The 111,550-nt window shown below is 72.6% G+C and carries 110 protein-coding genes, 2 pseudogenes and 1 riboswitch (2 of these 113 running past the window's edge); of the genes and pseudogenes, 52 read left to right on the forward strand and 60 right to left on the reverse strand.

Annotation, left to right across the window (positions count from 1 at the left end):
• From O7605_RS22310 to O7605_RS22325, 4 genes are all read right to left on the reverse strand, one after another.
• A protein-coding gene (locus O7605_RS22310) for an RNA polymerase sigma factor (protein WP_269740958.1) crosses the window boundary here: on the reverse strand, positions 1-573 show its start. It extends 627 nt beyond the left edge of the window; the window shows 573 of its 1,200 coding nt (coding positions 1-573); its start codon is at positions 571-573; its stop codon lies off the left edge, out of view.
• A gap of 17 nt (positions 574-590) precedes the next feature.
• Entirely contained in the window at positions 591-944 is a 354-nt protein-coding gene (locus O7605_RS22315; RefSeq protein ID WP_269740959.1) for a YciI family protein, read from the reverse strand.
• Between the two features lie 34 nt (positions 945-978).
• Positions 979-1,380 (reverse strand): DUF6069 family protein, encoded by a 402-nt coding sequence (locus O7605_RS22320; protein ID WP_269740960.1) that lies wholly within the window; start codon positions 1,378-1,380, stop codon positions 979-981.
• Between the two features lie 107 nt (positions 1,381-1,487).
• Positions 1,488-2,093, reverse strand: a complete 606-nt coding sequence (locus tag O7605_RS22325) for a YdeI/OmpD-associated family protein (protein ID WP_269740961.1) — start codon at positions 2,091-2,093, stop codon at positions 1,488-1,490.
• Between the two features lie 118 nt (positions 2,094-2,211).
• On the opposite strand from O7605_RS22325, the gene O7605_RS22330 reads away from it, so the two are divergent.
• Together O7605_RS22330 and O7605_RS22335 are read left to right on the forward strand one after the other, a co-directional pair.
• Positions 2,212-2,829, forward strand: a complete 618-nt coding sequence (locus tag O7605_RS22330; protein WP_269740962.1) for a helix-turn-helix transcriptional regulator — start codon at positions 2,212-2,214, stop codon at positions 2,827-2,829.
• 22 nt (positions 2,830-2,851) lie between these two features.
• Positions 2,852-3,307, forward strand: coding sequence for a DUF3291 domain-containing protein (locus tag O7605_RS22335; RefSeq protein WP_269740963.1), 456 nt, complete (start codon positions 2,852-2,854; stop codon positions 3,305-3,307).
• An 82-nt stretch (positions 3,308-3,389) separates the two neighbouring features.
• On the opposite strand, the gene O7605_RS22340 is transcribed toward O7605_RS22335, so the two are convergent.
• The 4 genes from O7605_RS22340 to O7605_RS22355 form a co-directional block, all read right to left on the reverse strand.
• Positions 3,390-4,778 (reverse strand): MBL fold metallo-hydrolase, encoded by a 1,389-nt coding sequence (locus O7605_RS22340; protein ID WP_269740964.1) that lies wholly within the window; start codon positions 4,776-4,778, stop codon positions 3,390-3,392.
• Between the two features lie 72 nt (positions 4,779-4,850).
• Complete coding sequence (locus O7605_RS22345) at positions 4,851-5,267, reverse strand: carbonic anhydrase (protein ID WP_269740965.1); 417 nt, start codon at positions 5,265-5,267, stop codon at positions 4,851-4,853.
• Between the two features lie 2 nt (positions 5,268-5,269).
• Positions 5,270-7,033 carry a SulP family inorganic anion transporter gene (locus O7605_RS22350; RefSeq protein WP_269740966.1) on the reverse strand — a complete coding sequence of 588 codons (1,764 nt, stop codon included), beginning with the start codon at positions 7,031-7,033 and terminating at the stop codon, positions 5,270-5,272.
• The gene (locus O7605_RS22355; protein WP_269740967.1) at positions 7,030-7,620 is read right to left on the reverse strand and encodes a rhodanese-like domain-containing protein; all 591 of its coding nucleotides are present in this window, start codon (positions 7,618-7,620) and stop codon (positions 7,030-7,032) included. Before O7605_RS22355 ends, O7605_RS22350 begins: the two co-directional genes overlap by 4 nt.
• 151 nt (positions 7,621-7,771) lie before the next feature.
• On the opposite strand from O7605_RS22355, the gene O7605_RS22360 reads away from it, so the two are divergent.
• Positions 7,772-8,038 (forward strand): metal-sensitive transcriptional regulator, encoded by a 267-nt coding sequence (locus O7605_RS22360; RefSeq protein ID WP_099846331.1) that lies wholly within the window; start codon positions 7,772-7,774, stop codon positions 8,036-8,038.
• Between the two features lie 18 nt (positions 8,039-8,056).
• Here O7605_RS22360 and O7605_RS22365 read toward each other — a convergent pair whose 3' ends face one another.
• Complete coding sequence (locus O7605_RS22365) at positions 8,057-8,680, reverse strand: DUF6518 family protein (protein WP_269740968.1); 624 nt, start codon at positions 8,678-8,680, stop codon at positions 8,057-8,059.
• 170 nt (positions 8,681-8,850) lie between these two features.
• Here O7605_RS22365 and O7605_RS22370 point away from each other — a divergent pair, with 170 nt between their 5' ends.
• Together O7605_RS22370 and O7605_RS22375 are read left to right on the forward strand one after the other, a co-directional pair.
• Positions 8,851-9,510 carry a hypothetical protein gene (locus O7605_RS22370; RefSeq protein ID WP_269740969.1) on the forward strand — a complete coding sequence of 220 codons (660 nt, stop codon included), beginning with the start codon at positions 8,851-8,853 and terminating at the stop codon, positions 9,508-9,510.
• A 39-nt stretch (positions 9,511-9,549) separates the two neighbouring features.
• Complete coding sequence (locus O7605_RS22375) at positions 9,550-9,987, forward strand: VOC family protein (RefSeq protein WP_269740970.1); 438 nt, start codon at positions 9,550-9,552, stop codon at positions 9,985-9,987.
• 16 nt (positions 9,988-10,003) lie between these two features.
• Here the strand turns inward: O7605_RS22375 and O7605_RS22380 are convergent, their stop codons facing one another.
• On the reverse strand, positions 10,004-10,378 hold the full coding sequence (locus tag O7605_RS22380; protein WP_269740971.1) for an ArsR/SmtB family transcription factor: 375 nt from the start codon (positions 10,376-10,378) through the stop codon (positions 10,004-10,006).
• A 43-nt stretch (positions 10,379-10,421) separates the two neighbouring features.
• On the opposite strand from O7605_RS22380, the gene O7605_RS22385 reads away from it, so the two are divergent.
• Positions 10,422-10,901: an SRPBCC family protein gene (locus O7605_RS22385; protein ID WP_269740972.1), complete on the forward strand. Its 480-nt coding sequence runs from the start codon at positions 10,422-10,424 to the stop codon at positions 10,899-10,901.
• 18 nt (positions 10,902-10,919) lie between these two features.
• Here the strand turns inward: O7605_RS22385 and O7605_RS22390 are convergent, their stop codons facing one another.
• Complete coding sequence (locus tag O7605_RS22390) at positions 10,920-12,152, reverse strand: MalY/PatB family protein (RefSeq protein ID WP_269740973.1); 1,233 nt, start codon at positions 12,150-12,152, stop codon at positions 10,920-10,922.
• A gap of 106 nt (positions 12,153-12,258) precedes the next feature.
• Between O7605_RS22390 and O7605_RS22395 the strand changes: the two genes are divergently transcribed.
• Positions 12,259-12,807, forward strand: coding sequence for a hypothetical protein (locus tag O7605_RS22395; RefSeq protein WP_269740974.1), 549 nt, complete (start codon positions 12,259-12,261; stop codon positions 12,805-12,807).
• A 36-nt stretch (positions 12,808-12,843) separates the two neighbouring features.
• On the opposite strand, the gene O7605_RS22400 is transcribed toward O7605_RS22395, so the two are convergent.
• Positions 12,844-13,608 (reverse strand): HD domain-containing protein, encoded by a 765-nt coding sequence (locus O7605_RS22400; RefSeq protein ID WP_269740975.1) that lies wholly within the window; start codon positions 13,606-13,608, stop codon positions 12,844-12,846.
• A 276-nt stretch (positions 13,609-13,884) separates the two neighbouring features.
• Between O7605_RS22400 and O7605_RS22405 the strand changes: the two genes are divergently transcribed.
• A complete protein-coding gene (locus O7605_RS22405; RefSeq protein ID WP_269740976.1) occupies positions 13,885-14,205 on the forward strand; it encodes a hypothetical protein in 321 nt (106 codons plus the stop codon).
• Positions 14,206-14,249: 44 nt separating this feature from the next.
• Positions 14,250-14,846, forward strand: a complete 597-nt coding sequence (locus O7605_RS22410; protein WP_269740977.1) for an endonuclease domain-containing protein — start codon at positions 14,250-14,252, stop codon at positions 14,844-14,846.
• Positions 14,847-14,879: 33 nt separating this feature from the next.
• Here the strand turns inward: O7605_RS22410 and O7605_RS22415 are convergent, their stop codons facing one another.
• Both O7605_RS22415 and O7605_RS22420 read right to left on the reverse strand, forming a co-directional pair.
• Positions 14,880-15,137, reverse strand: coding sequence for a hypothetical protein (locus O7605_RS22415; protein WP_269740978.1), 258 nt, complete (start codon positions 15,135-15,137; stop codon positions 14,880-14,882).
• The gene (locus O7605_RS22420; RefSeq protein WP_269740979.1) at positions 15,134-15,412 is read right to left on the reverse strand and encodes a DivIVA domain-containing protein; all 279 of its coding nucleotides are present in this window, start codon (positions 15,410-15,412) and stop codon (positions 15,134-15,136) included. The genes O7605_RS22415 and O7605_RS22420 overlap by 4 nt, the downstream gene beginning before the upstream one ends.
• 304 nt (positions 15,413-15,716) lie before the next feature.
• Here O7605_RS22420 and O7605_RS22425 point away from each other — a divergent pair, with 304 nt between their 5' ends.
• Together O7605_RS22425 and O7605_RS22430 are read left to right on the forward strand one after the other, a co-directional pair.
• Positions 15,717-15,956, forward strand: a complete 240-nt coding sequence (locus O7605_RS22425) for a winged helix-turn-helix domain-containing protein (protein WP_269740980.1) — start codon at positions 15,717-15,719, stop codon at positions 15,954-15,956.
• A gap of 70 nt (positions 15,957-16,026) precedes the next feature.
• A complete protein-coding gene (locus O7605_RS22430; protein ID WP_269740981.1) occupies positions 16,027-16,959 on the forward strand; it encodes an HNH endonuclease in 933 nt (310 codons plus the stop codon).
• A 67-nt stretch (positions 16,960-17,026) separates the two neighbouring features.
• Here the strand turns inward: O7605_RS22430 and O7605_RS22435 are convergent, their stop codons facing one another.
• The 8 genes from O7605_RS22435 to O7605_RS22470 form a co-directional block, all read right to left on the reverse strand.
• The gene (locus O7605_RS22435) at positions 17,027-19,870 is read right to left on the reverse strand and encodes an AAA domain-containing protein (RefSeq protein ID WP_269740982.1); all 2,844 of its coding nucleotides are present in this window, start codon (positions 19,868-19,870) and stop codon (positions 17,027-17,029) included.
• Positions 19,871-20,298: 428 nt separating this feature from the next.
• Positions 20,299-21,870: a pectate lyase family protein gene (locus O7605_RS22440; protein WP_269740983.1), complete on the reverse strand. Its 1,572-nt coding sequence runs from the start codon at positions 21,868-21,870 to the stop codon at positions 20,299-20,301.
• Between the two features lie 40 nt (positions 21,871-21,910).
• Positions 21,911-23,302, reverse strand: a complete 1,392-nt coding sequence (locus O7605_RS22445; RefSeq protein ID WP_269740984.1) for a pectate lyase family protein — start codon at positions 23,300-23,302, stop codon at positions 21,911-21,913.
• Between the two features lie 217 nt (positions 23,303-23,519).
• Complete coding sequence (locus O7605_RS22450) at positions 23,520-24,686, reverse strand: Gfo/Idh/MocA family protein (RefSeq protein ID WP_269740985.1); 1,167 nt, start codon at positions 24,684-24,686, stop codon at positions 23,520-23,522.
• On the reverse strand, positions 24,686-26,176 hold the full coding sequence (locus tag O7605_RS22455; RefSeq protein WP_269740986.1) for a mannitol dehydrogenase family protein: 1,491 nt from the start codon (positions 26,174-26,176) through the stop codon (positions 24,686-24,688). Before O7605_RS22455 ends, O7605_RS22450 begins: the two co-directional genes overlap by 1 nt.
• Positions 26,167-27,468 carry an enolase C-terminal domain-like protein gene (locus tag O7605_RS22460; protein WP_269740987.1) on the reverse strand — a complete coding sequence of 434 codons (1,302 nt, stop codon included), beginning with the start codon at positions 27,466-27,468 and terminating at the stop codon, positions 26,167-26,169. Before O7605_RS22460 ends, O7605_RS22455 begins: the two co-directional genes overlap by 10 nt.
• Positions 27,465-28,892, reverse strand: a complete 1,428-nt coding sequence (uxaC, locus tag O7605_RS22465) for a glucuronate isomerase (protein ID WP_269740988.1) — start codon at positions 28,890-28,892, stop codon at positions 27,465-27,467. The genes O7605_RS22460 and uxaC overlap by 4 nt, the downstream gene beginning before the upstream one ends.
• Positions 28,893-28,916: 24 nt before the next feature.
• Positions 28,917-30,245 (reverse strand): Gfo/Idh/MocA family protein, encoded by a 1,329-nt coding sequence (locus O7605_RS22470; RefSeq protein ID WP_269740989.1) that lies wholly within the window; start codon positions 30,243-30,245, stop codon positions 28,917-28,919.
• A 236-nt stretch (positions 30,246-30,481) separates the two neighbouring features.
• Between O7605_RS22470 and O7605_RS22475 the strand changes: the two genes are divergently transcribed.
• The 6 genes from O7605_RS22475 to O7605_RS22500 are packed head-to-tail and all read left to right on the forward strand — an operon-like array spanning position 30,482 to position 36,319.
• Positions 30,482-31,612 (forward strand): LacI family DNA-binding transcriptional regulator, encoded by a 1,131-nt coding sequence (locus O7605_RS22475; RefSeq protein ID WP_269740990.1) that lies wholly within the window; start codon positions 30,482-30,484, stop codon positions 31,610-31,612.
• A gap of 19 nt (positions 31,613-31,631) precedes the next feature.
• On the forward strand, positions 31,632-32,972 hold the full coding sequence (locus tag O7605_RS22480) for an ABC transporter substrate-binding protein (protein ID WP_269740991.1): 1,341 nt from the start codon (positions 31,632-31,634) through the stop codon (positions 32,970-32,972).
• A 30-nt stretch (positions 32,973-33,002) separates the two neighbouring features.
• Positions 33,003-33,986 carry a carbohydrate ABC transporter permease gene (locus O7605_RS22485; RefSeq protein WP_269740992.1) on the forward strand — a complete coding sequence of 328 codons (984 nt, stop codon included), beginning with the start codon at positions 33,003-33,005 and terminating at the stop codon, positions 33,984-33,986.
• The gene (locus O7605_RS22490; RefSeq protein WP_269740993.1) at positions 33,986-34,870 is read left to right on the forward strand and encodes a carbohydrate ABC transporter permease; all 885 of its coding nucleotides are present in this window, start codon (positions 33,986-33,988) and stop codon (positions 34,868-34,870) included. The genes O7605_RS22485 and O7605_RS22490 overlap by 1 nt, the downstream gene beginning before the upstream one ends.
• The gene (locus tag O7605_RS22495) at positions 34,854-35,486 is read left to right on the forward strand and encodes a hypothetical protein (protein ID WP_269740994.1); all 633 of its coding nucleotides are present in this window, start codon (positions 34,854-34,856) and stop codon (positions 35,484-35,486) included. The genes O7605_RS22490 and O7605_RS22495 overlap by 17 nt, the downstream gene beginning before the upstream one ends.
• Entirely contained in the window at positions 35,483-36,319 is an 837-nt protein-coding gene (locus O7605_RS22500) for a PmoA family protein (RefSeq protein WP_269740995.1), read from the forward strand. Before O7605_RS22495 ends, O7605_RS22500 begins: the two co-directional genes overlap by 4 nt.
• Before the next feature lie 102 nt (positions 36,320-36,421).
• Here O7605_RS22500 and O7605_RS22505 read toward each other — a convergent pair whose 3' ends face one another.
• Positions 36,422-39,028, reverse strand: a complete 2,607-nt coding sequence (locus O7605_RS22505; RefSeq protein ID WP_269740996.1) for a CHAT domain-containing protein — start codon at positions 39,026-39,028, stop codon at positions 36,422-36,424.
• Between the two features lie 195 nt (positions 39,029-39,223).
• Here O7605_RS22505 and O7605_RS22510 point away from each other — a divergent pair, with 195 nt between their 5' ends.
• Genes O7605_RS22510 through O7605_RS22520 form a run of 3 tightly spaced genes read left to right on the forward strand, consistent with a single transcriptional unit; the run spans position 39,224 to position 41,631 of the window.
• Entirely contained in the window at positions 39,224-40,537 is a 1,314-nt protein-coding gene (locus tag O7605_RS22510; RefSeq protein ID WP_269740997.1) for a S8/S53 family peptidase, read from the forward strand.
• A 19-nt stretch (positions 40,538-40,556) separates the two neighbouring features.
• On the forward strand, positions 40,557-41,192 hold the full coding sequence (locus O7605_RS22515) for an RNA polymerase sigma factor (protein ID WP_269740998.1): 636 nt from the start codon (positions 40,557-40,559) through the stop codon (positions 41,190-41,192).
• Positions 41,167-41,631 (forward strand): hypothetical protein, encoded by a 465-nt coding sequence (locus O7605_RS22520; protein WP_269740999.1) that lies wholly within the window; start codon positions 41,167-41,169, stop codon positions 41,629-41,631. The genes O7605_RS22515 and O7605_RS22520 overlap by 26 nt, the downstream gene beginning before the upstream one ends.
• A 48-nt stretch (positions 41,632-41,679) precedes the next feature.
• Here the strand turns inward: O7605_RS22520 and O7605_RS22525 are convergent, their stop codons facing one another.
• Entirely contained in the window at positions 41,680-42,705 is a 1,026-nt protein-coding gene (locus tag O7605_RS22525) for a hypothetical protein (RefSeq protein ID WP_269741000.1), read from the reverse strand.
• 180 nt (positions 42,706-42,885) lie between these two features.
• A complete protein-coding gene (locus tag O7605_RS22530) occupies positions 42,886-43,893 on the reverse strand; it encodes a LacI family DNA-binding transcriptional regulator (RefSeq protein WP_269741001.1) in 1,008 nt (335 codons plus the stop codon).
• Between the two features lie 178 nt (positions 43,894-44,071).
• Between O7605_RS22530 and O7605_RS22535 the strand changes: the two genes are divergently transcribed.
• Genes O7605_RS22535 through O7605_RS22550 form a run of 4 tightly spaced genes read left to right on the forward strand, consistent with a single transcriptional unit; the run spans position 44,072 to position 49,570 of the window.
• Positions 44,072-45,340, forward strand: coding sequence for an ABC transporter substrate-binding protein (locus tag O7605_RS22535; protein WP_269741002.1), 1,269 nt, complete (start codon positions 44,072-44,074; stop codon positions 45,338-45,340).
• Complete coding sequence (locus O7605_RS22540) at positions 45,337-46,335, forward strand: carbohydrate ABC transporter permease (protein ID WP_269741003.1); 999 nt, start codon at positions 45,337-45,339, stop codon at positions 46,333-46,335. The genes O7605_RS22535 and O7605_RS22540 overlap by 4 nt, the downstream gene beginning before the upstream one ends.
• Positions 46,332-47,198, forward strand: a complete 867-nt coding sequence (locus tag O7605_RS22545) for a carbohydrate ABC transporter permease (RefSeq protein ID WP_093402815.1) — start codon at positions 46,332-46,334, stop codon at positions 47,196-47,198. Before O7605_RS22540 ends, O7605_RS22545 begins: the two co-directional genes overlap by 4 nt.
• Positions 47,199-47,233: 35 nt before the next feature.
• Positions 47,234-49,570 carry a glycoside hydrolase family 3 N-terminal domain-containing protein gene (locus O7605_RS22550; RefSeq protein WP_269741004.1) on the forward strand — a complete coding sequence of 779 codons (2,337 nt, stop codon included), beginning with the start codon at positions 47,234-47,236 and terminating at the stop codon, positions 49,568-49,570.
• Between the two features lie 111 nt (positions 49,571-49,681).
• Here O7605_RS22550 and yidC read toward each other — a convergent pair whose 3' ends face one another.
• The 12 genes from yidC to O7605_RS22610 form a co-directional block, all read right to left on the reverse strand.
• On the reverse strand, positions 49,682-50,608 hold the full coding sequence (gene yidC, locus O7605_RS22555; RefSeq protein WP_269741005.1) for a membrane protein insertase YidC: 927 nt from the start codon (positions 50,606-50,608) through the stop codon (positions 49,682-49,684).
• Positions 50,609-50,704: 96 nt separating this feature from the next.
• Positions 50,705-50,989: a DUF6412 domain-containing protein gene (locus tag O7605_RS22560; RefSeq protein ID WP_269741006.1), complete on the reverse strand. Its 285-nt coding sequence runs from the start codon at positions 50,987-50,989 to the stop codon at positions 50,705-50,707.
• 82 nt (positions 50,990-51,071) lie between these two features.
• Positions 51,072-51,842 (reverse strand): hypothetical protein, encoded by a 771-nt coding sequence (locus O7605_RS22565; RefSeq protein WP_269741007.1) that lies wholly within the window; start codon positions 51,840-51,842, stop codon positions 51,072-51,074.
• Positions 51,843-51,857: 15 nt separating this feature from the next.
• The gene (locus tag O7605_RS22570; protein WP_269741008.1) at positions 51,858-52,313 is read right to left on the reverse strand and encodes a hypothetical protein; all 456 of its coding nucleotides are present in this window, start codon (positions 52,311-52,313) and stop codon (positions 51,858-51,860) included.
• A 19-nt stretch (positions 52,314-52,332) separates the two neighbouring features.
• Complete coding sequence (locus O7605_RS22575; protein WP_269741009.1) at positions 52,333-53,256, reverse strand: hypothetical protein; 924 nt, start codon at positions 53,254-53,256, stop codon at positions 52,333-52,335.
• Complete coding sequence (locus O7605_RS22580) at positions 53,253-53,849, reverse strand: phage tail protein (RefSeq protein WP_269741010.1); 597 nt, start codon at positions 53,847-53,849, stop codon at positions 53,253-53,255. The genes O7605_RS22575 and O7605_RS22580 overlap by 4 nt, the downstream gene beginning before the upstream one ends.
• On the reverse strand, positions 53,830-56,430 hold the full coding sequence (locus O7605_RS22585; RefSeq protein ID WP_269741011.1) for a putative baseplate assembly protein: 2,601 nt from the start codon (positions 56,428-56,430) through the stop codon (positions 53,830-53,832). The genes O7605_RS22580 and O7605_RS22585 overlap by 20 nt, the downstream gene beginning before the upstream one ends.
• Positions 56,427-56,888, reverse strand: a complete 462-nt coding sequence (locus O7605_RS22590; protein ID WP_269741012.1) for a GPW/gp25 family protein — start codon at positions 56,886-56,888, stop codon at positions 56,427-56,429. The genes O7605_RS22585 and O7605_RS22590 overlap by 4 nt, the downstream gene beginning before the upstream one ends.
• Positions 56,885-57,223 carry a hypothetical protein gene (locus O7605_RS22595; RefSeq protein WP_269741013.1) on the reverse strand — a complete coding sequence of 113 codons (339 nt, stop codon included), beginning with the start codon at positions 57,221-57,223 and terminating at the stop codon, positions 56,885-56,887. The genes O7605_RS22590 and O7605_RS22595 overlap by 4 nt, the downstream gene beginning before the upstream one ends.
• On the reverse strand, positions 57,223-58,818 hold the full coding sequence (locus O7605_RS22600) for a phage baseplate assembly protein V (RefSeq protein ID WP_269741014.1): 1,596 nt from the start codon (positions 58,816-58,818) through the stop codon (positions 57,223-57,225). The genes O7605_RS22595 and O7605_RS22600 overlap by 1 nt, the downstream gene beginning before the upstream one ends.
• Positions 58,815-59,573, reverse strand: coding sequence for a CIS tube protein (locus O7605_RS22605; protein WP_269741015.1), 759 nt, complete (start codon positions 59,571-59,573; stop codon positions 58,815-58,817). Before O7605_RS22605 ends, O7605_RS22600 begins: the two co-directional genes overlap by 4 nt.
• Entirely contained in the window at positions 59,573-59,902 is a 330-nt protein-coding gene (locus O7605_RS22610; RefSeq protein WP_269741016.1) for a hypothetical protein, read from the reverse strand. Before O7605_RS22610 ends, O7605_RS22605 begins: the two co-directional genes overlap by 1 nt.
• 597 nt (positions 59,903-60,499) lie before the next feature.
• Here O7605_RS22610 and O7605_RS22615 point away from each other — a divergent pair.
• Complete coding sequence (locus O7605_RS22615; RefSeq protein ID WP_269741017.1) at positions 60,500-60,706, forward strand: hypothetical protein; 207 nt, start codon at positions 60,500-60,502, stop codon at positions 60,704-60,706.
• 310 nt (positions 60,707-61,016) lie between these two features.
• On the opposite strand, the gene O7605_RS22620 is transcribed toward O7605_RS22615, so the two are convergent.
• The 7 genes from O7605_RS22620 to O7605_RS22650 form a co-directional block, all read right to left on the reverse strand.
• Complete coding sequence (locus tag O7605_RS22620) at positions 61,017-61,496, reverse strand: phage tail protein (RefSeq protein WP_093402636.1); 480 nt, start codon at positions 61,494-61,496, stop codon at positions 61,017-61,019.
• Position 61,497: 1 nt separating this feature from the next.
• The gene (locus tag O7605_RS22625) at positions 61,498-62,733 is read right to left on the reverse strand and encodes a phage tail sheath family protein (protein WP_269741018.1); all 1,236 of its coding nucleotides are present in this window, start codon (positions 62,731-62,733) and stop codon (positions 61,498-61,500) included.
• A 31-nt stretch (positions 62,734-62,764) separates the two neighbouring features.
• Positions 62,765-63,457: a carboxypeptidase regulatory-like domain-containing protein gene (locus O7605_RS22630; protein WP_269741019.1), complete on the reverse strand. Its 693-nt coding sequence runs from the start codon at positions 63,455-63,457 to the stop codon at positions 62,765-62,767.
• Positions 63,454-64,062, reverse strand: coding sequence for a glycine zipper family protein (locus tag O7605_RS22635; RefSeq protein ID WP_269741020.1), 609 nt, complete (start codon positions 64,060-64,062; stop codon positions 63,454-63,456). The genes O7605_RS22630 and O7605_RS22635 overlap by 4 nt, the downstream gene beginning before the upstream one ends.
• Before the next feature lie 12 nt (positions 64,063-64,074).
• On the reverse strand, positions 64,075-64,410 hold the full coding sequence (locus tag O7605_RS22640) for a hypothetical protein (RefSeq protein ID WP_164450182.1): 336 nt from the start codon (positions 64,408-64,410) through the stop codon (positions 64,075-64,077).
• Positions 64,411-64,491: 81 nt separating this feature from the next.
• Positions 64,492-65,313: an LppM family (lipo)protein gene (locus O7605_RS22645; RefSeq protein WP_269741021.1), complete on the reverse strand. Its 822-nt coding sequence runs from the start codon at positions 65,311-65,313 to the stop codon at positions 64,492-64,494.
• A gap of 168 nt (positions 65,314-65,481) precedes the next feature.
• On the reverse strand, positions 65,482-66,639 hold the full coding sequence (locus O7605_RS22650) for an FAD-dependent monooxygenase (RefSeq protein ID WP_269741022.1): 1,158 nt from the start codon (positions 66,637-66,639) through the stop codon (positions 65,482-65,484).
• A gap of 67 nt (positions 66,640-66,706) precedes the next feature.
• On the opposite strand from O7605_RS22650, the gene O7605_RS22655 reads away from it, so the two are divergent.
• Complete coding sequence (locus O7605_RS22655) at positions 66,707-67,333, forward strand: TetR/AcrR family transcriptional regulator (protein ID WP_269741023.1); 627 nt, start codon at positions 66,707-66,709, stop codon at positions 67,331-67,333.
• Between the two features lie 18 nt (positions 67,334-67,351).
• Here O7605_RS22655 and O7605_RS22660 read toward each other — a convergent pair whose 3' ends face one another.
• Positions 67,352-68,335 (reverse strand): LacI family DNA-binding transcriptional regulator, encoded by a 984-nt coding sequence (locus O7605_RS22660; protein ID WP_269741024.1) that lies wholly within the window; start codon positions 68,333-68,335, stop codon positions 67,352-67,354.
• Between the two features lie 154 nt (positions 68,336-68,489).
• Between O7605_RS22660 and O7605_RS22665 the strand changes: the two genes are divergently transcribed.
• Entirely contained in the window at positions 68,490-69,752 is a 1,263-nt protein-coding gene (locus O7605_RS22665; protein ID WP_269741025.1) for an MFS transporter, read from the forward strand.
• Positions 69,753-69,872: 120 nt separating this feature from the next.
• Entirely contained in the window at positions 69,873-70,208 is a 336-nt protein-coding gene (locus tag O7605_RS22670) for a hypothetical protein (RefSeq protein ID WP_164450181.1), read from the forward strand.
• A 22-nt stretch (positions 70,209-70,230) separates the two neighbouring features.
• On the opposite strand, the gene O7605_RS22675 is transcribed toward O7605_RS22670, so the two are convergent.
• Both O7605_RS22675 and O7605_RS22680 read right to left on the reverse strand, forming a co-directional pair.
• Positions 70,231-70,941 carry an MBL fold metallo-hydrolase gene (locus O7605_RS22675; RefSeq protein WP_269741026.1) on the reverse strand — a complete coding sequence of 237 codons (711 nt, stop codon included), beginning with the start codon at positions 70,939-70,941 and terminating at the stop codon, positions 70,231-70,233.
• A gap of 35 nt (positions 70,942-70,976) precedes the next feature.
• Entirely contained in the window at positions 70,977-71,735 is a 759-nt protein-coding gene (locus O7605_RS22680; protein ID WP_269741027.1) for a class I SAM-dependent methyltransferase, read from the reverse strand.
• Between the two features lie 325 nt (positions 71,736-72,060).
• Here O7605_RS22680 and paaI point away from each other — a divergent pair.
• Both paaI and O7605_RS22690 read left to right on the forward strand, forming a co-directional pair.
• Positions 72,061-72,423 (forward strand): annotated as a pseudogene (gene paaI / locus O7605_RS22685) (hydroxyphenylacetyl-CoA thioesterase PaaI); the annotation flags it as partial.
• Between the two features lie 151 nt (positions 72,424-72,574).
• Positions 72,575-73,141 (forward strand): dienelactone hydrolase family protein, encoded by a 567-nt coding sequence (locus O7605_RS22690; RefSeq protein WP_269742722.1) that lies wholly within the window; start codon positions 72,575-72,577, stop codon positions 73,139-73,141.
• Positions 73,142-73,891: 750 nt separating this feature from the next.
• Here O7605_RS22690 and O7605_RS22695 read toward each other — a convergent pair.
• Positions 73,892-75,115, reverse strand: a pseudogene (locus tag O7605_RS22695) (adenylate/guanylate cyclase domain-containing protein); the annotation flags it as partial.
• Positions 75,116-75,252: 137 nt separating this feature from the next.
• Between O7605_RS22695 and O7605_RS22700 the strand changes: the two are divergent.
• From O7605_RS22700 to O7605_RS22720, 5 genes are all read left to right on the forward strand, one after another.
• Positions 75,253-78,126, forward strand: coding sequence for a helix-turn-helix transcriptional regulator (locus O7605_RS22700; RefSeq protein WP_269741029.1), 2,874 nt, complete (start codon positions 75,253-75,255; stop codon positions 78,124-78,126).
• 185 nt (positions 78,127-78,311) lie between these two features.
• Positions 78,312-79,091 (forward strand): DUF5995 family protein, encoded by a 780-nt coding sequence (locus O7605_RS22705; protein WP_269741030.1) that lies wholly within the window; start codon positions 78,312-78,314, stop codon positions 79,089-79,091.
• Positions 79,092-79,380: 289 nt separating this feature from the next.
• Positions 79,381-79,776: a hypothetical protein gene (locus O7605_RS22710; RefSeq protein WP_269741031.1), complete on the forward strand. Its 396-nt coding sequence runs from the start codon at positions 79,381-79,383 to the stop codon at positions 79,774-79,776.
• 149 nt (positions 79,777-79,925) lie between these two features.
• The gene (locus tag O7605_RS22715; protein WP_269741032.1) at positions 79,926-82,016 is read left to right on the forward strand and encodes an amino acid transporter; all 2,091 of its coding nucleotides are present in this window, start codon (positions 79,926-79,928) and stop codon (positions 82,014-82,016) included.
• Positions 82,017-82,208: 192 nt separating this feature from the next.
• Complete coding sequence (locus O7605_RS22720) at positions 82,209-83,780, forward strand: hypothetical protein (RefSeq protein ID WP_269741033.1); 1,572 nt, start codon at positions 82,209-82,211, stop codon at positions 83,778-83,780.
• Between the two features lie 78 nt (positions 83,781-83,858).
• On the opposite strand, the gene O7605_RS22725 is transcribed toward O7605_RS22720, so the two are convergent.
• From O7605_RS22725 to O7605_RS22750, 6 genes are all read right to left on the reverse strand, one after another.
• The gene (locus O7605_RS22725; protein ID WP_269741034.1) at positions 83,859-84,065 is read right to left on the reverse strand and encodes a hypothetical protein; all 207 of its coding nucleotides are present in this window, start codon (positions 84,063-84,065) and stop codon (positions 83,859-83,861) included.
• Between the two features lie 86 nt (positions 84,066-84,151).
• On the reverse strand, positions 84,152-85,357 hold the full coding sequence (locus O7605_RS22730; protein ID WP_269741035.1) for a low temperature requirement protein A: 1,206 nt from the start codon (positions 85,355-85,357) through the stop codon (positions 84,152-84,154).
• A 177-nt stretch (positions 85,358-85,534) separates the two neighbouring features.
• Complete coding sequence (locus O7605_RS22735; RefSeq protein WP_269741036.1) at positions 85,535-86,359, reverse strand: helix-hairpin-helix domain-containing protein; 825 nt, start codon at positions 86,357-86,359, stop codon at positions 85,535-85,537.
• Between the two features lie 221 nt (positions 86,360-86,580).
• The gene (locus tag O7605_RS22740) at positions 86,581-87,930 is read right to left on the reverse strand and encodes an FAD-dependent oxidoreductase (RefSeq protein ID WP_269741037.1); all 1,350 of its coding nucleotides are present in this window, start codon (positions 87,928-87,930) and stop codon (positions 86,581-86,583) included.
• A gap of 14 nt (positions 87,931-87,944) precedes the next feature.
• A complete protein-coding gene (locus O7605_RS22745) occupies positions 87,945-88,292 on the reverse strand; it encodes a TcmI family type II polyketide cyclase (protein ID WP_210825448.1) in 348 nt (115 codons plus the stop codon).
• A 90-nt stretch (positions 88,293-88,382) separates the two neighbouring features.
• Positions 88,383-89,225 carry an AfsR/SARP family transcriptional regulator gene (locus O7605_RS22750; protein WP_269741038.1) on the reverse strand — a complete coding sequence of 281 codons (843 nt, stop codon included), beginning with the start codon at positions 89,223-89,225 and terminating at the stop codon, positions 88,383-88,385.
• Positions 89,226-89,623: 398 nt separating this feature from the next.
• Between O7605_RS22750 and O7605_RS22755 the strand changes: the two genes are divergently transcribed.
• The 9 genes from O7605_RS22755 to O7605_RS22795 are packed head-to-tail and all read left to right on the forward strand — an operon-like array spanning position 89,624 to position 97,700.
• Complete coding sequence (locus O7605_RS22755) at positions 89,624-89,950, forward strand: TcmI family type II polyketide cyclase (RefSeq protein ID WP_269741039.1); 327 nt, start codon at positions 89,624-89,626, stop codon at positions 89,948-89,950.
• A complete protein-coding gene (locus O7605_RS22760; protein WP_269741040.1) occupies positions 89,947-91,647 on the forward strand; it encodes an acetyl-CoA carboxylase carboxyltransferase subunit alpha in 1,701 nt (566 codons plus the stop codon). Before O7605_RS22755 ends, O7605_RS22760 begins: the two co-directional genes overlap by 4 nt.
• On the forward strand, positions 91,644-92,231 hold the full coding sequence (gene accB, locus O7605_RS22765) for an acetyl-CoA carboxylase biotin carboxyl carrier protein (RefSeq protein ID WP_269741041.1): 588 nt from the start codon (positions 91,644-91,646) through the stop codon (positions 92,229-92,231). The genes O7605_RS22760 and accB overlap by 4 nt, the downstream gene beginning before the upstream one ends.
• Before the next feature lie 12 nt (positions 92,232-92,243).
• Entirely contained in the window at positions 92,244-93,623 is a 1,380-nt protein-coding gene (locus tag O7605_RS22770; protein WP_269741042.1) for an acetyl-CoA carboxylase biotin carboxylase subunit, read from the forward strand.
• Positions 93,620-94,396 (forward strand): SRPBCC family protein, encoded by a 777-nt coding sequence (locus O7605_RS22775; protein WP_269741043.1) that lies wholly within the window; start codon positions 93,620-93,622, stop codon positions 94,394-94,396. The genes O7605_RS22770 and O7605_RS22775 overlap by 4 nt, the downstream gene beginning before the upstream one ends.
• Entirely contained in the window at positions 94,389-94,787 is a 399-nt protein-coding gene (locus O7605_RS22780) for a cupin domain-containing protein (RefSeq protein WP_164450155.1), read from the forward strand. The genes O7605_RS22775 and O7605_RS22780 overlap by 8 nt, the downstream gene beginning before the upstream one ends.
• Positions 94,784-96,058, forward strand: coding sequence for a beta-ketoacyl-[acyl-carrier-protein] synthase family protein (locus tag O7605_RS22785; RefSeq protein WP_269741044.1), 1,275 nt, complete (start codon positions 94,784-94,786; stop codon positions 96,056-96,058). Before O7605_RS22780 ends, O7605_RS22785 begins: the two co-directional genes overlap by 4 nt.
• Before the next feature lie 38 nt (positions 96,059-96,096).
• Complete coding sequence (locus O7605_RS22790) at positions 96,097-97,344, forward strand: beta-ketoacyl synthase N-terminal-like domain-containing protein (protein ID WP_269742723.1); 1,248 nt, start codon at positions 96,097-96,099, stop codon at positions 97,342-97,344.
• Positions 97,344-97,700 (forward strand): antibiotic biosynthesis monooxygenase family protein, encoded by a 357-nt coding sequence (locus O7605_RS22795; protein WP_269741045.1) that lies wholly within the window; start codon positions 97,344-97,346, stop codon positions 97,698-97,700. Before O7605_RS22790 ends, O7605_RS22795 begins: the two co-directional genes overlap by 1 nt.
• Positions 97,701-98,060: 360 nt before the next feature.
• On the opposite strand, the gene O7605_RS22800 is transcribed toward O7605_RS22795, so the two are convergent.
• Positions 98,061-98,990 carry an exo-alpha-sialidase gene (locus O7605_RS22800; RefSeq protein WP_269741046.1) on the reverse strand — a complete coding sequence of 310 codons (930 nt, stop codon included), beginning with the start codon at positions 98,988-98,990 and terminating at the stop codon, positions 98,061-98,063.
• A 100-nt stretch (positions 98,991-99,090) separates the two neighbouring features.
• Entirely contained in the window at positions 99,091-99,711 is a 621-nt protein-coding gene (locus O7605_RS22805) for a CGNR zinc finger domain-containing protein (RefSeq protein ID WP_269741047.1), read from the reverse strand.
• Between the two features lie 88 nt (positions 99,712-99,799).
• Between O7605_RS22805 and O7605_RS22810 the strand changes: the two genes are divergently transcribed.
• A complete protein-coding gene (locus tag O7605_RS22810; RefSeq protein WP_269741048.1) occupies positions 99,800-101,032 on the forward strand; it encodes an MFS transporter in 1,233 nt (410 codons plus the stop codon).
• A gap of 239 nt (positions 101,033-101,271) precedes the next feature.
• On the opposite strand, the gene O7605_RS22815 is transcribed toward O7605_RS22810, so the two are convergent.
• The gene (locus O7605_RS22815; RefSeq protein WP_269741049.1) at positions 101,272-101,715 is read right to left on the reverse strand and encodes an MmcQ/YjbR family DNA-binding protein; all 444 of its coding nucleotides are present in this window, start codon (positions 101,713-101,715) and stop codon (positions 101,272-101,274) included.
• Positions 101,716-101,780: 65 nt separating this feature from the next.
• On the opposite strand from O7605_RS22815, the gene O7605_RS22820 reads away from it, so the two are divergent.
• Both O7605_RS22820 and O7605_RS22825 read left to right on the forward strand, forming a co-directional pair.
• Positions 101,781-102,872, forward strand: a complete 1,092-nt coding sequence (locus O7605_RS22820) for an alpha-hydroxy acid oxidase (RefSeq protein ID WP_269741050.1) — start codon at positions 101,781-101,783, stop codon at positions 102,870-102,872.
• A gap of 85 nt (positions 102,873-102,957) precedes the next feature.
• Positions 102,958-103,218 carry a hypothetical protein gene (locus O7605_RS22825; protein ID WP_164450148.1) on the forward strand — a complete coding sequence of 87 codons (261 nt, stop codon included), beginning with the start codon at positions 102,958-102,960 and terminating at the stop codon, positions 103,216-103,218.
• 108 nt (positions 103,219-103,326) lie between these two features.
• Here the strand turns inward: O7605_RS22825 and O7605_RS22830 are convergent, their stop codons facing one another.
• Positions 103,327-104,763 carry a glycine hydroxymethyltransferase gene (locus O7605_RS22830; RefSeq protein WP_269741051.1) on the reverse strand — a complete coding sequence of 479 codons (1,437 nt, stop codon included), beginning with the start codon at positions 104,761-104,763 and terminating at the stop codon, positions 103,327-103,329.
• Between the two features lie 18 nt (positions 104,764-104,781).
• A riboswitch (ZMP/ZTP riboswitch) is annotated at positions 104,782-104,872 on the reverse strand.
• Between the two features lie 131 nt (positions 104,873-105,003).
• On the opposite strand from O7605_RS22830, the gene O7605_RS22835 reads away from it, so the two are divergent.
• A complete protein-coding gene (locus O7605_RS22835) occupies positions 105,004-105,873 on the forward strand; it encodes a metallophosphoesterase family protein (RefSeq protein ID WP_269741052.1) in 870 nt (289 codons plus the stop codon).
• A 33-nt stretch (positions 105,874-105,906) separates the two neighbouring features.
• On the opposite strand, the gene O7605_RS22840 is transcribed toward O7605_RS22835, so the two are convergent.
• The gene (locus O7605_RS22840) at positions 105,907-106,407 is read right to left on the reverse strand and encodes a hemerythrin domain-containing protein (RefSeq protein WP_269741053.1); all 501 of its coding nucleotides are present in this window, start codon (positions 106,405-106,407) and stop codon (positions 105,907-105,909) included.
• 175 nt (positions 106,408-106,582) lie between these two features.
• Here O7605_RS22840 and O7605_RS22845 point away from each other — a divergent pair, with 175 nt between their 5' ends.
• Positions 106,583-107,554, forward strand: a complete 972-nt coding sequence (locus tag O7605_RS22845; RefSeq protein ID WP_269741054.1) for a DNA polymerase domain-containing protein — start codon at positions 106,583-106,585, stop codon at positions 107,552-107,554.
• A gap of 5 nt (positions 107,555-107,559) precedes the next feature.
• On the opposite strand, the gene O7605_RS22850 is transcribed toward O7605_RS22845, so the two are convergent.
• Positions 107,560-108,066 carry an Lrp/AsnC family transcriptional regulator gene (locus O7605_RS22850; RefSeq protein ID WP_269741055.1) on the reverse strand — a complete coding sequence of 169 codons (507 nt, stop codon included), beginning with the start codon at positions 108,064-108,066 and terminating at the stop codon, positions 107,560-107,562.
• Between the two features lie 104 nt (positions 108,067-108,170).
• Here O7605_RS22850 and pdhA point away from each other — a divergent pair, with 104 nt between their 5' ends.
• The 3 genes in view from pdhA to O7605_RS22865 are tightly spaced (each overlapping or abutting the next) and all read left to right on the forward strand, a layout consistent with a single transcriptional unit that may run on beyond the window.
• Entirely contained in the window at positions 108,171-109,337 is a 1,167-nt protein-coding gene (pdhA, locus tag O7605_RS22855; protein WP_269741056.1) for a pyruvate dehydrogenase (acetyl-transferring) E1 component subunit alpha, read from the forward strand.
• Positions 109,337-110,353, forward strand: coding sequence for an alpha-ketoacid dehydrogenase subunit beta (locus tag O7605_RS22860; RefSeq protein WP_269741057.1), 1,017 nt, complete (start codon positions 109,337-109,339; stop codon positions 110,351-110,353). The genes pdhA and O7605_RS22860 overlap by 1 nt, the downstream gene beginning before the upstream one ends.
• Positions 110,350-111,550 carry the 5' portion of a dihydrolipoamide acetyltransferase family protein gene (locus O7605_RS22865; RefSeq protein WP_269741058.1) on the forward strand. 218 nt of this gene lie beyond the right edge of the window, so only the first 1,201 of its 1,419 coding nucleotides appear in the window; its start codon is at positions 110,350-110,352; its stop codon lies beyond the right edge, outside the window. Before O7605_RS22860 ends, O7605_RS22865 begins: the two co-directional genes overlap by 4 nt.

A 111,550-nucleotide genomic window follows, 5' to 3' on the forward strand; every position in this document is an offset into this window, starting at 1 on the left:
GGCGGTGGAGGTGTAGCCCTCGTTGAACATCAGGTAGAGCACGGTGAGCACGGGCGGCAACCGATCCGGCAACTCGTGTTCGGCGGGTACCCGGTACGGGATGCCGGCGTCACGGATCTTCTTCTTGGCCCGCACGATGCGCTGGGCGACGGTCGCCTCCTGGATCAGGTAGGCCCGGGCGATCTCCGGTACGTCGAGGCCACCGAGCAGGCGCAGGGTGAGGGCGGTACGCGCGTCGGGGGCGAGGGCCGGGTGGCAGCAGGTGAAGATGAGTCGTAGCTGGTCGTCCCGCACCGGTCCCACCTCCTGGGGTTCGTCCTGTTGGTGCAGCAGCAGCGCCTCGGCGTGCCGGGCCTCGCGGGTCGTCTCCCGGCGGAGCCGATCGACGGCCCGGTTACGGGCGGTGGTCACGATCCAGGCGCCCGGGTTCGGCGGCAGGGTCTGCCACTTCTGCACCGCCGTGGCGAAGGCGTCCTGGACCGCCTCCTCGGCGAGGTGCAGGTCGCCGAGGAGGCGGGTCAGGGTGGCGACGCAGCGGCCGTACTCCGCGCGGTAGACGCTCGCCAGATCCATCTCGGGTGCCCGGCTCCTCAGGCCTGGGACAGGTCGTCGAAGGGGCGCACCTCGACCGGGCCGCAGGCCGCCGCGCACTTCTCGGCCCAGGCGAGGGCCTCGTCCAGGTCGGCGCACTTGATGACCCAGAAGCCGGCGATGTGTTCCTTCGTCTCGGCGAACGGTCCGTCGCTCATGGTGGTGGCGCCGTTGTCGTTCCGGACGACGGTGGCGGTGTCCGGCGACCGGAGTCCGCCGCCGAAGACCCAGGCGCCGGCGGCCTGCATCTCGTCGTTGATCAGAGCGGTCTCCCGGAACACGGTCCGCATCTCCTCCTCGGTCGGCTCCGGCGCGCCCTCGACGAAGTGCACGGACAGCAGGTACTGCTTCATGACGATCCTCCGATGGTCCGATGGGTGGGTGTGGTCAGGCGGCCAGGCGGCGCGCGACAGCGGGGATCACGATCGCGGCCGCGACCAGGTGGGTGAGCATCAGCAGCGCCTTGGTCGCCGGACCGGCGTCGACGATCACGTCCGGCACCAGCGACAGCATCGTCAGCACCACCGTCGTACGGACGAAGGCACGCCGGGGATGCCGGGCGAAGCGGGACAGCAGCGCGGCGATGGCCACGCCGAGCAGCGAGAAGACCGCGGTCAGCACGCCGAACCCGGTGATCGGGATGGGGGCTCCGCCGATGTCGAGGCTGATGCCCACCGCGTTGCCGGCGGCGGCGACGGCCATCGTGGCGACGCTGGCGGCAGCCGTGGCGACGACGCCGGTCCCGATGGTCGACGTGATGGCGCGGGTCGTGTTCGCGGTGGTGCTCATCGTGCCCTCCAGGCGGCGTGTGTCCCGGCTCGGTGCCGGGCTCTCACCACAGCTACGAAGAGGACCAGCCCCGATCGACAGGTGCGCCAGAATTTTTTCGAGGAGGTTCAGTCCGCCGGTGCGGGCCGGGCCTTCTGCGGATAGAACGTCTCGTGGCGGGCCAGCATGGCGACGAACTCGCCGATCTTCCGTTCGCGGGTCTCGGCCCGCTTGACGGCGTTGAGCCGGTGGATGAGGGCGAACCGGTTGGTCTTGGTGAGGACGTCGAACATGGCCTGGGCTGCGGGTTCCGCCGCGATGGCGGCGAGCAGGTCGGCCGGTACCTCGGCCTCCGACGGTGGGGCGTACGCGGCCGCCCATCGGCCGTCCGCCTGCGCGGCCTCCACGACGGCGCGACCCGGTGGCAGCATCCGCCCCTGCGCCTCCAGTCGGGCGACGTGTGCCACGTTGCGCTGAGACCAGGAGCTGCGCGACCGGCGCGGGGTGAACCGGATCCAGGAGGTCTCGTGATCCCCTTTCCGGGCCTGCCCGTCGATCCAGCCGAAGCACAGGGCCTCCTCGACCGCCTGCTGCCAGGTGAGGGTGGTGACCGAGCCGCCCTTCCTGGTGAGGGCCAGCCAAACGCCGGGTGAGGTGGCGTGGTTGGCCGACAACCAGGCACGCAACGCCTCGGCGTCCGCGACGATCAACTCATCCAGTTCAGCGCTCGCCATGACGGCAGACTAGTGCGGTACCCGGACATGTTGGCGGCGTCGCCGCCCGGACCGGCGACCCTGGTCGGACGCCGCCGCCTCGGCCGGTGACCGTGCTCGGGCGGGTAGCGTCGGCAGCATGTCGTTGGAGGCCGTCGGGGCGCTGCGGGAGCCGGTGCGCCGGGCAGTCTATGAGTACGTGGTCGCGCGGGCGGAGCCGGTGAGCCGCAACGAGGTGGCCGAGGCGACGGCCATCGGCCGTACCCTGGCCGCCTTTCACCTGGAGAAGCTGACCGAGGCGGGGCTGCTGGAGACGGCCTACGCGCCACGCAGCGGTGGGCCGGGTGCGGGCCGGCCGGCCAAGCTGTACCGCCGGTCGACCGCCGAACACGCGGTGACGCTGCCGCCGCGCGACTACCGGTTGTTGGCCGATGTGCTGGCGAGCGCGGTCGAGCGGTCCGGTGTGGAACCGGCGGTCCACGCGGCAGCGCGCGAACTGGGTGCGAAGCTCGCCGGCGGCGAGGTGTTCGCGCGCCTGGGGACACTCGGTTACGAGCCGTTCGCGGACGCCGACCAGACGATCCGACTGCGCAACTGTCCCTTCCACGCGCTGTCCGAGGCGTATCCCGCGCTGGTCTGCGGATTGAACCTGGCGCTACTCGACGGTCTGGTGGGCGAGCGTGGCTGGGACGTCCGGCTCGACCCCGGCCCGACCGGGTGCTGCGTCGTGATCCGCTCTAAAAACAATCAGGATTGACATAGAACCTAGGCTTGGTCGCATGGCCGACCATCATCTGGCGCAACTGAACATCGCCCGACTGCGCGCCCCCATCGACAGCCCCGAACTCGCCGACTTCGTCGCCCAACTTCCGGAGATCAACGACCTGGCCGAGCGGTCGCCCGGCTACGTCTGGCGACTGCAGGACGAGTCCGGCGACGCCACCGCGCTGCGGCCCTTCGGGCCGGACATCATCGTGAACCTGACCGTCTGGCAGTCGGTCGAGTCACTGCGCGGTTTCGTGTACCGGACGGCGCACCTGGAGCCGATGCGCCGGCGGCGGGAGTGGTTCGTCCCGCTCGACCGTCCCCACCTCGTGCTGTGGTGGATTCCCGCCGGCGTCCTGCCGACCATCACCGAGGCCGCCGAACGGCTGGAACTGCTGACCGCCGGCCCGTCGCCGGAGGCGTTCACCCTTCGTGAGCCGTACCCCTCGCCCGGCGCGCGAGCCGCGTGACCGTTCGGGGGACGGCACGAACGGTGCGACCGGGTGCGGGCGTGGCCGCCGCCGTCGCGGCCACGCCCGCACCCGATCGGGCTCAGGCCGCGGTGGGTTGTCGCAGCGCCTGCCAGGCGCCGTAGCCACCGAGCAGATCGGAGACGCCGGTACGGCCGGCCGCCCGCAGCACGCTGGCCGCGACGGAGGAGCGGTAGCCACCGGCGCAGTGCACGACGACGGGCCGGTCGTCGGGCACCTCGGCGAGTCGCCCGGGCAGTTCGGCCAGCGGGATGTGCAGCGACCCGTCGATGGCGCCCTGCTCGCGCTCGCCGGCGTTGCGCACGTCGAGTACGCGCGGCGGCTCGGCCCGGTCCAGGGCGTCGCGCAGCTCGGTGGCGGTGACCCGGCTGGCCGGGGTCAGCTCGGCGACCATCTCGCGGAAGGCCTGCTCGGGGTCGCGCAGGTAACCGGCGACATGGTCGAAGCCGATCCGGGCGAGGCGGGTCACGATCTCCTCCTCGCGGTCCTGGTGGGCGACGACGAGGATGGTGCGATCCGGGGTGACGACGCTGCCGGCGGTCTCGGCGAAGCGGCCGTCGGCGGGAATGTTGAGCGCGCCACGAACGTGCCCGGCGGCGTACTCGTGTGGGTCGCGGGTGTCGACGACGACGGCGCCGTCGGCCCGGGCGGCGAGGAACTCGGCGGTGGTGAGCGGCCGGGCGGGGCGGCGGGCGTGGTCGAACAGCTCGCGGGCCTTGCGGTTGAGCACCGCGTCGAACGCGAAGTATCCCGGTGCCGCCGGCTGGCCGCCGGTGACCAGCGCGACGAACCGCTCCTCGCTCATCGGCGCGCAGGCGTAGTTGGTGCGGCGCTGCTCACCGATCGTGGACTGCCGCTCGGTCGACAGGTTCTTGCCGCAGGCCGAGCCCGCGCCGTGGGCCGGGAAGACCCGCACCTGGTCGGGCAGGGCCATGAGCCTGTGGTGCACGCTGTGGTAGAGCATGCTGCCCAGCTCGTCGGCGGTCACGCCGAGCGAGGCGAGCAGGTCGGGTCGACCCACGTCGCCGATGAACAACGCGTCACCGGTCAGCACCCCGTACGGGACCTGGTCGTCGGTGTGCTCGTACACCAGCACGCTCACCGACTCCGGGGTGTGGCCGGGCGTCTCCATGATCTGCAGGGTCACCTCGCCGAGGCTGATCCGGTCGCCGTCGGCCAGCTTGCGGATCGGGTACTCGGTCTCGGCACGCCGGCCGTACCCGATCCACGCGCCGGTCGCCGCGGCCACCTCCAGGTGGCCGGCGAGGAAGTCGGCGTGGAAGTGGGTGTTGATGACGCCCTCGATGCTCAGCCCGCGGGCCCGGGCGTCGGCGAGGTACTCCTCGACGTCGCGGCGCGGGTCGACCAGGATCGCCCGGCCGGTGGTGTCGTCGGCGATCAGGTACGACGCCTGGGACAGGCAGTCCAGGTAGTACTGGGTGAACAGCATGGTCAGCTCCTTCAGGGACGGTACGGCTGTCAGGTTCATGTATACCCCGGGGGGTATGTGATGGGCAAAGAGTTACGGGCCGCTCTCCGGCGGTGTCACCTCCGCGACGAGTTCCGGTGCCCAGCACCGGTGGCCGCAGCGGCCCGCGTGCACGGCCAGCAGGCGGGTGCCCGGCAGCCGTCCGGCCAGCCGGGACAGGCCGGCACGCAGCTGGCGATGATGCTCGGCCAGGCTCACCGGGTTTCCCGCACAGTCGGAGTGCGCGGCGACGACCAGGGTCGCGCTGCCGTGCGCACGCTGCGAGACCCGCACCTTGGCCAGGAGCGCGTCCAGCCGGGCCTCACCCGTCGTGGCCAGCACCGCCTCCGGTCCGGGCTCGGTGATGGTGTCGAGGTACTCGACGTCGAGATGCCGGCGCACCCACTCGTCGAGGGGGCGCTGGATGCGACCGTCGATGCAACTGAGCAGGGTGGCGAACCGATCGGACACGGCTACAGCACCTCCTGGGGTGACGGCGGCCGTGCGGCGGCGTCGGCCAACGGCTCCACCGCCCGGCCGTCGACGGCGGCCAGTGCGGCGGTCAGATCCGGGTGCACCCGCTTGGCGCCGTGCACCGTCTGCCACACGCCCGCCCGGGCGAGCAGGTCGCGTACCGGCCCACGAACCGTTGCCAGGTGCAGCGCCACACCCCGGGTCGCGAGACGTTCGTGCAGCTCGGCGACGGCATGGGCACCGTCGACGTCGGCGTCGCCGATCGCGCTGGCGTCGAGCACCAGCGCCGTCAGCTCCGGCCGGCGTTCGGCCAGGCCGAGCAGGTGGTCGGCCAGGAACTGGGCATTGGCGAAGTACATCGGCCCGTCCACCCGGACGATCGCCACCCGAGGGTCGGTGACCAGTCCGGTGTAGCGGGCCACGTTGCGGTAGGTCCGGGTGCCCGGCACCCGGCCGAGTTCGGCCAGGTGCGGCCGGGCCGAACGCCACAAGAAGACTGCCAGCGCGAAGCTGACACCGGCGGCGAGACCAGGTTCGACCCCGAACAGCAGGGTGACCACGAAGGTGAGGGCCAGGGTCAGGCCGTCCGAGCGGCGGGTCCGCCACGCGGTCACCGCGGCCCGGCGGTCGACCAGTCCGAGCACCGCCACCACCACGATCGCGGCGAGCACCGCCTTGGGCAGGTGATGGAAGGCCGGTGTCAGGAACACCGCGGTCAGCGCCACCACCACGGCGGTGACCACACTGGCCAGCGGCGTGCGGGCTCCGGCGGAGAAGTTCACCGCGCTGCGGGAGAAGCCGCCGGCCACCGGGAACGCCTGGAACAGGGCGGCCGCGACGTTCGCCGAGCCGACCGCCGCGAGTTCCTGGTTGGGACTGACCTGCTGGCGGGCCCGCGCGGCGAGGGACTTCGCCACCGCGATGCCCTCCAGGTAGGCGACAAGCGCGATCGCCACGGCGGCGGGCAGCAGCGCCGTCACGTCCGAGCCGTCGAGGGCGGGGACGGCGGGGGCGGGTAGCCCGCCGGGGACCTCGGTGAGAATCCGTACGCCGTGCGAGCCGAGGGAGAACGCGGCACTGGCCACGGTGACACCGGCCACCACGAGCAGGGCGCCGGGCAGCCTCGGCAGGAAGCGGCGCAGCAGCAGCAGACCGGCGACGCTGGCCAGCGAGACGAGGACGGTCAGCGGGTGGATCGTGGTGGCTGACCGCCAGAGCGACGCGGCGATCTGCGGAAAGGTCTCGGCGCGCTCGGCGTCGAGCCCGAACAGGTCCTTCACCTGACTGGCCGCGATCACGATCGCCGCGGCGGAGGTGAAGCCGGACAACACCGAGTGGGACATGAAGTTGACCAGGGCACCGAGCCGCAGCACCCCCATCAGCATCTGGATCGCGCCGACCAGCAGGGCGAGCAGGCCGGCGAGGGCCGCGTACCGGGCCGGATCGCCGGCGGCGAGGGGAGCCAACGCGGTGCCGGTCATCAACGCGGTGATGGCCACCGGCCCGACGGCAAGGGATCCGGAACTGCCCAGCAGCGCGTAGACCAGCAGCGGCACGACCGAGGCGTAGAGCCCGGTGACCGGCGGCATGCCGGCCAGTGCGGCGTACGCCATGCTCTGCGGGACCAGCATGACCGCCACGGTCAGCCCGGCGATCAGGTCGTGGCGCAGTGTGCGGCGGTCGTAGTGCCGCAGCCACCCGAGCAGGGGCACCACCCGGGCCAGGCCGTCGCGGTCCGGCCGGACGTACTGCGTACCGTTCATGCCTGGTGCCGCTCGGTGCGCAGCCGCGCCAGAGACCGGTCGACGTCGCAACCGGCGCCGCGGTTGTACGGCAGCCGGGCCAGCATCGCGCCCATCGCGCAGGTGTCGGTGAGGGCGGCGACGGTCAGGCCGGCGCCGATGAGGCCGGCCACGTACCGGGCGGCGGGCACCCAGACGCTGGCCACGACGGCGAGCAGCACGACCCCGCCGGCGACGAGGCGGACCTGACGTTCCAGGCTCCACCGCTGCCGGCCGCGCTCCACCGGTCCACCCGCGGCGACCCAGGCGTTGATACCGCCGGTGATGACGGTGGCGTCGGTCAGTCCGGCGTCGGTCAGCCGGGCACAGGCCGCCGTGGCCCGGTTGCCGGACTGACACATCAGCAGGATCCGGCCCCCCGCGTCGTTGACGATCCGGCCCAGGTGCGCGTCGACCTGGTCGAGCGGCAGGTTGATCGAGGCCGGCACGTGCGCGGTCTCGAACTCGCCCGGGGTACGCACGTCGACGATCAACACGTCGGGGTTGGCGGCGATCAGGGCTCGTGCGGTGGGCACGTCGATGGTCGGGGAACTGCTCCTGGCGGTCACGGACACTCCATCCTCAGGTTCGGCGGCATACCCCCAGGGGTATCTGATCCGAGTATTGACCACGAATCCGCGAACCGCAAACGGCTCGCGGTCGGGCGTCGGGAAATACCCCCCGGTGTACTGTTGTCCGACGAGCCGGAAGGGGTGGGAGATGCAGGTCGACGAGGACGCGGTCGGTGATGTGGTCAAGCGACTGCGTCGTGCCGAGGGTCAGATCCGTGGTGTCATCGGCATGCTCGAGGACGGGCGTGACTGCGCCGAGGTGGTGACCCAGCTGGCGGCGGTCTCCCGCGCGTTGGACCGGGCCGGATTCAAGATCATTGCGAGCGGCCTGGAGCAGTGTGTCAGCGGCTCCGCCGGGGAGGACCGCAAGGCCAACCTCGAACAGATGGAGAAGCTGTTCCTGTCACTGGCCTGAGGCCCGTGGTCGGGTGGGTCAGCGGAACCCGGCCAGCAGGAACGCCCCCAGGCCCGCCAGCGCCAGCGGCACCGCCGTGGCGAGGGCCAGCACCCGCTGCCGGTTCGTCCGCGCGGCCAGGACGAGGACCAGCAGGCCGAGCGCGATCCTGATCAGGGCGTCCCAGATCGGGTCGTCGCCGTAGTTGGGGTCGCCGATCCGGCGGATCTCCAGCCCCGCCTCGGCGAACAGCACCGCGGCCGGCAACGCGGGCCCGACCACCTGTCGCCAGCCTGCCCCGCGTGCCCACACCCCGGCAATGCCGAAGAGCACTCCGGCGAGGACGCCGAAACACATCCAGAGCAGGGATGTCGGTGCCCACAGCACGGCCCAGTCGTCGCCCTGCACGAGCGCCGCCGTGACGTAGTAGGCGGGCACCGCGACCACGAGCGCGACGGCGGCGCCCGCCGCCGCACGCAGCCGGCCCGACCGCACCCAGCAGCCGAAGAGGAAGGCGGCGACCGCCCACACCGCACTGGAGTTGCCGAGGTCACCGGCCGGATACGGCACGTACTTGATCCAGATGAAGTCGACGGCGCCGAGCAGCATGCCACCCAGCACGGCCGCGAGCGCCACGTGTCGGTTGTCGGGTCCAGGCCGCATGGCACGCGAGAATACCGGGTATGCACCGATCTCGCGCGTCGGGGCGCCGGACCGCCTCGATCAGCTCCCTTGCATACCCGTGCCGCCTTCCGGGTACGTCGATCAACGAGGACGGCCTGGGGTGGTTCGTGGACCGGAGATGCCCGCACGGTCGGGATGGGGAGCGTGGAATGTCGAAGCGAAGCCGGTTCGCCGCAGTGGGGGTGGTGGCACTGGCCGTGGGCGTCGCGGGGTGCGGTGACCCGGGCACCACCGACGACGTCTCCGCCCCGCCGACGGCGACGAGTTCACCGATCGCCGAGGCCACCACCACGACGGTGCCCATGCCCACGGCTTCGGGATCGGCCAGCCCGGAGCCGACCGCCACCCCGGCGGTGCTGTCCGGCACCCGCCAGATCACCATCACCCGGGTGGACGGCTTCGAGGCCGGACTGTCGTTGACCGACGACGGCCGTCTGGCCGAGGTGGACGACGACAGCGGTCGGCAGTTGTTCGTGCCGACCCCACTGGGCGGGCGGAGTTTCCTGATCCGGTCGTACCGTGGGGCCGGCGGTGGCTCCGGTACCGGCGACCCGGTCTGCTGGCAGGTCCGCAACCCCGGCGGCGGCCGGCCGCTGCTGGTGGAGGGCGCCGCCTGCCGGGAGGACGAACCACGACAGCAGTTCACCATCACCGCCGCCGACGCGGACGAGGGGTTCTTGATCAGCAACAACTCGGCGTACCTGCGGACGTCACGGGACGCCGGGCTGATCCTGGAGGAGTTGGGCGACGGGCCGCCGACGAGCAGCTTCCGGTTCAACGACAACGGGCCGGCACCCGGCCGGGACTGACCGAGCCGCGTTTCCCACCTATGTCGGAGGTGACCCGGGATGGTCGAGCGGGAGAACACTCCCAGGTTGTGTCAGGTGGTGCTCGACTGCACCGACGCCAGGTCGCTGGCGGAGTTCTACCGCGCGCTGCTGGGCCTGGTCTACCGGCCCGGCGACGAGCCACCCGAGCCCGGGCAGGTCGACGAGCGCGGAGCTGACTGGTTGGTGTTGAGAACGCCGGAGGGCGGCCCGCAGTTGGCCTTCCAGCAGGTTGAGCGGTTGCCGCGACCGAGTTGGCCGGACGGCCCGGTGCCCCAGCAGCTGCATCTGGACCTGAGCGTGACCTCCGTCGAGCAGTTGGTGGCGCAGCACGAGCGGGTGCTCGCCCTCGGCGGTCGCCTGCTCGCCGACCGGCTGACCGGCCCCGACGAGCCGTTCCGGGTGTACGCCGACCCGGAGGGACACCCGTTCTGTGTCTTCGTGACGGCCACTGGCTGACGGCGCCGGTAGGCGGTCATCCTGGCCCGTGGTCGAGCGCACGGCCTTCGAGGTCACTTCTGAGGGTGGCCAGCATTCCCACCGCGGCGCTGGCGTAGTCACCGATCCACCGGTCGTGGATGTGCTTGATCGGTAGCGGGTCGAGGTGGTTCCACCGCTCGCGGCCCTTGCGCTGGGCGATGACCAGTCCGGCTGCCTCCAGCACCCGCAGGTGCTGCATCACCGTGCAGCGGTCCAGCCGGGGAAACAGCTCGCAGAGAGCGCCCGTGGTCCGCGGCTCGTTCTTCAACGCGTCGAGGATCTGTCGGCGGGTCGACGACGCCAGCGCCTTGAAGACGCGATCCTCGTCGACCGGTTCCGGGTCGGAACGCTCTCCCTGACGACTCGACATGTTATAAAGCTATAACACGTCGACGACGCGAGAGGGGATCGCCATGGACCTGCGATTCAAGATCGCCGGACGGATCAGCCGGCCGGTGCACGAGGTGTTCGAAGCGGTGGTCGATCCCGACCAGCTCTCCCGGTACTTCACCACCGGCGGCGCGAAGGGCCGACTGGTCACCGGCGCCACGGTCACCTGGGATTTCGCCGACTTCCCCGGTGCCTTCCCGGTCGAGGTGGTCGAGGTGGAGCAGGACCGCCGGATCGTGCTGCGCTGGGAGGCGGCCGACGGCGCCCAGTCCACCACCGACGCCCCGGTCACCGGAGCGTCCTACTTCACCACCGTCACCATGGAGTTCGAGTCACTCGGCGACGACCGGACCCTGGTCACCATCGCCGAGCAGGGGTGGCGGCCCACCCCGGAGGGCCAGGAGGCCTCGTACGGCAACTGCCAGGGCTGGACCCAGATGCTCTGCTGCCTCAAGGCGTGGCTGGAACACGGCATCAACCTGCGCGAGGGGTTCTTCGCCTGACCGCGCCGCGACGCAGCCCTAACCAGCCGTCGCGTGGTGCTCGGCAACGGTGCGACCCATCCGGGTCACCGCCTCCGTCAGGATCTCCGGTGCGGTGGCGAAGTTGAGCCGTACGAAGCCGGCACCGCCGGTGCCGAAGACATGCCCGGAGCTGAGGGCGACCCGCCCACGGTCGAGGAACAGCTTCGCCGGCCCGGCGACGTCGGTCACCACCCCCGGCTCGTCGCCGACCGGACCACTGTCGATGTCGAGTGCGGTGCAGTCCAGCCAGGCGAGGTAGGTCCCCTCGGGACGGTGGTAGCGGATGGCCGGGGCGTGCCGCGCCAGCAACACCCCCAGCAGCTCGCGGTTGTGGTCGAGTCCGACCAGCAGGCGGTCCAGCCATTCACCGCCGTCGCGGAACGCGGCGGTGTGCGCGATGACGCCCAGATGACTCGGCCCGTGGCTCACCTCCTCCGGGATCCGCCGCAGGTCGGCGACCGCCCGCGGGCCCGCCACCACGAGCGCCGACTTCAACCCGGCCAGGTTCCACGCCTTCGAGGCGGACAGCACGGCCAGGGCGTCCCCGGCACCGGGCACCATCAGGTACGGCGTGAACCGTGCCCCCGGCAGCACCAGCGGGGCGTGGATCTCGTCGGAGACCACCCGCACCCCGTACCGGCCGGCGAGGTCGGCGACCGCTTCGAGTTCGTCACGCCGGTGCACCACACCCGTCGGGTTGTGCGGGTTGCACAGCAGGAACACCGCCCGGCGACCGCCCGCGCGGGCCTTGCGGAACGCCTCCTCCAACGTCGATAGGTCCATCCGCTGGTCCGCGCCGAGCGGTGCCTCGATCACCCGCCGGTCGGCGTGGCTGACGAAGGCGTAGAACGGCGGGTAGACCGGCGCGCAGACCACGACCGCGTCACCGGGACCGGTGAGCAGCCGGAGCACCTCGACGATGCCGAGCATCACGTCCGGGACCAGGGTCGTGCGGTCGACGGACAGGTCGGACCACCCCCACCGGCGGGCGGCGAAATCGCCGAGCGCCTCGGCATAGTGCGTCCCGCAGGCGTACCCGGTGTCACCGCGCCCGACCGCGTCGTGCAGTGCCTCGGCGACCGGCGCGGCCAGTGGGACGTCCATCTCGGCCACCCACAGCGGCAGCACGTCGTCGGCGTACTGGCGCCACTTGACGCTGGTGCGTCGCCGTAGCTCGGCCAGGGACAACTGGGTCAGCGGATTCACGTGCACGGCCGACGAGCTGGGCATGCCGAGTTCCTATCCGAGGGTCGTCTAGATCATCGCATCGTACCCAGTGCGGATCCGCTGGCGACGTGTGGACGCTCCGCGCCCGCTGCTGTCAGGCTGTCCGGCGATGGACGGCATCGCTGCGCAGCTACCCGCACTACTCGGCGTACTGGTCGGGACGATCGGCACGATCGTGGCCACGTCGCTGGCCGACCGGTCACGGTGGCGACGGAACCAGACGGTGCGCTGGGACGAGCGCCGGCTCGACGCGTACGTCGAGTTCGCCCGTGCGTTGAAGGAGACACACACCATCGCCAGCCGGCTGACCGGCGGCTACGTCGACCGGGACGTGGCGCTCGCCGAGCTGGCGGAGGCCGACTTCCGGCACACGCTGGCCTGGGAGAACGTACTGTTGCTCGGCGACGCGCCGACGGTGGCGACAGCCCGGGCGTGGCGGGACAGTGTCTGGGAGGTCGAGCGGCTGGCACGCGACGGTCAGGCCGACGCCGACCGGCCCACGTTGCTGCACCGGGCCAACGAGGCACGGGACAACTTCTACCGTGCCGCCCGTGGCGGACTCGGGGTCGGCGGCGGGTCGGTGGCCCAGGCCGAACTGCTGGTGAGCAGGCTCAACCTGCCGACGGCCCCACCCACCGGAACCCCGGCCGAACGGTGACAGCCAGCCGCAGCCTGCGGGTTCGGACGGTGCTGCTCAGGCGGGGTGGGCGGGCTGGTCGAGGATGGCGCTGAACCGCTGCTCGGCCAGGTCGAGCTGGTCCAGGATGTGTCGCTTGACCGGCTCCGGTAGGGGAGTGTCGGCACGGGTGACGAGGTCGCGGTACACCGGCACCAACGGCCGGTACTTGCGGGCCGACGACTCCACCTTCGGGCCGACCGAATGGATCACCCCGACGCCGTTGTCGGTGAAGTCGGAGACCTTGATGACCCGCGCCCACGGTTCCCGTTCGAGACTGGCCGCGACATGCTCCCGGTACTGCTCGTACCGGTCGCGCCCGGGTTCCCATGGCGGGTTGGTCACCGCCGCGACCAGCCGCGCCACCCGCGAGCCGAACCGCTCGGCCAGCGCCCCCAGCGCCGCCGCCCGGACGTCGACGCTCAGAATCTCCTCAGCACCGTCCGCACCCCCGCCCGGCTCTCCGTCGCCGGCCAGCTCGGCGGGATGGTCCTCGACCGTGTCGTGCAGCAGCCCGGCGACGATCACGTCGACGTCGCGTACCTGGTAGTGGTGCAGCATCCGGATCGCCACCCGGAGCAGATGGTTGACGTACGGCTCCCGGGACCGCCGATCATCGCGGTGCAGGCGCGAGGCCAGGTCCAACGCCTCGTCGAGCCGCTGCCGCTCCTCGGTAGCGAACCCCTCGATCTCCAGCCGGAACCGCTCCCGCAGCCCGGCCTCGCCGTGCATCTCGGTGATCGCGTGCATCGGCATCGTGGCCAGATACGGCGGCAACTCCATCCGTCCCTTATATCGGATCATTCCCACCATCCGGCGGACCCGCCCCTGCCGCCCCTCACCATTACGCCGGCCCAGTTTTGACGTCCCCCGATTTGTGGCAGTCCTGACACTCGCCACGCCGACCTCGCGCCACCTTCACTGCCACAGATCCGGGGAGCCTTCGACGGCCTAGCAGAATCCGTGGCGTGGTGGGGGTTTTCCACAGTGCGGCGGGTGTCCACAGGCGGCGCCCGGTGGGGTGGCGGAGCGGGTTGGTGCGGCGGCACGGTTGGCGGCGTGAACGGGGTGCTTCGGGAACTGGTGGCGCGGGGTGGCGGCGTGGTGACCCGGACGGCCGTCCAGCAGGTGGTGCCGCGGTGGGTGCTGCAGCGCGCCAGTGGGACCGGCGACCTGGTGCGGGTGCTGCCGGGGGTGTTCGTGGCGGCGCACCTGCTGGCTGACCGGCCCAGCGGGTTCCGGCGCTCAACCGCCTCGACCCGGTCGTGGCCCGCCGGGCGGTGTGCGCGTGGGCGCGGGGCCGGGCCGCGTTCAGTCACCTCACTGCGCTCGACCTGTGGGGTTTACGCCGCCAGGCGGACGGCGAGCCGCTGCACCTGAGCACCCCGATCGACAGTGGCCTGCGGGGCCGACCCGGTGCACGGGTGCACCGACGACGGGGCCTCACCGTCGAACCCCCGCAGGTGGTGGTACGCCAGGGTCAGCCCGTGACCCGCGTCGAGCAGACCCTCGTCGACTCTTGGCCGATGTTGTCGCCCACTGAGCAGCGAGCACCGATCATCGAGGCGGTCAACGCTCGGCTCACCACACCGGAGCGGTTGGCCTCGGCCCTGCGGGGCGCGTCGAAGCTGCCGGACCGGGCGGCGCTGCGTACGTTGTTGACCCGGCTGGACGAAGGCTGCCGCAGCCCGTTGGAGATCTGGGGGCACGAGCACGTCTTCACCGGTCCCGGAATGCCGGCGTTCCAACGGCAGGTGCGGATCATCATCGGAGGCCGCAGCATGTACCTCGACCTCCTCGCCGAGCGGGAGCAGGTGAACATCGAACTCGACGGGGCGACGACCCACGGCGACCCCCGCCAGCGGGAGATCGACCTGCGCCGGGACGCCCTACTGGCGACCGTCGGCATCCTGGTGGTCCGCTTCGCCCATCGTCGCCTGATGCACGAGCCCGACACCGTACGCCGGGAAACCCTGACCATCCTCGCCACCCGCCAGCCCACCGCAGCCCGCCGAGGCTGACCGGGCACCGGCACGGACGCACGAAATCGCAGCTCACCTGCCGCGACCACTCGTCACCGGCTGGCGCGAGGTGGCAGGCCGGAGACCGGCGAGTCGGACGTAGAGCTCGCGTTTGGCGGTGGCATCGCCACGCCGGTCGATGACGTACCCGGTCAGCCAGATCCAGCCGTCGTAGGCGTGCCGGTCGCTGACCGAAACGACCCGCAGGGTCAGCGCCCGACCACCGGCGAACTGCACGGAGGCGTGGCCGTCGATCCGAAGCAAATCGCCTGGAGTCGGGCGCGTGGTCACCAGGGGCCCTGGTTCGGTGGTTGACAGTGCCGGGCGTGCATCGACTGCCAGTCGCGCAGGGCCCGCTTGAGCCGCTCGTTCTCCTGGGCGGCCGTTCGGACCTGCCGGTGCAGGTCGGCCAGCTCGTCGGCGACCGTGGCCTGGAACTCGCGCACCTGGTCGGGGTCGACCCCACGGCGACATGGGGCGAACGTGCGGGTGCGTACCTCGTGCGGGGTCAACCGGGCCGGGTGGCCGGTCCCGTAGGGCCGGCCACCTCGATACACCTGGGCCACGTGGGTCCTCTTCGGTAGTCGGAAGCGTGACGGTGCGGTGCCGCTGGAAGGGCGGGCCGTGCGTGGCCGGCGTCCGCACGGCCCGCCCGCTCGGCCGCCGCAGCCCATTCGGCGGTACGACGGCAGAGCAGCTCTGTGGGTCGGGACGGGCACGCGCACCCGCCCCGACCAGGGGGATGAGCCGAACTCGTTGCCACGCGAGGACCGGCTCCCAACCAACATAACTAGATATGTCAGACGAGTCAACGTCGCTTGTTAGGCGCGTCGCGGTGTGATCGAATCGGATTGCCACGCGAGGAGTGCCATGCGAGAAGTGCCGGACTACTGGCGCATCGCCGACGATGTGATCGCCGACGTCAAGTCCAAGAAGTTGAAGCCGGGGGACAGGCTGCCCTCGATCGCCGAGCTGCGCGCGACCTACGACGTCAGTCACGGGACCGTGCAGATGGCTTACGCCCGACTCGAAGCCCTGCGGGTGATTCGGCGGCAGCAGGGTAAGGGTGTCTTCGTGACCGATCCGAAGACCTGGATGCGGGAGCCCTGACATCGGCGTCTGCCGAAACCCGTCCGTTCGGGGGTAGCGGGTAGATCAATCCCAAGGCACGCTGACCGGTGTGAAGGCATTTGTCGGGGTGACGGACGAGAAGTGGTACCAGTTCCTGGCTATGCGTCCCGGCCTGACCGAGATTAACTTCTGGCGGCCTTCCGGTGGCGCCTTCCGTGCTCTCACGCCAGGTGAACCCTTTTACTTCAAGGCGCACTACCCACTCAACCGGATCGTCGGAGGTGGCTTCTTCAGCGGTTTCACCCAGCTGAGGATCTCCGAGGCGTGGGAGTTCTTCGGTGAGGCCAACGGTGTCGCCAGCCTGGACGAGATGCGCCGCAGCGTCGGGCGTTATCGCAAGCAGCCGATCGGACTCGACGAGGATCCGGTCATCGGCTGCATCTTCGTGCGTGACAGCGTCTTCTTCCCCGACGACTCGACTGTCGACCCACCGCCCGGTTTCGCATCCAACGTGGTGCAGGGCAAGACGTACGACCTCGCTGATCCTGCTGCGGCGGGCTACTTCGAACTCCTGCTGCATCGCCTGTTGGGTGTTGCCGTGGAAGTGGACCTGAGCGGGCCTTGGCATCGCCCTGGGCCGGTTTACGGTGACCCGCGGCTCGTACCGCAACGCCTCGGCCAACAGTCGTTCAAGGCCGTGGTGCTGGGTGCCTACGGGCGGCGTTGCGCCATCACCGGCAACAAGGTTCGGCCCGTGTTGCAGGCGGCACACATCCGGCCGCTGCCTCAGGGTGGAGAACATCGGATCGACAACGGACTGCTGCTCAAGTCAGATGTGCACATCCTCTTCGACCGGGGATATCTAGGTGTGGACCCGAAGTTCCGGTTGATGGTCAGCCCTCGGTTGCGTAGTGAGTTCGGCAACGGCGACCAGTTCTACGCCAAGGCTGGGGCGCCCATTGCCCTCCCTGAGCGGCGGGCTGATCGGCCCAACGCCGAGTACCTCGAATGGCATCTGGACACCGTCTTCAAGGCTGCCTGATCACGGCTCATACGGCCCGGCAGGACGAACGCCGTGCCCGCCGCGTGGTCTGCCGCTCTGGCTGTAGTCAGGATCGGATCGGCTTCGGCTCTTCGTGGACGTCCTCGTGGATGCGGGTGGCGAGGTCGAGAGCGGCGCGGATCGGGTCGTCGGCCCAGCGGCTGGCGAACGCGTCGTACAGTCGCCAGCCGGCCCGGGTCAGGGTGCGTTGCCGTTCCACGTGCGCGGCCACGCTGTCCGGATGCACCGCGCAGCACAATCCGACCGGGCCGTCGTCGCCGACGCACAGGTCGACCCGCCAGCGGCCGACGGGGTAGTCGGGCCGCACGGCCAGCCCGATCCGGGTCAGCTCGACGGCGAGGGCCCGGGTCCAGGTGTCCGGCTCGGCGGCTCGCGCGCCGGTGGTGTCCGGCGGTCCGGCACAGGTCGGGTCCGGAGGTGCGGCGTCGGTGGCCTCCAGCGGTTGTCCGGCGTACCGGAGGTAGTCGCCGACGATGCCCTCCGGCGACCGGAGCGACGTGACCACCGTGAGCTGTTTTCTGGCCCGGGTGACCAGGACGTTGAACAGGTTCGGTTCGGCGACGAACCGGTGCCGGGCCGGCGGGTCGTCGTCGACCAGCCCGAGCGTGGCGATCACCACGTCCGCCTCGCTGCCCTGGAACGCGTGCACCGTCCCGGTGCGCAGGCCCAACCGTTCGATCTCGTCGACGTCGTACGCCGCCAGCAGCGCCGTCTCCACCGCGTCGGCCTGGGCGCGGAACGGGCTGATCACCGCGATGCCGCCCTGCGGGGGTCGGGCCGCGAGGGTGGCGACCAGGTCGAGCACGGTCGCCACCTCGGCCTGGTTGACGCCGTCGACCACGGCGGCGTCGGCGACGGTCAGCACGTCGATGGCGTCGGCCCGTTCGTTGCCGGGATGCCGGGTGACCAGTTCCAACCGGTCGTCGTAGAACCGGCGGGCGGAGAAGCCGATCAGGTGCGGCGCGCAGCGGTGGTGCTCACCGAGCCAGGTCACGGGTGCGGCGCCGGCCGCCACGTCGAAGGCGCTCGCCCGGCGTACGTCGAGCCGGTCGGTGTAGTGGTCCAGGCCGTGCCGGTGCAACGTCGCGGTCACGTCGGCGTCCGCGACGAACGACACGAACCGCAGCTGCCGTGGATCGCCGGCCACCAGTGCCCGGCGGGCCCGGGCCAGCACCGGAGCGGCCCGCAGCTGGTCGATGTGTGCCGCCTCGTCGAGCACCACCAGATCGAACATGCCGGCCGCCGGTGGCAGCAGGTCCTCGACGTCGGCCACCGTGCCCACCCACAGGGGCAGCGCCCGGACCAGCGCCTCGGCGTCCAGCGTGGCGAGCAGTTCCCGGCGCCGGTTGCGTCCGGCCCGCAGGGCGGTGCCCAGGCCGCTGGCGGCGCGCCGGGCGTCCCCGGTCCACCGCCGCGCGCTGGCGGTCTGGTTCCGCAGCGCCGTGCCGACCGCCTGGGCGAGCGCGACGTCCGCCTCGACCAACGCCCGCCAGGCGGTGGTCAGGTCCGTGCCGCCGTTGGCGGACAGTCGGGCGGCGGCACGTACCGCGTGTGCGGCGTCCACCGCCGCCCGTAGCTGGGACACGGGTACGGCCGGGCCGGCGCCGGTGAGCCGGTGCAGTCGATGGGCGGCGCGGGACCTGCGCCACCGGGACCACCAGCGCTCGCCGGGCCGGCTCGCGGCCTGCAGGGCGGCGCGGATCGCGTCGAGGTCGGTGTCGGGCTGGAACACCGCCGGGGCGTCGTGGCTCAGGGCGGGCAGCAGCGGTTGCCAGTCGGGCAGGGTGGCGGCGAGGCGTTCCTGTTCCAGTGCGGCGGCGATGCCGGCCCGGACCCCGTCGACCCGGTCGCGGGCGGCCGACACGGCATCGGTGTCGTGGCGTAGTTGTGCGTCGTCCACGCCGACGGCGACGCCTCCGGCGAGTTCGGTGGCGATGCTTCCGCGTCGTTCCGCGTCACCGAAGAGCACCGGCGGTGGGCCGGGATGCCGGCGCAGCAGTTCCCCCAGTACCTCGGCGGCGTGGGTCGACTGGGTGGCCACCAGTACCGATCCGCCGTGCGCCACGGTGTCCAGTGCGGCGGCGACCAGGGCGTGGCTCTTGCCGTTGCCCGGCGCACCGGAGACCACCACCACCGGTGCCGTCCTGGTGCGCCGGATCACGTCCCGCTGCGCGGCGTTCAGCGGCAGCGGCGACAGCACCTCATCCCCGTCACCGTGGTCGTCGGCGGTCGGCTCCGCGTCGCCGTCGGTGCCGAGGTAGAGCCGGCTCAGGGCGGTGTCCGCCAGCCCGGGCCGGCCGGCCCAGCTCAACAGGGTGTCCCGGAGGCGACCGGCGAACACGTCGCGGGTCACGAAGAGCGCCGCCGCGGCGACCCCGGTGGCGTCGCCGTCGACGCCACGTGGCGCTCGCGCCCGCACGGTGGTCACCTTCACGCCGGCGGCCTCGGCCGCCGCGGTGATCCAGGCGGTGGTGCCGGGGGCCGTCAGCCAGCCCGGTCCGGCCAGTCCCGGTGCGGCCTCCAGCCGGGCAGCGAGTTCCCGGTCCTCGATCAGCGGGGTCAGTTCGAGGTCACCGGCCGGCACGACCCGGTAGTCGCGCCGGCCGCGGTGCAGGCGTACCGGCTGGGCCAGCAGGGGGAGTCGGATTCGTCGCCGGGTGCCGTCCAGGTCGGCGGTGCCGACCAGGAAGGCCAGCCCGAGACGGAGGATCCGTTCGTCGCGGTGCAGGGCGTCCAGCGCGGCGAGCCGGTCCAGTCGTGCGCCGCGTGGGCCCCGGTGCGGTTCCGGCAGCCAGACCAGCGGTCGGCCGGTTCCGGCCACGTCGAGGATCCGCTCGGCACCGGCCGGGGCCAGGTCGGCGAGCGCGGTGAGGATGGTCGCCGCGTGCATCGCCCGCAGATTCTGCCGTACGCGATCACGGCCGCTTCCCGTCGGTGGACGCGGCCGTGCCCCGGCGCCCGTGGCGTGGCACATCCGGCCGGAGACCGCCGTGTACCAGGTCTCGACCCGGGGTGGCGGGCGGCGTCGGGCTGCTGGTCGGGCCGTGCGCCGGGCCGTGCGCCGGGCCGTGCGCCGGGCCGGGCGCCGGGCCGGGCGCCGGGCCGGGCGCCGGGCCGGGCGCCGGGCCGGGCGGTGCACCTGGCCGAGCGGTGCACCTGGCCGGAGGTGATGGTGTGCCCCCTTTGCTCTGCTTCAACTGACGCAACGGATTGGCCCCGCAATCGATGCGCGGGTTGAAGCAGAGCAAAGGGGGCGGAGAGAAACAGTGGTGGGAGCCGTCGGGTGTCGACGGCTCCCACCGGGTCAGTGCGGGTGGGCTAGCTGGCGTACGTCTCGAACTCGGCGACCCGTGGGGTGCCGGTCGAGCTGGTGATGTCGAAGGTGATCTTGCGCAGGGACGTCGACCCGAAGCTGATGACGCCCGCGCCGGTGCCGGTGGCGAGGACCGCGCCGGTGTCGTGGTTGAGGACCCGCCAGTTGCGGATGGTGCCGACGGAGCCGGACGCCTCCCGGATGTTGATCCTCGACACGGTGGTGGCCGAACCCCACTTGATCGAGATCTGGCCGGTGGTGCCGCTCGGTGACCAGGCGGTGTTCATGTCGCCGTCGCGCACGTCGCCGTAGCTGGTGCCGCTGGCCTTGCTGGAGCCGTCGGAGCCGGCGCCGATGCTGAGGTTGGTACCGCTGGGCTGGCTCGGCGTCGGCGTCGGGTTGCTGGTCGGCGGTGCGGTGGTGGTGGTCGGTCCGGGCGTCGGGCTGGTCGGCCCGGCGGTCGGGCTCTGCGGCGTGCAGTTGCCGTTGGAGGTACGGATGCCCTTGTTCGCGCCGGCGGTCTGGCTGACGATGCTCGGCACGCAGCTGGCCGCGTCGAGGCGGTACGAGTACGGGATGCTGACGCTGGTGTTGGAGGTCGGGTTCGGGCCGGCCGGGTTGGTGTCGCCACTACGCGAGGACCAGGTCACGTTGTCGAAGATGTTGCCGCTTACCTGCCAGTAGCCCGCGGCGTCGGTGTAGAAGGTGCCCAGCACGTCCTTGGAGTTCTGGAAGTAGTTGTTGTCCACCTTGGCGCGTGCCCCGGCCCGGGAGTTGATGCCGGACTCGTTGAGGCGTACGTAGTGGTTGTTGTAGATGTGGGCGATGCCGCCGCGCAGCAGCGGGGTACGGGAGTCGATGTTCTCGTACAGGTTGTGGTGGAAGGTGACGTAACCGTTGGACGTGTCGCTCTCGCTGGACCCGATCAGGCCACCCCGGCCGGAGTTGCGCAGGATGCTGTAGGACAGCGTCACGTACTGGGTGTTGTTCTTCATGTCGAACAGGCCGTCGAAGCCCTCCGACTCGCCGCCGGAGGCCTCCAGGGTGACGTGGTCGACCCAGACGTTGCGGACGTCGGCCTCCATCCCGATGGCGTCGCCGCCATTGGAGGTCGGCGAGCCGGACTTCTTGACGTTCCGGACGGTCACGTTCTGGATGATGATGTTGCTGGCCTCGCGGATGTGGATGCCGATCTGGTCGAAGACGGCCCCGTTGCCGACACCGAGGATCGTGACGTTGCTGATCTGCTTGAGTTCGATCACGTCGGCGGCGGTGTTGCAGCTCGAACCGGACACCTTCGTGGTGTTGCCGTGGTTGATGGTCCCCTCGACCTGAATGGTGATCGGGGTGCTGCTGCTGGCCCGGTTGCACAGGGCCGCGTGGATCTGGGTGCCGCTGGTGGCGCGTACGGTCTGCCCGCCCGCGCCGCCGGTGGTGCCACCGTTGCCGGTCGCGAAGCCGGTGGCGCTGCCGACCGCGGCCGACGCCTGCGGCGTCGTCAGCGTCACGCAGACCGCGGCTCCCACGGCGGTGGTGGCCAGCCCCGCGAGGAGCCGGAGTGCGACTTGTCGTCTCATCCTCGTCTCACCTTCCTGGTTGGTGGTGGTGGTGTGGGATCTACAGCGGTAGGCGGTCGGCGCCGGCGAGTGGACGGACCAGCAGCGGCACCAGCGGTGCCGGCAGCACCGGGCCGTGCCGCAGCGTCGGTGTCCAGCCGGCGTCGGCGCTCAGGTCGGGGTCGTGTCCGGCGTTGTACGCGGCCACCAGGTCCACCGGGCGGGACGGCGCACCGGCCGAGCTGACCCAGTTGCCCCGGGTGGTGATCGCCGTGCCGCCCCAGTCGTGGAGCAGGTCGGCGGCGCTGACGTCGGCACCGAGGGCGAAGTGGTTGCTCTCGACGTGCACGGCGGACTGGACGCCGACGCCGATGGCGTACTGGAAGCCGTCGCCGCCGAGCCGGTAGGCGTTGTTGTAGACGTCCACCTGACCGAAGCGGACGCGGGGCAGCCGTTGCAGCCCGCCGTCGAAGAAGTTGTGGTGCAGGGTCACGTTGAGCCGGCCGACGTCCGGGCCGACCGTGTTGGACGAGCCGATCAGCATCAGCTTGTCGCGACCGGAGAACCGGTTCCAGGAGACGGTCGCCAGGCTTGCGGTGTGCGTGATGTCCAGCGCGCCGTCGTGCACCTGGTAGGGGCGTCCGAAGTGGACGGGCTGGGCGCTGTCCGGGTTGTCGCCGTCGGTGAAGGTGTTGTGGTCGATCCAGACGTTCTCGCTGCGGCGCACCGAGACCAGGTCGTACTGCGAGTTCCAGTTACCGGCCTCGCCGTCGGTGGGTGACCAGGCGGGGAAGCAGTCCCGGGCGTCGTCGAAGGTGATGTTGCGGACGATCACGTTCGTCGCCCGGTCGATCATCAGGGTCAGGCCGGTCAGCCGCGCGCCCCGCAACCCGATGATGGTGGTGTTCGGGCCGACGTTGATCTGGGTCTGGCGGGTCTGGTTGGTCACCGACCGTACCCGCGCCTCCTCCAGCGGCCCGCTCGGTGCCACCCGGCCCCACACCGCCGGGTCGTACGCGGCCAGGTACTCCTCCAGCGAGTACCCGGGATCGGCCAGGTCGGCGCAGTCGAGCAGTCGACCGTCGGCGGATTCGAAACCGTCGACCTCGCCCCTGACGTACACGATCTTGGCGGTGGCGTTCGTCGCGTTCGTGGCGTTGTCGCCACCGAGCGCCGCGACCAGCTCGGCGCGGCTGCTCACCACGTGGATCTGCTCGGCCGCGGCGGCGGAGCCCCCGGTGGTGCCCGGCCCGGCGGCGGCCCAGCCGTCGCCGGCCGGGAGAGCCTGCCGGCCGAGCTGTCGGGCCAACGGGGACAGTGGAGCCCGAGCGTCCCCCTCGCGGTGGCTGCCGGCGGGCGCATCGGTGTCGTGCGACGGTCGCGCCACGGCAGCGGTGGGGAGGGCGGTCAGGGCGATAATCGTCGATGCCGCGGCGGCGGCAAGTCTGCGCATCGGCTCGTTTCCGTTTCCTTCGTCGTTGTTTCTTATTAGTGACGAAGGTTACGGTCGCGTTTTTACGAGGGTCAATATTAATGATGTGCAGATTTGTTGCAGGTAATACTGTCGGGTGGCATCGGCCCGACGTGACGTGGTCGGGAAACTGCTGTTCATCGCGTTGTCTCGGATCCTGTGTGGACCGATGATTTGCAGTTTGTTGCGGCGGTGCCTCCTATTCTTGCCCGACGGGTCGGGTTCGCCACGGCGTTATCGCCCATGGCACGCCGAGTTCCGACGGCAGCCGGCCCTCGTCGGCCACCCGACGTAGCACCTCGTTTACGCCACGCACCCGCAACACCCGCTCTGCGCCGGCACCGACGGCCTCCACCAGGTCGCCGTCGAGCAGCGCCGGCTCGGGCGCCGCCCGCAGGGCGGTCAGGACGGCGGTGAACGGGGCGGTCCGGGCCAGCGGCGCGATCAGCGGTACCTGTGGATCGGCCCGGTGAGCCAGCAGGTTCTCCAGCAGCCCGCGCCGGCCCGGCACCGTACCGGCGGTGGCCTCGCCGGGCAGCAGCAGCCGGTCGGTCGGGTACTCCAGCACCGCCCGCCCAACGGCTCCGGTGACGATCACCTCACCGGCGACGAACTCCTCGCCGGCCAGGGTCACCGCGGCCACGATCGGCGGACCGTGCCGGGTCCGGATCCGCAGCGCGGCGGTGTCGTCCACCTCGATCGGCCGTACCCGGTACCGCTCCACCTCGATGCTCACCGGCTCCACCGGTCCGCCACCGAGCGCCTCGGCGACCGCCAGGCACTGCATCACCGCGTGGGCGAGGGGATTGGCCAGCGCGCCGTCGAGCACCGGTCGCCCGTCCAGCAGCCGGCGCCCGGCCCAGGGCGCGCGGGCGTAGTAGGCGTCCGGGCGTTGCCAGGCCGCCACCGTGGCGATGCCGTTCACCGCGCCCACCCGGCCGGCCGACACCGCGTCCGTCAACGCGCTCAGGGCGGCCGAACCGAGCGCCTGGAAACCGACCTGTACCGCCCGGCCGGTGGTGGCCAGCGCCCCGGACAGTTCCTCGTGCTCGGTGGTGGACAGCAGCGGCGGTTTCTCCAGCAGCACGTCCGCCCCGGCGGTCACCGCGTCCCGGGCGATCCGCAGGTGGGTGTGCGGCGGGGTGCAGATGACCACCACGTCCGGCGTGACGTCGGCGAGCATCGCCCGGTGGTCGGTGAAGACCGGCACGCCGGTCGGCACCGGCGCCGCCGGTTCGCACTCGATCGGCCGGGTGTCGACCAGGGCGACCAGCCGGACCCGCCCGGCCTCGTGCAGCGGCCCGATCACCCGACGGTGCCAGCGTCCGTGCCCGTTCGCCCCCACCAGCGCCACCCGGGGACTCATCACACCGCACCGGCCAGGGTGGCGCGTACCCCGTGCTGGTGCAGGTCGGTGAGCCAGTCGACCACGTCGGCGCGGACCTGCGCGTCGGCGGCCACCTCGGGCGGTACGACCTCGTCGAGGCCGAGCATGGCGTCCACCGCACCCGCCGGGGTCCGCGGCGCGGCGGCCAGGACCGCGCGGATCCGCTCCGCCAGCGGGTCGTCCAGGGGGAGCGACCGGCCGTCGTCGGCGCTGCCCTGGGCGAACCGGATCCAGGCGGCGACGACCAGCGCCGCCCACCGGGCCGGTCGTCCGGCCGCCCGCAGGTCGGCGACGGTGTGCAGGATGCGCTGCGGCAGTTTCTGCGACCCGTCCATCGCCACCTGGAGGGTGCGGTGCCGGATCGCCGGGTTGCCGAAGCGCTCCAGCACCTGCTCGCCGTAGTCGACCACGGCCACCCCGTCGGGCGGGGCGAAACTGGCGGCCACGTCCTCGGCGATCAGCCGGCGCAGCACGGTGACCAGGTGCGGCAGCGCGAGGGCGTCGGCGATCGTCTCGCAACCGGCCAGCGCGCCGAGGTACGCGGTCGCCGAGTGCACGCCGTTGAGGGCGCGCAGCTTCAGCCGCTCCCACGGGCCCGCGTCCGCGCAGAGCACCGCCCCGGCGCGGTCCCACGCCGGCCGACCGCCGGGGAAGTCGTCCTCGATGACCCACTGGGTGTACGGCTCGGCCGCCACCGCCGCGAGATCCTCGACGCCGAGCGCCCGACGGGCCGCGGCGAGGGTCTCCGGGGTGCTGGCCGGGACGATGCGGTCCACCATGGTGCCCGGGAAACCGACCTGCCCCTCGACCCAGTCCAGCACCTGTTGCGACGTGCCGGCGTACGCCAGGGACTGGGTCACCAGGCTCCGCAGCCGGCGGCCGTTGGCGGGCAGGTTGTCGCAGCTGACCAGGGCGATCGGCCCGGCGTCGGCGGCGGCGCGGGCCAGCAGGCCACGCACCAGCAGCCCCGGCACGGTGACCGGCGGTCGGTCGGTGGTCAGATCGGCGACCAGGTCGGTGTCGGGACGCAGCGTGCCGGCGGCCGGATCGAGCTGGTACGCCTTCTCGGTCACGGTCAGCGTGACCACCCGGATCGCCGGGTCGGCCAGCAGGGCCACCACCGCCAGCGGGTCGGCGGCGGCCAGCCGCACCCCGGCCAGTGAGCCGACCACGCGGGTGCGCTGGTCGGCCGCAGAGAGCGTGCTGACGCTGAACAGGTTGTCCTGGGCGGCCAGGGTCGCCACGATCGCCGCGTTGCGGGGGGCCACGCCGACGATGCCCCAGTCGCCGCCGGCCAGGCCGATCGCCTGCTCGGTGTAGACCGCCTGGTGGGCGCGGTGGAAGGCGCCGAGCCCGAGGTGCACCACGCCGGCCGGCACGGTGCCCGGGCGGACCAGCGGGCGGGCCTCGGCGGGCAACCGGCGCACCGCGCCCAACCCGAGCCGGGACGCGCCCACGGTCACCGCCATGCCGGGCCGTCCGGGAAGCGGAAGGCGGCGATCGACTCGGGGCGCATGGTGGCGCTGTAACCGGGCGCGGTCGGCAGCAGGTAACGCCCGTCGCGGGTGCGTACCGGGTCGACGAAGTGCTCGTGCAGGTGGTCGACGTACTCCACCATCCGTCCCTCCAGACTGGTGCCCACCCGCAGGTAGTCGAAGATCGCCAGGTGCTGCACGTACTCGCAGAGGCCGACACCGCCGGCGTGCGGGCAGATCGGTACCCCGAACTTCGCCGCCATCAGCATCTCGGCGAGCACCTCGTTGACTCCGCCGACCCGGCAGGCGTCGATCTGCATCACGCCGATCGCCTCGGCCTGCAACAGCTGCTTGAAGATGACCTTGTTGGCGGCCACCTCGCCGGTGGCGACCCGGCACCGTCCGCCGGTCAGCTCGTCCATCGCGCGGGCGATCCGGGCGTGGCCGAGGATGTCGTCGGCGTGCGTCGGCTCCTCGATCCAGTACGGGTCGACCTCGGCCAGCGCCGTCATGTTGGTGATCGCCTCGTCGACGTCCCAGACCTGGTTGGCGTCCATCATCAGCAGCGCGTCCGGGCCGATCTCCGACCGGATGATCCGGGCCCGCCGCAGGTCGTCGGCGGGCGGGCCGCCGACCTTCATCTTCATCGCCCGCCACCCCTGCGCGTACGCGGCCCGGGTCAGCGCCCGGACCTTGTCGTCGGGATAGCCGAGCCAGCCCACCGAGGTGGTGTACGAGGGGAAACCGTCCCGTTCCAGCAGCGCCAGCCGGTCGGCCAGCCCGTCGCGTCCCTTGTCCAGGATCGCGGCGGCCTCGTCGGCGGTGAGCGCGTCGGTGATGTGCGTGAAGTCGACGTTGGCCACCAGCTCGTCGGTGGGCAGCTCGGCCAGGTAGCGCCACATGGGCTTGCCGGCCAGCTTGGCCCGCAGGTCCCACACCGCGTTGACCAGCGCGCCGGTGGCCATGTGGATGACCCCCTTCTCCGGGCCGAGCCAGCGCAGCTGCACGTCGGCCACGAGCGAGCGCCAGAAGGCCACCGGCTCGGCGGTGATCTCCGCCATGCCGCGTCCCCGCACGTGGTGGGCCAGGGCCTCGACGGCGGCGCAGGTGATCTCGTTGCCGCGGCCGTTGGTGAAGGTGAACCCGGCGCCGGTCGGGCCGCCGTCGGTGCTCAACTCCACATAGGTGGCCGAGTAGTCGCCGCGGTTGATCGCGTCGGAGCCGTCGCCGCTGGCGGCGGTGGGGAACCGCACGTCGTGCACGGTGACGTCGGTGATGCTGGTCATGAACCTTCTCCGAACTTGAAGACCCGCTTGGGCAGCCGGTACGCCAGGTCGACGATGGTCTCGGCGGCCTCGTCCATGGGCAGCCGGTGCTCGGCGACCAGCCGGGCCAGGAAGCCGGCGTCGACGCGGCGCGCCACGTCGTGGCGGACCGGGATGGAACAGAACGCCCGGGTGTCGTCGACGAACCCGGCCGTGTTGTAGAAGCCGGCGGTCTCGGTCACCGACTCCCGGAAGCGCCGCAGCACCTCGGGGGAGTCCAGGAACCACCAGGGAGCGCCGAGCAGCAGGGCGGCGTACCCACCGGCCAGCGGTGCCAGCTCCCGGGTGAAGGTGTCCTCGTCGAGGGTGTAGAGCACCACCCGCAGCCGGGGATCGTTGCCGTACGCGTCCAGCAGCGGAGCGAGCGCGTGCACGTACTCGGTGACCTGCGGGATGTCGCCACCCACGTCGCGGCCGTGCCGGGCGTGCAGCCACCGGTTGTGGTTGCGCACCGCGCCCGGGTGCAGCTGCATGACCAGGCCGTCGTCGAGCGACATCCGGGCGAACTCCAGCAGCATGTGCGCCCGGAACGCCTCCGCGTCGCCCGGCTCCGCCGCGCCCCGCCGCGCCCGGTCGAACAGCGTCGCCGCGTCGGCACCGAGATCGAGGGTGCGGGCGGTCGGGTGGCCGTGGTCGGAGGAGGTGGCACCGGCGGCGATGAAGGCGGCCCGCCGCGCCCGCAGCGCGGCCAGATAGCCGGCGTACGTTCCGGTGTCCTCTCCGGCGATCTCACCGAGCCGGTCGACGTTGTCCGACCAGCCCTCGAAGTCCAGGTCCACCACGTTGTCCGGGCGGAAGGTGGTGACCACCCGCCCGCCCGGTCCGCCCCAGCCGTCGGCGGCGAGCTTGGCGTGCCGACCCAGGTCGTCCAGGGGCGACTCGGTGGTGGCGAGCACCTCGATGTTGAACCGCTCGAACAGTGCCCGGGGCCGGAAGCCGGGCTCGGCGAGCCGGGCCGCGAGGGCGTCGTACACCTCGTCGGCGGTGCCCGGGGTGAGCCGGGTGTCGACCCCGAACACCTCGGTGAAGGTCTGCTCCAACCACAGTCGCGACGGGGTGCCCCGGAACAGGTGCCAGTGGTCGGCGAAGCGCCGCCAGATGCGTCGCCCGTCGGTCTCCACCGGGCTGCCGTCGCGACTGGGCACGCCCAGCTCGCCGGGGGAGACGCCCTGACTGAGCAGCATCCGGGTGACGTAGTGGTCGGGCACGATGAGCAGCTGCGACGGGTCGGGGAACGGCTGGTCCTCGGCCAGCAACGCCGGATCGACGTGCCCGTGCGGGGAGATGATGGGCAACTGCGCCACCAGCGCGTACAGCTCCCGGGCCAGCGCGCGTTGGCCCGGCTCGGCGGGGAGGAGCAGGTCGGGTCTGGTCGAGGTGGGCACGGGGAGCGGCTCCTGTGGTCGGTGTCAGTCGAGGGTGAGCAGGTCGGCGACCCGGACGGGGGCGCCGGTGTCGAAGGACCGGTTGGCGGCCAGGCCGGTGAGCAGGGCCAGCGCCCCGTCGCGGGCGGTCGCCGCGCGGTGCAGCGGATCGGGTACGCCGCCGAACAGCACCTGGGTCATCCGGCCGTCCGCCCCGCCGTGCCCGTGCCGGGTGTAGCCGTCGACCTCGATGCGTTGCGGTGGTGCCCAGAAGGGGCGCAGGGTAAGCGTGGCGGCGCCACCCTCCTCGGCGGCCTGGTCGCCGTGCAGCGCGGCGCCCTTCAGCGCGCCCGCGGCGGCCGGGCTGACGAACTCGCTCTCGGTGACCTCCAGTTCGAGGCGGCCCCGGCTGCCGTTGACCATCACCCGGTAACCCTCCCAGGGCGCGTACGCCGTGAGGTGGTAGGTCATGGTCGCCCCGGTGGAGTAGGTGGCCAGCACCGCCATGTCGTCCTCGATGCTGACTCCGGGGGCGAAGACGTTGCGGTCGCGGTGGTAACCGTCCTCGGCCTCGGCGTCGAGGTACAACTCGCGCAGTCGGGGGTGCTCGGCCAGCCGCAACGCGAACGGGTCGTCGTCGGCGGCCGGCGACGCGTGCGCCCGGTCGTAGTCGCGGGCGTAGCCGTGCCGGCGGCCGGCGTCACCGTAGAAGAACAGCCGGCCGGCGGCGTACACCTGCACGGGTGTGGCGTCCAGCCACCAGTTGACCAGGTCGAAGTGGTGGCTGGCCTTGTGCACCATCAGGCCGCCGGAGCTGGCCTTGTCGCGGTGCCAGCGGCGGAAGTAGTCGGCGCCGTGGCGCACGTCGAGCAGCCATTCGAAGTGCACCGAGCCGATCTCGCCCACCGCCCCGTCGGCCAGCAGCCGGCGCAGTTGCTCGTGCAGCGGGTTGTAGCGGTAGTTGAAGGCCACCGTCACCCGCCGGCCGGTGCGGCGTACCGCGTCGAGGATGCGCTGGCAGCGCGGCGCGTCGGTGGTCATCGGTTTCTCGCAGACCACGTCGCAACCGGCCTCCAGCGCGGCCACCACGTACCCGTCGTGGGTGACGTCCACGGAGGTCACCAGCACCACGTCGACGCGCTCCTTGGCCAGCATCGCGGTGAAGTCACCCGCGTGGTACGTCGGCACGGGCCGGTGCCCCAGCTCACCCAGCCACCGGTTGTGGGCGTCCATCCTGGCCTGGTTGACGTCGGCGAAGGCGACCAGCTCGGCGGTGTCGGCGTGCTCGCGCACCAGCGCCCGGACGAACATCTCGGCACGGGCGCCGGTGCCGACCACGGCGTACCGGGTCCGGCTGCCGGGTTGCGGTGACACGGAGCGATCCTCCTCGATCTTCCTGCAAACCTTTGCATCGAAGTAACCACGGTCGATCGGCTCGCGTCAACGAAGGCGGAAAAATCGGCGGCCTTTGCCCCGATTGAAGGGCTTACCTGTGCATGGCAAGCGGTCTGCCGAAACACAGCTGTAACCATCCACCGTTGACAGTGGCACAACCGTTTGCATTAATTGGCGGCACCGTGACCGCCGACACATCGACGAAGGGGGCCTGGATGCCAGTCACCATCAGGGACGTCGCCCGGGCCTCCGGAGTGCACATCTCCACCGTCTCCCGCACCTTCTCGGCGCCCCACCTGGTCAACCCGGAGACCCGGGTACGAGTGCTCGCGTGCGCCGAGGACCTGGGTTACCGGCCCAACCGCGCCGCCCGCGCACTCATCACCGGCCGTACCCACAACATCGGGCTGATCATCGCCGACATCGCCAACCCCTTCTTCCCGCCACTGATCAAGGCGGCGGAGAGCCAGGCCCGCCACCGCGACTACCACGTCTTCGTCGCCGACACCAACGAGGACGCCGCCGCCGAGGAGGAACTGGTCCACGCGCTGGCCAAGCAGGTCGACGGGGTGCTGCTGTGCAGCCCCCGGATGAGCAACAGCCTGATCGAGCAGCTCAGCCGGGAGGTGCCGCTGGTGGTGGTGAACCGGCAACTGGCCGGGCTGCCGTGCGTGCTGATGGACGTCGGTCAGGGCGCCCGCTTGGCCATCGAGCACCTCGCCGGGCTGGGCCACCGGCAGCTGGCGCTGCTCGCCGGGCCGCGCGGCTCGTGGACCAGCCGGGAACTCCGGCGCGCCGCCAGCGCCGCCGCCCGGGCCGCGGGCGCCGACCTGACGGTCCTCGGTCCCAACCCGCCCACCGAGACCGGCGGTCTCGCCCAGGCGGAACAGGTCCACCGGGCCGGCGTCACCGCCGTGCTCGCCTACAACGACCTGATGGCGATCGGCCTCATGGAAGGGCTCGACGCACTCGGGGTCCGGGTGCCGCAGGAGATCAGTGTCGTCGGCGTCGACGACATCTCCCTGAGCCGACTCACCCGCCCCAAGCTGACGACGGTGGCCACGCCAACCGCGGCCGCCGGCCGGACGGCCGTCGACATGTTGCTGCAACAGGACACCGATCTCCCGCGTACCGCGCGGGGCGGCGGTGCCACCGTGGCAGTCGGCGTCCGTCGCACCACCGCACAGGTAATGCTCCAGACCGAGTTGGTCATCCGCGACTCCACCGGGCCGGGCCCCTACGCCGGCCGGGAACGTCCCGGAACCGCTGCCGCTGGCCCGGGCCCGCATCGCCGTGCGGACCCGGGCAACCCGGTCGTGGCCGCCGGTGACGTGGTCGCCTCCTAACGCCAAGGAGTGAGCGCACATGCACCCCGCAACACACCCCACCGCCAGCGCGCCCGACGGGCGCACCTACCGTACCCCCCTGCTCCGCCGCCGGTTGCTGCGCGGCCTGCTCGCCGCGGTCGTGGCCCTGCCGCTGGTCGGCGCGGCGGCGGCCTGCGGCGACGACGCCGCATCCGACGGCAAGACCAAGATTTCGATCTTCTGGTGGGGTGGTGACGCCCGGGCCCAGCTCACCGAGCAGGCGCTGGACCTCTACACCCAGAAGAACCCGGACGTCGTCTTCGAGAAGGTCTGGCAGGCCAACCAGGGCTACTTCGACAAGCTCGCCACCCTCACCGCCGGCGGCAACCCGCCGGACATCTTCCAGATCGACGACAACTTCCTCGCCGAGTACGCGGCCCGCAACGCCACCCTGGACCTCAAGCCGTACCAGGACTCCGGTGACCTCGACACCACCAAGTTCCCGCCCAGCCTGCTCCAGTACGGGGTGGTCGACGGCAAGCTCGCCGGCGTGGCCGCCGGGGAGAACACCCAGGGCCTGGTCTACAACAAGACGCTGCTGACCAAGAACGGCCTGCCCGAGCCGACCACCGGGATGAGCTGGGAGGAGCACATCGCCTGGGCCGAGCAGGTCAGCGAGAAGACCGGCGTACCCGGCACCCAGGACCCCAGCGCCGACTACAAGGCGCTCTGGGTCTGGCTGCGCCAACAGGGCAAGGATCTCTACGCCGGTACCGAACTCGGGTTCACCGTCGAGGACGTGACCAGGTGGTTCGAGCTGTGGAAGGGGGCCCGGGACCGGGGCGCCACGCCGACCCCGGACGTGATCCACGAGGGCAACGCCACCGACATCACCAAGCAGCTCGTGGTGACCGGCAAGTCGGCGACCTCCTGGGTCTGGGTCAACCAGATGCCGGAGTTGAAGAAGAACACCTCCGACGAACTCGGTGTCATCGCCTACCCGGGTGACCCGAGCGGCCAGTGGGCCCGCGCCTCGATGTACTGGTCGGTCTTCCGGGGCAGCAAGAACGCCGACATCGCGGTCGATGTGATCAACTTCCTGGCGAACGACCCCGACGCGGTCAAGCTGCTCGGCACCGACCGGGGCCTGCCGTCCAACCTGGACCTGCGCCGGGTCATCAGCGACGACACCACCGACGAGGCGATGAAGCAGTCCATCGCGGTGGAGACCGAGCTGGCCAAGACGTTCGGCGAGGCGCCGCAGGTGCCGATCAAGGGACACAGCAAGGTCCGCGCCGAGCTGACCAAGGCCGCCGAGAACGCGCAGTACGGCCGGGCCACCCCCGCCGAGGCCGCCGCCCAGTTCGTCGAGGCATGCAAGGCGGCAATCGCCTCCTGACCCGCCGCACCACCCGGAGAGGAGCAGTTCGTGGCCCTGACCACGGCGCCCGACCCGACCCGACGCGGCACCGGATCCGTCCGGCCCGACGCCAACCGGCGCGGGACCGGACGGATCCGGCACGGTGAAGGTCTGGCCGGTTACGTTTTCCTGTCGCCCTGGCTCATCGGTCTGATGGGCATCACGGCGCTACCCATGCTGTTGTCGCTGTACCTGAGCTTCACCAACTACGACATCCTCACCCCGTTGTCCGAGGTGGAGTGGGTCGGGCTGGCCAACTACGAGCGGATGTTCACAAGCGATCCGTCGTGGTGGCACTCGGTACGGGTCACGCTCAGCTTCGCCCTGATCGCCGTACCGCTGAAACTGGCCGCGGCGCTCGGGGTGGCCCTGCTGCTCAACCGGGCCTGGCGCGGAGTCGGGTTGTTCCGCGGCCTGTTCTACCTGCCGTCGCTGCTCGGCGGCAGCGTCGCCCTGGCCATCGTCTGGGTCAACATGTTCAACCGGGAGGGCGCGTTCAACTCGTTCCTCGCCCTGTTCGGCATCCAGGGCAAACCCTGGGTCAACGATCCGGACTGGGCCCTGGAGACGCTCATGGTGCTGGCCATCTGGCAGTTCGGCGCACCGATGGTGATCTTCCTGGCCGGCCTCAAGCAGGTGCCGACCGAGTTGTACGAGGCCGCCTCGGTCGACGGAGCCGGCCGGTTCCGGCAGTTCGTGAACGTGACCCTGCCGATGCTCTCCCCGGTGATCTTCTTCAACCTGGTGCTGGAGACCATCAACGGTTTCCAGGGTTTCACCGCCGCGTTCGTGCTCAGCAACGGCACCGGCGGGCCGGTCGACTCGACCCTGATGTACACGCTCAACCTCTACATCACCGGCTTCACCGACCTGGAGATGGGCTACGCCTCCGCGATGGCCTGGGTGTTCCTGATCGCCATCGCGATCATCACGGTGATCTTCTTCAGCACCGGCCGGTTCTGGGTGCACTACTCCGACGGGGAGGACCGCTGATGGTGGCCTCTACCGTCGCCCCGGCGGGCGCGACCCGCCCGCAACGCCCCCGCAGCCGCTCCTGGCTCCGGCTGGTCGTGCTGCTGGCCATCGTCGCGGTGGTGCTCTACCCGCTGTTCTGGATGATCGGCACCTCGGTGAAGTCGCAGGAGGAGATCGTCAACAACATCGGTCTGCTGCCCCGCGACTTCACCCCGGGCAACTACACCGACGGGTGGACCAACTTCGACGTCAGCTTCGCCCGGTTCTTCCTCAACAGCGCCCTGGTCAGCCTGCTCACCGTGGTCGGCAACGCGGTGAGCTGCCTGCTGGCCGCGTACGCCTTCGCCCGGCTGAGGTTCCGGCTGCGCGGGGTGTGGTTCGCCGTCATGATCGGCACCCTGCTGCTGCCGGGGCACGTGCTGATCGTCCCGCAGTACATCCTCTTCCGCACCCTCGGCCTGGTCGGCGGGGAATGGCCCTACCTGCCGCTGCTGATCCCGCAGTTCCTGGCCACGGAGGCGTTCTTCGTCTTCCTGATGGTGCAGTTCATGCGCGGCATCCCCCGCGAACTGGACGAGGCGGCCCGCATCGACGGCGCGAACGCGTTCGGCATCTTCCGGCACGTGATCCTGCCGCTGAGCCGGCCCGCGCTGGTCACCACCGCGATCTTCTCGTTCATCTGGACCTGGAACGACTTCTTCCGGCAGCTGGTCTTCCTGTCCGACCTGAGCGACTACACCGTCCCGGTGGCCCTGACCCTGTTCATCGACTCGACCAGCCAGAGCGCGGTCGGTCCGATGTTCGCCATGGCGGTGCTGTCCCTACTGCCGGTCTTCGGATTCTTCGTCGCCTTCCAGCGGATGCTCGTCGAGGGGATCAACACCAGTGGACTCAAGGGCTGACGCTCGCACCGGGCGGCACGAGCCCGGACGGGACTGGCGGGACACCGTCAGCGACGCCGCCGACCTCGCGCTGCTGGGCATCCTGACCGTGCTGGCCGCGGCACCGGTGCTGACCGCCGGTGCCGCGATCGGCACCGCCAGCGCGACCGTGCACGAGTGGCTCACCACCGGCAGCTGGCCGCCCGCACGACGTACGCTGTCGCGCTTCGGACGGGCGCTGCTGCCGGGCGTACCGGCGGTCCTGGTCGGGCTGGCCGCCGCCGGGCTGCTCGTCGCGGACCTGGTCGCGGTGGCCACCGGCCGCGTCCCGGGCGGTACGGTGGCGCTGGTCGTCACAATCGCCGTCGCGGCGTCCCTGCTCGGCTACGCCGCCGCGATCGTGGTCGAGGTGGGGCGTGCCGGCGGCACCGGGTGGCGGTCGGCGGTCACCCGGGCCGCCCGCGCCTGCCTCGACCACCCCGCGAACTGGGCCGCGCTCGCCGGCACCGCGCTGGTCGTGGTCCTGCTCGGCGTGCTGGTCACGCCGGTGGCGGTGCCGATCCTCGCCGGGTACGCGCTGGCCGCCGTGCACGCGGTCGCCCGCCGTCGACACGTCACCCGGGTGGAGCTGTCGTGACCGACCCACAGCTTTCCGTCGACGGTACGCCGGTCGCCCGGTACGTGCTCGCCCCCGACCTGGATGCCCGGCACGGGCCCCGGCCGTACCTGCATCCGGTGCGCACCCTGGCCGGCACCCCGGTCACCGACGCGCTGCCCGCCGATCACGTGTGGCACCTGGGGGCGTCGCTGGCCGTGCAGGACGTGGCCGGCACCAACCTGTGGGGCGGGCGGACGTACGTGCGCGGCACCGGGTACACCTGGCGCGCCGACCACGGCCGGATCGTGCACGTCGGCTGGGAGGACCTGGCGACCGACCGGCTCGACCACCGGTTGCACTGGTGCGACCCGACAGGTCGGGTGCTGCTCACCGAACGGCGGGTGCTCGCCGCCTCGGCGGTACCCGGCCACGACGGCGCGTGGCGGCTCGACCTGACCAGCACGCTCACCGCACCCGCCGACCGTGACGTGACGCTGGGCAGTCCGGCCACCAACGGCCGCCCCGGCGGGGCGGGCTACGGCGGCTTCTTCTGGCGTGCGGTGGCCGCCGAACCGCCCGAGGTCGTCACCGCCCGGCTGACCGGCGAGGAGCAGGTCAACGGGTGCGCCGAAGCGTGGGTGGCGATGACCGGGCGGGCGCCGGAGGGTGGGACCTACACCCTGGTCTTCAGCGGTCTCGGGCCGGGCGACAGGTGGTTCGTCCGGACCACGATGTACCCCGGGGTCTGTGTGGCCTTCGCTTTCGAGGAGACCGCCACCATCCGCGCGAACACCAGCCGGCACGGTCACTACCGCGTCGTCGTCGCCGACGGCCGGCTCGACCGCCACACCGCCGCCGCCCTCACCCGCTGACGCCATCGACGGCACCGCGATCTGTGGCGGTCCAGGTGGTCGGCCCGCCGCTCGCGGAACTCCCGCACCGCCACGGATTCCTGGCCGCAGCGCCACCGTCGGTCAACCGGCACCCAGGCAGACGAACGCCGCCGCGGTGGCCCGGGCGGTGCCGTCGCCGGCGGCGACGAATGCCTGCTGGGCCTCGGCGAGGGCGTGCGCCGGTCGGGCGCCGGCCCGCATCCGCCGGTGCAGGTCCAGCATGAGCGCGGTGGTCGGGTCGGCCGGCACCGGTAGCACCGTGGCGATCAGGCACCGGGTGCCCAGGGCCAGCAGCACCGCGGCGAATCCCATCACCTCGTCGCCCGGGCGGATGCCGGTCAGCCCCGACTCGCAGGCGGAGAGCACCACGCAGCCGGGTGGACGGGCGACGCGTTCCCACTCGTATGCGAACAGCGGTCCTCCGGCGAGCTCCAGAGTGGAGAACTGTGGATTGTCCGCGCGGAACGTGCCGTGAGCCGCGATGTGCACCAACCCGGCACCGTCCAGTGCCCGGGTGAGCGCGTCGGCGGTGGCGTCCGCCCCGGTGAGCAGTTGGGCTCCCGGCAACACCCGGGCGAGCCGGCGGACCTCGGCCTGCCCGGCCGGTAGCCGCGGGCCGCTGGCCAGGACCGGCGGTCCGACCGCGGCCTCGCGTCGGTCCGCGCCGAGCCATACCGTGGCCGACGGGGCGACCGTGACGGCGCGACCGGCACAGGTCGGCAACTCGGCCCAGCCGACGGCATGCAGCTCACCGACCGGAACGATCACCAGGGGCCGGTCAGCCAGACGGCGTCGCACCGGATCGAAGAGCTGACGGTCGAGTACCGCGGCGGCGTGTGCGGCACCGGCCTGCGCGGCGGCCGAGTCCCCGGTGGTGATCAGTCGACGTAGCCCGAACCGGTGCCATCGGGCCAGCCTCGCCGCCTCGGCGCGCGGGCCGAGGTCGTGCAGGCTGACCCGACCGTCGCGGACCAGCACCGCCCGGAGCCGATCGCCGTGCGCCACCAGTTCGACCAGCACGCGCGAGCCGAGCCGCTCGGCCAGGGCGTCCACGGTGGGCGGGGCGACCACCTCGCTTCCGCCGGGCATCCGTCGGGCGAGGTCGCGGATGTGGTGTTCGAGTCGGGCCTGCCGGCCGCGCAGGGCACGTACCGGACGGTCGGCCAGCACCGCGTCCTCGAGCAGCCCGCTGACCATCCTCAGCTCGGCGAGCGCGGCGACCAGATCGGGGTCGTCGGGCGGGAGCGCCGAGCGCATGCGCAGCGTGTTGGCGCGCCACCGCTCCGACCAGGCGAGGACCCGGGCCGGTGCGCCGGCGCGGACGGCGACGTCCAGCCCTTCGGCCGCCAGTTCCTGCCCGTACGCCCCGCTGTGGGCCCGCAGTTCCGTGGCGCCGAGCGAGGTGCGGTGCCGGTCGAGCACGGCCAGTCCGCGCCGGAGCGCGCGGGCCGCGCCGGACTCGTCGCCGCTCAACCGGCGTGACAGTGCCAGGGCGTACCAACCCTGAGCCCGTCGGGGAGCGGTGCCCCGGCCCCGCGCCCGGGCGGCCCGGCCGAACAGCTCCATGGCGCGGTCGGTGCGGCCGGTGGCAGTCGCCAACAGACCGGCGTCGATGCGGGTGATCAGCGCGGGATCCGGCCAGCCGGTGGCGTCGAGCTGGTCGGCGGTCCGGACCATCGCGGTGAACAGGGCCGGCGAACGGGTTCCCCGGCGGAACTCGGCGCGCAGCTCGACGTGCCGGGCGAACGCGGCCCAGGTCCGGCGTCCCTGGCGCCGGAAGCGGGTGCGGGCGGCCGCCGCGGCTGCGGTCGCGGTGTCCAGGTCACCGGCGAGCAACGCGGCCCGGGCCTGGGCCAGCAGCGCCTCGGCGAGGTCGGAGGCCATCCCACGACGGCGTAGTTCCCGGATCGCCACGGCGGCGACCTGCACCGCCTCGTCGACCAGCGGCACCGACAGCAGCAGCTCGACGCGGTCCAGCAGCAACGCCGGCCGGGGCACGGCCAGTCGCCGGTACTCCTCGCCGACGGCAGCGAAGCAGCGCAGCGCGGCCGCGATGTCTCCGCGCCGGCCGGCCGCGATCCCACCGTTCCAGCGGGCGTCGGCCGCCGCCAGGTCCAGGCCGAGTCCATGGAAGGCGGCCGCCGCCCGGGAGAGGTCGTCCGCGCCACCGACGGTGCCCCGGTGGGCGTTGAGCAGACCCCGGTTGTTGCGGGCCCGTGCCTCCAGCAGCAGGTCACCTTCGCGTTGGGCGATGTCGATGGCGTGGCCGTAGTCGCGAACCGCTTCGTCGTAGCGTCCGCGGTAGTGCAGTACCACCCCGCGCTGCATCCGGGCCCGCCCGGCGTCCGCACCGGTCAGCTGGGGCAGTGCGTCGGTTACGGCCCGCAGCGCCGCCGCGGTACGGCCGGCGTTGGCCAGTACGTAACCGAGACTCATCTGCGCCAGCGCCCGGGTCCGGGCGGTGCCGGCGGTGCGTACCGCCCGTCGCAGGTGACGTAGCGCGCCGGGTAGATCGTTGAGTTCCCGCAGGGCCAGGCCGATCGCCCGGTCGGCGGTGGACCGTTCGTCGTCGGCGGTGCTGGCGGCGAGCACCCGCTGGGCGATCGCGATCGCCTCACGCGGACAGCGCTGGACGGTGTCGAGCGCCATCAGCGCGGTCCCGGCACCGGCGTCGGTGCTGTCGGGCATGGACAAAGAGTTCCCCATCCATGACGGTGCGTCAATGTCGACCGCCCCGGCTCATCGCTCTCGCCGGGCACGGGCTGGTCATCCGATCAATTGACATACGCCGATTACTTGGAAGAATCGGGGAGTCCGGGGGACTTTCGCCGCGTCGACCACCGGTGGCGCGTGCCACTGCCCGGACCGTTCTTGGAGGACCTCGTGCTTCCTGATCATCCCATCGCGTCGCGTCCCGAAGGCGGGCTGTCCCGACGGTGGCTCCTGGCGGCGTCCGCCCTGGCTACGACGGCGGTGTCGCTCGGCGCCGGACTGCGTCCGCCGCCGGCGCGCGGCGACCTCGACGACGACAAGGCCTACCAGCTCGCGTTTGCCGAAGCGCTCAACGCCGATCGCGAGGTGCGGCGGCACACCACGTCCGGGCGGGAGATCCTCTACCGACCCCGGCAACTGCTGACTGCGGACGCGGACACCTGGCGGGTCGCCGCCTGGCTGCGCAACGGTGGCCACGCGGTGACCATCGCCGACCGTTTCGCCGGTGTCACCCGGCTGCTGTTCGCCGGGGAGACCGACATTCCCGGGGTGGTGACGAGGCTGCGCGATCCCCGGCAGTGGCCCGGCCAGCCGGTGCCCGCGGTCCAACCGCACCACGTGCTGCTCGGTCTGGGCAACATCATGGGCAATCCGAGCGGACCGCCCAGGACGGTCGCTGCCCTGCCGCCGCCGGATTCGGCCCGGCTCGGCGAGGGGGCAGGGGTGACGGTCGGCATCTGCGACACCGGCATCTGGCGGCAGGCGGGCGACGTTCACCCGGAGTGGCTCGGCGGCGCGTACCTGCCGGAGTCCGACGACGAGGACCCGCTCTACGTCCACGGCGACGTGCTGGCCGCGCAGGGCGGTCACGGCACCTTCGTCGCCGGGGTGGTCCGGCAGGCCGCGCCGGGCGTGCGCGTCGACCCGGAGTCGGCGCTGGGCCCGACCGGCGTCGGTGACGAGGCGATGCTGGTGGCCGCGCTCGGTCGGCTCGCGCCGGAGGTGTCGGTGGTGAATCTCTCGCTGGGCGGTTTCACTCTCGACGACCAGCCGTCGCTGCCGCTGGCCAACGCCGTGGCCGGACTACCACCGACGACCGCGGTGGTGGCGGCGGCCGGCAATCACGGCATCGACCGACCGATCTGGCCGGCCGCGCTGGACCGGGTGCTGGCGGTCGCGGCGGTCACCGCCACCGCCACCGGCCCGGCACCTGCGACCTACAGCGGCTTCGGTCCATGGGTCGACGCCTGCACCCTCGGCCGGCACGACAGCACATACGTCCACGGCCGGCTGCCGTTGCCGGGTCGGCCGACCCGGCTGTTCCGCGGGTACGCCACCTGGGCCGGTACCTCGTTCGCGTCGGCGTACGTCGCGGGTCGGCTCGCCGCACTGATGACCACCGCCGGCCTGAGCGCCGAGGCGGCACGCCTGGCGTTGCTCGCGGCGCCGCGCTGGCATCCCGACTACGGTGTCCTCGTCGGATGAGCGCCCGGACGGGGATGTCGTGCTGACCGATCGCAGCGCCACCGACCTGGTGTCCGCCGCGACGCACGGCGACGAGGCGGCCTGGGCCGAGTTGGTGCGCCGGTACACCCCGCTGGTGTACTCGGTGATCCGGTCCCACGATCTGGGCGGCGCCGACGCGGCCGATGTCAACCAGACCGTCTGGCTGCGGCTGGTGGAACACCTGAATCAGGTACGCGAACCCGAGGCGCTGGCCGCCTGGCTGGCCGTGACGACCCGGCGCGAGTGCTACCGGATGTCCCGCCTCGGCCGGCGTACGCAGCCGGTGGACCCGTCCGACGGTGCGTTCGAGGCGTACCACGGGACCTGGGCGGACGTCGCGGCGCCGGACGAGGAGCTGCTGCGAGCCGAGCGGCGCCAGGCGCTGCGGGAGAGCTTCGCCCAGCTTCCGCCGCGGTGCCAGGAGCTGCTGTCGTTGCTGACCGCCGATCCGCCGCTGACCTACCGGGAGGTCGCCGGCCGGCTGGGCCTGCCGGTCGGCAGCATCGGGCCGACCCAGGCCCGCTGCCTGCGCAGGCTGCGCGACTCACCGGCCCTCGCGTCGTACCTTGAACCGGGCGGGACGACCGGACGGAAGTGGGGTGAACGCGATGGAGCCGTGGCCGCCGGTCGATGACGACCGGTTGAAGGCGGAGCTGGGCGCGGCGCTCTGGGACGGCGGGGGAGTTCCCGAGGAGTACGTCACGGCGGCGCGGGCGGCGTTCGCTTGGCGGACGGTGGGCGCCGAACTGACCCTGGCCGAGCTGATCTTCGACTCGGCGAGTGAGACGGAGCCGGCCGGGCTGACCCGGTCGGCGGGTTCCGTGCGTACGCTTTCCTTCCGCGGTGGCCCGGTCGTCGTGGAGATCGAGGTGACCGACGCCGGGATCGTCGGGCAGCTCTCCCCGGCCGGCGGCGGTCGGGTCAGCGCCCGCACGACCAGCGGCACCTACGACGAGGCCCCGGTCAACGCGGTGGGTCTCTTCTCCCTGGGTGCTCCGCCGCCCGGTCCGATCCAGCTCCGGGCCGACGCGGGCGGCCACACGGTGGTCACCGACTGGGTCTGCCTACGCTGACGGGGGCCGCGGGTCGTCCAGCCCGCGGCCCCCGCGAAGGCGTCGGGACTATCGCCTGCTGGTGCTGATCAGATACTGCACGCCACCGAGGTCGGTCCGCCGCTCGCCGTTGTTGTCCGGCCCGAACTGGGTCACGTTGAACGCGATCTCCCCGTCGGACGCGGTCTCGGCCGAGAAGAGCAGCGAGAACCGCAACCGCTCACCGGGGTTCAGCAGCAGGTTCCCCAGGAAGGCCCGGGTGGGCTCCACGATCTCCACCTGGGTCCGGCCGGCCGGGCGTATCCCCGCGCCGACCGCGCCACCGGCCCGCCAGCGCTCGAAGAGTTCCGGACCGAGGTCGACGACGACCCGGCCGCCGATGGCCCGCAGCGGCTCGGCGGCCGCGAAGGTCACCTCGTTCCTGGAGGGCACCCTCAGCGTGTTGCCGATGGCGAAGGGCCGCACGACCGGTCCGGCGCCCGGGTTCAGCAAGACCGAGTCGACGTTGCGCCACGCGATGTTGTTGTTGTGGCTGGCGTTGATGGGGATGCTCGGACCCTCGACGGTCATCGGGTCGGAGTCGGAGATCCAGCGGGCGATCAGGCAGAAGTGACCCGGCCCGGGCACTCCGGTCCACGGGATGGTGACGGTCGTGACGCCCGGGGCGGCGATGACGCTGCTGGCCCCGATCTCGGTCCAGTGGGTCGGCCAGGTCGCGCCGCCGCCGGGCGTGGTCCGGTAGACCCGGAGCACGCCACTGCCGACGCCGGAGCCGTACGGTCCGGGATTGCGCAGCTTGACGAAGACGTAGTTGGTCACCCCGACGATCGGGTTCTGGCTGACGGCGCACTCGACGGCGGTGGGGCAGACCTTGATGTCGGGGCTGATCCACAGCGGTTCGAGCGTGTGCGGCTCCAGCCCGACGTCGGCGGCGACATCCTTGATGTAGACGTCGGTGCGGGCCGTCGCGGCCGCCCGCTCCGACGCCGGGAAGGGTGCGGCGGCGGCTGCGGTCACCGCCAGCAGACTGGTCAGCGTCGCTCCCGCGAGGACGACCAGGGCGGCTCTGCGGACACGTCTTCCTGCACTGCTCATGGCAGGTCTCTCCCATCGACGGGGGCTGAGCCGACGCGGTTCGTTTCCGTACCGTGTCGGCGCGGTTTCGTCATTCAGGAGCGGGAAGACGGGCTGGAAATACCGTCGCCGGGGCACCGCGCTGTCAGATGGCGCGACGACCGGCAAAATGTCCCCGGATCGCGTGGCCCGCGACCTCGGTCAATCAGGCAGCGCCTGGCAGGAGGAGCGGACGACCAGTTCGGTGGGCAGCCGGATGTGGGTGTCCCGCTCGACGCCGGCGATCAGGTCGATGAGCAGGCGCAACGCCTCGGCGCCCATCCGCTGCAACGGTTGCATGATCGTCGTCAGCGGCGGGTTCACCAGTGCCGATTCCGGGATGTTGTCGAAGCCGATCACGGAGAGCTCGTCGGGGACCGACAGGCCCAGGCTCCGGGCGACGTCGATCGTGGAGATGGCGGAGAGGTCGTTTCCGGCGAAGACGGCGGTCGGGCGGTCGGGCAACGAGAGCAGCTCGGCGGCGGGCTCGGCGGCGCTGTCGACCCGGAACCCGCCGACCCGGACCAGCCGCTCGTCCACCGTCACGCCCGCGTCGGCCATGGCCTGCCGGAAGCCCGCCTCGCGGAGCCGGGACGATTCGAGGTCGGCGCGTCCGCTGATGTGCCCGATGCGGCGGTGACCGAGGGAGAGCAGGTAGTTGGTCGCCAGGACGGCGCCGGCGAAGTTGTCGGAGTCGACTGTCGGCAGCCCCGACGGGCCGGTGTGCGGGTCCACGGCCACGACGTGGAAGCCCTGCTTGGTCTCCACCACGGTCGGCGTGACGATCACTGCCCCGTCGATGAGCGTGCCCGACAGCCGGGCCAGCGAGCGGCGTTCCCACCCTACGGCCGTCCCGGCGCCGTCGCCGCCGGAGTACGCGAGCAGTTGGTAGCCGGTGCCGGCGACCTCCACGCTGGCGCCCTTGAGCAGTTCGGTCGAGAACGGCTCGAACTCGGCGACCAGGATGCCGAGCACGTTGGTGCGATGGCTGCGCAGGCTCTGCGCCCCCAGGCTCGCCTCGTAGCCGAGTTGACGGATGACCTGCTGGACCCGTTCCACGGTCGCCTGTGCCACTCCGTAACGGCCGTTCACCACCTTGGAAACGGTCGCCACGGAGACGCCGGCCGTGCGGGCCACGTCCGACATCTTGACACGCTGGGGAAACGCCACGCCGATGATGATAGAGGGCCGGCGGGCCGGTTACGAAGGCGAGTCGAAAACGTTATCGACACCGATTGACACTGGATTACCTTGCTGAAAAACTCGCTCAGGCCGAGCACCCGACTGACTGGTCGAGGAGACATCGATGGCTATAAAGCGCCGTGCAACCACCTTTCTAGCGCTGTCCATGACAACCGCACTACTCGTCGCCGGCTGCGGCGGCGGGGGCGAGAGTGAGGCACCTGCCGAGAGCGAGCTGTACAAGAACCCGGTGACGCTTACCTGGTGGCACAACGCCTCCCAGGACGGTCCCGGTAAAGAGTACTGGGCGAAGGTCGCCAAGGACTTCAATGCGCTGCACCCCACGGTCACGATCGAGATCGAGGGCATCGAGACCAACCAGCTCCAGCGCACCCGGCTCCCCGCCGCGCTGCTCAGCAACGACCCGCCGGACATCTTCCAGGCGTGGGGCGGTGGCGAGATCCGCGAGCAGGTCGAGGCCGACTACCTCAAGGACATCACCGACCAGGTCAAGGACGAGGTTGCCAACATCGGCAGCGCGGTCGAGATCTGGCAGGTCGACGGCAAGCAGTACGGCCTGCCGTACCGGATGGGCATCGAGGGCATCTGGTACAACAAGGACCTGTTCCAGCAGGCCGGCATCACCGCTCCGCCGGCCACCTTCGACGAGCTGAACGACGCGGTCACCAAGCTCAAGGCGATCAACGTCATCCCGATCGCGGTCGGTGCCGGTGACAAGTGGCCCGCCGCGCACTGGTGGTACAACTTCGCGCTGCGCGCCTGCTCGGTCGACACCCTGCGCAAGGCCAGCCTCGAGAACAACTTTGACGACCAGTGCTTCGTCAAGGCCGGTCAGGACCTGAAGGCGTTCATCGACACCGAGCCGTTCCAGCCCAACTTCATCGCCACGCCGGGTCAGAACGACCCGACCAGCGCCAACGGCCTGCTGGCCAACGGCAAGGCCGCGATGGAGCTGATGGGTGACTGGAACAAGGGCACCCTGGACACCGTCACCGAGGACCAGGAGGCGCTGAACAAGTTCATCGGCTGGTTCCCGGTTCCGGCCATCACCGGTTCCGCCGGTGACCCGAAGGCGGCCCTGGGCGGCGGCGACGGCTTCGCCTGCGCCAAGAACGCCCCGGCCGAGTGCGTCGAGTTCCTCAAGTACATCGTCAGCCCCGAGGTGCAGAAGGGCTACGCCGAGACCGGCACCGGCCTGCCCGTCGCCAAGGGTGCCGAGGACGGCGTGAAGGACCCGGCGCTGAAGTCCATCCTGGAGGCCACCACCAGCGCCACCTACGTGCAGCTCTGGCTGGACACGGCGTTCGGCAGCACCGTCGGCAACGCGATGAACGACGCGATCGTCGCCATCTTCGCCGGCAACGGCACCCCCGAGCAGGTTGTCGAGGCCATGAAGGCGGCCGCGCGCAAGTGACCTCGACCAACCCGACCCTGGACCTCGCCGGCGGCGCTTCCGCGCCGCCGGCGGGACCCCGGCCTGCCCGACGCTCGTCAGCTCGGGCCGCCGAGACCCGACGCAAGTGGTACGAGATCATCGGGCTCACCACGCCAGCCGTCATCGTCTACGTGATGTTCGTGCTGGTCCCGATGGGCTTCGCCTTCTACTACAGCCTGTTCCGCTGGCGTGGCGTGGGACCACCCACCGACTACGTCGGCTTCGACAACTACGTCCTGGCGTTCCAGGACCCGATCTTCATCGACGCGCTGCGCAACAACGCGATAATCGTGTTCGGGTCACTGCTGATCCAGGGGCCGATCGCCCTGGGTGTGGCCCTGCTGCTCAACCGCAACTTCCGCGGCCGTACGCTGTTCCGCCTGCTGGCCTTCGTGCCCTACGTGCTGGCCGAGGTCACCGTCGGCATCATGTGGAAGCTGCTGCTGTCCGACGCCGGCACGGTCAACGCCATGCTGGAGTCGCTGGGGCTGGGCAGCCTGGTGCAGGCGTGGCTCGCCGACCTCGACGTGGTCATCTGGACGATGCTGGCCGTACTCACCTGGAAGTACGTCGGTTTCGCCATCATCCTCCTGCTCGCCGGCCTGTCGAACGTGCCGCAGGAACTGAACGAGGCCGCCGCCATCGACGGCGCGAGCTGGTGGCAGATCCAGCGTCACGTGACGCTGCCACTGCTGGGACCCACGATCCGGATCTGGATGTTCCTGTCCATGATCGGTTCGTTGCAGGTCTTCGACGTGATCTGGGTGACCTCCGTGCCCGCGGTGCGGTCGCTCGGCGCGTCGGCGACCATGGCGACGTACATGGTGGACAACGGGTTCTTCGCCCGGCTGTGGGGCTACGGCAACGCGGTGGCGGTCATCCTGTTCGCCATCTCGTTCGTCGCGGCGGTGCTGTTCCAGCGCTTCCTCCTGCGTCGTGACATCGAGGGCGCCATCACCAGAAGGGCAAACTGATCGTGGCCGCGAACGCCGTCCTGTCTCCGACCGCCAAGCGTCGCCCGATCTCGTGGGGGAACCCGCTCACGTACGCGCTGGCGCTCGCGGTCGCCGCAGTGTCGATCACTCCGGTGGTCTACGTGATCGTCGGCGGGTTCCGTACCACGCCGCAGATCGTCGCCGATCCGGCCGGCCTGCCCGACCCGTGGGTCTGGGACAACTACTCCCGGGTGCTGACCCAGAGCGACTTCTGGCGGCAGGTGTTCAACAGCGCGGTGGTGTCCCTGGGCACCACCATCGGCGTCGTGGTGCTGGGGGTCTGCGCCGCGTTCGTGCTGGCCCGCTACACCTTCCGTGGCCGGGAGGTGCTCTACACCTTCTTCACCCTGGGTCTGCTGTTCCCGGCCGGAGCGGCGATCCTGCCGCTCTACCTGATGCTGCGCGACCTCAATTTGATCAACTCGTACTACGCGGTGATCCTGCCGCAGGTCGCCTTCGCGTTGCCGCTGACGATCGTGATCCTGCGTCCGTTCCTCACCGCGATTCCCCGCGAGTTGGAGGACGCTGCCGCGATCGACGGCACCGGTCGGCTCGGTTTCCTCTGGCGCATTCTGCTGCCCCTGTCGCGGCCCGCGCTGGTCACCGTCGGTATTCTCGCCTTCGTCACCAGCTGGAACGCGTTCCTGCTGCCGCTGCTCGTGCTCGGTGACGCGAGCCTGCACACCCTGCCGCTGGGCGTGCAGAACTTCTCCAGCCAGTACACCTCCGACACGGCGGGAATCCTCGCCTTCACCTCGCTGGCGATGTTGCCGGCACTTATTTTCTTCACGTTCGCCGAGAAGCAGATCGTCGGTGGCCTCCAGGGCGCGGTCAAGGGCTGAGCGGCAGCGGCACCAACACAAAGGGGTAACACAGCATGACTGAGGTCCGCGAGGTCGTGGGCGGGTCGGCGCCGGTGCCGGCCCAGACAGGATCGGGCCACGGCCGGCCCGACCGGTACGGGTCCGATGGCGAGACGCGCGTACGTGAACTGCTCGGTCGGATGACGATCGAGGAGAAGGTCGCGCAGCTCGTCGGCTTCTGGGAGAAGGCCGAGGGTGAGGCCGTCGCGCCGCTGCAGGGCGAGTTCGGCGACATCGGCCGGCTCGAGGACTTCTCCCGGCACGGGCTCGGTCACCTCACCCGCGCCTACGGCACCCGGCCCGTCGAGGCCGTGTCGCGGGCGTCATGGCTGTGGAAGTTCCAGTCCGACCTGGTGACGGGGACCAGGCTCGGCATCCCCGCGATCGTGCACGAGGAGTGCCTGACCGGACTGTCGGCGTGGAAGGCGGCGACCTTTCCCACCCCGCTGGCGTGGGGTGCCGCCTTCGACCCCGACCTGGTCACCGAGATGGCCGCGGCGATCGGGGCGTCGATGCGGGCGCTCGGCGTCCACCAGGGGCTCTCCCCGGTGCTCGACGTGATCCGCGACCCCCGCTGGGGGCGGGTCGACGAGTGCATCGCCGAGGATCCCTACCTGGTCGGCACGCTGGGCACCTCGTACGTGCGCGGGCTGCAGTCGCAGGGGGTGCACGCCACCCTCAAGCACTTCGTCGGCTACTCCGCCTCCCGCGCCGGGCGTAACTTCGCCCCGGTGCACGCCGGCCCGCGCGAGCTGGCCGACGTGCTGCTCGTACCGTTCGAGATGGCGATCCTCGACGGCGACGCCCGCTCCGTGATGCACTCGTACGCCGAGATCGACGGGGTGCCCGTGGCCGCGGATCCGACGCTGCTCACCGGGGTGCTCCGGGACCGGTGGGGCTTCGACGGCACGGTGGTGGCCGACTACTTCGGAGTGGCGTTCCTGAACCTGCTGCACCAGGTCGCCGGCGACCACGCGGACGCGGCCGTGCAGGCGCTGACCGCCGGTGTCGACATCGAGCTGCCCACCGGCGACGCGTACCTGACCCTCGCGGAGTCGGTGCGGGCCGGCCGGATCGACGAGTCGGTGATCGACCAGGCGGTGCTGCGGGTGCTGCGGCAGAAGCTGGACCTCGGGCTGCTGGACGCCACCTTCACCGACGAGCCGGTCCAGGCGGTCGATCTCGACTCGCCCGAGCACCGGGCGATCGCCCGCCGCCTCGCCGAGAAGTCGATCGTCCTGGTCGCCAACCAGGACGCGTTGCCGCTGCCGGCGGGCCGCCGGATCGCGGTGATCGGGCCGAACGCGGACCGGCAGGGCGCCCTCTTCGGCTGCTACTCCTTCCTCAACCACGTGCTCGTGCAGCACCCCGACGTGGAGGCCGGCATCGAGGTGCCGAGCGTGCTCGACGCGCTGCGCGCCGAGTTCGGCCCGGAACTCGTCACCTCGGCCCGCGGCTGCGCGGTGGACGACGACGACCGCTCCGGCTTCGAGGCGGCGGTCGCCGCGGCGTCCGCCGCCGATGTCGCCGTCCTCGTCGTCGGCGACCACGCGGGCCTGTTCGGGCGCGGCACGGTCGGCGAGGGATGCGACCGGGACGATCTGGAGCTGCCCGGTGTGCAGCGGGAGCTGGTCGAGGCGGTGCTGGCGACGGGCCGGCCCGTCGTCCTGGTGCTGCTGACCGGCCGGCCGTACGCGATCGACTGGGCGCTGAGCCGCTGCGCGGCGGTGGTGCAGACGTTCTTCCCCGGTGAGGAGGGCGCCGGCGCGATCGCCGGTGTGCTTTCCGGACGGGTCAACCCGTCGGGCCGGCTGCCGGTCAGCCTGCCCCGGTCAGCCGGGGCGCAGCCGTACTCGTACCTGCACCCGACGCTGGGTGACGGCAACGAGGTGACGAACCTGCTGGCGACGCCCGCCGCACCGTTCGGCCACGGGCTGTCGTACACGACCTTCGAATACACGGACCTGACGGTGCCGGCCACGGTGCCGACCGACGGGGCGCTGGCGGTGAGTGTGCGGGTCACCAACACCGGCGCGGTGGCCGGCGACGAGGTGGTGCAGCTCTACGGCCGGGACCTGGTGGCGTCGGTGACCCGACCGGTGGCGCAGCTGCTCGGCTACCAGCGGGTCCACCTGGCGCCGGGTGAGTCGGTCACCGTCGCGTTCACGGTGCCCACCACCCGGCTGGCCTTCTCCGACCGGACGCTCACCCGCGTGGTCGAGCCCGGTGCCGTCGACCTCTGGGTCGGCACCAGCGCACGCCGCGACGTGGCGGCCTCGACCACCCTGGTGGGCGACGTCGCACCGGTCACCAACGCCTCCGCCCGTTGGACGACCGCCGAGGTCAGCTGAGTCCGTGCCGGCCGGCCACCGCCGCGATGGTGGTCGACCGCACGATCCAGGGCAGTTCCCGATGATCGGGAACTGCCCTGGCGCATTTGCGCCGCGCGGTGACCGCACGACTCAGGTGGCACGCCTGCGGCGGCGGTTGGTCGGCTTCGCCCCGACCTTCGGTGCGGCCGGACGGCCCGGCTCGTCGCCGTTTCCGTTCGTGACCGCCTTCGGCGTGTCGGCCCGCGCCTCCGGGCTGGAGGCACCGTTGACCGGCGGCGGGTACCGGCGCAGCATCCAGGTCTGCTGCCCGAGCGAGAAGAGGTTCGTGGTCACCCAGTAGATGATCACGCCGATCGGGAAGATCAACCCGGAGACGAGCAGCGAGGCGGGGATGCCGTAGAGCATCAGCCGCTGCACCAGCCGCTGCGGCGGATCCGTGGCCCAGCCGCTGCGCAGGATCAGCTGCCGGCTGGACAGGTAGGTCGTGACGACCATCGTGGCGACCAGCACGGCGGCCACGGTCCGGACCGTGGCGCCGTCGGCCCCGAGCAGGGCCAGATCCCGCCCTGTGGAGCCGAAGGTACCCGCGATCGGGGCGCCGAACAGCGTGGCCGACGAGGCGCTGTCGAACTGGGTGACGGTCCAGCCGTACAAGGTCTTCAGCTGCTCCGGCATCGTCGGCTTGAGATGACGCAACACGTGCAGCAGGCCGAGGAACACCGGAATCTGCACCACCATCGGCAGGAAACCCATCAGCGGGTTCGCCTTCTCCGCCCGGTAGAGCTCGACCAGTTCCCGCTGCAGGGTCTCCCGGTCGTCGCGGTGCCGGGTCCGGAGTTCGGCGATCCTCGGCTGCAACGCCTGCACCGCCCGTTGCGAACGGATCTGTTTGACGAAGACCGGGAACAGGACGACCCGGACGGTGAGCACCAGGAAGACGATGCCCAGCACCCAGGACCAGTCGGTGCCCAGCGCGGACGCGTCGCCGAGCAGCCGCTGCCAGGCGCTGTGCCAGAACAGCAGGATCGCGGAGATGGCATGGTAGATCACGGACATGAGAACACCCCTCGACGTGCGACTACGACTGATGCGAGCAGGAACGGTCACCAGCAGCGGTCGCCGACGAGCGGCAGGAAGTGGGTGAGGTGAGGCTCAGGCGACCGCGAGGGTCGCCGTGGTGGGGGCTCTGGGGCGGGCCCGGCCGGCGGCGTCCGGATCACGGTGGCGGGGTACGCCGGTACGACCGGAGCGTTCCCGCAGCATCCGACGGGTGATCCGCAGGTCGGGATCGGTCACCCCCGCGGGGATCAGGGCCGCGGCGGCCAGCAGGGCGGTCAGCAGTGCGCCGGTCACCGCCGCCGTGCCGGAGAGCATGCTGGTGGCACCGACGTCGGCCAGGACGCCGACGAGGTACCAGAGCAGGCCGAGCCCGATCACCGGGCAACCATATCCGGTCGGCGCCACCGGCGGTGTCCGGGAATCGCCGCCCGCCGCGACGCGGCCGGTCGCGGCCCCCGCCTCAACCGTGCGGGTCCGGTTCGGCGCGCAGCGCGGCGGTGGCCCGCACCGCCTTGACGATCGCCGGGATCGCTCCGATCAGCAGCACCAGCGCCCAGACGATCGCGATGACCGCGAAGACCACGGCGCCCACGGAGTCGAGGATGCTGACCAGGATCACCGGCACCAGGCCGTGCAGGAACCCCAGCACCACCGTGCCGAGCAGACTGGTCAGGATCAGCAGGACCAGGCCCTTGTTCTGCAGGAACTTCGGCTGGGCCAGGATCAGCAACCCGGCCCAGGCGAGCTTGAGCAGTAGCACCAGGCCGAGCAGCGCCGCGGCGTCACCGACCGGGAAGAACCCCCACAGTGCCAGGTACGCGAGCGTGCCGAACGGCGGCGCCAGGAACAACGACACCATGATCATCAACTCGATGAAGGCGAGCACCAGCGCCAGCAGGGCCACGAGGATCAGGATGATCGAGAAGATCAGGGTGGCGACGCCCTGGATCCGGCCGTGCAGCCGCTCCGGCAGCACCAGGCCCAGGCAGAACAGCCCGGTCGTCCAGAGCGCCGCCGCGTCGATGAGCGCCAGGTAGCCCGTACCGCGGCCGGACGGCTCGCTGACCTGGCGTACGTCGCCGACCTCGACACCGAGGTCGGCGGCGCTGCCGGCCAGTTCCGCGCCGGCGTCGCCGCCGCCGAGCAGCAGCCCGGCGCCCACCTCCACGCCCACCGCCAGCACCAGCGCCAGCATCGCCAGCAGCAGGAACGGCCTGCGCAGCCCACCCATCCCAGCCCCCTCGCCTCAGTCCCGCGCGATCGTGACGAGGCACCCGGCCGGGCAACTCACCAGCACCGTGGTGGCCCGGTCGACGGCGACGCGGGCCACCGCGCCGCTGCCGTCGGCGGCGGGTTCCACCTCGTCGGTGACGGTGAAGTCGGCGTCACCCGGGGCTGTCGCCCGCACGCTGAACGCCTGCGGACCGCGCAGGATCAGCGTGCGCAGTCCGTCCGGGTCGGCGACGCGCAGTTCGCAGCGGCCGTCGACGACCAACTGCCCGGTGGCCGCCAGACAGTCCGCGTCCACGCTGGCCGGATCGACGGCGCTGCGTCCGCCCCCGGCCCGGCCCAGCAGGTCGACGAGCGGATGCCGGGCCGTCGGGTCGCCCCGGTCGTCGCTGCCGGCACCCACCGCCACCGCGAACAGCACCACCAGCAGCACGCCGAGCGCCGCGAGCAGTGCCTTCTGCTGCCCGCTCACCGCCGCCCTCCGGGCCCGGTCACCGCTGGTCCTCCGACCCGACCTCGGTGAACCGCAACTGGTCGACGCCGGCGAAGTAGCGGTTCGTGCTCTGCGTCTTGCCGATCACCACCAGGGTGACCTCGTGCGTCCCGGGGCCGAGCCGCACCCGACCCACGTCGACCCAGTCGGTGACCCGCACCTTCGGACTGAAGCCGATGAACGGGTCGCCGACCTGCCGGCCGTCGATCAGGAAGACCGTGTTGGCGTAGTCGAACGAGGTGGTCAGCACGGCGGAGAACTGCCAGGTCGCCTCGGCGGGCAGCTCAACCGTCACGGTCACCCGGTCGTTCACCGCACGGCCGAGGAAGAACAGTTGGGCGTCCTGCGACCAGGTCACCTCGCAACAGTTCTGCTGCACCTGCACGCTGGCCCCGGAACCCGACGGCGACTCGACCCGCGCCCCGGTCGCCAGGGTCTCCGCCTCGACGGTCACCACCCGCGCCTGCGGCGGTGGCTCGTCGCCGCGGGTCACCAGGAACACCACCACCGCCGAGACCACCAGCACCAGCGCCGCCGCCGCGGCGATCCAGGGCCAGGGCGTACGCTTCGGCGGCGCCACCGCGCGTACCTCGTAGGTGACCCGGCCGCTGGAGCGGGAACTCTCCTCCGGCGCGGTGTTCGCCGAGTACGCGAACCCCGTCATGTCGTAGCGCCGGGGCGGGGTGCCCGCCGGCACGGCCAGGCGGACCAGGAACGACACCGAACCCTGGGCCGGTACCACCCGCTGCGGCTCGGTGACGGTGAACCACGGCCGTTGGGTGCCCTCGCCGGGCGCCACGTCGAACACCACGCTGTCCGGCGCGACGCCCGGGTTGGAGACGGTGAAGGTCAGCTCACCGGCGTTGCGGGCGTCCAGGGTGAACTGCTCGGCGGCGGCGACGACGGTCCATTCGGTGCTCATGACGGCTCCTCGGGAGCGGAAACGGCGGATGACGGTGCGACGACGGATGACGGCACGCTGGCCCGTCCGACCGCGCGCTCGGCCGGGGCGTCGCCGACCGTGACCTCGGCGGTGACGGCGGCCGGCTTCTCCGCCGCCACGATCCGGTCGACCAGGGCCAGCTGGTCGGCGGCGGCCGGGGGCACCCGGACGACCAGGTGGAACGGTCGATCGGCCGGCTCGTCCAGGACGAACCCGGTGACTCCGGTGGCCAACTCCAGGGCGGTACGCAGACCGTCCGGCGTACCCCGCCAGGCGGCCAGCGCGGCACCGTGCGTGACCAGATCCCGAAGCCGGTTCAGCGGCAGCGGCAGCGGGACGTCCCGCCGGGGCGCGGTGACCAGGTGGTCCATCGCCACCCACCGGGCCAGGTACGCCACCATCGGCGCCGGTGCCCGGTACGGCGCGAAGAGCGCGTCGATCTCGGCCAGCACCGCCTCGTCCGGGGCGTGCAACGCCTCCATCACGTCCAGCAGCGCCCCCAGCACGCTGCCCGGCCCGGCCGCCCGCTGGTACGCCGCGGGCAGCAGCCGCTCAATGCCCGCTCGTCGCATCCTGCCGCACCACCTCGATGTCGTGCTCGCCGGAGCAGAGCAGCCAGGTGTCCGGAACGGTCACCACGTCGGCCGTGGCCTGGTTGGCGCTGGCCGACCACTCCGTCGCGTCGCCGCTGCGGTGCACGCCGCGTTCCCCGCCGGCCAGCACCAGGCGGTCCGCCGCGCCGGTCGCGGCGACCGTGTCCACCGGCATGAACCGGGTCCGGTCGCGCAGCGGCAGCCCGCAGTTGACCGACACCGACGTCCACTGCGGCTGCGCGGACAGCGTGTCCAGTCGGAGCACCCCGCCGCTCTGGGTCGCGGCCAGCGCGAGCGGGCCGCTGAAGGCGAGGTCCCGGCAGGTGCCGCCGAGCCAGCCCGCCGACAGCGCCTGCCACTTCACGTCGGATTCGAACAGCCGGGCGCGGAAACAGCCCTGGCCGGGTCGCTTCGGATCCGGTTCGCCGGTACCGCTCCACAGCAGGGTGGCCGGTCCGTCGTACTGCACGGCGAGCACTCGGTTGTCGACGTTGGCCAGACCCACGTGGCTGAAGCTGCCGGGGCGGCCGGCGTTGCCGGACAGGTACACCCCGAAGCCGGCCTGGGCGGCCACCGCCACCCCGGCGGCGCCGCGCTCGGAGACGAACGCCCGCACCGCGTAGAAGCCCCGGTCGGCGTCGGCGGGGTCGACCAGGATCTGCAACGGCACCGAACCGGGCAGCAGGGACACCTCGTACAGGCCGGTGTCGGTGGCGAGCAGCAGCGCGCCCGCGCCGTCCCGGTCGATCCAGGCCAGGTCGCCGACCCGTGAGTCCAGGTCGGCCAGCAGCGACCAGGTCTCACCCAGGTCGGTACTCAGGTGCACCCGGGAGCCGCCGTCGCTGCGTACGGTCGCCACCGCCACCGAACCGGCCCGGGGCACGATGCCCGGTCGCACCGGCGCGGGCGCCGGCACCACCCGCTGCACGGTCTCCCCGTCGTCGAAGCGTCCCGCCGGCTCCCAACCGGCCCCCGCGTTCGTCGAGCGGAACAGCACCGCCCCGCTGCCGGCGTACCAGGTGCGCGGCTGGTACTGGTCGGCCGCGAGGGTACGCACGTGACTGTCCGGTGTCTCGTCGACCTCGAACCGCACCGACTCGACGTAGCGCACCCCCGGCTCGGCGTGTTCCAGCAGCCGGTACACGTTGGACGCCCGCAGTGGCTCGCCGAACGCCCACCCGGTCGGGTTGAGCGTGCTCGGCAGCGGGCTGAGCGTCTGGTGCAGGCGGTCGTGGATGCGACGGCGTACCGCCTCGACGTCCTCCTCCCGGCGCACCACCACCCGGGCCCGGATCGACACCGCCTTGTACCGCGCCCAGCTGGCCCGGCAGGCGGTCCCCAGCGAACGGCGGCGCTCCAGGTCCGCCTCGACCCGCAACCGGACCTCCTCTACCTCGTGTTCCCGCAACACCGACACCGGCAGTCGGCCGCCGGGCCGCGCGCCGTCCGGCACGTGCGGCACCAGCACCACCTCCACCTCGCCGGGGCGGGCGAAGCTGTAGACGGCGGCCCGGGTGAAGGCACGGGCCCGGGTCACGCCGCCGGCGGCGGTGGCCAGCACCTCGAAGTCCCGGGCGGTCACCGCGCGCTGCTGGGCGAAGAAGGCGTACGGCCCGCGCAGCAGCACCGACTCCATGGCCTCCAGCTCCCGCCCACCGGCCGCCGGCAGCGGGTTGACCACCTTCACCCCCGGCAGCGGGTCACGCAGGCTGGTCAGGGTGCCGGCGGCCACGTTGCCGGCCGGTCCACCGCCCGCGCGGTACCACAGCCGGACCTGCCGGCCCGCCGGTGGCACCGCCGCGACCGCGCCATCACCCGAGGACAGCGTTCCGTCGCCGGTGACCCGCAGGTCCAGCGCCGGTGCGAAGGTCACCGTGCCGGAGCACCGGTCCACCAGGTACGCCTTGTCCTGCGGGCCGAGGCCGGCGAAGCTGTCCACCGCACGCCAGATCTCGAAGGTGCGCCCGTCGTGTTCCCGAGCCGCGGCACCCAGCTCCACCGAACCGGTCGGCACCTCGACCCCGAGCAGCAGGTCCAGCGGTTCGGCGGTCCGCGCCAGCGGCGCCCGCCCGGCGCGCAGCACCTGCCCCGGCTGTCCGGTGCCGACGCCGAGCAGTTCCGCCTCCACCGGCTCGCAGTGGTGCATCCGGACGGTCACCTCGCGTTGCCCGGCGGCGAGCAGCGCCGGCTCGCAGGTGACGAAGACCACCGGCCGTGGGTCGGCCCCCCGGGCGGCGGCCACCCGGGTGCCGGCGGGGATCCGCAGCGGGGCCTCGTCCGCGCCGGTGCGGGTGAACCGGACGTCCGCCCAGGCCGCCGCCGGTGGGTGTCGGGTCACCCCGAGCAGGTTGAGGAAGGCGACGTACGCCTTCTCCGGCAACTGGTTCAGCCGGTAGATCATCACTTCGGTGAGGTGCGCGAACGCCTCCAGCAGCGCGATACCGGGGTCGTGCGCGGACAGGTCGGTCCACCCGGGGCAGGACTGCCGGATCCGGTCCCGGGCCTCGGTCACCAGGTCGAGGAAGCTCCGGTCGTCCAGGTGCGGCACGGGCAACGTCATCGTGCCTCCTCGATGTCCGGGCCGGTGGTCGGCCCGACGGGCGGATCGTCGTCGGCGGGCAGCAGGTCGACCGAGAAGACCAACTGACCGGGGGTGAGGCTGGCCCGGATCCGGTAGTCCAGCCGGATCACCAGCCGCCACGGGTCGTCGGGATCCGGTCCGGCGTCGACGTCGAGCACGTCGATGCGGGGTTCCCAGCGCGCGATGGCCGCGCGGACGTAGTGGATGGCCAGCCCGGCGGTGGTGTCGTCGTTGGGCGCGAAGACCAGCCGGTGCAGGCGGGAGCCGTACCCGGGTCGCATCAGCCGCTCGCCCGGCGTGGTCGACAGCAGCAGGAACAGCGCCTGGCGTACCGTCTCGTCGCCGTCGGTCATCGCCAGGCCGCCGGCCGCGGTCAACCCGAGCCCACCGCCCTGACCCGGGTCGAAGCCGGCACCGACGAACCGGATCGCCCTCACTTGTCGGCCCCCACGAAACGCTGCCGGGGATCGCGCACCCGGTAGGTGAACTGGCCGGGCGGGCTGCCGTTGGTGAACCCGGACAGGTGCGACAGCACGACCCGCCGGCCGCCGACGCGCACCCAGTCGCTGTAGCCGGCCCGCACCGCCTCGGTGCCGGTGCACGGCTTGACGGTGGCGCCGTAGTTCGGACAGGCGACGATCTCCCGCCCCTTCGGGTCGTCGGCCACCAGCACCGGCACGCCGGCCACCGTGACCCAACCCTGGGACGCCCGGTTGCGGACCCGGCCGTCGTGGCTGCACCTGATCACCGAGTCGCGGTGGATCCAACGCATCAGCTGCCTCCTTCGTGGTGGGCGCGGGCGAGCGCCCGGGCCTGCTCGGCGGCGGTCCGCGGGTCCTCGACGGCCTCGGCGTGCAGGAAGTCGACGCTGCGGGCCCGGACGACCATCGCCCGACCCGGCGCGGACAGCACGAGATCCGTCGTGGCGTGCAGGGTGGCCAACTGCGGGGTCAGTTCCAGCCAACTGCCGGCGTCGGTGCTCAGCCGCAGGCTGCGTGCCACGTCGTCGACCACCACCTGCTGACCACCGGCGGTACGCAGCGACCAGCGCCGGGCCCGCCCGTCGTCGACCCCGGTGTCGTACGGCTCGACGGTGCCGAACAGCGAGCCGAGCACCACGCCGGCGGTCGGCTCACCACCGGGCAGCGCCACCAGCACGCTGTCCTGCGGGTCGGGCAGCGCGACGAGTCCCTTGCCCCGCCCCGCGCCCGGACACAGCACCGCCAGCCAGCCGGCGTCCGCCCCGCCGTACGCGGGCAACTCGACCCGTACCCGGCCCAGACCGTCGGGGTCGGTCACGTCGGTGACGGTGCCGAGGGTGACCACCGCCGGTGCCGGCGGCCCGGAACGCGGCGCCGGCGGCGGCACGGTCGAGAAGCGGCTCAGGTGACCGTTCGCGTCGACGGTGTGCACCACCTCCGTCAGCACGTACGTGCCGGCCACCGGCTCGGCCACCCCGCTCAGCCGGATCCGCCGGCCGGGCCGCAGCGCGGGCGTGCCCTCGGCCGTGCCGTCGGCGGTGACCAGGGCGGCGGCCCGGGTGTCGAGCCGCGCCTGGGCCAGCGCGGCGATCTCGTCGTCGCTGCGCCCCGGCTGGTCCAGGGCGGTACGCGGGCTGTCCGCGCCGACCTCGGCCGGGTCGGGATCCGCCGGGGTGCGACGCCCGCAGCGGGGGGTTTCCACCCGCTGGACGATGGGTTCGGCGCGCTGCGGGTGCCAGCCCAGCACCGCGCTCTCCCCGGCGGCGCTGTCGGCGTTCACCGACAACCGCAGACCGTGCACGTCGCGGCCCAGTCGCAGGGCGATCGGCTCGCCGTAACCGTCCAGGGTGACCAGTCGCAGCACGTCACCGTCGAGGCTCAGGTGCAGCCCGGCCCGTCCGGCCACGTCGACGAGCAGGTCCAGGTCGTTGGGGCGGTGGTGGGGCAGCCGGTCGAGGTGCGGGCCGTCGACCTCCGCCTCGACGCGCAACCCCAGGTCGGCGCAGAGTTCCGTGGCCAGTTCGGCGGCGGTGACCGACTCGAAGACCCGGATCCGTTGCCGCTTGCGCAGCCGGTGCAGCAGGTCGTACCCGCGTACCCGCAGGACGGCCGTACCGTCGGCGGCGTACTCGACCTCGACGGCGGTGACCTCCCCGGTGAACAGCGCCTCCGGGTGCCCGTCGAGCCGGACGTCCAGGCTCGCGCCGATCCGTACCGGGCCGGTCAGCGCGGCGGTGCCGGGCGCGGTGCGCAGCGTCGCCTCGCACTGGGTGGGCAGGTTCAGCCGCGCGGCCACCCGCACCGAGGTGACCTGGCCGGTCACCGCGTCGGGCAGCGGTCTGCCGCCGAGCAGCACGGTCAGCGCCCGGGGCGCGGCGGCGCTCACGATCCGCTCCCCGAGGACTCCGCGCTGCTCGTTTCCGGCGGTGCGGTGCCGGGCAGCGGCGGTACGGCGAGCGCGGTGCCGGCGGGCACGGCCAGCGGGTCGGTGATCCGGTTGTGCTCGGCCAGCAGCCGCCACCGCAGGGGAGAACCCAGCGCGTCGTGGGCGAGCAGGTCGAAGCGTACGCCCGAGGTGTCGGCGGCGGTGCCGTCGCCGGCGGCCACCACGGCCGTGCCCGGGGCGACGGTGGGGGTCTGCGCGGCGGACAGTTCCTCGGCGAAACCCTCCTCGGCGCGGCGGGCGTCCTCGGCCACCCGGACCAGCTTGAGCCGTAGCCAGGACCGGCGCGGGGAGCCGGTGGCGGTGAACGCGTCGAAGCGTTCCGCCACCGCGACGATCACACCGGGCACGTTCCAGGTCTTGCCCCAGACCATCCGCACCAGTGGGGGCCGCAGCCAACCGTGTTCCACCGCCGAGTTCTCGGCCAGCATCCAGAGTGGTCGGGTGAGCGCCCGTACGTCGGTGGGGCGGACCTGCCCCTCGGCGAAGTCGATGTCGAAGAGCAGGTCCAGCACGAGTTCGGTGCGGCCGCCGCCGGTGAAGAGCAGTGGGTCGTCGGCCAGCCCGACGCCGGTGAGCTGACCGTCGGCGCCACCCCGCTGACGCACCCCGGCGAGGCGGGTCACCTGCACCGTCTCGGGGTTGAGCAGGCAGTCGATCCGCTCGCCGCTGTCGATGAGGAAGGCCACCCGTTGCATCAGCCACCCGCCTGTTCCCCGTCGAGCCGCCTGATCCGGTGCCCGTCGCCGTCGGCCGGTCCGGACACCGACCACAGGGCCCGGTCGTCGGGCAGGGCCGGCCACGGGTCAGCCGCGGTGCGCGACGATTCCAGGTCGGGCCAGCGCACGTCCGGGCCCACCGACCAGCGTCCGTCGCCGGTGGGTAGCCCACTGCCGGGCCAGCGCCCGTCGCCGGTGACGAGTCCGCTGGGAAACCGCCGTCCGTCGCCGGGCCGGATCGTTCGTCCCGCCCCGCCGTCGCCGCCCGGCAGGTCGGGGTCGGCCGTCTGCTGCCGTCCGGTGACCAACCGGAGCGTCGCGCGGTGCCCTGGGACGGCGTCGGCCGAGGTCGGCTCCGGATTGTTCGGCGGCCTGGCTGCCCACGGGTCCGGCCCGGCAGACCGCGGGCTGACCATGTCGGTGCGCCGGCCCGCCGGGTCGGCCGGCGGGCCCGCTGGGTCGGGGTGTCGGGGTGTCGGGGGCGGAAGCGGCCGTCCCCGGGTGGTGCCCGGGTTCGTCACCGTCGATCTTCCCGCCGGCTGGGCCGGGCGGTGACCCGGCGTTGACGCTGCGGCCCCGCCGAGGCCATCCGTCGCGGCTGCCGCCGCTGGTGCCCCGACCGCCCCTCGGCTCCACTGCCGGCGGATCCCACCCGACCAGTCGGATCCGCCCGGTCCGCCGGGCCCACCTGGCCCGCTGGCCCCGACCGGCTCCGCCTGCGCGGCCGCTGCCGGAGCGGGCCGGGACATTGCCCTGCGATCCCTTTGCTCTGCTTCAACCGGCGCACGTGTCGACGTCCGGGTACCGGACGTCGGGTACTGCGTGGGGTGAAGCAGAGCAAAGGACATGGGGGAGTGGGGCTCCGGTGCCCGTCCGGACGTCGTAAAGGGTGCCGTCGAGCGGGAGTGCGCGTCGATGGCCGGGGCTGGATCGGCCGTCGCGTCGGGACGCTGGACGTACCGGCCGGCCGCGCCGAGCGACAGCACAGGTCGGTGCTCCGGACCCTCGGCACCACCCCCGCCCGGCGGGCCGGGGGGATCGACGTCCGGCCGGCCGTCGCCGCCCGGTTCGTGGTGGCCCGGCTCATGGTGGTACGCACCGACCGGCGCTGACCCGGCGTCCGGCGACGGGTCGAGGGCCAGGTCCCGCAGCAGGCCGGGGGCGTGGGCGGTGACGACCCGCAGCCAGTGCTCGGGCGGCTGACCCGGTCGCCGGGGCCGGTGATCCCAGGGGCCGTTGGCGGTCGCGAACACACCCTCGACCGTGCCGGAGCTGCCGCCCGACGGCCCCGGCGAGCTGGCCGGCCGCACGGTAGACCCAGTCGGTGAGGCGGCGGCGTCAGCCGGCGGGGTGGGGGAGTCGAGCGCAGCGGCGAGGCGGTCCACGGTGGCCGCCGCGGACCGCAGCCGGTCGGCGAGCCAGTTACGCGGGTGTCGGCGCGGCACCGCCGGCCTCCAGTTCCAGGCTCTCGTAGCGCAGCGTCAGCGCCGCGATGGCGATCTCCTGCCCGAGCGTGTTCAGGTGGGCGCCGCGCCAGTTGGTCGGCCACGCGTTGATCAGGTTCCAGCGCAGCACCTCCGCCGTGCCGGCGGCGTCGAGCAGCACCACCGAGACGTTGCGGCGGCTGACCGTGCCTCGGGCGACCGCGTGCACCCAGTCCCACAGCTCCCGCGACGCGGTGAGGCCGAAGTGCAGGGTGACCGGCCCGTACTCCACCTGGCCCGGGACCATCCGGATCCGGTCGTTGCCCTGCTCCCGGTACGGCACCGCCGGGATGTTCACCTCCAGGCCGCTGACCTCGGTGAAGTGGCCGTTCGTCACCCCGTTCACCAACAGCTTGAAGTTGTACGCCCGGTACGGGTCGACCGGGGTGCCCGGCTGGGGGGTGGCCGTGGTCGGCATGTCAGCCTCCAATCGTCTCGGTCTCGGTGCCGCCGGCCCACTGGCTCAGCTTGAACACCACGAACTCGGCGGGCTTGACCACGGCGATGCCGATGTGGGCGACCACCATCCCGGCGTCCCGGACGTCGGCCGGGTTGGTCTCCTCGTCGCACTTGACGAAGAACGCCTCCTCCGGCGTGCGTCCCAGCAGCGCCCCGTCGCGCCACACCCGGGTGAGGAAGGCGCCGATGTCCCGCCGGATGGACCGCCACAGCGTGTAGTCGTTCGGCTCGAACACCATCCACCGGGTGCCGTTGGCGATGGCCTGCTCGATGGCGATGGAGAGCCGCCGGACGTTGAGGTAACGCCACTCGCTGGCCTCGGCGGCGAGGGTGCGGGCGCCCCAGACCCGGATGCCCTCCCCGGGGAAGTAGCGGATGACGTTGACGCCCTTGGGGTTCAGCACGTCGTGCTCGGCCCGGGTGACCAGGTGGCCCAGGTCCACCGCGCCGCGTACCGGCTCGTTCGCCGGTGCCTTGTGTACCCCGCGCAGGGCGTCGGTACGGGCCCAGATGCCCGCCACGTGCCCGCTCGGCGGGGTGAGCACCAACTCGCCGCTGAGCGGGTCACGGACCCGCAGCCACGGGTAGTAGAGGGCACCGAAGTCGGACTGCCGGGGACGGTGCGCCACCGGACCGCCCCCACCGGCGGATCCGCTGGCGGCGGCCGGATCGCCGGTGTCCGCCGGTTTCGCCGGGCGGCCCGAACCGGGCGTGGCGACCCGGGTGAGGGTGGAGATGTCGTCGATGTCGGGTGCCGGGTCGCAGATGGCGACCATGGTGCGGGTGCGCTCGGCCATGCTCAGCAACGCCTCGTGGGAGACCGGGTCGTGGAAGCCGGGCGCGGCCAGGATGGAGATCTCGTCGACCGCTTCCAGCAGGTCCAGGCCGGCACGCTTGCGGCCGGTGCCGGAGACGGCACCGCCTTCGCCGACGTTCACCACCCAGCAGCGGGTGCCGCCGTTGTCCAGGAAACCGAAGACGGCCCGGGCCAGCGGGGTGCTCTCCAACTGGTCGCCGTCGGCGTACAGGCGGAGGAAGTCGGTCCAGTTGTTCACCGCGAGCGCCGCACCGAGATGGGCGGTGCGGTCCGGCGCGACGCCGACGAAGGCCGCCGTGCTGGTGCCGACCGGTCCGATCGGCCGGGCACCACTTGGCACCTCCTCGACGTAGATGCCGGGCGAGAAGTAGGTGGGCATCGGTTCCTCCCGTGCGGGTCGGGTCGGCGGATCAGGGTGTCGGTGGCGCGCAGACGATGACGATGTCGGGTTCGGCCGGGTCGACCTCGGCGGTGAGCACCTGCCCCCGACCGGTGAGGCGCAGCCGGACCGGTGCCGGCCGGTCCGGGTCGTGGGGGACGCCGACGAGCCGGAAACGTCCGGCCGAGTCGGTCCGTGTCGCGTTCGGCTGGCCGACGACCTCGACCCGCATGGACGCGAGGGGCTGCTCGGCCGGACCGACGACGCGTCCGTCGAGGGACACCATCTCCAGCTGCCGCAGCCGCAGCGGTCGCAGGACGGGTGGGGCCGGTCGGGTCGACGGGGTGATCTGCACCGGCACGTCGATGAGTACGGCCGGCCGGGGCGGCGTGCCGAAGGCCGCCCACAGTGCCGGGTCGCCGGCCTCCAGCACCAGCGTGCGACCGTCCGCCGCGGTGGCCGCGACGAGCACCCGGTCCAGTGTGGCCAGGGACTCCGGGCCACCGGCGGCCAGCAGGTAGCGCACCGTGAACCGGTACGGTTCGGGTCCGCTGCCGGTGCCTCGGGTCTGCCGGGCCGGCCGGATCTCCAGCGGCCACAGGGTCAACCGGCCCGGGTCGGCGTCGGGTCGTGGCGGGCCGACCGGGACGGTGTCTCCCACCGTCCCGGTCAACCACGCCGCCACCTCGGCGGTGGCCTCGCTGATCGGACCGTCGTCGGTCATCGCGGCGGCGTCCCCTGGATCCGGTACGCGATGGCCTCGTTCCACACGTGCGGGTAGACGCCGATCTCGAAGTACCGGGTGAAGCGGTTGATCGGTGCGCCCGTGTGGTCGTGGTAGAGCAACCAGACCGGCGCGATGGTGAACAGCACGTAGTTGGCCACGACCAGCGGGATGTACAGCGGACCGAGCAGCCGGGCCTGGAAGATGTGCACGTCCTCGTGTCGCTGGATACCGGGACCGGAGCCGGCGCAGACCGTGCCGAGCGTGGTGGCGTAGCGCGGGGAGACCCCTTCGACCACGTTCACCCGGCAGCTGTGCCGGGAGGTGGCCCGGTCCAGCGAGTGACCGAACACCAGGTGCAGAGCCAGATAGATCGCGCCGACGAGGGTGTTCAGCAGGCTCCAGGTGTGATCCACGATGAAGAGGAACACCCCGCGCGGGCTGGCCGCGTAGACCTCGGCCGCGGCGACGGCCCAGCCGAAGACCGTGCCGACGAGCAGACCGATGCCCGCGCCGATGAGCACCCCGACGCCACCGCCGAGGAGTTGGCCGAGTACGGCGCCCGTGGCGACGTGCACGGCGGCGCTGAGGATTCCGAAGACCATCTCCGGCTCCCCTCAGGCCCAGGAGCGGATGAACCGCGGCTCGTTGCCCTGCGCCAGCTGGATCGGCGTGGCCTGCCGGTTGCCCGGCGGCAGCTGGTTGATGCCCAGCGCGGCGGAGAAGATGACCAGGCCGTTGAAGAACGCGATGATCCATTTCTCGGCGCCCGCGTCGGTGGCGAAGGCGGCGGTGAGGTACGACAGCGCGAGCGCGATGCCCAGCGCGATCCACTTGCGGGCCTTGTCGGCGCTGGGGCCGATGAGTCCGCCGATGACGTTGGTGGTGAGCAGCGTCGCGGCGCTGGCGCCGGTGAGGCTGCCCAGGGCCGCCCAGGTGAAGAGATCGTTCATCGCCGATCCCCCTTCGGTGTTGCGTACTGCCGGGTGGGGTGTGGGTGAGCCGCCGTCCTCGACGGCGGCGGCCGGCGGTCGTCAGCCGGCGTCCGGCGGGCCGGGATTCGTGGTGGCCGGCGTGACCGGTGGGGGACCGCCGACCGGTGGTGTGCCGCCGCCGGGCGGCGGACCGTCGGGCGGCGGACCGCCGGCCGCGGAGCGGCGGAGCAGGACCACGACGAGCACCGCGACGAGCAGCAGCACCACGGCCCCGACACCGATCAGCAGCCAGGGGAGCCCGCCGCCGGAGTCCGCACCCGCCGCCGAGGACGGTCGCGGTGGCGCCTCGGCGACGGCGCGCAGCTCGGCGGGCTTCTGCTCGTTGCGATTGACCCGCCAGGTGACGGTACGGTCGTTGACCTGACCGCCGGTGCTCGCGTCCAGGACGCGGCCGGGAAACGTCACCGCTATCTCGAACGACATCAACAACATGAATCGTTCTTGATTCTTGGGGTCCTGTTCGGCCACTTTCCCGCCGTACTTCTTCGGGTCCAGCGGAAGGGTGAACACGTACCGGTCGTCGGTGCGGACGATGCTCAGGCTTTCGCTGTCGAATTGGTGCAACGGAACGTTCCGGTAGTCGATCAGAGATCCGAAGTGGGTGTCGTCCTCGTATCGGGTCTCCGGTCCGGCGGGTAGCGCCGGCATGTTCTGCCGCAACTCCGCGAAGCCTGCCTCGACCGGCCTGTTGTTCAAGGTCAGGACGTTCCGCTCGGCGGTGAGCAGAAGTTGCCCGGTGACCGTGTCGTCGGCGTTGACGGTCAGCCCGGCATTGAGCTGCATGCAGCCGGAAAGGGCCGCCACCAGCACGAGGCACGCCGCGCCGCGGAGTGCGCTGAAGCGACTGAGCCTCGAATTCATGGGCTCAGTGTGTGCTCTCGCCGTCCGAGTCATCAGTCAGCGATCAGTCACATGCCAGTCGCCGATCTTACCGGGATCCCGTCACATTCGGCCGAGGTCACGAACCGACAGAATGGATATTCTGAAAGGTTGACCACAATTACTTGATCGAGTCGCGTCGCTCCGGTGTCAGGCGGGTCGTGGTGGCTGCCAGTCGGCGTGGCGGGCCATGCCCCGCAGCGCCATCCGGCCCGGCGTCAGGCGCAGCATCGCGTTGCGTACCGCGATGGCCGCCGGGTGGCGCAGTTCCTGGCCGAACCGCGCGGTACGGGCGGCCGCGCGGGCGACGGCCTGGCTGCGGGGCCGGCGCAGCCGGTCGTACGCGCGCAGCGCCGCCGCAACGTCGACCGCCGGGCCGGCCACCGCACCGAGGGTGACCGCGTCCTCGATCGCCTGGCAGGCGCCCTGCCCCAGATGCGGGGTCATCGCGTGCGCCGCGTCGCCGAGCAGGGCCACCCGGCCGCGCACGTAGTGCGGTAGCGGCCTGGCCAGGTGGTACAGGTCGTCGCGCAGCACGTCGTCAGCTCCGGTGGCGGCGAGCAGCGCCGGTACCGGGTCGTGCCAGTGGCCGAAGCGTTCGCGTACCTCGGCCAGCTCGTCGGCGGCGTGCCCGCCGGGCGGGGCGGTGATCGCCGCGTACCAGTAGACCTGGCCGTCGCCGAGCGGGACCATGCCGAACTCGCTGCCCGGCCCCCAGCTGACCGCCGCGGGGACCGGCCCGTCGAAGGTGATCGCGGCCCGCCAGGCGGTGGAGCCCGAGTACGCCGGTGGCGGACTGTCCGGCCAGAGCCGGGTACGCAGCGTGCTGCGCAGCCCGTCGGCGCCGACCACCAGCTCGGCGGACAGCTCGGCCGACGCACCGCCGCGCTGGTAGCGCACCGTGCCGCTGGCCGGGTCGACGTCTGACACCGCGCAACCGGTCCACAGCGCCTCGGCCGGCAGCGCCTCGCGCAGCGCCCGGTGCAGGGCGCCCCGGTGGATGCCGAGCGCGGTGGTGCCGAGAACCCGTTCCAGCTCGGCCGCGTCCACCCGGGACAGCCAGCGCCCGTCGGCGGTGCGCAGCCCGCCGGTGGCCCCGTCGCGCCCCAACCGGCGTACCTCGGTGCCGAGGCCGAGGGTGTCCAGCCCGCGTACCGCGTTCGCCATCAGCGTGATTCCCGCGCCGACCTCACGCGGCTGCGGGGCCTGCTCCAGCACGGTGACCCGCCAGCCCCGCCGGTGCAGGGCGAGCGCGGCGGCCAGGCCACCGATGCCGGCGCCGGCCACGACCGCATGTCTCTCCGTCACGGCGACCACCTTTCTACGCCTGTAGAAGGGCATACTACATCCGTAGAACCATGGCGGGAGGCACCGGTTGGGTGGGCGGGAGAAACGGGTCGCGGTACTGGCCGACGCCGCCATCGCGCTGATCGCCGAGAGCGGCATGCGGGGCCTGACCCACCGGGCGGTGGACGTGCGCGCCGGGATGCCCACGGGAACCACCTCGGCGTACCTGCGTACCCGGCAGGCGTTGATCGAGGCGGTGGTGCGGCGTCTCGCGGAACTGGACCGCGCCGACATCGCCGGCCACGACCTACCCGGCGGGGCGCCGTCGGTGCCGACGGGACCGCCGCTGTCCCCGACGGACCTCGACCGGCTCGCCGCCGGTATCGCCGGGGTGCTCGACCACTGGCTCTCCGCCGCCCGAACACGCACCCTGGCCCGGTACGCCTGCCTGCTGGAGGCGGTGCATCGACCGCAACTGCGGACCATCCTGGAACACGGAGTGGTGCTGCGGGCCCAGGCCGAAGACCTGCTCACCCGCGCCGGTGCCCCGGACCCCCGCCGCCGGGGTCACCGGTTCGTCGCCTTCGTCGACGGCCTGCTGTTCGACCGGCTCGTCGGCGCCGGTGCGCTCAGCGCGCCGGCACCCGGCACGCCGGCCAGTCGTGCCGATCTGACCGAGGCGGTCCGTGACCTGCTGCGCGCCCTCGTCGGCTGAGCGGACGACGGGTGGAACTCAGGCGCTGCCGCGTACCACGAGAGTCGACGGGAAGACCGTCGTCTCCGGTGCCGAGCGTTGTTCCAGCACCATCGTCGCGGCCGCGGTGATGATCTGCCGTACCGGGTGACTGGCCGTGGTGAGCGCCACCGTGGCGGCCAGCGGGATGTCGTCGAAGCCGGTCACCGCGACATCGTCGGGCACCCGGATGCCGTCGGCGCGCAGCCGGCCGATCACCCCGAGCGCGGTCGCGTCGCTGATCCCGACGATCGCGTCGGTGTCCGGCCAGCGTCGCAGCACCTCCCGGGCGGCGGCGTACCCCCGGGTCGCGCTGAAGTCGCCGACCACCTCCCGGGCCGGCAGGCCGGCCTCGTGCACCAGCGCCCGGTACGCCCGTACGGAGCGGTTCGCGCAGGCCAGCCAGCGAGGACCGGTGACCATGGCGATCCGCCGCCGGCCGCTGTCGTACAGGTGGCGGACGATCGCGGTGGTGCCGCCGCCGTTGTCGATGTCCACCGACGGCACGCTGGCCGAACCGATCCCGATCGACACGGCCCGGCCAGCCAGCCGGCGCGGCACCAGGTCCAGCAGCGCCGGTGTCGTGTTGAGCAGGACCAGGCCGGCCACGCCCCGGTCGTCGGTCAACCGGGTCAGCCGCTGCGGTTCCGCCAGCGGGATCCACTGCACGGCGACGCCCAGACCGTGCGGCGTGCAGGCCCGGGCCACCGCGGCGACGGCCTGGTCGACGTAGGGGTCGTCGAGGACGGCCGGGTCGGTGCCCGCCACCGCGATCAGCAGCCGTACACCGGAACCGTGCACCAGCGCCCGCGCCGCCGGGTTCGGCACGTAGCCGAGCAGGTTCACGGCGGTGCGTACCCGCTCCCGGGCGGTCGGTGACGCGAAGCCGTTTCCGGCGAGGACCCGGGACGCCGTCGAACGGGACACCCCGGCGGCCCGGGCCACGTCGTCCAGGGTCGCCGGGCGGCGCGCTGCCGTCGTCATGATCGTTCTCCCCGTTGTTGCTCGCGCCCGCCTGGGCGCCCACCAGCATCATGCCGTGCCCGACGGCTGCTGGTAAGGACCGGAGGCGGATTGTGGTGGTAGCGCTCCCAGGTGTGTGATCGTCGTACTGTCCGAGGAGAGGACCGGAAAGTACGTGGATCCCGCCGTCACCACCCCCGCCACCCCGCCGACCAACCCCGGCCCGTCGGGCGCCGTGCTGGCCGCCCGTAACGGGGTGGCCGTCGTGTTCGCCCTCAACGGACTGGCCGTCGCCACCTGGTTCGCCAGGGTGCCGGCGATCCGCGACGGCCTCGGCCTCAGCCCGGGGCGGCTCGGCCTGCTGCTGCTCGCCCTGTCTCTCGGGGCGATCCTCGCCATGCCCACCGCCGGCCTGGTCGCCCAGCGCCTCGGCGCGGCCCGGGCCGTGGCGGCGTCCACCCTGCTCGTCGCGCTCGGGCTGATCATCGCCGGATTCTCGGCGGGGGTGGCCGTGTCACTACCGGGAGTGGCGCTGGGTCTGTTCGCCCTCGGCTACGGCTCGGGAACCTGTGACGTGGCGATGAACGTCGAGGGCGCGGCGGTCGAACGGCGACTCGGCTGGACGGTGATGCCACGCTTCCACGCCGCCTGGAGCCTCGGCTCGGTGGCCGGCGCGGGCCTCGGCGCGGGGGCCGCCCGCCTGGGTGTCCCGGTCGCCGTGCACCTCGGTGTGCTGGCCGCCCTGGTGCTCGGCGGCACGCTGCTCGGGGCCCGCGCGTTCCTGCCGGTCGAGCCGGACACGGCCGGCGCCTCGACCGGGCGTCGTCGGCTGCTGGCCGCCTGGCGGGAGCCACGCACCCTGCTCATCGGCCTGCTGGTGCTGGCGGCGGCGTTCGCCGAGGGCAGCGCCAACGACTGGCTGGCGGTGGCCTTCGTCGACGGCTACGGCTTCAGCGAGGCGGCCGGCGCGGCGGTCTTCGGCGTCTTCGTGGTCGGCATGACGCTGGGCCGCACCGTCGGCACGGTCGCGCTGGACCGCTGGGGGCGGGGGCCGGTGCTGACCACGACCATCCTGCTCGCCATCGTCGGCGCCGGCCTGGCGGTGCTCGCCGGCTCCGGTCCGGTCGCCGTGGTCGGCGTCGCGCTGTGGGGGATCGGTGCCTCGCTCGGCTTCCCGGTGGGGATGAGCGCCGCCGCCGACGAGGAGGAGCACGCGCACGTACGGGTCAGCGTGGTCGCGGTGATCGGTTACACGGCGTTCCTGGCCGGGCCACCGCTGCTGGGTCTGCTCGGTGACCAGGTGGGCACGCTGCGGGCGCTGCTCGTCGTACCGCTGCTGCTGCTGCCGACCCTGCTGCTGGTCCCGGCGGCCCGCCCGCCCGTCGCCGGCGGCACGGGGGCGCCGGCGCGGGCGGGCTCGGTGGAGCCGACCGGGTAGCGGGACGTCGCCCGGCAGGCCGTCGGGTGGTGCCACGCGCCGGGGATTCGCAGCCGGCTCACAGGGATCTGCCAGGTGACGGTGGTGCACTGGGAGGCACGCCGAGGAGAGGAGCCGGGCATGGGCTGGTTCAGCCGGCGGTCACGAGCCGCGCAGGGCACCCCGACGAAACTCGACCGCGAGGCCACCCCCGAGGACCTCGCCGCGCTGGAGCAGTTCGCCACCAGCCGGCAGGGGGTGGAGTTCTACCTGGAGCCGGAGACCACCGCCACCGACACCACCGTGATGGCCATCGCCCACGACGGGGAGTGGATCCGCCGTCGCACCGGCACGCCGCGCGCCGCCGGTGCCCTGGCCCGCAAACACGCCGTTCCGCTCTACGAGGCCACCAAGGTCGGCTACCCGGATCGGATGCGGGCCTGGAACCGGGCCCATCCGGAGCGCCGCGCCCGCTGAGTCGGCCTGGGCCGGCAGGGGTTCAGCCGGCCACCGCCGCCCGGGCCTCGTCGAGGGTCATCGGCGGGCTGTGGCTGGAGACGTACCAGCGGATGTCGTCGTCGAGCAGCCGGCCGACCAGCGCGAGATCCGGTTCGTCCGCCGGCGTACGTAGGTGCGCCGGCGGCGGATACCAGCTGTCACCGAGCAGCATCACCCCCGAATCGGGTACCACCACGATCGTGGAGTCCGGGGCGTGCCGGCCGCCGACGTGGCGTACCAGGACGCCGGTCGGCAGCTCCAGCTCGTCGACGAAGACCCGGGTCGGGGGCAGCACCCGCAGTTCGTCCCAGGAGTCCACGGCGAGCGCGCGGGCCCGGAAGCTGGGCCCGAGCCGGCGGTTGCGCAGCACCTCCTCGCGCAGGTACCGCACGCTCCACGGCCGGTTCGACTCGGCGCGCAGCAGTTCGGCACCGCTGACGTGCCCGACGATCTCCACGTCCGGCCAGGCGCAGGCACCCCAGACGTGATCCCAGTGGTGGTGGGTGTAGACCAGCCAGCGGGGTGCCGGTAGGCCGGCGGCCCGGAGCGCCGCCTGGATCTCGCGGGCGTGCGACGGGCTCTGCCCGGCATCCACGAGCACACTGCCCCGCTCGTCGGCGATCACCGCGACGCCCGCCTGCACCAGATCCGGATCAGGATCCCCCGGACAGAGCCACACCCGCCCCGCGAGATGTTCGAACGCCACCACCATCACCGCACCCTAGCCCCCACCCCCTGCCGTGGGGGTCAGCGGACGGCGATGACGGCGGCGTCGGCGGCGCCGCGCCAGAGGGTGCCGACCTCGGTGAAGCCGGCGTCGGCGAGGGCGGTGAGGTGCCAGGAGATCGGCGGCGTCCACTCCGGGCTGTGCCCGGTCGGGTAGATGGCGTGCCGCTGCCGCACCAGCGGAGCCAGGTTCGGGTCCTGCCCGGCCTGTTCCCACCACTGCGACCAGGACAGCACGGCACCGGCGGCGTACCGGGCCGCGCGGTGTTCCTCGGCGCGGGCGAGCAGCCGCTTGGTCAACTCGGGCAGACCGTCGTCGGGCATGTGATCGGCGTTGACGAACACACCGCCCGGTCGGAGCAGGTCGTGGATCTCCGGGTAGAGGGCGCGCAACCGTTCCGCCGGCAGCCAGTGCAGGGCGGTCGCGGTGAGCACGGCGTCGTAGCGCTGGTGCGGCAGAGCCGTGGTCCAGTCCGGCCGACTGAGATCGGCCGCGACGATGGTGGCCCGGTCGTCGAGGGAGGCGGTGGCGAGGGCGAGCAGCGCGGGGTCGAGGTCGACCAGGGTGACCTCGGCGTCGGGGAAGCGGCGCAGGGCCCGCAGGGAGATGGTGCCGGTGCCGCCGGCCAGGTCCAGCAGCCGGGGTGGGGTGGCCTCGCGGACGGCGTCGACGGCGTCGAGCATGGTGGCGAACCGGTGCTCGCGGTCGGGCAGGTACGCCTCCTGCTGGCGGTCCCAACTTTCCTGCCAGGCGGCGACATTGCTGATGTAAGGACTCATGACCATCACGCTAGTTACGGAACGACCAACCTGTCCAGCCTTGTTGCCAACCTTTTGCAACTGCGAGAGAATGGCGGAGCGATGATCGGATCGGGTCGGACCGGACAGCGGTCCGGCCCGGTCGCGCCTCGGCCGGCACCCGCGCCGCAGGACCGGACCACCCGCCACGCCGTCGTCGACCTGGACCGGCAGCCGCCTCCGCTCGGGCGGGCCCGCGGGAGACCGCACCGACCGGTGCTGCCATGATTTTCCTGAGCGAGGGCGAGGCGCCCGGCCGGAACGGACTGGACACCAGGTGGAACCACAGCGCACCGCCGCGCACGAGATGTTCGACGCCGACGTGGCCTCCAACCGGCTCGGCATCGAGCTGCTCAGCGCCGCCGACGGCACGGCGGTGGCCCGGATGCGGATCACCGACGACATGGTCAACGGACACCGCATCGCGCACGGCGGTTTCGTCTTCCTGCTGGCCGACACCGCGTTCGCGCTGGCCTGCAACAGCCACGGTCCGGTGACCGTCGCCGCCGGCGCCGACATCACCTTCGTCCGCCCGGCCCGGCGGGGAGACGTACTCGTCGCCCGGGCCAGCGAGCGCACCCGGTACGGCCGCAGCGGCATCTACGACGTCACCGTGTGCCGGGCGGACGGGGAGGTGGTCGCGGAGTTCCGCGGCCAGAGCCGGACGCTGCGGCCGATGCCTGATCCCGACGGTGGCGCACCGGAACCGGGGGAGCGGGACCGAGCGCCGGCAGCCGACCAGCGCCGCTGAGCCGGCCGCCCGGTACGGCACCCGAGCGCGCCGACCCGCCGGGGGCGCCGGGGTCGGGCACGATGTCCCGATGGGACATGTCGTGCTCTTCCACTCCGTGTACGGGCTGCGACCGGCGGTGCTGGCGGCCGCCGACCGGCTGCGCGCCGCCGGCCACCAGGTGCACGCGCCCGACCTGTACGGCGTGCCCGCCGTTAACTCCGTGGCGGAGGGATTCGCGTTGTTGGAGCGGATCGGCCAGCAGACCGTGCTGGACCGGGCACGCGCGGCGCTCGACGGCCTGCCGCCCGACACCGTGCTCGCCGGTTTCTCGATGGGTGCCGGGGTCGCTGGCGCGCTGCTCGCCGAACGACCAGCGGCCGCCGGCCTGCTGTTGCTGCACGGCACCGGAGGGTCCCCGGCGGCGGTCCGGCCGGGCCTGCGGGTGCAGTTGCACCTGGCCGACCCGGATGTCTACGACCCGCCCGACGAGGTCGAGGCGTGGCAGCGGGAGATGACCACGGCCGGAGCGGATCTCGTCGCCCACCGGTATCCCGGGGTGGGGCACCTCTTCACCGACCCGACCGTCGCCGACCATGACCCGGCCGCCGCGGCGCTGACCTGGGACCGGGTCACGGCCTTCCTCGCCCGACGCTGACCTGACCGTCCGGGGCCGGCAACCGAAGCGCGCGACGGGACCGCTGGTCGGGGCCGGCATCCCGGCCCGGCGCGCCGGAGGCGACTCCCGGTGGCGCGGCACGCGGGTCGCCGGCACGGTGCCGGCCGCGCGGTCCGGGTCGAGATGGTCCGGGCCCGCCGCGCTCGTCGCCGCGCCTCGCGCGGCCCGCCGGGCGAAGGCGGCGCGCACGGCTCGGGGCAGCCGGGCCCGGGCGACCTGCCGCACCACCGGGTCGGCCACCTCGTAGCCGCCGGCCGGCCGGGTGAGCAGCAGGCCGTCGCGGGTCAGGGCGGCCAGCTCCGTCGCCGCCCGGGCAGCCGGCCAGTCAAGGACCTCGGCCAGTTCCGCCACCGTGCGTCCCGGCAGCAGCGCGGTGGCCATCAGGACCGCACGCGCACCACCGCCGAGCCGGTCCAGCCGGGCCTCGACGACCCGACGGACGCCCTCCGGTACGGGTAGCGCGGCCAGGTCGCTGTCCGCCCCGAACCGGCCCGGCCGACCGAATCCGGCCAGCGCGGTGAGCATGCGGACGTAGGCCACCGCACGCCCCGGGTTGCCAGCGGTCACGGCGATCAGCCGGGTAGTCAACCCGCTCGGTTGACCGGCCCGGCGCAGCAGCCGGCGCAGCAGCCGGCCGGAGCTGATGGTGTCCAGCGGCGACAGGCGCACCCGGGCCCCCCGGCGTGCGGCGACGCCGCGCTCCCGGTCACCGGTCGCGACCAGCACCAGCGGCAGGTCACGTTCGTCGGCCAGGTCGACCAGCGTGGCCAGTTCGCGGCGCAGCGCCGGCGCGGCACGGTCGAGATCGTCGACGGCCACCACCACCGGTTGCCGTCGCGCCAGGCTCAGCAGCACCTCCCACCAGTACGTCACCGCGCGGGACTGGCCGAGCTGAGCCCCGAGCAGGTCGTCCACAGTGTCCAGGGCGGGCGTCAGCAGGTCGGCCGGCACCAGTGGCGTCAGGGCGGCGGCGAGCCGGCCGCGTACCGTCTCGGTGTCGTCGGTGACGCGAGCCCGGGCCAGCCCGCGGACCAGGTCCGCGATGGGTTGCAGCGGGGCTTCCGGATAGGGCGGGCAGGCCGTGGGACACCAACGCACCGGAACCCCGTCCAGCGTGCCGGTGGTCCGCACCAGTTCCCGCAACAGGCTGCTGCGCCCGCTACCGGGCGGGCCGAGCAGCAGCACCCGGCGGTCGCCGCGCCCACGCGTGGCCTCGGCGAGGTGCTCGCGGGCGACGGCCAACTCCCGTCGCCGGCCGAGCAGTGCGCCGGCGTGGCGTGGCGGTCGGGGACGTTCGGTGCCGGTGGCGTGCCAGACGTCGACCGGCAGGGCCTTGCCGGCGACGGTCACCGCCGGGACCGGGCGCTGGGCGATCAGCCCGGCGACGGCCCGATGGGTGGCCGGGCAGAGTGCCACCCCACCGGGTGGGGCGTGTTCCTGTAGCCGGGCGGCGAGGGTGACGACCGCGCCGCTGGCGACGCCGTGCCCGCCGTCGTGGTCGGTGGCCAGGTCGACGACGGCCTCGCCGGTGGCGACGCCGACCCGGACCCGCAGCCCGGGAGCCAGCCGGAGACCGTCGAGCACCCGCTGGATCTCCAGCCCGGCGCGCACCGCCCGGTACGCGTCCCATCCGTCCGCGCGGCGCGCGCCGAACAGGGCCATCACGGCGTCGCCGACGTACTTCTCCACCGCGCCGTTCCACCGGCGCAGCACCCGTGCGACGCCGCCGAAGTAGGCCCGTTGCAGGGCGCGGACGTCCTCCGGGTCGAGCCGGTCGACCAACCGGGTCGACCCGACGATGTCGACGAAGAGGACCGTGACGGTCCGCCGCTCCTCCGCCACGGGCCAACGCATCCGCCCTGCGGCGGCCTGACCAGCGACAACAGAACTGGGCATGGAGATCGCACCCTGCCTCTCCCCCCGTTCGCGCCGACGATGTCCGGAGCCTGTCATCGCTGGTCTGACGGCGGATCGGCAGAACGACGTATGTCGGCCGGACGCAACCTTTGGTCGCAATGTCGACGCGATGAGTAGGACAGACGCCCGGCACCTGTAGAACGGGGGCGGAACCTGTGACTAGGCTGCGAGCCATGGCCAGCGACGTGGACACCACACCGCTCGTGGGTCGGGACGACCTGGTGGCGACGGTACGATCCGCGCTGCTCGACGACGTGGTGCCGGGACACACCGCGGCGGTGTTCCTGACCGGTGAGAGCGGCGTGGGCAAGACCCGGCTGCTGAGCGAGGTCGGCGACCAGCTGGGTCACGGGGGAGCCCTGGTGCTCACCGGGTCCTGTCTGGACATCGGCGACGCCTCCCCACTGCACCCGCTGCGACAGGCGCTGCGCCGCCTCGACGCCGACCTCGCCCCGCCGGCCGCGGCGTCCGTGCGCGCGTTGCTCGGGGTGTTCGCCGAGGACCGGGCCGGCCCGGACGGCGCGGGTGCGTTGCTGGAGCGGGTGTCCCGGGGGTTGCACGTGATCGCCGGCGGCCGCCCGCTGGTGCTGGTGCTCGACGACCTTCAGTGGGTCGACCGGACCACCCGGCAGCTTCTGCTGTATCTGCTCGCCGGCCTCGGTGACCTGCAACTGTCGGTGCTCGCGGCGGTGCGCTCGGAGTCGCTGCAGGGTGCGCATCCGTTGCGCCGGGTGCTCACCGAGCTGCGCCGCCTGCGGTCGGTGCGGGTGCTCGATCTGGCTCCGCTGGACCGGGCCGGCACCGAGGAACTGGCCACCGCGGTGATGCGTCGGCCACTGACGCCAGAGGCGGCCGAGCAGCTGTGGCAGCGCAGTGGCGGCAACCCCTTCGTGGTCGAGGAACTCTCCCGGGAGCTGCGCGACGGTCGGGACGGCCTGTCCGACACCCTGCGCGAGGTCTTCCTGGCCCGGGTGGACGCCCTGCCGCGACCGGCCCACCGGGCCGTGCACGCCGTCGCCGCGGGCGTCGAACCGGTGGAGCACTGGCTGCTCGCCCGAGTGGTCGGGCTGCCGGAGCACGAGCTGCTCGACGCGGTTCGGGCGGCGGTGTCCCACCGGCTGCTCGTCGGGTCCGCCGACGGCTACCGGCTGCGTCACCGGCTCGTCGCCGAGGTGCTGGAGGACGAGCTGCTGCCCGCCGAACGGGCGGTGCTGCACCGCCGCTACGCCGAGGCGTTGACCTCCGCGCCCGCCGAGTTGCACCAGGCCCGGTTGGCCCATCACTGGCGGCTGGCCGGTGAGCCGCAGCGGGCCTTGCCGGCGGCGGTGGCCGCCGCCGAGGAGGCGGAGCGGCTGTACGGCTACGCCGAGGCGCATCGCCACTGGTCGGTGGCGGTGCAGTCGGCCGAGGGGCTGCCCGACGTCGACCGGGCCGCGCTGCTCGGGCGGGCGGCCGAGGCGGCGCACCACTGTGGTGAGTACGCGCGGGCGCTGGCCCTGCTCGAAGAACTGGCCGGGGCGGACACCGCCCTTCCCGCCTGCGAGCTGCACATCCGGCGGGCCCGTTACCTGGCCGCCGCCGGCCGTTCCGCACTGGCCGAGGTGGAGTACGAGCAGGCACTCGCCGTCGCCGACTGCACCCCCGGGCAGCGGGCCACCGCCGCCGCCCGGCGGGCGGAGCTGCTGCTGCAACTCGGCCGGTACGCCGAGGCGGGCGAGCGGGCGCGCGAGGCGCTGGCCCTGGCCGAGCAGGTGGAGGGCGCGACCACCGAGGTGGTGCTGGCCAGCGCCGCGCTGGGCTTCTCCGAGGCGTACCGCCAGGATCCGGACGCCGGCCTGGCGGTGCTGCGGCGGGCCTTGGCCACCGCCGAGCGGGCCGGCCGCCCGGAGGACGTCGCGTTGGCCTACCTGCACCTGGCCGAGCTGCTGACCGGGCCGCTGAACATCCTCGAGGAGGGCGTCGTGGTCGCCCGCCGGGGGGCCGAGCGGGTCGCCGAGCTGGGGCTGGGTCGGTCCTACGAGACCCGGTTGCTGGCCATCGCCACCAATGGACTGTTCCGGGTGGGACAGTGGGCCGAGGCCGAGAAGGTGGTCGCCTCGGCCCTGCGGCACCGTCCCTCCGGCGCGGACGCCGTCGAACTGCTGCTGGCCCGCTGCCGGCTGTCGGTCGGCTACGGCGACGTCGAGGCGGCCGACCGGGATCTGGACGCGGTGGCGACCATCCTGGCCGGCGGCGGTGCCCGGCACGTCATTCCGCTGCTCACCCTGCGGGCCGGGCTGGCCATGTGGCAGGGGCGGCACGAGGTGGCCCGGCACGCCGTGCAGCGGGGCCTGACCGAGACCCGCTCCGACGACCTGGTCATCCTCGCCGTGCTGGTCTGGCACGGGCTGCGCGCCGAGGCGGAGGCACACGCCAGCCGTACCGTCGCCGTCGACGACAACGCGGTGCGCCGGCTGCGCGGGATCGCCGACCGGGTGGCGGAGCGCAGCGAACGGGCGGCCCGGCCGGTGCGCTACGTGGTCGACGGGTACCTGGCGTTGTGCGCCGCCGAGGTGAGTCGGCTCGACGGGGCGGATCCGGAGCTGTGGGCACGGGCCGCGGCCGAGTGGGACCACCGTAACCATCCGTACCCGGCGGCGTACTCGCGGCTGCGTCAGGCGGAGGCGTTGCTGGCCAGTCGCCGCAAGGCCGCCACCGCGGGAAAGCTGCTGCGCCAGGCGTACCAGATGGCGCAGTCGCTGGGCGCGGTGCCGTTGACCGACGAGATCCGTACGCTCGCCGGGCGGGCCCGGGTCGCGTTGGAGGAGCGCGACGCGGTCGGGATGCCGACGCCGGACGGGTCGGGTGGTGAGGAACTGGCCGCCCTGACCGCGCGGGAACGTGAGGTGCTGGCCGCGGTGGCCGAAGGGCTCACCAACAAGGAGATCGGCCAGCGACTGTTCATCAGCGAGCGGACCATCGGGGTCCACGTGTCACACATCTTCGACAAGCTCCAGGTACGTACCCGGGTCCAGGCGAGCGCCATCTTCCTGCGTAGTCGCGCGTAGGTGTCGGATACGTCGTTCTACTGATGTCCGCGCGGCGGACGCCTGACAGGCTGAGCCCGGCGTCGCAACGGGCACGACGACGCCGGCGAGCAGCCTGGAGGGGACATGAGCGAGCGCGGCGAGCGGATCGACAGGGTCAGCGCTGTGGCGCGCTGCGCCGGCACGCCGCGGAGCGGGGTGTGCGCGTGAGCGCGTGTGGGGAGCCGGTGTGGGGGCCGGTGCACCGGGACATCGTCGACCTGTTGGCCGATCACCCCACCGACGTGCCCGCCGTGGTCGACCACCTGACCAAGCTGCAGGACATGCTGGTCCGTCTCCCGCCCCTGTTGGACAGTTGCCCGCTCGCCGACTTCAACAAGCTGTATCTGACCATCACCAGCAGTGTGCTGGACGGGCTCTACACCGACCGCTTCGTCGATCCGGTCTTCCTGTCCCGACTGGACGTCGAGTTCGCGGCCCGGTACTTCGACGCCTTACGTATGTGGAGCGACGCCAGCCCGGGCACGCCCCGGGCCTGGACGTGCCTGTTCGAGCGGATGCGCGGGCCGGACGCCCGGCCGCTTCCCTCGGCGGCGGCCGGTGTCAACGCGCACATCAACTTCGATTTGCCGTTCGCGCTGGTCACCACGTTCGACCACCTGGAGTCCGAGCCGGTCGACGGCAGCGACCAGCACCGCGACTACCTGGAGATCAACAAGATCTTCGCCGACAAGATCCCCGGGCTGCGCCGGGGCTACCTGGAGCAGTGGCAACTGCTCATCGACATGCTCAACGGCGACATCGACGACTGGTACCAGGGTGAACTGATCGGTTACACGCGCGATGTCGCCTGGCGCAACGCGCAGCGGATCTGGCGGTGCCGGCACGACCCGCACCAGCATGAGCGCGAGCGCAGGCGGCTCGACGACACGGCCGCCGCGCTCGGTCGGTTGCTGCTGTCGCCCCTCGGGGCGTTCCTGCAGTAACCGGGACGGGGGGTCCCCGCGCCCCGCCCACCTGTGGGCGCGGGGACATCCGACCCGAGGCCCGGACGGCAACGTCCGGGGGTGGCCGTCGGGGGGCCACGGGGAGCACGGGGGGACCACGGGGAACAGGGGCCGGCCGGCCCGGGGGGTGTCGGCCGGCCCCTGCGGGGTACGCCGCGACCATGACCGCTGTGTCCCGGCGCCGTCCTGCCGCCCGACCGCGACCGCGCCCCGCCGCCCCACCGCGCCCCGCTCGGCCCGGAGATCGCGCCGGCCGCGGAGCCCGGTGATGACCGCTCAGGTGTTCGAGTTCCGCTTCGAGTCGCGGTTCCGTTGGCTGCTGGCGCTGATCGGGGTCCGGCCCGGCACCGCCTGGGTGCGGGTCGACTCCGGTGAGCTGCTGGTCCGGTTCGGCCCCTGGCGGCTACGCACCGAGCGACAGAACGTCGCGGATGTGCAGCGCGGCGGCCCGTACCGCTGGTGGCGGGTGATCGGCCCGCACCTGTCCGGCACCGACACCGGCGTCACCTTCGGCACCACCACGGCCGCCGGGGTCTGCGTCCGGTTCGTGCGACCGGTGCCCGGCCTGCTTCCCGGCGGGTGGCCGCGTCATCCCGGGATGACGGTCACCGTGGCCGAACCCGCCGACCTGGCCCGGGCGCTGGCCGCACCCGGCGGCGGCTGACGGCCCGGCGGCGGCTGACGGAAGGCGGACCGGTCGACCGCGGCCCGGGGGCCGAGCGACGAATCCGGTCGGGCGGCCCGACCGTCGCGTTGCGGTGGGTGCGACCGAACCACCACCTACGGTCTGTTCGACAACGGTGAGGCGGGGGCATGGGGGACGGGACGAGAGCGCGACGCGGCCGGGAACGCCGCCGCCCGACGCCCGGCGCGCCGGAGCCGGGGTTGCGTGCCGCGCGGGATCCCACGGGCAAGGGGGAACGGGCGGGGCGGCGGGTCACCGTGCCCGAGCGGGTGGCCGTGCCGACCGGTCCGGCGGCACCGGAGAGCCGGCTGCGCCGGTGGTTGTTCGTGCACCGGGTGCAGCCGGTCGGACCGGAGACCGCCGAGGGACAGACCCGGTCGCACGCCTGGTGGCGGGTGATGTGCCTGACCGGCGTCGACTACTTCTCCACCCTGTCCTATCTGCCCGGTATCGCCGCCCTGGCCGCCGGCGCGCTGTCTCCGGTGGCGACGCTGCTGATCGTGGCACTCACCCTGTTCGGCATGTTGCCGATGTACCGCCGGGTAGCCCGGGACAGTCCGCACGGTCAGGGCTCGGTGGCGATGCTGGAGCGACTGCTGCCGTTCTGGCGGGGCAAGATATTCGTGCTGGTGCTGCTCGGATTCGTCGCCACGTCCTGGATCGTCACGATCACCCTGTCCTCGGCCGACGCCACCGTGCACGTGCTGGAGAATCCGTACCTGCCGGAGTGGTTCGGCGGTACCGGCGTCGCTGTCGGGGTGACCGTCTTCCTGCTGCTCATCCTCGGTGCGGTGTTCCTGCTCGGCTTCCGGGAGGCGGTGGCGGTGGCCGTACCGCTGGTGGCCGCCTTCCTCGGGCTGAACGCGGTGATCGTGGTGGTGTCGCTCGCCGAACTGGCCGGTGATCCGCGTCCACTGGCGGACTGGACGGCGGCGCTGACCGCGGGCGGCGGTCCGGGTGAGGTGGCGCTGACCGCCGCGTTGGCCTTCCCGCTGCTGGTGCTGGGCCTGTCCGGTTTCGAGACCGGGGTCAGCATGATGCCGTTGGTGGCGGGGCAGGGGCCGGACGCGCCGGCCCGGCTGGCCGCCCGCATCCGCAACACCCGGCGGCTGCTCACCGTCGCTGCGTTGATCATGTCGGTGTACCTGCTCTCCACCACCTTCGTCACCGCGGTGCTCATTCCGCCCGAGGCGTTCGCGCCGGGTGGAGCCGCCAACGGACGAGCGCTCGCCTATCTGGCCCACGAGCAGGTCGGTGAGGCGTTCGGTACCGCCTACGACGTGAGCAGCGTGCTGATCCTCTGGTTCGCCGGTGCGTCGGCGATGGCTGGGCTGATCAACATCGTGCCGCGCTACCTGCCCTCGTACGGGATGGCGCCGGAGTGGGCCCGCGCCGTGCGTCCGGTGGTGATCGTCTACACGCTCGTCTGCATCGTGCTGACCGTCGTGTTTCGCGCCGACGTCGACGCCCAGGCGGGGGCGTACGCCACCGGGATCCTCGCGATGATGGTCTCGGCGGCCGTCGCGGTGGCCATCGCCGCCGCCGGCCGCCGGCAACGCGGCGTCGCCGCCGGCTTCACGGTGCTCACCCTGGTGCTGCTGTACGCGCTGGTCGAGAACGTGATCGAGAAGCCGGACGGGATCGCCATCTCCGGGCTGTTCATCCTCGGCATCATCGTCGTGTCGCTGGTGTCCCGGGTGACCCGCACCACCGAACTGCGGGCGGAGCGGGTCGAGTTCGACGAGACGGCACGGCGGTTCATCGCCGACTCGGTCGCCCACGACGGGCGGCTGCACGTGATCGCCCACAAGCGGCGCAGCGGGGCGATCAAGGAGTACACCATCAAGGAGCGCGCACAGCGGGGCCAGAACCCGGTCCCCGGGGCGACCGACGTGCTCTTCCTGGAGATCGACGTGGTGGATCCGTCCGGGTTCCGTCACGTGCTGCGGGTGTGCGGCGTCGAGGTGGGCGGTTACCGGGTGCTGCGGGCGAGCAGCCCGGCGGCGCCCAACGCCATCGCCGCGATCCTGCTGGCGCTGCGGGACGCCACCGGCGTACGCCCGCACGCCCACTTCGAGTGGTCGGAGGGGAACCCGATCGCGCACCTGCTGCGCTACCTCATTCTCGGTCGGGGGGACACCCCGCCGGTGGTCCGGGAGATCCTGCGCAAGTCCGAACCCGAGCCGGCGCGCCGCCCCGGGATCCACGTCGGGGGTTGACACCCGCTCCCGCTGTCCGGTGACCGCCCGTTCGGCCAGACATGAAGCCGAATGGGGTACGCATTCACTTATGCCTGATTTGCTCCTTGTGTCGCCGTACGGTGGCCTCTGGTGGGCTGAGGCGATGTCAGCCACCCCGCGCCCGATTCGGCGCGGCCGTGTTCTTCGCACGCACGAGAGGCAGGAGCGCTGATGTCCACGTACCAAGGGAGCCGTGGGTCCACCCGACCCGGTCGGCGGTCCCGGTGGTTGCTGGCCGGTGGCCTGGTGGCGGGCAGCCTGGTGGCCGGGGCGGCGGGCCTGACCGCCGTCACCGCCTCGGCCGCCGACCGTGACCCGGCGGCACCGGACCCGGGCCGACCCGCGGCGATGTACCAGGATGACGTACCCGGAATCGACGAGACACCGCAACGCCGAGGGCCGGACCGGCAGCGACCCGAGTGGCGACACGATGCCGGCGCGACGCCGGACAGTTCGGCAGGGGCGACCGGCCGGTCCACCGGTCACCACGGGCGGGTACCGGACGGCACGGTGGTGCCGGTGCCCTGCGACTCGGCCCGGCTCGTCGCGGCGCTGGTGCGGGCGAACGCCGAGGGCGGTGCCACCCTGCGCCTGGCGGAGAAGTGCACGTACCTGCTGACCCACGCGTTCCAGCAGCCCGACGAGTACGACGGCGGCATCCGCGACGCGCGGGAAGCCGCCGACACCGCCGAGAACCCCGGCGACGCCGAGGCTCCGCCGCGCAATCCCGCCGACGACAAGGCGGGACTGCCCGTGATCTACCACGGGATCACCATCGAGGGCTCCGGCGCGACCATCGTCCGGGGCGTGCACGCGCCCGACTTCCGCTTCTTCACCGTCCGCGACGGCGGCGAACTGACGCTCCGGGACGTCACCCTGCGCAACGGCCGCTCGGCGGCGGAGGGCGGCAGCATTCACATCGTGCACGGCGCCACGGCGGTCGTCGAAGGGGTGACCGTCGTCGGCAGCACCTCGCTGTCCGCGGAGGGCGGCGGCGGTGCCATCTTCAACGACGGCAACCTCCAGATCAGCGACAGCAAGCTGATCGGCAACCGGGCCGCCGGCACCCAGGGCAAGGGCGGGGGCCTGCTCAACGGCGGCGTCATGACCATGCACCGGACCGAGTTCCGGCACAACAGCGCGGTCAGCTACGGCGGTGGCCTGGCCAACTTCCGGGCCGCCGGCGACGTCTACGCCTCCACCTTCGTGCAGAACAACGCCGGTCAGGGCGGTGGGATGGCCAGCTTCTCCGCGCGTACCAAGGTCTTCGACACCCTGGTGGCGCGCAACAGCGCCGAGACCGGCGGCGGGCTGGCCAACTCCGACGCCGTGCTGGTGCTGCGGCAGCTGACCGTCCGCGACAACATCGCCACCGGCAAGGGCGGCGGCATCTCCACCTTCCAGGGCCTGCTGCCGCTGGACGACAGCGTGGTCAGCGGCAACACCACGCGCGGAAACGGCGGCGGGATCCACGCCGAGAAGTCGAACCTGCTCGTGCGGGGCAGCGACGTCAAGGGCAACGCCGCGGTGGGCAAGCGGTCGCAGGGTGCGGGGCTGTTCGTGACGGCGGGCTCGACCTCGCTCTACCGCAGCCACGTGCTCGGCAACCAGTCCACCGTCAAGGCCGGTGGGATCCAGGCCGAGCGGGCCCAGGTCAAGATCGATGACGACAGCGTCGTGGTCGAGAACACTCCGACCAACTGCCTGGGCAGCAAGGTGCCGGTGGCGCACTGCTTCCGTTGAGCCGGACGTCCGGCTCCGCGCCGACGACCAGGGCCCGTGTCCGCAGCCGGCACGGGCCCTGGTCGTGCGTCACCGGGCTCACTGAGAAGGCTGGGGCAGCTCGCAGTCGATCTTCGGGTTGGCGCCGACGTAGTTCAGCGGCCCGGCGGCGATGGTCACCAGGATCGTGCCGACCTCGGCGCAGTTGGCTTCGTCGTCGCTGTAGTAGCCGCGCTGGCCGGCGGCGATGGCGCCGATGACGAGCCAGATCACCACGAGGACTCCGAATATCGACGTGCCGCGCATGGTTTCCTCCACGAGTCGGGGGTTCGGGTTGCAAGGTGCGGACCTTGTACCCAGCCGCGCCGAGCGGCTAACGAGACCGGCGGGCCCTACGGCGGCATGGGCGCCTCGGGTGGACGACCGCGGCTGCGGCGAAGGTCGTCCAGCGCCACCACGGCGAGCACCAGCAGCGCGGCCAGCGAAGCGCTGATTGCCGGCAGGACCAGCACCGCGGGTGTGACGGCCAGCAGTGCCACCACGCCGCCGGGACGGGACCACGACATCCGGTTGAAGACCTCGCGTTCGAACAGGGCCCGGCCGACCAGGAACAGCGCCGGGCCGCCGAGCATGATCGCCGCCCATTCGGGCGGGGTACGCGCGGGCAGGGTGTCGGTGTGCAGCACCAGCTCGAAGCCGGCCGCCGTGGCGACCACCCCGGCGACCATCACCACGTGGGTGTAGGGGGAGGTGTTCAGGAAGCGGATCGGCGCCCTCGTGATCTTGATGGCCATGGGCAGCAGCTCCCCGGCCTTGTGCACGTAGATCCGCCAGAGCAGCAGGGTGGTGGCGAAGGCCAGCAGCAGCGCCACGGCGTCCTCGAACTCCGAGTGGTGCGTGGTGTAGGCCATGCCGATGACGAGGATCGCGTCGCCCAGCGCGATGGTGTAGAACTGCTGATACCGCTCGGCCAGGTGCTCGGCGGTCAACCTGAACAGGGCGGCGGGGACGCGGCCCAGCCCGGGCACCGGGTAGGACAGCCGCAGCCCGAGGTAGTCGAGGCCGAGGGCGAGCAGCCACAGCGCCATCCGGGGGTCCTCCGAGACGAAGGCGCCGCCCAACCACGGCACCGCCGACAGCGCGAACCAGCAGAAGACCCGGGCCGCCCGGCGCTGGATCTCCGGGTCGTCGCGTACCGCCGGGATGATGAACAGGCCGCGCCCGAGGTGGATGGCGACGTACGCACCGGCGAAGGTGAGCCCCCGATCGCCGAACGCCTTGGGGATCGCGCTGGCCATCAGCAGCACCCCGAACATCACCGCGAGGACCAGGGCCTTGATCTCGGTGCGCTCCGGGTCGTACAGGTCGGTGATCAGGGCGGTGATCGCCCAGGTCCACCACACCGCGGCCAGCAGGATCAGGGCCTGGCCGGCCTGGTACCAGCTGATCTCCTCGGCCAGCCCGCGCGAGATCAGCGCCAGCGCGACGACGTAGACCAGGTCGAAGAAGAGTTCCAGGAGGGGAACTCGGCGGGTCGTGGACGCGCTGCGGGTGAGCGGTCGCCGTGGGTTGTCGGGCTGTAGGTGGGCGAACGGCACGGATGGCTCCCGGCAGCCGGCGGCGGTGCGGCGTGCCGGCATGGCCGGCGTATCGACCGTAACGGCGGTTCCGGCCGGAGCGCGTCGGGGTCGGGGCCGGTCACCGGAATGGTGTACAGCGCAGCCGCCGGCGCGGGGCCCGCGAGGGGCGTTCCCGCGACCGGCGGCCCGGGATCGTCAGGACCCGCTGTCGGCCGGGGTGGCCAGCACCTTCGCCTGCTGAGGCCAGGTGGCCAGGCTGGCGGTGGCGCGCAGACCGGCGCTCCGGACGGTCTCCCGCAGCGCGGCCTCGTCCATGTCGGCCAGCTGCTGGTAGGTCCGGATGCCCGCTCCGTGCAGCGCCGCCGCCATCTTCGGCCCGACGCCCTGGATGCGCCGGAAGTCGTCGACCTCGGCGGTGACCGGCTCCGTCGTCGCTGGCTCGGCGTCCACCGGCTCGGCGGCGGCGACCGGCTCGGCGGCGGCGACCGGCTCCGCCGCCGTGACCGGCGCGCTGGTGGCCGTGGTGGACGCCGCGGCGGACTCGGTGGTGGCCGACGGCCGGACCGGCGGGGTGGCGACCGCCGGTCGCGGTTCCGCGGTCGCGTCCACCGTCGGTCCGTCCTGGACGGCCGTCGCGGTGACATCGGCGAGCGGTTCGGCGGCCCGCGGCGCCTCGGTGGACTCCGCACCGGTCACCGGCGTCTCACGGGGGCCGTCGGTCGGCTCGGTGCCGGTCGGGGCCGCGTCGGCCCCGGTGGGCTCGGCCGCCGTGGCGGTGGTTTCGCTGCCCGCCGGTGGGGCGGGATCGGGCTCGGTCGTTGGTTCGGTCACGGCGGTCGACTGCGCGGTCCCGGTGGCGACCGGGGCGGAATCGCTCGCCTCGCTGGTCGCGTCGCCCGCCGTGCCGACGGTCGGCTCGGTCGGTTCCGCCCGCCGGCCGCGCAGCAACAGCCAGCCCACGGCCAGCCCCGCCACCAGCGCCACGAGCAGTATCAGCCAGTTCCCGAAGGACTCGCCCACGGTAACCCTCCCTGAGGTTCACGTCCGGATCGTCGCGAGAAAAACTCGCCGCAGCTTCGCACACGCGCGCCACGGACGACAGACAGCCCAGGTAACAGTCCGTACCGGACGCGCGGAGGCTACGGCAGGTGTCCGGTCCGGGACGGACGGTGCGGTAACCGCACGTGATTGGACACGCCGCGACCCCGGCACCGGGTCGGGTGCCGGGGTCGCGACGAGGATCAGTCCTGCTCGCCCCGGTAGGTGTAGAAGTCGTCGACGAACTTGCGCCGCAACCGGGGAACCCGGCTGGTGACCCGGAAGTATCCCCGGGCACCGAGCAACGCGAGTCGTCCGAACACCGGCTGGTACATGCGGTCGTCACCGTTGGTGCCGCTGCGTCCCAACGAGTCGGCGACCCGGGCGAAGCCGTACGGCACCATCGCCGCCTCGTAGTCGGCGACCGCCTGCACCAGGGTCTTCTCCCCGGCGGCGGCGAGGATCAGCTGTCGCCGCAGCAGGTTGGCGTCGCGCAGCGCGGTGTTGGCGCCCACGCCCCGACCCGGCGTCATGGTGTGGATCGCGTCGCCGAGAAGGGTGACCGTGCTGCTTCGCCAGGGCGGCACCGGCTCCGAGGTGGACACCCGGATCGGCAGGGCACTGTCCGGTTCCGCCAGGCTGAGCAGTTCCCGCAGGTGCGGGTGCCAGTTGGCGGTCAGCTCCAGCGCCACCTGGATCAGCTCCGTGCCCCGGCGTCGCATCACGTCCGGCGGGAACCGGCGGGCGGTGCTCCACACCACCAGGTTGATGTTGTCGCGGGTGGGGTCGTGCCGCAGCCCCGGCCAGTCGCTGAGCAGTTTCGCGTCCGCCGAACTGGTCTCCGGTTTGAGGCGACCGTCGCGGTCCCACTTGAACTCCATCACGTGCAGCACGCCCATCACCCCGCCGGTACCGAAGATGAGCGAGATGCCCCGCTGCACACTCTCCGGCAGCAGGGACCGGGTGTGTGCGGTCAGCGGCACCCGGGTGGCGATGTTGACCGTGCCGGCGTCCCGGATGACGGCGTGCGGCAGGTACTGACGACGGACCGCCGAGTGCGTACCGTCCGCCGCCACGAGCAGGTCACCGGTCGCGGTGCCGCCGTCGGCGAAGTGGGCGGTGACGGTGCCGTCGTCGTGCTGCTCGTACCGGGTGAAGGTGCGGTCGAAGTGCACCACGTCCTCGATGCCGGTCAGCAGCACCTGGCGCAGCGTCATCCGGGCCACGGAGCGTTCCGTGTCGACCGGGTGGGTGTCCGGCCGCAGCGGGAAGGACGCGGTGTGCCGCATCTTCTCGCTGAGCACGTTGAAGTAGCGCGGCGAGCGGGCACAGGTGGCCAGGTAGATCTCGAACAGCTCCGGCGGCAGGCAGTCACGCAGGGCCCGACTGCCGGTGGGACCGATGCCCACCCGGTAGCCGAGCAACCCCTCGCCCCTGGCCCGGTGCCGCTCGTAGACCTCGACGTCGATCCCGGCCCGGCGCAGCCCGTGCGCCAGGCAGAGGCCGCCGGTGCCGGCACCGACGACCAGGACGTGCGGTGTTCGGGTCGTCATGCCTCGCTGCCCGGTCAGCCGGCCACGCGCGGTGCCGGAACCTCCGCGCTGTCCCAGCGGTAGAAGCAGTTGGCGATCGCGTCGCGCGGCGAGCGCCAGGTGGGCAGGTACGGCGAGGTGTGTGCGGACAGTCGCTCGTTGACCTGCTGGAACAACGGATGGTTTCGGGCCGCCGCGAGGGCGTCCGCACCGACGTCGTCGGTCTCCATCAGGTGTACGCACAGGTCGTGCAGGCAGTACAGGGACCGGTGGCGTACCCCGGTCAGGCTCGGCAGTTCGGTCTCGTCGGACTCGGCGAATATCTGGGCCACGCGACCTTCCGCGCCCGGGATGATTCTGCTGACGATCACTAGACGGCTCATCGGATCCCTCTCACCGGTGGGTCGGCCCGGCCGGACACCGGGTCCGGGCCGCTGTGGCCCCACCCTGTCGCCCGCGCAGTCACCTACCCGTCAACGGCCGGGATCGGTGCGGTGACGCATCGCCGTCGGGCTCGGCGCGGCGGCGCGGGTGACCACGTGCCGGCGGGGTCCACCGGTCGGCCGGCTGGCCTGGCGAATGGGGTCGAGGGTCTCCGCGAGCAGCGCGCTCATCGCCGGCGACGGCTCCAGTCGCAGTTCCCGCAGCAGCAGGTCCCGGTAGACGTAGTAGGCGTGTACCGCCTCGAAGGCGTTGCCCTCGGCGAGGTGGATGCGCACCACCAGCCGGTGCGGCGTCTCGCGCAGCGGCTCGGCGGCCATCGCCTCCAGCGCCGCCTCCAACGCCTCACCGTGCCGGCCGGCGGCCAGGTGCTGACCGGAAACCTGCTCCAACATGTGCAGTCGGAGCTGGCGCAGCCGTTCCCGGTCGGCCAGCACCCAGTCGTCGTACCAGCCGGGCAGCAGGTCGTGCCGGCCGGCGGTGAGGGCCTCCCCGGCGCCGCCCGGGGCGTGCCCGTCGCGAACCCGGCCGGCCGTGTCGATGAGCAGGTCGACATCGACCCGGACCAGCGGGTCGAGGCGGACGGTGTCGGCGGCGGTGGTCAGTGGACAGTAGGGGTCCTGACGCAGTCGCCACAGTGCGGTCCGCAGCGAGGACAGCGCCCGCTCCTCGGTGGCCTCCGGCCAGAGCAGGCCGGCGAGGTGGGTACGGGTGGCACCGGGACGCAACCCGATCAGCGCGATGATCCGTTGCAGGCCGCGGGGCACCACCACGGGAGTGTCCCCGTGGGTCAGGCGGAAGCCACCGAGCAGGTGCAGCCGGATCTCGGCGTCGTGGGGTTGGCCGGTGGTGGGCGTGGGCGAAACGGCGGCCACGGCGGCACCCCCTGCGGAACGCGTCGGTTGCGGGTCTCGGCCAGGTCCCGGCGTGGCCGCCGTGCCGCCACTGTCGACTCGTCGGGCCGTCGCACGCGGGGTGCGGTGCCGGGTCCGACCGCCGCGAAGATTATCAATCATCGTTACTCTGGGTCAACGATGTTGTCGGTAATGTAACTCGCAGGTCTTCTGTGAAACCGCCTCTGAACTGGTCAATCCTGCCGATCATGGCGCTCGTGGCCGCTCAGCTGAAGCACAGCTTGCGTCAACTGAGCGTCACCGACCTGCGGTGTTTCCTGGAGGGTCGGTGACGCCCGGGTGACGCGGTGCTCCGCATCGTGGCGGCAGCCGTCCGGGCCCACCCGATGGCGTCCGACCGGCCCGTGGGGAGGACCAGCATGGACCGAACGCTCATCGTCGCGAAGGTGGTCCCGACCGCCGAGGCGGCGGTCGCCGAGATCTTCGCTGAGTCCGACACGACCGAGCTGCCGCGCCTGGTGGGGGTCCGGCACCGCTCGCTGTACCGCCTGCACGACCTGTACGTGCACCTCATCGAGACCGAGTCGGCCGGTGACGGCGCCGTGGAGGCGGTCCGGGAGCACCCCGAGTTCGTCCGGGTCAGCAGCCGGCTGAGTTCGTACATCTCGCCGTACCGGCCGGACTGGCGGTCGCCCCGGGACGCGATGGCGCGCTGCTTCTACCGCTTCGACGGAGGCCGGCCATGACCGCCACCGCGCCCTCGGGCGAGACCCTGTGGTCCCGGTGCGGCGGCTGCGCCGCCCTGCTCTACCGCAAGCGGCTGCGCCGCAACCTCGACGTCTGCCCGGAGTGCGGCCTGCACGCCCGACTCGCCGCACCCGAGCGGATCGACCAGCTGGTCGATCCCGGATCGTTCCGGACCCTGCCGGAGCGCGCGGTCGCGGTGGATCCGATCGGTTTCGTCGACGTGCTGCCGTACCCGCACCGGCTCGCCGCCGCCCGCGCCGACACCGGCCTGCCGGAGGCGGTGCTCTGCGGTACCGCCGCCATCGGCGGGTCGCGTTGTGCGCTCGCGGTGATGGACTTCCGGTTCCTCGGCGGCAGCCTGGGCAGCGCCGTCGGCGAGCTGATCACCCGGACCGCCGAGCAGGCGTCGGCGGCGGGTGTCCCGCTGGTCCTGGTCACCGCCTCCGGCGGTGCCCGGATGCAGGAGGGGGCGCTGTCGCTGATGCAGATGGCCACGGTCAGCCAGGCGATGGCCGAGCTGCGCGAGGTCGGACTGCTCACCGTCAGCGTGCTGACCGACCCCACCTACGGCGGGGTCGCCGCCTCCTTCGCCACCAGCGCCGACCTGGTGCTCGCCGAGAGCGGCGCCCGGATGGGCTTCGCCGGCCCCCGGGTGATCCGGCAGGTCACCGGACGTGACCTGCCGGAGGGGTTCCAGACCGCCGAGTTCCTGCTGCGGCACGGCCAGGTCGACATGGTGGTGCCGCGGCACGCCCTGCGGGCCCGACTCGCGACGCTGCTCGCCGCGACGGGCACCGGCCGCCGGGCCACGAAGCGGTCCGGCGTGGACGCCCCGCCGCCCGAGACGGCCCGGCCGGTCGAGCTGTCCCGGACACCGGTGCGCGACGCCTGGGAAACCGTACGTCTGGCCCGGCACCCCGGCCGACCCACCACTCTGGACTATCTGGAGACCACCTTCGACGGCTTCACCGAGCTGCACGGCGACCGGCTCGGCGGCGACTGCCCGGCGGTGGTCGGGGGGTTGGCGCGGCTCGACGGCCGGCACCTGATGGTGATCGGCCACCAGAAGGGACACAGCACCGCCGAGCTGGCCGCCCGCAACTTCGGCATGGCCACCCCGGCGGGCCACCGCAAGGCGTTGCGGCTGATGCGACTGGCGGCCCGACTCGGGCTGCCCGTGGTGACGCTTGTCGACACGCCGGGGGCCGATCCGGGCGTCGAGGCGGAGGAGCACGGCCAGGCGGCGGCGATCGCGGAGAACATCCTGACCATGAGCGTGCTGCCCACACCGGTGGTGACCGTGGTGACCGGGGAGGGCGGCAGCGGCGGTGCCCTGGCCCTGGCGGTGGCCGACCGGGTGCTGATGCTCCAGCACGCGGTCTACTCGGTGATCAGTCCCGAGGGCTGCGCCGCGATCCTCTGGCCCGGTCGCACCGCCGCTCCGCGGGCCGCCCGGGCCCTGCGACTGACCGCACCGGATCTGTGCCGGCTCGGGATCGTCGACGAGGTCGTACCCGAGCCGGACGGCTCGGCCGCCGACGACCCCGAGGCGACCGCGCGGGCCGTCCGCCAGGCGCTGCTGGCGAACCTGCTGCCGCTGCTGGAGGTGCCCGCGGTGACCCTCGTCCAACGACGGCGACGACGCTTCCGCCGCTTCGGTGCCGCACGCGCCGGTGCCCGAGCGGGCACCCGATGAGCGCCGCGCCCACGGTCCCCGGTACGGCGACGACGCCGAACGGCGACGCGACCGGGCAGCGGACCGACGGCGTCGCCGGTCAGGAACCCGACCGGCGGCCGGCGGCTGACGCCGCCCTGGCCGACCTGTGCCGGCACGCCCAGCAGTTGATCGCCGAACTGGCCGATCCGGTGCGCCGGCTGCGACTGCGCCTCGGTGCGGCCGAGCTGGAGGTGGAGTGGGCTCGGCCGGGCGGGTCGGAACCGGGTCCGCCGGCCGGTCCCACGGGTTCCGGTGTCGCCGCTCCCGCCCCCCGGGCGCCCGTCGAACCGTCCCCGGCCGCACCGGCGGCGAACCCCGTGACCCGCGCCAGCGTCCGGTCGCCGATGGTCGGCACCTTCTACCGGTCGCCGCAGCCGGGTGCGGCACCCTTCGTGGCCGTCGGCGACCTGGTCCGACCGGGGCAGGTGGTCGGCATCGTCGAGGCGATGAAGCTGATGAACGAGATCGCCGCGGATCGGCCCGGCCGGGTCGTCGAGATCCTGGTCGCCGACGGACAGCCGGTGGAGTACGACCAGCCACTGGTCGCCCTGGATCCGGCCTGAGGGCGGTGCGCGATGTTCTCCAAGGTGCTGATCGCCAACCGGGGCGAGATCGCTTTGCGCATCCTGCGCGCGTGCCGGGAACTGGGCATCCGTACCGCCGTGGTCTACTCCACCGCGGACGCCGACTCGGTGGCGGTGCGGTTGGCCGACGAGGCCGTCCGGATCGGCCCCTCGGCCAGCCGGCGCAGTTACCTCAACGCCGCCGCCGTGGTGGAGGCGGCCCGTAAGGTCGGCGCCCAGGCGGTGCATCCGGGCTACGGGTTCCTCTCCGAGGACGCCGATTTCGCGGAGATCTGCGCGGACAACGGGTTGACCTTCGTCGGCCCACCGCCGCACGTGATGTCCGTGCTCGCCGACAAGTCCTCCGCCCGGGCGTTGATGAGCCGGGCCGGGCTGCCGCTGGCGCCGGGCGCGGTACAGCCGGTACCGACGGCCGCCGAGGCCGCCGCCGTGGCCGCCGAGGTGGGCTACCCGGTCATCATCAAGGCCGCGGCCGGGGGCGGGGGCCGGGGGATGACGGTGGTCCGGACCCCGGCCGACCTTCCCCGGGCGTACGCGCGCACCCGGGCCGCCGCCCAGGCCGCCTTCGGCGACGACCGGGTGTACGTCGAGCGCTACCTGATCGACGCCCGGCACGTCGAGGTCCAACTGCTCTGCGACTCGCACGGCAACGGCGTGCACCTGGGCACCCGGGACTGCTCGGTGCAGCGCCGCCATCAGAAGCTCGTCGAGGAGGCGCCCGCTCCGGCGCTGTCCCCGGCGACGTTGGACGCCATCGCCGGCACCGCCCTGCGTGGCGCACTCGAGGTCGGGTTCACCGGTGCCGGGACGGTGGAGTTCCTGGTCGACGCCGAGGAGAGGTTCCACTTCCTGGAGATCAACTGTCGTATCCAGGTGGAACACCCGGTCACCGAGATGATCACCGGCATCGACCTGGTGCACGAGCAGTTCCACGTGGCGGCGGGCACCCCGCTGCGCTGGCGTCAGGAGGACGTCCGGTTCACCGGCGTGGGCATCGAGTGCCGGGTCAACGTGGAGGATCCGGACCGGAACTTCGCGCCCACCCCCGGCCGGCTGGACCGGTTCGTGCCGCCCGGCGGCCCGTTCACCCGGGTCGACACCCACGGGCATTCCGGTTATCTGGTGGGGCCGCACTACGACTCGCTGCTGGCCAAGGTCGCCGTCTGGGCCCCGGACCGTGACCTGGCGTTGAGCCGGCTGGACCGGGCGCTCGGCGAGTTCGAGATCTCCGGACCGGGGATGCGGACCACCATCCCGTTCGTCCGGCGGGTGCTCGACGACGCCGAGTTCCGCAAGGGGCGTCACTCCACCGGGCTGGTGGACCGCCTGATCGCCGCACCGAAACCCACACACCCGAGGAGGGAACGATGACCGTCACCGACGACGACTCGCTGACCGCGGAGATAACCGACATCCTGGTCACCAACTGCGGACTCGATCCGGAGGCCGCCGCCCGCGCGCCGGCCGCCTCCCTGGAGGAGCTGGGCATGGACTCGCTCGCCCTGCTCGAACTCTCGGCCGTGGTCGCCGACCGCTGGCAGGTCAGCATCCCGGAGCAGGCCGCACAGTTGAGCATCCCGGGCGTGGCAGACCTGGTCGCCCGGCGGGCCGACCCGCCCGGGCACACCGAGAACAGCGTCGTCATCGCCGCTCCGCTGGAACTGGTCTGGTCGGTGACGAACGACGTGGCGGGCTGGCCGGACCTGTTCACCGAGTACGCCCGGGCCGAGATCCTCCACCGGGACGGCGACACGGTCCGGTTCCGACTCACCATGCATCCCGACGAGAACGGTGTCGCCTGGAGCTGGGTCAGCGAACGCACCGCGGACCCGGCCACCCGACAGGTGCGCGCCCACCGGGTGGAGACCGGGCCGTTCGAGTACATGCGGATCCGCTGGACCTACACCGAGGAACTGGACGGCGTCCGGATGACCTGGGTGCAGGACTTCGCCATGAAGCCGACCGCACCGGTGGACAACGCCGGGATGACCGACCGGATCAACACCAACAGCGCCGTGCAGCTGGCCGTCATCAGGGAACGCGTCGAGCGGCTCGCCCGGGACCGGACGACCACGCCGCCGACGAGCGTCACCCCGACCGCCGTGGCGACCGGTGCCAGCGCGACAGGAGCCGACGATGAGTGACCTCGCCCTGGTGGCCGCCCGGGACGTCCCCGCCGACCGCCGACGCGGCGGCGAGCTGCGGGTCCTGCTCGGTCCGCGTACCGTCGGCAGCACCTCGGGTTTCATGGGTGTGGCCACCATGGCACCGGGCGAGCGGATCGCCGAGCACTACCACCCGTACAGCGAGGAGTTCCTCTACGTCGCCCGGGGCGCCATCACCGTCGACCTGGACGACGAACCGGTGCCGCTGGCGGCCGGCGAGGCGCTGTTCGTGGCCCGCAACGTCCGGCACCGGCTGCGCAACACCGGGCACGTGCCCGCCGAGGTCGTCTTCCACCTCGGGCCGCTGGCGCCGCGCCCGGAACTCGGCCACGTCGACACCGAGCTTGTCGAGCAGCGGGACCGGTCGTGACCACCCGGCGCACCGTGGTCACCGGCGTCGGGGTGGTGGCCCCCGGCGGGGTGACCCGGGACCGGTTCTGGAAGAGCATCACCGAGGGGCGTACGGCCACCCGGCGGATCACCTTCTTCGACCCGTCGCCGTTCCGGTCGCAGATCGCCGCCGAGTGCGACTTCGACCCGGACGCCGCCGGGTTGACCCCCGCCCAGCGGCAGCGCGCCGACCGGTACGTGCAGTTCGCGCTGGCCTGCGCCGCCGAGGCGGTCGCCGACAGCGGGCTGGAACTCACCGACGCCGAACGCGACCGCACCGGCGTGGTGCTGGGCACCGCCGTCGGCGGCACCATGGCGTTGGAGCAGGAGTACGTGACGGTGAGCGACAGCGGCCGGCGCTGGCTGGTCGACGCGGCGCTCGGCGGCCCGTACCTCTACCCGGCGCTGATGCCCAGCAGCCTGGCCGCCGACGTGGCCTGCCGCCACGGACTGCACGGGCCGGCCCAGGTCATCTCCACCGGCTGCACCTCCGGCATCGACGCCATCGGCTACGCCCATCAGTTGGTCGTCGACGGCGAGGCCGACATCGTGCTCGCCGGTGCCGCCGACTCGCCGATCTCACCGGTCACCGTCGCCTCGTTCGACGCGATCAAGGCCACCAGCCCGGACAACGACGACCCGGCGCACGCCTCCCGCCCGTTCGACGCCGACCGGCACGGCTTCGTGCTGGCCGAGGGGGCGGCGGTGCTGGTGCTGGAGGAGGCCGGACACGCCGCGCGGCGGGGCGCGCACGTCTACTGCGAGGTGGCCGGCTACGCCAGCCGCAGCAACGGGTACCACATGACCGGGCTGCGCCCCGACGGCCTGGAGATGGGGCTGGCCATCACCGACGCACTGCGGCAGGCCCGACTGGCACCCGGGGACGTCTCCTACATCAGCGCGCACGGCTCCGGCACCCGGCAGAACGACCGGCACGAGACGGCCGCCTTCAAACGGTCCCTCGGGTCGGCGGCCCACCGGGTGCCGATCAGCTCGATCAAGTCGATGGTCGGGCACTCGCTGGGAGCCATCGGCGCCATCGAGATGGCCGCGTGTGCCCTGGCCATCGAGTTCGGCGTGGTGCCGCCGACCGCCAACTGGGCCACCCGGGACCCGGAGTGCGACCTGGACTACGTGCCCAACGAGGCACGGGAGGTGCCGGTGGACGTGGCGCTCTCGGTGGGCAGCGGCTTCGGCGGGTTCCAGTCGGCCATGCTGTTCCGCAGGTCGGCCCGGGACGTGACGCGGTGAGCGCGAGTCGGGTCCGGACGGCCCCCGCCGGTGCCGGCGTGACCGGCGGGCGGGCCGTGGTCACCGGCGTCGGGGTGGTGGCACCCAGCGGCGTCGGCGCGGACGCGCACTGGCGAACGGTCCGGTCCGGCCGCCGCCGGACCGGACCGATCACCCTGTTCGACGCCGCCGGCTACCCGACCCGCCTCGGCGGCGAGGTCGCGGACTTCGACCCGGGCCGGTACGCCGACAACCGCGCCCTGGTGCAGACCGACCGGTGGACGCACCTCGGCTTCGCCGCCACCGCGCTGGCGCTGGCCGACGCCGGCCTGCCGGAGCGGGCCACCGACCCGTACGGCTGGGCGGTGACCCTGGCCAGCGCCTCCGGCGGCAACCTGTTCGGTCAACGGGAGCTGCAACGCCTCTGGTCGTCACCGTCGCGCACGGTCGGCGCGTACCAGTCGATCGCCTGGTTCTACGCGGCCAGCGTCGGACAGCTCTCCATCCGGCACCAGGCGAAGGGGCCGTGCGGGGTGCTGGTGGCGGAGTCGGCGGGTGGCCTGGACAGCCTGGCGCACGCGGCGCGGACCGTGCGGCGCGGCGCCTCGGTGGTGCTCGCCGGAGCGACCGAGTGTCCGCTGAGCCCGTACGCGCTGGCCTGTCAGCTGCGCTCCGGCCTGCTCAGCGAGGTGACCGATCCGGAGCGCGCCTACCGGCCGTTCGACGCCGCCGCCAGCGGCTACCTGCCCGCCGAGGGTGGCGCGGTGTTCGTGGTGGAGGAACTGGAGCACGCCCGTGCCCGGGGTGCGCGCAGCTACGGCGAGGTGACCGGCTGGGGCGCCACCCACGACGCGACGCACACCACCGCGGACAGTGCCGGCGATCCGCACCAGTACGCCCGCGCGATGCGGCTGGCCCTGGGCCGGGCCGGTGTCGAGCCGGACGAGGTGGACGTGGTCGTTCCCGACGCGCTCGGGGTGCCGCGCTACGACCGGGCCGAGGCCAGCGCCCTGCGGGCCGTCTTCGGTGCCCGCACGCCGCCGGTCACCACCCACAAGGAGTTGACCGGGCGGGCGCATCAGGGTGGCTCGGCACTCGACGTGGCCACCGCCCTGCTCGCCTTCGCGCACGACACGCTGCCCGCCTCGGCCGGGCCGCAGGTCGTGGCGGACGGATGCGAGCTGGATTTCCTGCGGGTCGACCGCCGCCCGCGTAGCCGGGTGGCGTTGATCTGCGCCCGGGGTTTCGACGGGTTCAACAGTGCGCTGGTGGTGCGCGGTGCGCCGCCGGCCGGAGAGGAGCGGTGATGGACGCACCGGAGGACGGGCAGCGGGCCGGCGGGCACCGCGCACGGGTGGTGTTTCTGGTCCGGGTGCCCGACGAGCGCACCGCGGACTTCCTCCGGGCCTACGAGGCGGTCCGGCACCTGGTCGCCGACGGGGTGCCGGGCCACCTGGTCGACCAGGTCTGCCGTTCGTCGACCGACCCGGAGCAGTGGCTCATCACCAGCGAGTGGAGCAGCCTGGCCGACTTCGAGGCGTGGGAGCGCAGCCCGGAACACCGCGACCTGGTCCGGCCGATGCGGGAGTGCTTCACCGATGCCCGGTCCCTGCGCTTCCACATCCACGCGCAGACGCCCGTACCGGCCGGAACGCCGCGGTGAGAAGGTGAACGCTCGGTGGTGATCCGCTGACTCAAGGCTGACACACGGACTCGATCATCCTCGCCGGTCGGTCCGACGGCAATCCGGTCAGTCGCCCTTCTCGGACATCCATTTGCATGACGCAATGTCCATCTTGGCTGCCGTAGGGTTCGGAAAACGCTCCGAGCAGGCGACCTGCGTCCGGTGCGTGCCGCGGCGACGCCGATGGTGGAGGTGGGGAGTCATGACCGGACCGCTGTGCTCGCCGAGCGAGACCGATCGGCGGCCCCGCGTCGACCCGCCGACCTCCGCGGACCGGCAGCCCTCGGGCGACCGGCCGCACGGGGTCCCGCGCCGGTCGCCGACGCCGCCGGTGGGCCCTCAACACGACCCGAGGTCGACCTCGGCCAGGTAGACGCAACTGTGCCCCTCGTGCGAGGAGTAGTAGCTGACGTGCAGTCGCTCGTCGTGCCAGACCAGGCCGGGATAGCTGGAGTCGCCGCCGGAGGGTAGCGTGACCAGCTCCCGCAGCCGGCCCCGCGCCACGTCGACGGCGCAGATCGCGGTCCGCACCGGACCGTCGTGCAGCCGTCCGCCGGCCACCAGGGTGCCGTCGGGCAGCCGGCACAGCGCCGGCCCGCCCACCCGCACCCCGAGGTCCGTCCAGGTCCACTCCCGGTAGGGCGGTCGGGCCCGGCCGAGCTGCGCGGTGGCCGTACCGCCGTCGCGCCGCAGCAGGCAGGTGGCGGTGCCGTCGGGGTCGAAGACCAGCCCGGACTCGTTCGGATACCCGCCGGAGAACAGGGTGCGGACCACCGGTCGCAGGTCGAATCCGTCGTCGCTGCGGTAGAGCCGGGCGAACCGTGGCTCCCGGGTGGCGTAGCCGACGCCGTACATCGCGTCGTCGCGCCAGGCCGCCTGCCAGATCCAGACGTCCGGTTCGCCGATCGGCCGGGGTTCGTCCCACCGGTGGCCGTCGTCGCTGAGCGCGGTGACCGTCCGGAACCGTTTCGGGGTGCCCGTCGCGGCGGCGGCGAGCAGCTGCAACCGTCCGTCGGGGCGCGGCACGAAGCGTGGGTCGCGCAGGTCGACACCGGTCTGGGTGAGGACTGCCGCGGTCTGCCAGGTGCGCGCGTCCGGCGAGGTCAACACCCGCAGGACGCCGTCGTCGGACAGGTGCGACCGACCTTCGCGGAACGCGCAGAACCACTGTCCCGCGTACCGGACCAGGTCGGTGAAGGCGTTGTGCGGGGCGGTGTCACCGATACGGCGTAACGCGCGCACCTCGGTGGTCGTCGGACGGATGATCACGTGCGCCGACGGTACGCGGGGCGGGCGACGCGGGTGTGGCGGCGGGGCGAACAGCGGGCGAACGCGACGGTCGACCGGTGCTGCCGGCCGGGTCGGACGCTCACCGGGTCGCCCGGGTACGGCGCGCGGCGACGTAACGCCGCGCCTTCTCGGCGGTTCCGCAGTCGTCCATGCTGCACCAGCGGCGACTGCGGTTCTTGCTCTCGTCGAGGAAGACGAAGCGGCAGCCGCCGCATGCCTTGATCCGGTCGAGCGGGCCGGTGGTGAGCAACTGGACCGCCGCGTGCACCACCGGCCGTAGCGGCCGGGCGGCGGTGTGGTCGTCCCGCCAGGACCAGACGAAGGTGCCGGCCTTGTCGAGCCGCGCGTGAGCGAGCGCGTCGGCTTCGTCGTCGCGCAGCCGGGCCAGGGTGGACCCGCTCGGGCTCCGGCCGGACGCCAGGGCCCGGAACACCTCGTCGAGGCGGTCGCGGAGGTCCAGGGACCGCAGGAAGGCGGCCTGCGGGTCGTCCGGGTCGTCGGGCCGGCGACGGTGTGACCTGGTCACCTCCGCGTCGGTGAGGACGCCCGCGTAGCCGGCCCAGTCGACCAGCTCGGGGTAGCCGGTGAGGACGTCGTCGTCGGGCGGCCCGACGGGTGGACCGGTGCGGGTGTTGACGAAGTCCAACGCGAGGTTGCCGCCGACCAGGCGCAGCCTCCGGACACCCTCGACTGTTTCCATCAAACGCGACTTTACCAGTTGACGTGGGATCGGAGCGCTCCCTAGTGTTACCCCCATAACACCTATTGCCGGTAACACGGGAGGACGGATGGGACGCGGGCGGGCGACAACGGTCCTGATCGGACTGTCGGGCGGGACCTTCCTCTACACCACCGCCGAGGCGCTGCCCATCGGGCTGCTGCTACCGATGGCGGCGGATCTGGCCGTCTCACCCGCGGACGTGGGCATGCTGGTCACCGCGTACGGCGCCGTGGTGATGGTCGCCTCGGTGCCGTTGACCGCGCTGGTCCGCCGCGTCCCGCGCCGGCGACTGCTGTCGGCGCTGCTGGCCGGTTTCGTGGTCTGCCACGCGGTCACCGTGTTCGCGAGCAGCTTCGCGGTGCTGCTGGCGGCCCGGATGGCGACCGCGGCGACGCACGCGTTGTTCTGGGCGGTAGTGGTGCCGGCCGCCGCGGAACTGTTCCGGCCGGGACTGCGGGGCCGGGTGGTCGCGGTCGTGTTCGCCGGTGGCAACGTCGCTCTCGCCCTGGGCGTGCCCGCGGGCATCTGGCTCGGCGAGCGGGCCGGCTGGCGGGCCTCGTTCCTGGCGGTGTCCGGGCTCGGCGCGGTGGTGTTCGTGGTGGTCGCCGCGCTGCTGCCCGCGACCCGGCCGGACCAGGGACACGCCACCCGGGGCGCGACCCCGGACGCGCGCCGCTTCTGGCTGCTGGTCACCGTGGCCGTCCTGGCCACCGCCGGCGCGATCGCCGCCTACACCTATGTCGCCCTCTTCGTCACCGAGCACACCGCGATGGCCGCCACCTCGGTCGGCGCCATCCTGCTCGCCCGCGGTGTCGCCAGCGTGCTCGGCATCCTCGCCGTCGGCGTGCTGGTCGATCGCAACCCCTGGCTCGCCCTGACCGCGACCGTCGCACTACAGTCGCTGGCCCTGCTCGGGCTGTACGCGCTGGGCCACCGGCCGGTCGCGGCCGTCGTCCTGATCGCGCTGGCCGGCCTGGCCTTCGCCGCGTTCACCGCGACCCTCGGCGGCCTCGTCCTGCAGGTGGCGCCGGGGCGCTCGGATCTCGCCGCCGCCACCGTCTCCGCCGCCGTCAACGTCGGCATCACCGCCGGTGCCTTCGTCGGAGGGCTCACGCTGCCGAGCCACGGCGTGCACCGCACGGTGCTGATCGGTGCCCTGCTCAGCGTCGTGGCCGTGGTGCTGGCGCTCGGCGAGCGGCTTCTCGCCCACCCCGCCCGTGCCGGGGGCACGCCGGATTCGCCCGCCACCGCCACGCCGGCGCTTGTTGCCCCGCGCTGCGCTGGCCCGCAACTTCGCTGATACTGCTGCCTCGACGACGCCGGATGCAGCAGTATCCCCGAACCTGCTGGGGAGTAGAGGTCGCCGGTCACCAGCTTGATTCCCGAGGTGACGCCGTGGCGCGACGGGCCATCTTCGTGATCAAGGCCGGGCTGCGGGCCGCCCCGGCACCCGTGGTGGTCGGGCAACCGAGGCGGAGAAGCGCTGCCAGCCGGCGCACGACGGCCTGAGTCTTGTCTACGGGTACCGGGTGCCTACCGTCACCCGCCTGCTTCGGGCGGTGCCGTCTGCGCCTGGTGCGCGGCGGCCAGCCGTCTCGGGGCGCGGGCGTACCAGGCTTCCACGATCAGTTCGGTCAGCTCGGTGACGCCGATCCGGTCCAGCCGGACCAGCACCGACGGATAGCCGTCGAAGTGTGGCGTGGTGAAGAAGAGGCCGGGGTCGTCGGCGAGCAACGCCTCCTTGACGCCGAGATCCGCCACCCGGACCCCGAGGATGGGACCGTCCGGTGCGGCCGGACCGAGGTCGTGGAGTTCCTTACCGCGCAGCGGCCGTTCCCAGACGAACGGCTTGTCCTTCACCCGCCAGGCGGCCACCCCGTCGTAGGAGGGCCGCTCGCTGGTCTCCGGCAGACCCAGCGCGATCCGGCGTACGTCGTCCCAACTGGCCACCTCCTGACGGTACGCCAGGTTGGCGTCCGCCATGGGTCCCGCCCGCACGGTCGGGGCGGCCTGGCGCGGCGGCGGCCGGGTCGGCGATGGTGAACCGCATGGAGCTCACGCCCGAACCGGTCTGCCTGGCCGACTTCGCCGCCCTGGCCCGGACGGTACTGCCGCCGCGCGTCTGGGACTACCTGGACGGTGGCAGCGGTGCCGAGGTGACCCTCGGCGGAAACCGCCGCGCGCTGGACCGGGTCGGCGTGGTGCCGAGGGTGCTGACCGGGGTGCGCACCCCGAGACTGCGGACCCGGTTGCTCGGCCGGGAGTACGCGATGCCGGTGGCGGTGGCGCCGATGGCGTACCAACGGCTGGTGCACCCCGACGGCGAACCGGCGCTGGCCGCCGCGGCCCGCGCCGCCGACGTGCCGTACCTGGCCAGCATCCTGGGCAGCACGCCGATCGAGCAGGTCACCGCCACCGGCGCCGAGGTCTGGTTCCAGCTGTACTGGCTGCGCGAGCGGTCCCTGGTCGCCGACCTGCTGGCGCGGGTCCGCGCCGCCGGCTGCCGGGCGCTCGTGGTCACCGTGGACGTGCCGGTGCTCGGCCGACGCCTGCGGGACCTGCGCAACTCCTTCCGGCTGCCGCCGGGGCTGGTCCCGGCCAATCTGCCGGGTGGTCGCGACGACCTGGCCCACGGCGGTACACCCGGGGTAACCCCGGTGTCCGCGCACCGTGACGCGGCATTCGCCCCGGCGCTGACCTGGTCGGACCTGCGGTGGCTGGGGCAGCGGTGCGACCTGCCGCTGGTCGTCAAGGGCATTCTCGACCCGGCCGACGCGGTCCGCGCCGTCGACGCGGGAGCACGGGCGATCGTGGTGTCCAACCACGGCGGCCGGCAGCTCGACGGAGCCCCGGCCAGCGCCACCATGCTGCCCGAGGTGGTGGCGGCCGTCGGTGACCGCTGCGAGGTGTTGCTGGACAGCGGCATCCGCAGCGGTGTCGACGTGCTGCGCGCCCTGGCGCTGGGTGCCGCCGGTGTGCTGGTCGGGCGGCCGATGCTCTGGGCCCTGGCGGTCGGTGGGCAACCGGCGGCCCGCTCCGCGCTGGCCCTGCTCGCCGACGAGGTACGCGACGCCCTGGCCCTGGCCGGCTGCGCCGACCCGGCGAGCGCCCGGCGGCTGCGCACGGTCCCGGTGGGCTGACCGGAACCGGTGCGGCGACTCATCGCGTTCACCGGTTCGCAACCTGTGACGGCTGCCCTGCCGCCGTCCTGACAGGACGGTCATAATGGGCGGCATGGTTGCCTGGGAGTACGCCCTGCTGGTCCGCCGCTACCAGGGGCAGGGTCGCAATTTTCATGTCTCGTTCGTCTGGTACGGCCCCGACGGGTCCCGCAAGGACATCACGGCGTACGGCGACACCGCGATCGCCCATCTCAACCGCGCCGGACGCGACGGTTGGGAACTCGTCTCCGCCGCCGAGGACGTGAACAACGTGCAGGGCAGCACCGAGGTGCACCGCTACCACCTGAAACGTCCACTCGCCTGAGGTACGTACGCGCCGGTCGGCACCCAGTGGTTCCGCTGGACGTGCGACTACTCCTGACGGGTCCGCGACCGCGTCGGGCCGGACCGTCCCGGCCCGACGCGATCGTCGTCAGCCCAGCTCGACGGCCGGGTAGAGCGGGAAACCGGTGAGCAGCTCGCTGGCCTGGCGACTGATCTTGTCGGCGAGGGCCGGGTCGAGCACGTACTTCGCCTTGGAGGCGGTGCCGTCCGGGCCGACCCCGGCGCTGGTCTGGCTGAGCACGGCGTGGATCAGCTCGGCGGTGGTGTCCATCTCCGCCGTGCCGAGCCCCCGGGTGGTCAGCGCGGGGGTGCCGATCCGGATGCCGGAGGTGTACCAGGCGCCGTTGGGATCCTGCGGCACCGCGTTGCGGTTGGTGACGATGCCGGAGTCCAGCAGCGCCTGCTCGGCCTGCCGGCCGGTCAGCCCGTAGCCGGTCACGTCGATCAGCACCAGGTGGTTGTCGGTGCCGCCGGTGACCAGCTTGGCACCGCATCGCAGCAGACCCTCGGCCAGCGCCTGGGCGTTGTCGACGATCTGCCGGGCGTAGTCGGCGAAGTCGGGCCGGCGGGCCTCGGCCAGCGCCACCGCCTTGGCCGCCATCACGTGCGGCAGCGGGCCGCCGAGCACCATCGGGCAGCCCCGGTCCACCTGGTCGGCCAGCTCCGGGCCGCACAGCACCAGGCCGCCGCGCGGACCGCGCAACGACTTGTGGGTGGTGCTGGTGACGATGTGCGCGTGCGGCACCGGGTCGAAGTCACCGGTGAAGACCTTGCCGGCGACCAGGCCCGCGAAGTGCGCCATGTCCACCATGAACGTGGCACCGACCGAGTCGGCGATCTCCCGCATGATCCGGAAATTGATCTTACGTGGGTACGCCGAGTAGCCGGCGACCAGCACCAGCGGCCGGAACTCGCGAGCCGCCTCGGCGACCCGGTCGTAGTCGACCAGACCGGTGTCCGGGTCGGTGCCGTAGCTGCGCTGGTCGAACATCTTGCCGGAGATGTTCGGCCGGAAACCGTGGGTCAGGTGCCCGCCGGCGTCCAGGGACATGCCGAGCATCCGCTGGTCGCCCAGCTCGCGCCGCAGCGCGAACCAGTCCGCCTCGGTGAGGTCGTTGACGTGCCGGGCCTGCGCCTTCTTCAGCGCCGGTGACTCGACGCGGTCGGCCAGGATCGCCCAGAACGCCACCAGGTTGGCGTCGATGCCCGAGTGCGGCTGCACGTACGCGTGCGCCGCGCCGAACAACTCCCGGGCGTGCTCGGCGGCGAGCGCCTCGACGGTGTCCACGTTCTGGCAGCCGGCGTAGAACCGGCGACCGACGGTGCCCTCGGCGTACTTGTCGCTCAACCAGTTGCCCATGGCCAGCAACGTCGCCGGGGAGGCGTAGTTCTCGCTGGCGATCAGCTTGAGCGACTCGCGCTGGTCGGCCAGTTCCGCCCCGATCGCGTCGGCGACCCGCGGCTCGACACCACGGATCACCTCGAGGGCGCTTCGGAAGGCGGTGGATTCGGCGTTGCGCGGCATGCGACCTCCAGGTGACGTGCGGAAGGCCCAGGCGCTCGGCATGCGTCCTCGTGACGGGGCCGCTCCCCGATGGTTCTCCATCTCCAATGCGCCAGTCACGGCCCGAGGGGATCCTACCGGGTACGCCGGCAGGGCGGGCCGCGGCGGGCGACCGTGCGGCGGGTGGTGGAAGGCGGCCGGGCAGCGGGATCGCCGCCCGCAGCCGGCCGGGCGGCCGGTCGGGCGCACTAGGATCGCCGCATGGTGGCAACGGGCGACGGTGGCAGTCTCCTGGCCATCAGCGACCTGCACGTGGGCCATCCGGAGAACCGGACCATCGTCGAGGGGCTGCGTCCCCGGACGCCGCAGGACTGGCTGCTGGTCGCCGGTGACGTGGGCGACACCGTCGCCGACGTGGCCTGGGCGCTGCGGCTGCTGGCCGACCGGTTCGCCCGGGTGGTCTGGTCGCCCGGCAACCACGAGCTGTGGACGCCGCCCGCCGACCCGGTGACGTTGCGGGGCGCGGCGCGCTACGCCCACCTGGTCGAGCTGTGTCGTGGACTCGGCGTGGTCACCCCCGAGGACCCGTACCCGGTGTGGGCCGGACCCGGCGGCCCGGTGACGGTGGCGCCGCTGCTGCTGCTGTACGACCACAGCTGGCGCCCGGACGGCTTCGACACGCCCGAGGCGGCGCTGGCCGAGGCGTACCGGACCGGGATCGTCTGCACCGACGAGGTGCTGCTGCACCCCGACCCGTACGAGAGCCGGTCGGCGTGGTGCGCCGCCCGGGTGGCCGAGACCGCCCGCCGGCTCGCCGGGCGCGACCCGGCGCTGCCGACCGTGCTGATGAACCACTGGCCGCTGGTCCGGGAGGTGACCCGGGTCCTGCGGTATCCGATCTTCGCCCAGTGGTGCGGCACCGAGGCCACCGCCGACTGGCACGTACGCTTCGACGCCGCCGCGGTCGTCTACGGCCATCTGCACATTCCACGGACCAGCTGGCACGACGGCGTGCGGTTCGAGGAGGTGTCGGTGGGCTACCCCCGGGAGTGGCGGTCCCGTGGCGTACCCCCGGGCCGGTTGCGGCAGATCCTGCCGCAACCGGAGGGGGTACCGCCCACGGCGTGGTGACCGGGCGCGCCGGCCGGCACCGGACGCGGCCGGTCAGGCCCGCATCGCGTCCAGCGACTTCTTCAGCGCCTTGGGTGCCGTCGGGCTCTTGGGCGCCTCCGGGCGCCGGTCGATCATCCGCTGCCCCATCTCCTGCAACTCCTTACGCCCCATCGACTCGCGCACCTTCGGGAACCACTCCTGCTCCTCCTCCTCGACGTGGTGCAGGACGTTCTCGATGAGGACCGTCGTCTTGGCGTTGAAGTGCTCGTCGTCGGGCTGCATCGAGGACAGCTCGAAGCAGAGCACGTCGGCGACGTGGTGCTCCTCGTACGACTCCAGGATGTGGTCCTCCAGCTCCGGCAGCCGCTCGCGGACCTCCGGGTACATGATCTCGTTCTCCAGCCAGGTGTGCACGGTGAGCGCCTCGAGGATCTGCTTCACCAACCTGCCGCGTTTGCTGGCCGGTGCGTCCTCGCTGGCCTGGAACTCCTTGAACAGCCGGCGCATCTCCTGGTGGTCCTCTTTGAGCAGCACGATGGCATCGGTGGACATGTGGCAGACCTCCTCGGATCACTTCGAGGTCTGCCCTCCTACCCGGCCGGAACCGACGGAAACTGCGGGTCAGGCGGATCTCTGCCGCTGCCGCCGACCACGGTGGGGGAGTCGCCCCGGCCCGGCGTGCGGCGGTGGCCCGCCGGGCCGGGTGCCGCGTCGTACCCTCTCAGGTGTGGCCACGGCGGCGGAGGCGATCCAGGTGGGGCGGCGGACGGTCCGCGTCAGCAGCCCGGACAAGCCGTACTTTCCCGAGCGGGGGCTGACCAAGCTCGACGTGGTGCGCTACTTCCTCGCGGTCGGCGACGGCATCCTGCGTGCGCTGCGGGACCGGCCGACCATGCTCGAGCGGTGGCCGCGCGGCGTGTTCGAGGGCGCGACCATCGCCACCCGACAGGACAACCGGGGTGACGCGTTCTACCAGAAGCGGGTGCCGGCCGGCGCGCCCGACTGGGTGGGCACCGCGCACATCACCTTCCCCAGCGGACGCACCGCCGACGAGGTCGCTCCGGGGGAGCTGGCCGTGGTGATCTGGGCGGTCAACCTGGGCACGCTGCGCTTTCATCCGTGGCCGGTGACCAGGGCGGACGTGGAGCGGCCGGATCAGCTGCGGATCGACCTCGACCCGCTGCCCGGTGCCGGGTTCGACCAGGTGGTGCCCGTGGCCCACGAGGTGCGCGCCTTCCTCGACGAGCTGGGGCTGACCGGTTATCCGAAGACCACCGGCGGGCGGGGGCTGCACGTCTACGTCCCGATCGAGCCGAGGTGGAGCTTCGGCGACTGCCGCCGGGCGGTGCTGGCCCTCGGTCGGGAGATGCGGCGGCGCCGGCCGGACCTGGTCACCACCACCTGGTGGCGCGAGCAGCGGGACCGGCCGGTCTTCGTCGACTACAACCAGATGGCCCGGGACCACACCATGACCTCGGCGTACTCGATCCGGCCGACCCCGGCCGCGCTGGTCTCCGCACCGCTGGACTGGTCGGAGCTGGACGACGCCCGTCCGGAGGACTTCGACGTGACCACCATGCCGGGTCGGTTCGCCGACCGCGGCGACCCGCACGCGGGCCTGGACGAGCGGCGTTTCTCGCTGGAACCCCTGCTGGAGCTGGCCGACCGGGAGGGCCTGGAGTCCCCGCCCGAACGCTGAGCGGGTCACTCCCAGGGGCTGCGCGTCCCGTCGTACTCCTCGAAGACCAGCCAGCTGCGCGTGGCGAGCACCCCGGAGATGCGCTGCACCCGGTCCAGCACCACGTCGCGCAGCGTGGCGTTGTCCGGCGCCCGGACCAGGGCGAGCACGTCGTGCTCGCCGCTGAGCAGCGCCACGTGTTCGACGTAGCGCACCCGGGCCAGCTCCGCCGACACCTCCCGCCAGGTGTTCTGCCTGATCGTCAACGCGATGTACGCCGAGGTGCCCAGGCCGGCCGGCTCCGGGGCGACCCGGGCGGCGAACCCGGTGATCACCCCGTCGCGCAGCAGCCGCTCCACCCGCGCGTACGCGTTGGTGCGTGAGACGTGCACCCGTTCGGCGAGCGTCCGGATGGAGAGCCGACCGTCCCGGGTCAGCTCGTCGAGGATGCGCCGGTCCACCTCGTCGAGGGCGACGGCCGAACGTCCCGTTCCGCCCCGCCGGTCCGCCTCGTCGGCGGTCTCCTGGCTCATCGAACCCTCCTTCGGGTGCCATCCATCCCGCGTTCACCGGCCATCTTGAGTCAATCATCCGACAGCAGGAGCATAGGGCCACCACTCGTCCAGGAGGTTCCGCCGTGACCACCACCCCCCAGGCGGCCCGCAGGGCATCTCCGCGCAAGCGGCGGCCGGCGACCCCGACCGCGCCCGACCCCGCCGCCGGCCTGCTGCCCGAGACCGAACCGGTCCGGCTGCTCGACCCGGACGGCACCCTGCTGCCGGCCCGCGCCGACTATCCGGAACCGCCCGTCGAGGCGCTGCGTGAGATGTACCGGCGGATGGTCGTCGGCCGCCGTTTCGACGCTCAGGCCACCGCGCTGACCAAGCAGGGCCGGCTGGCCGTCTACCCGTCCTCCCGGGGCCAGGAGGCCTGCCAGGTCGGCGGCGTCCTGGCGCTGCGCGACGACGACTGGGTCTTCCCCACCTACCGGGAGTCGATGGCGCTGACCGCCCGCGGCATCGACCCGGTCGAGGTGTTGACGCTGCTGCGCGGCGACTGGCACTGCGGGTACGACCCCGCGCTGCGGCGCACCGCACCGCAGTGCACGCCGCTGGCCACCCAGTGCGTGCACGCCGCGGGTCTGGCCTACGGGGAGTCGTACCAGGGGCGTGACACCGTGGCCCTAGTCTACATCGGCGACGGCGCCACCAGCGAGGGCGACTTCCACGAGGGGGTCAACTTCGCCGCCGTGTTCAAGGCCCCCGTCGTGTACTTCGTGCAGAACAACAGGTACGCCATCAGCGTCCCGCTGTCCCGGCAGACCGCCGCCCCGTCGCTGGCCTACAAGGGGGTCGGCTACGGCGTACCCAGCGAGCAGGTCGACGGCAACGACCCGGTGGCCGTGCTCGCCGTGCTCACCCGGGCGGTCGCGCACGCGCGTGCCGGCAAGGGACCGTTCCTGGTCGAGGCGCACACCTACCGGATGGAGCCGCACACCAACGCCGACGACGCCTCGCGCTACCGCGACACCGACGAGGTCGAGGCGTGGCGCGACCGCGATCCGCTGGCCCGGTTGGAGACCTACCTGCGTGGCCGGGGCGTGCTCGACGACGCGGCGGTCGCCGAGATCGCCGAGCAGGCCGAGACGTACGCGGCCGACCTGCGGGAACGAATGAACAACCAGCCGACGGTCGACCCGCTCAGCCTCTTCGACCACGTCTACGCCGAACCCACCCCACAGCTCGTGGAACAGCGGGAGCAGGTGCGCGCCGAGCTGGCGGCGGCGACGGAGGAGGACGCCTGATGGCCACCATGACCATGGCGAAGGCGCTCAACGCCGCGCTCGCCGACGCGATGCTCGACGACGAGCGGGTGCTGGTCTTCGGCGAGGACGTCGGGCAGCTCGGCGGGGTCTTCCGGATCACCGACGGCCTGCAGGCCCGCTTCGGCGACAAACGCTGCTTCGACACCCCCCTGGCCGAGGCCGGCATCGTCGGGTTCGCCGTCGGGCTGGCCATGTCGGGGCTGCGGCCGGTGGTCGAGATGCAGTTCGACGCGTTCGCGTACCCGGCGTTCGAGCAGATCGCCTCGCACGTGGCGAAGCTGCGCAACCGCACCCGCGGCGCGTTGAGCGTGCCGATGGTGATCCGGGTGCCCTACGCCGGTGGGATCGGCGGCGTGGAACACCACTGCGACTCCTCGGAGGCGTACTACGCGCACACCCCGGGCCTGAAGGTGGTCACCCCGGCCACCGTCGACGACGCGTACTCGCTGCTGCGGGAGGCGATCGACGACCCCGACCCGGTGGTGTTCATGGAGCCGAAGAAGCTCTACTTCGCCGGCGCCGAGACCGCGCTGCCGACCCGGACCGAGCCGTTCGGCCGGGCGGTCGTGCGGCGGGCCGGACACGACGCCACGCTTGTCGCGTACGGCCCGGCGGTGCCGGTCGCGCTGGAGGCCGCCGAGGCCGCCCGGGACGAGGGGTGGGACCTGGAGGTGGTCGACGTACGCACCATCGTGCCGTTCGACGACGCCACCGTCGCCGCCTCGGTACGCCGCACCGGGCGGTGCGTGGTGGTGCAGGAGGCGCAGGGCTTCGCCGGAGTCGGCGCGGAGATCGCCGCCCGCGTGCAGGAGCGCTGCTTCCACGCGCTGCACGCCCCGGTGCTGCGGGTCTCCGGGCTGGACATCCCGTATCCGGCGCCGATGCTGGAGCACACCCACCTCCCGTCGGTCGACCGGGTGCTGGACGCGGTGGCCCGGTTGCAGTGGGACGACCAGCCCGACCGGCGCTGGCTGACCGAGGGCGGCGTGGCATGACCGAGAAGGTTTTCCTGCTGCCCGACCTCGGTGAGGGTCTCGCCGAGGCGGAGATCGTGCAGTGGCGCGTCGCGGTCGGTGACGTGGTCACCGTGGACCAGACCGTGGTCGAGGTGGAGACCGCCAAGGCCGTCGTCGACGTGCCCTGCCCGTACGCCGGTCGGGTCGTCGCCCTGCACGGCGCCGAGGGTGAGGTACGCCCGGTGGGCCAACCCCTGATCACCGTCGCCGCGCCGGTGAGCGGTCGCGCCGACGGCGGCGAGCCGTCCGGGCACGCGGTCTACCGCGAGGAGGAGCGGGCCGGCTCCGGCAACGTGCTGATCGGGTACGGCACCGGCCACGGCGGTTCCCGTCGGCGTAGGCGGCCACGGCTCGCGGCCGGCGTGCCTGACGCTTCGACCGCCCCGCCCGCTCCGACGGCACGGCCGTCCGGTCCCGGCCTGCCACCGGCGACGGACGGTCGGCAGCCGGACCCGTCCGGTGCGGCCCCGCCCCTGGTCATCTCGCCGATCGTGCGGCGGTTGGCCCGGGAACGTGGGGTGGACCTAGCGTCGGTACGCGGCAGCGGCCCCGGCGGTGTCATCCGGCGGGCCGACGTGGCGGCGGCGGCCGGTGCGGTCACCGCGGCGACGACCGGCGTGGGTGCCCAGCGCACCGAGGTGTCGGAGCTGGCGACGGCGGCGGAACACCTGGCGCCGGCCGGTGGGGCCCTGCCCGGTGCCCAGGACCTGGTCATCCCGTTGACCGGAATCCGGCGCACCATCGCGGACAAGCTGTCGCGCAGCCGGCGGGAGATCCCCGAGGTGACCATCTGGGTCGACGCCGACGCGACCGCCCTGCTCCAGACCCGGGCCGCGATCAACGCCGCCCGCCCGGACCAACCGGTGAGCGTCCTGGCCCTGCTCGCCCGGATCTGTCTGTCCGGGCTGCGTCGCTACCCCCAGCTCAACGCACGGGTGGACACCGAGGGGCAGCGTATCGTCCAGTCCGCCGGGGTGCACCTGGGCATCGCCGCCCAGACCGACCGGGGCCTGGTGGTGCCGGTGCTGCGGGACGCCGAACGGCTCACCACCACCGAACTGGCCGCCGAACTCGCCGCCACCACCGCGGCGGCGCGGGCGGGCGACCTGCCGCCGGCCCGACTCACCGGAGGAACCTTCACGCTCAACAACTACGGGGTGTTCGGCGTCGACGGCT

It is taken from the genome of Verrucosispora sp. WMMA2121 (assembly GCF_027460185.1).
In the GTDB taxonomy this organism is placed as follows: domain Bacteria; phylum Actinomycetota; class Actinomycetes; order Mycobacteriales; family Micromonosporaceae; genus Micromonospora; species Micromonospora palythoicola.

Excerpts from the sequence above, each read along its gene's own strand:
- O7605_RS22315 (WP_269740959.1), bottom strand. The coding sequence starts at position 944 with ATGAAGCAGTACCTGCTGTCCGTGCACTTCGTCGAGGGCGCGCCGGAG.
- O7605_RS22320 (WP_269740960.1), bottom strand. The coding sequence starts at position 1,380 with ATGAGCACCACCGCGAACACGACCCGCGCCATCACGTCGACCATCGGG.
- O7605_RS22325 (WP_269740961.1), bottom strand. The coding sequence starts at position 2,093 with ATGGCGAGCGCTGAACTGGATGAGTTGATCGTCGCGGACGCCGAGGCG.
- O7605_RS22330 (WP_269740962.1), top strand. The coding sequence starts at position 2,212 with ATGTCGTTGGAGGCCGTCGGGGCGCTGCGGGAGCCGGTGCGCCGGGCA.
- O7605_RS22335 (WP_269740963.1), top strand. The coding sequence starts at position 2,852 with ATGGCCGACCATCATCTGGCGCAACTGAACATCGCCCGACTGCGCGCC.
- O7605_RS22340 (WP_269740964.1), bottom strand. The coding sequence starts at position 4,778 with ATGCTGTTCACCCAGTACTACCTGGACTGCCTGTCCCAGGCGTCGTAC.
- O7605_RS22350 (WP_269740966.1), bottom strand. The coding sequence starts at position 7,033 with ATGAACGGTACGCAGTACGTCCGGCCGGACCGCGACGGCCTGGCCCGG.
- O7605_RS22360 (WP_099846331.1), top strand. The coding sequence starts at position 7,772 with ATGCAGGTCGACGAGGACGCGGTCGGTGATGTGGTCAAGCGACTGCGT.
- O7605_RS22365 (WP_269740968.1), bottom strand. The coding sequence starts at position 8,680 with ATGCGGCCTGGACCCGACAACCGACACGTGGCGCTCGCGGCCGTGCTG.
- O7605_RS22370 (WP_269740969.1), top strand. The coding sequence starts at position 8,851 with ATGTCGAAGCGAAGCCGGTTCGCCGCAGTGGGGGTGGTGGCACTGGCC.
- O7605_RS22375 (WP_269740970.1), top strand. The coding sequence starts at position 9,550 with ATGGTCGAGCGGGAGAACACTCCCAGGTTGTGTCAGGTGGTGCTCGAC.
- O7605_RS22380 (WP_269740971.1), bottom strand. The coding sequence starts at position 10,378 with ATGTCGAGTCGTCAGGGAGAGCGTTCCGACCCGGAACCGGTCGACGAG.
- O7605_RS22385 (WP_269740972.1), top strand. The coding sequence starts at position 10,422 with ATGGACCTGCGATTCAAGATCGCCGGACGGATCAGCCGGCCGGTGCAC.
- O7605_RS22390 (WP_269740973.1), bottom strand. The coding sequence starts at position 12,152 with ATGCCCAGCTCGTCGGCCGTGCACGTGAATCCGCTGACCCAGTTGTCC.
- O7605_RS22395 (WP_269740974.1), top strand. The coding sequence starts at position 12,259 with ATGGACGGCATCGCTGCGCAGCTACCCGCACTACTCGGCGTACTGGTC.
- O7605_RS22400 (WP_269740975.1), bottom strand. The coding sequence starts at position 13,608 with ATGGAGTTGCCGCCGTATCTGGCCACGATGCCGATGCACGCGATCACC.
- O7605_RS22425 (WP_269740980.1), top strand. The coding sequence starts at position 15,717 with ATGCGAGAAGTGCCGGACTACTGGCGCATCGCCGACGATGTGATCGCC.
- O7605_RS22435 (WP_269740982.1), bottom strand. The coding sequence starts at position 19,870 with ATGCACGCGGCGACCATCCTCACCGCGCTCGCCGACCTGGCCCCGGCC.
- O7605_RS22440 (WP_269740983.1), bottom strand. The coding sequence starts at position 21,870 with ATGAGACGACAAGTCGCACTCCGGCTCCTCGCGGGGCTGGCCACCACC.
- O7605_RS22445 (WP_269740984.1), bottom strand. The coding sequence starts at position 23,302 with ATGCGCAGACTTGCCGCCGCCGCGGCATCGACGATTATCGCCCTGACC.
- O7605_RS22450 (WP_269740985.1), bottom strand. The coding sequence starts at position 24,686 with ATGAGTCCCCGGGTGGCGCTGGTGGGGGCGAACGGGCACGGACGCTGG.
- O7605_RS22455 (WP_269740986.1), bottom strand. The coding sequence starts at position 26,176 with ATGGCGGTGACCGTGGGCGCGTCCCGGCTCGGGTTGGGCGCGGTGCGC.
- O7605_RS22460 (WP_269740987.1), bottom strand. The coding sequence starts at position 27,468 with ATGACCAGCATCACCGACGTCACCGTGCACGACGTGCGGTTCCCCACC.
- O7605_RS22475 (WP_269740990.1), top strand. The coding sequence starts at position 30,482 with ATGCCAGTCACCATCAGGGACGTCGCCCGGGCCTCCGGAGTGCACATC.
- O7605_RS22480 (WP_269740991.1), top strand. The coding sequence starts at position 31,632 with ATGCACCCCGCAACACACCCCACCGCCAGCGCGCCCGACGGGCGCACC.
- O7605_RS22490 (WP_269740993.1), top strand. The coding sequence starts at position 33,986 with ATGGTGGCCTCTACCGTCGCCCCGGCGGGCGCGACCCGCCCGCAACGC.
- O7605_RS22505 (WP_269740996.1), bottom strand. The coding sequence starts at position 39,028 with ATGCCCGACAGCACCGACGCCGGTGCCGGGACCGCGCTGATGGCGCTC.
- O7605_RS22520 (WP_269740999.1), top strand. The coding sequence starts at position 41,167 with ATGGAGCCGTGGCCGCCGGTCGATGACGACCGGTTGAAGGCGGAGCTG.
- O7605_RS22525 (WP_269741000.1), bottom strand. The coding sequence starts at position 42,705 with ATGAGCAGTGCAGGAAGACGTGTCCGCAGAGCCGCCCTGGTCGTCCTC.
- O7605_RS22535 (WP_269741002.1), top strand. The coding sequence starts at position 44,072 with ATGACAACCGCACTACTCGTCGCCGGCTGCGGCGGCGGGGGCGAGAGT.
- O7605_RS22550 (WP_269741004.1), top strand. The coding sequence starts at position 47,234 with ATGACTGAGGTCCGCGAGGTCGTGGGCGGGTCGGCGCCGGTGCCGGCC.
- yidC (WP_269741005.1), bottom strand. The coding sequence starts at position 50,608 with ATGTCCGTGATCTACCATGCCATCTCCGCGATCCTGCTGTTCTGGCAC.
- O7605_RS22565 (WP_269741007.1), bottom strand. The coding sequence starts at position 51,842 with ATGGGTGGGCTGCGCAGGCCGTTCCTGCTGCTGGCGATGCTGGCGCTG.
- O7605_RS22575 (WP_269741009.1), bottom strand. The coding sequence starts at position 53,256 with ATGAGCACCGAATGGACCGTCGTCGCCGCCGCCGAGCAGTTCACCCTG.
- O7605_RS22580 (WP_269741010.1), bottom strand. The coding sequence starts at position 53,849 with ATGCGACGAGCGGGCATTGAGCGGCTGCTGCCCGCGGCGTACCAGCGG.
- O7605_RS22585 (WP_269741011.1), bottom strand. The coding sequence starts at position 56,430 with ATGACGTTGCCCGTGCCGCACCTGGACGACCGGAGCTTCCTCGACCTG.
- O7605_RS22595 (WP_269741013.1), bottom strand. The coding sequence starts at position 57,223 with ATGCGTTGGATCCACCGCGACTCGGTGATCAGGTGCAGCCACGACGGC.
- O7605_RS22605 (WP_269741015.1), bottom strand. The coding sequence starts at position 59,573 with ATGCAACGGGTGGCCTTCCTCATCGACAGCGGCGAGCGGATCGACTGC.
- O7605_RS22620 (WP_093402636.1), bottom strand. The coding sequence starts at position 61,496 with ATGCCGACCACGGCCACCCCCCAGCCGGGCACCCCGGTCGACCCGTAC.
- O7605_RS22625 (WP_269741018.1), bottom strand. The coding sequence starts at position 62,733 with ATGCCCACCTACTTCTCGCCCGGCATCTACGTCGAGGAGGTGCCAAGT.
- O7605_RS22630 (WP_269741019.1), bottom strand. The coding sequence starts at position 63,457 with ATGACCGACGACGGTCCGATCAGCGAGGCCACCGCCGAGGTGGCGGCG.
- O7605_RS22635 (WP_269741020.1), bottom strand. The coding sequence starts at position 64,062 with ATGGTCTTCGGAATCCTCAGCGCCGCCGTGCACGTCGCCACGGGCGCC.
- O7605_RS22640 (WP_164450182.1), bottom strand. The coding sequence starts at position 64,410 with ATGAACGATCTCTTCACCTGGGCGGCCCTGGGCAGCCTCACCGGCGCC.
- O7605_RS22645 (WP_269741021.1), bottom strand. The coding sequence starts at position 65,313 with ATGAATTCGAGGCTCAGTCGCTTCAGCGCACTCCGCGGCGCGGCGTGC.
- O7605_RS22660 (WP_269741024.1), bottom strand. The coding sequence starts at position 68,335 with ATGACGACGGCAGCGCGCCGCCCGGCGACCCTGGACGACGTGGCCCGG.
- O7605_RS22670 (WP_164450181.1), top strand. The coding sequence starts at position 69,873 with ATGGGCTGGTTCAGCCGGCGGTCACGAGCCGCGCAGGGCACCCCGACG.
- O7605_RS22675 (WP_269741026.1), bottom strand. The coding sequence starts at position 70,941 with ATGGTGGTGGCGTTCGAACATCTCGCGGGGCGGGTGTGGCTCTGTCCG.
- O7605_RS22680 (WP_269741027.1), bottom strand. The coding sequence starts at position 71,735 with ATGAGTCCTTACATCAGCAATGTCGCCGCCTGGCAGGAAAGTTGGGAC.
- O7605_RS22690 (WP_269742722.1), top strand. The coding sequence starts at position 72,575 with ATGGGACATGTCGTGCTCTTCCACTCCGTGTACGGGCTGCGACCGGCG.
- O7605_RS22700 (WP_269741029.1), top strand. The coding sequence starts at position 75,253 with ATGGCCAGCGACGTGGACACCACACCGCTCGTGGGTCGGGACGACCTG.
- O7605_RS22710 (WP_269741031.1), top strand. The coding sequence starts at position 79,381 with ATGACCGCTCAGGTGTTCGAGTTCCGCTTCGAGTCGCGGTTCCGTTGG.
- O7605_RS22715 (WP_269741032.1), top strand. The coding sequence starts at position 79,926 with ATGGGGGACGGGACGAGAGCGCGACGCGGCCGGGAACGCCGCCGCCCG.
- O7605_RS22720 (WP_269741033.1), top strand. The coding sequence starts at position 82,209 with ATGTCCACGTACCAAGGGAGCCGTGGGTCCACCCGACCCGGTCGGCGG.
- O7605_RS22725 (WP_269741034.1), bottom strand. The coding sequence starts at position 84,065 with ATGCGCGGCACGTCGATATTCGGAGTCCTCGTGGTGATCTGGCTCGTC.
- O7605_RS22740 (WP_269741037.1), bottom strand. The coding sequence starts at position 87,930 with ATGACGACCCGAACACCGCACGTCCTGGTCGTCGGTGCCGGCACCGGC.
- O7605_RS22745 (WP_210825448.1), bottom strand. The coding sequence starts at position 88,292 with ATGAGCCGTCTAGTGATCGTCAGCAGAATCATCCCGGGCGCGGAAGGT.
- O7605_RS22755 (WP_269741039.1), top strand. The coding sequence starts at position 89,624 with ATGGACCGAACGCTCATCGTCGCGAAGGTGGTCCCGACCGCCGAGGCG.
- O7605_RS22760 (WP_269741040.1), top strand. The coding sequence starts at position 89,947 with ATGACCGCCACCGCGCCCTCGGGCGAGACCCTGTGGTCCCGGTGCGGC.
- accB (WP_269741041.1), top strand. The coding sequence starts at position 91,644 with ATGAGCGCCGCGCCCACGGTCCCCGGTACGGCGACGACGCCGAACGGC.
- O7605_RS22770 (WP_269741042.1), top strand. The coding sequence starts at position 92,244 with ATGTTCTCCAAGGTGCTGATCGCCAACCGGGGCGAGATCGCTTTGCGC.
- O7605_RS22775 (WP_269741043.1), top strand. The coding sequence starts at position 93,620 with ATGACCGTCACCGACGACGACTCGCTGACCGCGGAGATAACCGACATC.
- O7605_RS22780 (WP_164450155.1), top strand. The coding sequence starts at position 94,389 with ATGAGTGACCTCGCCCTGGTGGCCGCCCGGGACGTCCCCGCCGACCGC.
- O7605_RS22795 (WP_269741045.1), top strand. The coding sequence starts at position 97,344 with ATGGACGCACCGGAGGACGGGCAGCGGGCCGGCGGGCACCGCGCACGG.
- O7605_RS22805 (WP_269741047.1), bottom strand. The coding sequence starts at position 99,711 with ATGGAAACAGTCGAGGGTGTCCGGAGGCTGCGCCTGGTCGGCGGCAAC.
- O7605_RS22810 (WP_269741048.1), top strand. The coding sequence starts at position 99,800 with ATGGGACGCGGGCGGGCGACAACGGTCCTGATCGGACTGTCGGGCGGG.
- O7605_RS22815 (WP_269741049.1), bottom strand. The coding sequence starts at position 101,715 with ATGGCGGACGCCAACCTGGCGTACCGTCAGGAGGTGGCCAGTTGGGAC.
- O7605_RS22820 (WP_269741050.1), top strand. The coding sequence starts at position 101,781 with ATGGAGCTCACGCCCGAACCGGTCTGCCTGGCCGACTTCGCCGCCCTG.
- O7605_RS22825 (WP_164450148.1), top strand. The coding sequence starts at position 102,958 with ATGGGCGGCATGGTTGCCTGGGAGTACGCCCTGCTGGTCCGCCGCTAC.
- O7605_RS22830 (WP_269741051.1), bottom strand. The coding sequence starts at position 104,763 with ATGCCGCGCAACGCCGAATCCACCGCCTTCCGAAGCGCCCTCGAGGTG.
- O7605_RS22835 (WP_269741052.1), top strand. The coding sequence starts at position 105,004 with ATGGTGGCAACGGGCGACGGTGGCAGTCTCCTGGCCATCAGCGACCTG.
- O7605_RS22840 (WP_269741053.1), bottom strand. The coding sequence starts at position 106,407 with ATGTCCACCGATGCCATCGTGCTGCTCAAAGAGGACCACCAGGAGATG.
- O7605_RS22850 (WP_269741055.1), bottom strand. The coding sequence starts at position 108,066 with ATGAGCCAGGAGACCGCCGACGAGGCGGACCGGCGGGGCGGAACGGGA.
- O7605_RS22860 (WP_269741057.1), top strand. The coding sequence starts at position 109,337 with ATGGCCACCATGACCATGGCGAAGGCGCTCAACGCCGCGCTCGCCGAC.